The sequence below is a fragment of the Pseudomonas sp. HK3 genome (assembly GCF_052920985.1).
In genome coordinates this window covers 975,366-1,090,708 of the sequence record NZ_JBREXD010000003.1, presented here as the reverse complement: position 1 = coordinate 1,090,708, position 115,343 = coordinate 975,366, and the positions used below count along the sequence as shown (strand labels likewise).

At 41.8% G+C, this 115,343-nt stretch carries 113 protein-coding genes, 1 tRNA gene and 6 pseudogenes (2 of these 120 cut by a window edge); 95 read left to right on the top strand and 25 right to left on the bottom strand.

From position 1 onward, the window contains the following. From ACU6U9_RS20720 to ACU6U9_RS20685, 8 genes are all read left to right on the top strand, one after another. Nucleotides 1-1,405, top strand: the 3' portion of a protein-coding gene (locus ACU6U9_RS20720) for a hypothetical protein (protein ID WP_446736862.1). Its footprint begins 488 nt before the window's first position; 1,405 of the gene's 1,893 nt are visible here — the last part of the coding sequence; its start codon lies beyond the left edge, outside the window; it ends in the stop codon at nucleotides 1,403-1,405. Then, nucleotides 1,402-4,230 (top strand): tetratricopeptide repeat protein, encoded by a 2,829-nt coding sequence (locus ACU6U9_RS20715; protein WP_446736861.1) that lies wholly within the window; start codon nucleotides 1,402-1,404, stop codon nucleotides 4,228-4,230. Before ACU6U9_RS20720 ends, ACU6U9_RS20715 begins: the two co-directional genes overlap by 4 nt. Next, entirely contained in the window at nucleotides 4,205-4,825 is a 621-nt protein-coding gene (locus ACU6U9_RS20710; RefSeq protein ID WP_446736860.1) for a tetratricopeptide repeat protein, read from the top strand. The genes ACU6U9_RS20715 and ACU6U9_RS20710 overlap by 26 nt, the downstream gene beginning before the upstream one ends. Beyond that, nucleotides 4,822-5,118, top strand: a complete 297-nt coding sequence (locus tag ACU6U9_RS20705; protein ID WP_446736859.1) for a hypothetical protein — start codon at nucleotides 4,822-4,824, stop codon at nucleotides 5,116-5,118. The genes ACU6U9_RS20710 and ACU6U9_RS20705 overlap by 4 nt, the downstream gene beginning before the upstream one ends. 103 nt (nucleotides 5,119-5,221) lie before the next feature. Further along, nucleotides 5,222-5,893, top strand: a complete 672-nt coding sequence (locus ACU6U9_RS20700) for a MotA/TolQ/ExbB proton channel family protein (RefSeq protein WP_446736858.1) — start codon at nucleotides 5,222-5,224, stop codon at nucleotides 5,891-5,893. 25 nt (nucleotides 5,894-5,918) lie between these two features. Beyond that, nucleotides 5,919-6,419 carry a biopolymer transporter ExbD gene (locus ACU6U9_RS20695; RefSeq protein ID WP_446736857.1) on the top strand — a complete coding sequence of 167 codons (501 nt, stop codon included), beginning with the start codon at nucleotides 5,919-5,921 and terminating at the stop codon, nucleotides 6,417-6,419. Beyond that, nucleotides 6,416-6,922 (top strand): ExbD/TolR family protein, encoded by a 507-nt coding sequence (locus ACU6U9_RS20690; RefSeq protein WP_446736856.1) that lies wholly within the window; start codon nucleotides 6,416-6,418, stop codon nucleotides 6,920-6,922. The genes ACU6U9_RS20695 and ACU6U9_RS20690 overlap by 4 nt, the downstream gene beginning before the upstream one ends. Then, nucleotides 6,922-7,905, top strand: coding sequence for an AgmX/PglI C-terminal domain-containing protein (locus ACU6U9_RS20685; RefSeq protein ID WP_446736855.1), 984 nt, complete (start codon nucleotides 6,922-6,924; stop codon nucleotides 7,903-7,905). Before ACU6U9_RS20690 ends, ACU6U9_RS20685 begins: the two co-directional genes overlap by 1 nt. A gap of 74 nt (nucleotides 7,906-7,979) precedes the next feature. On the opposite strand, the gene ACU6U9_RS20680 is transcribed toward ACU6U9_RS20685, so the two are convergent. Next, complete coding sequence (locus ACU6U9_RS20680; RefSeq protein ID WP_446736854.1) at nucleotides 7,980-8,879, bottom strand: alpha/beta hydrolase; 900 nt, start codon at nucleotides 8,877-8,879, stop codon at nucleotides 7,980-7,982. Nucleotides 8,880-9,154: 275 nt separating this feature from the next. Here ACU6U9_RS20680 and ACU6U9_RS20675 point away from each other — a divergent pair. The 9 genes and pseudogenes from ACU6U9_RS20675 to ACU6U9_RS20635 all read left to right on the top strand — a co-directional run bounded on the left by ACU6U9_RS20675 (nucleotide 9,155) and on the right by ACU6U9_RS20635 (nucleotide 19,998). Further along, nucleotides 9,155-10,842: pseudogene (locus ACU6U9_RS20675) on the top strand (AMP-binding protein). 52 nt (nucleotides 10,843-10,894) lie between these two features. Continuing rightward, nucleotides 10,895-13,726 carry an ATP-dependent RNA helicase HrpA gene (gene hrpA, locus ACU6U9_RS20670; RefSeq protein WP_446736853.1) on the top strand — a complete coding sequence of 944 codons (2,832 nt, stop codon included), beginning with the start codon at nucleotides 10,895-10,897 and terminating at the stop codon, nucleotides 13,724-13,726. Further along, entirely contained in the window at nucleotides 13,710-14,828 is a 1,119-nt protein-coding gene (locus ACU6U9_RS20665) for a DUF3418 domain-containing protein (protein WP_446737210.1), read from the top strand. The genes hrpA and ACU6U9_RS20665 overlap by 17 nt, the downstream gene beginning before the upstream one ends. A 234-nt stretch (nucleotides 14,829-15,062) precedes the next feature. Next, nucleotides 15,063-16,184, top strand: coding sequence for a beta-ketoacyl-ACP synthase III (locus ACU6U9_RS20660; protein WP_446736852.1), 1,122 nt, complete (start codon nucleotides 15,063-15,065; stop codon nucleotides 16,182-16,184). A 151-nt stretch (nucleotides 16,185-16,335) separates the two neighbouring features. Further along, on the top strand, nucleotides 16,336-16,656 hold the full coding sequence (locus tag ACU6U9_RS20655; protein WP_446736851.1) for an HvfA family oxazolone/thioamide-modified RiPP metallophore: 321 nt from the start codon (nucleotides 16,336-16,338) through the stop codon (nucleotides 16,654-16,656). Nucleotides 16,657-16,675: 19 nt separating this feature from the next. Next, nucleotides 16,676-17,488, top strand: coding sequence for an HvfB family MNIO-type RiPP peptide maturase (locus tag ACU6U9_RS20650; RefSeq protein WP_446736850.1), 813 nt, complete (start codon nucleotides 16,676-16,678; stop codon nucleotides 17,486-17,488). Further along, nucleotides 17,481-18,224: an HvfC family RiPP maturation protein gene (locus tag ACU6U9_RS20645; protein ID WP_446736849.1), complete on the top strand. Its 744-nt coding sequence runs from the start codon at nucleotides 17,481-17,483 to the stop codon at nucleotides 18,222-18,224. The genes ACU6U9_RS20650 and ACU6U9_RS20645 overlap by 8 nt, the downstream gene beginning before the upstream one ends. 2 nt (nucleotides 18,225-18,226) lie before the next feature. Next, nucleotides 18,227-18,823 carry an HvfX family Cu-binding RiPP maturation protein gene (locus ACU6U9_RS20640; RefSeq protein WP_446736848.1) on the top strand — a complete coding sequence of 199 codons (597 nt, stop codon included), beginning with the start codon at nucleotides 18,227-18,229 and terminating at the stop codon, nucleotides 18,821-18,823. 290 nt (nucleotides 18,824-19,113) lie between these two features. After that, nucleotides 19,114-19,998: a porin gene (locus ACU6U9_RS20635; RefSeq protein WP_446736847.1), complete on the top strand. Its 885-nt coding sequence runs from the start codon at nucleotides 19,114-19,116 to the stop codon at nucleotides 19,996-19,998. A 58-nt stretch (nucleotides 19,999-20,056) separates the two neighbouring features. Here ACU6U9_RS20635 and ACU6U9_RS20630 read toward each other — a convergent pair. Next, nucleotides 20,057-21,208 (bottom strand): annotated as a pseudogene (locus ACU6U9_RS20630) (IS4 family transposase). A 196-nt stretch (nucleotides 21,209-21,404) separates the two neighbouring features. Between ACU6U9_RS20630 and ACU6U9_RS20625 the strand changes: the two are divergent. After that, complete coding sequence (locus tag ACU6U9_RS20625; protein ID WP_446736846.1) at nucleotides 21,405-22,133, top strand: MlaA family lipoprotein; 729 nt, start codon at nucleotides 21,405-21,407, stop codon at nucleotides 22,131-22,133. Nucleotides 22,134-22,183: 50 nt separating this feature from the next. Here the strand turns inward: ACU6U9_RS20625 and ACU6U9_RS20620 are convergent, their stop codons facing one another. Continuing rightward, nucleotides 22,184-22,480, bottom strand: coding sequence for a PilZ domain-containing protein (locus tag ACU6U9_RS20620; protein WP_446736845.1), 297 nt, complete (start codon nucleotides 22,478-22,480; stop codon nucleotides 22,184-22,186). A 231-nt stretch (nucleotides 22,481-22,711) separates the two neighbouring features. Between ACU6U9_RS20620 and ACU6U9_RS20615 the strand changes: the two genes are divergently transcribed. From ACU6U9_RS20615 to ACU6U9_RS20580, 8 genes and pseudogenes are all read left to right on the top strand, one after another. Next, nucleotides 22,712-23,893 carry a response regulator gene (locus ACU6U9_RS20615; protein WP_446736844.1) on the top strand — a complete coding sequence of 394 codons (1,182 nt, stop codon included), beginning with the start codon at nucleotides 22,712-22,714 and terminating at the stop codon, nucleotides 23,891-23,893. A gap of 2 nt (nucleotides 23,894-23,895) precedes the next feature. Then, nucleotides 23,896-24,379, top strand: a pseudogene (locus ACU6U9_RS20610) (STAS domain-containing protein). Nucleotides 24,380-24,386: 7 nt separating this feature from the next. Then, the gene (locus ACU6U9_RS20605; RefSeq protein WP_446736843.1) at nucleotides 24,387-25,424 is read left to right on the top strand and encodes an NAD(P)H-dependent glycerol-3-phosphate dehydrogenase; all 1,038 of its coding nucleotides are present in this window, start codon (nucleotides 24,387-24,389) and stop codon (nucleotides 25,422-25,424) included. Between the two features lies 1 nt (nucleotide 25,425). Then, on the top strand, nucleotides 25,426-25,782 hold the full coding sequence (locus ACU6U9_RS20600; RefSeq protein ID WP_446736842.1) for a DUF4389 domain-containing protein: 357 nt from the start codon (nucleotides 25,426-25,428) through the stop codon (nucleotides 25,780-25,782). Continuing rightward, entirely contained in the window at nucleotides 25,775-27,085 is a 1,311-nt protein-coding gene (locus ACU6U9_RS20595; protein WP_446736841.1) for a TraB/GumN family protein, read from the top strand. Before ACU6U9_RS20600 ends, ACU6U9_RS20595 begins: the two co-directional genes overlap by 8 nt. After that, a complete protein-coding gene (locus tag ACU6U9_RS20590) occupies nucleotides 27,085-27,870 on the top strand; it encodes an alpha/beta hydrolase (RefSeq protein ID WP_446736840.1) in 786 nt (261 codons plus the stop codon). The genes ACU6U9_RS20595 and ACU6U9_RS20590 overlap by 1 nt, the downstream gene beginning before the upstream one ends. Then, nucleotides 27,867-28,721, top strand: coding sequence for an alpha/beta fold hydrolase (locus ACU6U9_RS20585; protein WP_446736839.1), 855 nt, complete (start codon nucleotides 27,867-27,869; stop codon nucleotides 28,719-28,721). Before ACU6U9_RS20590 ends, ACU6U9_RS20585 begins: the two co-directional genes overlap by 4 nt. A 91-nt stretch (nucleotides 28,722-28,812) precedes the next feature. Beyond that, nucleotides 28,813-29,262, top strand: coding sequence for an acyl-CoA thioesterase (locus tag ACU6U9_RS20580; protein ID WP_446736838.1), 450 nt, complete (start codon nucleotides 28,813-28,815; stop codon nucleotides 29,260-29,262). Here ACU6U9_RS20580 and ACU6U9_RS20575 read toward each other — a convergent pair whose 3' ends face one another. Continuing rightward, a complete protein-coding gene (locus ACU6U9_RS20575) occupies nucleotides 29,263-29,868 on the bottom strand; it encodes an RluA family pseudouridine synthase (RefSeq protein ID WP_446736837.1) in 606 nt (201 codons plus the stop codon). An 8-nt stretch (nucleotides 29,869-29,876) separates the two neighbouring features. On the opposite strand from ACU6U9_RS20575, the gene ACU6U9_RS20570 reads away from it, so the two are divergent. Continuing rightward, entirely contained in the window at nucleotides 29,877-30,497 is a 621-nt protein-coding gene (locus tag ACU6U9_RS20570; RefSeq protein ID WP_446736836.1) for a tRNA-uridine aminocarboxypropyltransferase, read from the top strand. A gap of 1 nt (nucleotide 30,498) precedes the next feature. Here the strand turns inward: ACU6U9_RS20570 and ACU6U9_RS20565 are convergent, their stop codons facing one another. After that, nucleotides 30,499-31,113, bottom strand: coding sequence for a chalcone isomerase family protein (locus ACU6U9_RS20565; RefSeq protein WP_446736835.1), 615 nt, complete (start codon nucleotides 31,111-31,113; stop codon nucleotides 30,499-30,501). A 260-nt stretch (nucleotides 31,114-31,373) separates the two neighbouring features. On the opposite strand from ACU6U9_RS20565, the gene ACU6U9_RS20560 reads away from it, so the two are divergent. The 3 genes from ACU6U9_RS20560 (at nucleotide 31,374) to ACU6U9_RS20550 (ending at nucleotide 34,026) form a co-directional block, all read left to right on the top strand. After that, nucleotides 31,374-32,309, top strand: coding sequence for a recombination-associated protein RdgC (locus ACU6U9_RS20560; protein WP_446736834.1), 936 nt, complete (start codon nucleotides 31,374-31,376; stop codon nucleotides 32,307-32,309). Nucleotides 32,310-32,483: 174 nt separating this feature from the next. Then, nucleotides 32,484-33,080: a rhombosortase gene (gene rrtA, locus ACU6U9_RS20555; RefSeq protein WP_446736833.1), complete on the top strand. Its 597-nt coding sequence runs from the start codon at nucleotides 32,484-32,486 to the stop codon at nucleotides 33,078-33,080. Between the two features lie 55 nt (nucleotides 33,081-33,135). Continuing rightward, the gene (locus ACU6U9_RS20550; protein ID WP_446736832.1) at nucleotides 33,136-34,026 is read left to right on the top strand and encodes a hypothetical protein; all 891 of its coding nucleotides are present in this window, start codon (nucleotides 33,136-33,138) and stop codon (nucleotides 34,024-34,026) included. A gap of 8 nt (nucleotides 34,027-34,034) precedes the next feature. On the opposite strand, the gene ACU6U9_RS20545 is transcribed toward ACU6U9_RS20550, so the two are convergent. Then, a complete protein-coding gene (locus ACU6U9_RS20545; protein WP_446736831.1) occupies nucleotides 34,035-34,970 on the bottom strand; it encodes a DUF1853 family protein in 936 nt (311 codons plus the stop codon). Nucleotides 34,971-35,042: 72 nt separating this feature from the next. Here ACU6U9_RS20545 and ACU6U9_RS20540 point away from each other — a divergent pair, with 72 nt between their 5' ends. The 12 genes from ACU6U9_RS20540 (at nucleotide 35,043) to ACU6U9_RS20485 (ending at nucleotide 49,585) form a co-directional block, all read left to right on the top strand. Then, nucleotides 35,043-35,927, top strand: coding sequence for an NAD(+) kinase (locus ACU6U9_RS20540; protein ID WP_446736830.1), 885 nt, complete (start codon nucleotides 35,043-35,045; stop codon nucleotides 35,925-35,927). Nucleotide 35,928: 1 nt separating this feature from the next. Continuing rightward, nucleotides 35,929-36,894: a metallophosphoesterase gene (locus tag ACU6U9_RS20535; protein WP_446736829.1), complete on the top strand. Its 966-nt coding sequence runs from the start codon at nucleotides 35,929-35,931 to the stop codon at nucleotides 36,892-36,894. A gap of 5 nt (nucleotides 36,895-36,899) precedes the next feature. Beyond that, complete coding sequence (locus ACU6U9_RS20530) at nucleotides 36,900-37,706, top strand: rhomboid family intramembrane serine protease (RefSeq protein WP_446736828.1); 807 nt, start codon at nucleotides 36,900-36,902, stop codon at nucleotides 37,704-37,706. Next, nucleotides 37,703-37,960, top strand: a complete 258-nt coding sequence (locus ACU6U9_RS20525) for a YeaC family protein (protein ID WP_446736827.1) — start codon at nucleotides 37,703-37,705, stop codon at nucleotides 37,958-37,960. The genes ACU6U9_RS20530 and ACU6U9_RS20525 overlap by 4 nt, the downstream gene beginning before the upstream one ends. Nucleotides 37,961-37,988: 28 nt before the next feature. Next, on the top strand, nucleotides 37,989-38,813 hold the full coding sequence (locus ACU6U9_RS20520) for a DUF2797 domain-containing protein (RefSeq protein WP_446736826.1): 825 nt from the start codon (nucleotides 37,989-37,991) through the stop codon (nucleotides 38,811-38,813). Nucleotides 38,814-38,833: 20 nt separating this feature from the next. Then, nucleotides 38,834-41,482 (top strand): aminopeptidase N, encoded by a 2,649-nt coding sequence (pepN, locus tag ACU6U9_RS20515; RefSeq protein ID WP_446736825.1) that lies wholly within the window; start codon nucleotides 38,834-38,836, stop codon nucleotides 41,480-41,482. A gap of 166 nt (nucleotides 41,483-41,648) precedes the next feature. Next, nucleotides 41,649-43,016, top strand: a complete 1,368-nt coding sequence (locus tag ACU6U9_RS20510; RefSeq protein WP_446736824.1) for a DUF1329 domain-containing protein — start codon at nucleotides 41,649-41,651, stop codon at nucleotides 43,014-43,016. Between the two features lie 84 nt (nucleotides 43,017-43,100). Further along, entirely contained in the window at nucleotides 43,101-44,309 is a 1,209-nt protein-coding gene (locus ACU6U9_RS20505; protein ID WP_446736823.1) for a WD40/YVTN/BNR-like repeat-containing protein, read from the top strand. Between the two features lie 6 nt (nucleotides 44,310-44,315). Further along, nucleotides 44,316-46,730 (top strand): efflux RND transporter permease subunit, encoded by a 2,415-nt coding sequence (locus ACU6U9_RS20500; protein WP_446736822.1) that lies wholly within the window; start codon nucleotides 44,316-44,318, stop codon nucleotides 46,728-46,730. A 90-nt stretch (nucleotides 46,731-46,820) separates the two neighbouring features. After that, nucleotides 46,821-47,498: a TIGR01621 family pseudouridine synthase gene (locus ACU6U9_RS20495; RefSeq protein ID WP_446736821.1), complete on the top strand. Its 678-nt coding sequence runs from the start codon at nucleotides 46,821-46,823 to the stop codon at nucleotides 47,496-47,498. Nucleotides 47,499-47,537: 39 nt separating this feature from the next. Next, nucleotides 47,538-48,824: an acetyl-CoA C-acetyltransferase gene (locus ACU6U9_RS20490; RefSeq protein ID WP_446736820.1), complete on the top strand. Its 1,287-nt coding sequence runs from the start codon at nucleotides 47,538-47,540 to the stop codon at nucleotides 48,822-48,824. 461 nt (nucleotides 48,825-49,285) lie between these two features. Next, entirely contained in the window at nucleotides 49,286-49,585 is a 300-nt protein-coding gene (locus ACU6U9_RS20485; protein ID WP_446736819.1) for a hypothetical protein, read from the top strand. Nucleotides 49,586-49,600: 15 nt separating this feature from the next. Here ACU6U9_RS20485 and ACU6U9_RS20480 read toward each other — a convergent pair. Further along, a protein-coding gene (locus ACU6U9_RS20480; RefSeq protein WP_446736818.1) for an IS3 family transposase occupies nucleotides 49,601-50,751 on the bottom strand; the annotation gives its coding sequence in 2 pieces (ribosomal slippage) (nucleotides 49,601-50,517 and nucleotides 50,517-50,751; 1,152 coding nt in all). Nucleotides 50,752-50,795: 44 nt separating this feature from the next. Here ACU6U9_RS20480 and ACU6U9_RS20475 point away from each other — a divergent pair. Further along, nucleotides 50,796-51,707, top strand: coding sequence for a carboxypeptidase regulatory-like domain-containing protein (locus tag ACU6U9_RS20475; RefSeq protein ID WP_446736817.1), 912 nt, complete (start codon nucleotides 50,796-50,798; stop codon nucleotides 51,705-51,707). Further along, on the top strand, nucleotides 51,704-52,279 hold the full coding sequence (locus ACU6U9_RS20470) for a hypothetical protein (protein WP_446736816.1): 576 nt from the start codon (nucleotides 51,704-51,706) through the stop codon (nucleotides 52,277-52,279). Before ACU6U9_RS20475 ends, ACU6U9_RS20470 begins: the two co-directional genes overlap by 4 nt. 136 nt (nucleotides 52,280-52,415) lie before the next feature. Here ACU6U9_RS20470 and ACU6U9_RS20465 read toward each other — a convergent pair whose 3' ends face one another. After that, entirely contained in the window at nucleotides 52,416-53,150 is a 735-nt protein-coding gene (locus ACU6U9_RS20465) for a lipoprotein intramolecular transacylase Lit (RefSeq protein ID WP_446736815.1), read from the bottom strand. Between the two features lie 258 nt (nucleotides 53,151-53,408). Here ACU6U9_RS20465 and ACU6U9_RS20460 point away from each other — a divergent pair, with 258 nt between their 5' ends. Both ACU6U9_RS20460 and ACU6U9_RS20455 read left to right on the top strand, forming a co-directional pair. Further along, nucleotides 53,409-53,807: a diacylglycerol kinase gene (locus ACU6U9_RS20460; protein ID WP_446736814.1), complete on the top strand. Its 399-nt coding sequence runs from the start codon at nucleotides 53,409-53,411 to the stop codon at nucleotides 53,805-53,807. A 60-nt stretch (nucleotides 53,808-53,867) separates the two neighbouring features. Further along, nucleotides 53,868-54,353, top strand: coding sequence for a hypothetical protein (locus ACU6U9_RS20455; protein WP_446736813.1), 486 nt, complete (start codon nucleotides 53,868-53,870; stop codon nucleotides 54,351-54,353). Nucleotides 54,354-54,375: 22 nt separating this feature from the next. Here ACU6U9_RS20455 and ACU6U9_RS20450 read toward each other — a convergent pair whose 3' ends face one another. The 4 genes from ACU6U9_RS20450 to ACU6U9_RS20435 form a co-directional block, all read right to left on the bottom strand. After that, a complete protein-coding gene (locus ACU6U9_RS20450) occupies nucleotides 54,376-54,828 on the bottom strand; it encodes a PAS domain-containing protein (RefSeq protein ID WP_446736812.1) in 453 nt (150 codons plus the stop codon). 1 nt (nucleotide 54,829) lies between these two features. Then, a complete protein-coding gene (locus tag ACU6U9_RS20445; protein ID WP_446736811.1) occupies nucleotides 54,830-55,444 on the bottom strand; it encodes a hypothetical protein in 615 nt (204 codons plus the stop codon). Continuing rightward, on the bottom strand, nucleotides 55,437-55,820 hold the full coding sequence (locus ACU6U9_RS20440; protein ID WP_446736810.1) for a response regulator: 384 nt from the start codon (nucleotides 55,818-55,820) through the stop codon (nucleotides 55,437-55,439). Before ACU6U9_RS20440 ends, ACU6U9_RS20445 begins: the two co-directional genes overlap by 8 nt. 453 nt (nucleotides 55,821-56,273) lie before the next feature. Further along, nucleotides 56,274-57,017, bottom strand: coding sequence for a lysophospholipid acyltransferase family protein (locus ACU6U9_RS20435; protein WP_446736809.1), 744 nt, complete (start codon nucleotides 57,015-57,017; stop codon nucleotides 56,274-56,276). A gap of 208 nt (nucleotides 57,018-57,225) precedes the next feature. Between ACU6U9_RS20435 and ACU6U9_RS20430 the strand changes: the two are divergent. Further along, nucleotides 57,226-58,369: pseudogene (locus ACU6U9_RS20430) on the top strand (acyl-CoA dehydrogenase family protein). A 29-nt stretch (nucleotides 58,370-58,398) separates the two neighbouring features. Here the strand turns inward: ACU6U9_RS20430 and ACU6U9_RS20425 are convergent. The 5 genes from ACU6U9_RS20425 to ACU6U9_RS20405 all read right to left on the bottom strand — a co-directional run bounded on the left by ACU6U9_RS20425 (nucleotide 58,399) and on the right by ACU6U9_RS20405 (nucleotide 61,967). Further along, a complete protein-coding gene (locus ACU6U9_RS20425; protein WP_446736808.1) occupies nucleotides 58,399-58,830 on the bottom strand; it encodes an ATP-dependent zinc protease family protein in 432 nt (143 codons plus the stop codon). After that, complete coding sequence (locus tag ACU6U9_RS20420) at nucleotides 58,820-59,347, bottom strand: mechanosensitive ion channel domain-containing protein (protein WP_446736807.1); 528 nt, start codon at nucleotides 59,345-59,347, stop codon at nucleotides 58,820-58,822. Before ACU6U9_RS20420 ends, ACU6U9_RS20425 begins: the two co-directional genes overlap by 11 nt. A gap of 2 nt (nucleotides 59,348-59,349) precedes the next feature. Further along, nucleotides 59,350-60,369 carry a succinylglutamate desuccinylase/aspartoacylase family protein gene (locus tag ACU6U9_RS20415; protein WP_446736806.1) on the bottom strand — a complete coding sequence of 340 codons (1,020 nt, stop codon included), beginning with the start codon at nucleotides 60,367-60,369 and terminating at the stop codon, nucleotides 59,350-59,352. Then, a complete protein-coding gene (gene rimK / locus ACU6U9_RS20410; RefSeq protein ID WP_446736805.1) occupies nucleotides 60,369-61,274 on the bottom strand; it encodes a 30S ribosomal protein S6--L-glutamate ligase in 906 nt (301 codons plus the stop codon). The genes ACU6U9_RS20415 and rimK overlap by 1 nt, the downstream gene beginning before the upstream one ends. 195 nt (nucleotides 61,275-61,469) lie before the next feature. After that, nucleotides 61,470-61,967 (bottom strand): DUF1003 domain-containing protein, encoded by a 498-nt coding sequence (locus tag ACU6U9_RS20405; RefSeq protein ID WP_446736804.1) that lies wholly within the window; start codon nucleotides 61,965-61,967, stop codon nucleotides 61,470-61,472. Between the two features lie 127 nt (nucleotides 61,968-62,094). Here ACU6U9_RS20405 and ACU6U9_RS20400 point away from each other — a divergent pair, with 127 nt between their 5' ends. Next, nucleotides 62,095-62,334 (top strand): hypothetical protein, encoded by a 240-nt coding sequence (locus ACU6U9_RS20400; protein ID WP_446736803.1) that lies wholly within the window; start codon nucleotides 62,095-62,097, stop codon nucleotides 62,332-62,334. 117 nt (nucleotides 62,335-62,451) lie between these two features. On the opposite strand, the gene hdfR is transcribed toward ACU6U9_RS20400, so the two are convergent. Beyond that, nucleotides 62,452-63,327, bottom strand: a complete 876-nt coding sequence (gene hdfR / locus ACU6U9_RS20395; protein ID WP_446736802.1) for an HTH-type transcriptional regulator HdfR — start codon at nucleotides 63,325-63,327, stop codon at nucleotides 62,452-62,454. A 106-nt stretch (nucleotides 63,328-63,433) separates the two neighbouring features. Between hdfR and maoP the strand changes: the two genes are divergently transcribed. The 3 genes from maoP to ACU6U9_RS20380 all read left to right on the top strand — a co-directional run bounded on the left by maoP (nucleotide 63,434) and on the right by ACU6U9_RS20380 (nucleotide 65,624). Then, nucleotides 63,434-63,790, top strand: a complete 357-nt coding sequence (maoP, locus tag ACU6U9_RS20390; protein WP_446736801.1) for a DUF413 domain-containing protein — start codon at nucleotides 63,434-63,436, stop codon at nucleotides 63,788-63,790. A gap of 236 nt (nucleotides 63,791-64,026) precedes the next feature. After that, nucleotides 64,027-64,779, top strand: coding sequence for a hypothetical protein (locus ACU6U9_RS20385; RefSeq protein WP_446736800.1), 753 nt, complete (start codon nucleotides 64,027-64,029; stop codon nucleotides 64,777-64,779). A gap of 581 nt (nucleotides 64,780-65,360) precedes the next feature. After that, complete coding sequence (locus tag ACU6U9_RS20380; RefSeq protein WP_446736799.1) at nucleotides 65,361-65,624, top strand: DUF1145 domain-containing protein; 264 nt, start codon at nucleotides 65,361-65,363, stop codon at nucleotides 65,622-65,624. 89 nt (nucleotides 65,625-65,713) lie between these two features. Here the strand turns inward: ACU6U9_RS20380 and ACU6U9_RS20375 are convergent, their stop codons facing one another. Further along, nucleotides 65,714-66,022 (bottom strand): rhodanese-like domain-containing protein, encoded by a 309-nt coding sequence (locus tag ACU6U9_RS20375; protein WP_446736798.1) that lies wholly within the window; start codon nucleotides 66,020-66,022, stop codon nucleotides 65,714-65,716. Nucleotides 66,023-66,565: 543 nt separating this feature from the next. On the opposite strand from ACU6U9_RS20375, the pseudogene ACU6U9_RS20370 reads away from it, so the two are divergent. The 10 genes and pseudogenes from ACU6U9_RS20370 to ACU6U9_RS20325 form a co-directional block, all read left to right on the top strand. Further along, a pseudogene (locus ACU6U9_RS20370) lies at nucleotides 66,566-67,597 on the top strand (ISL3 family transposase); the annotation flags it as partial. A gap of 411 nt (nucleotides 67,598-68,008) precedes the next feature. After that, nucleotides 68,009-68,584: a hypothetical protein gene (locus ACU6U9_RS20365; RefSeq protein ID WP_446736797.1), complete on the top strand. Its 576-nt coding sequence runs from the start codon at nucleotides 68,009-68,011 to the stop codon at nucleotides 68,582-68,584. Between the two features lie 156 nt (nucleotides 68,585-68,740). Further along, a complete protein-coding gene (locus tag ACU6U9_RS20360; RefSeq protein WP_446736796.1) occupies nucleotides 68,741-69,457 on the top strand; it encodes a DUF6597 domain-containing transcriptional factor in 717 nt (238 codons plus the stop codon). A gap of 68 nt (nucleotides 69,458-69,525) precedes the next feature. Then, on the top strand, nucleotides 69,526-69,906 hold the full coding sequence (locus tag ACU6U9_RS20355; protein WP_446736795.1) for a VOC family protein: 381 nt from the start codon (nucleotides 69,526-69,528) through the stop codon (nucleotides 69,904-69,906). A 67-nt stretch (nucleotides 69,907-69,973) separates the two neighbouring features. After that, on the top strand, nucleotides 69,974-70,291 hold the full coding sequence (locus tag ACU6U9_RS20350) for a DUF6966 domain-containing protein (protein ID WP_446736794.1): 318 nt from the start codon (nucleotides 69,974-69,976) through the stop codon (nucleotides 70,289-70,291). A 111-nt stretch (nucleotides 70,292-70,402) separates the two neighbouring features. Further along, on the top strand, nucleotides 70,403-70,807 hold the full coding sequence (locus ACU6U9_RS20345) for a hypothetical protein (RefSeq protein ID WP_446736793.1): 405 nt from the start codon (nucleotides 70,403-70,405) through the stop codon (nucleotides 70,805-70,807). Nucleotides 70,808-70,906: 99 nt separating this feature from the next. Further along, the gene (locus tag ACU6U9_RS20340) at nucleotides 70,907-71,566 is read left to right on the top strand and encodes a hypothetical protein (RefSeq protein ID WP_446736792.1); all 660 of its coding nucleotides are present in this window, start codon (nucleotides 70,907-70,909) and stop codon (nucleotides 71,564-71,566) included. Between the two features lie 155 nt (nucleotides 71,567-71,721). Next, nucleotides 71,722-72,285: an SMI1/KNR4 family protein gene (locus ACU6U9_RS20335; protein WP_446736791.1), complete on the top strand. Its 564-nt coding sequence runs from the start codon at nucleotides 71,722-71,724 to the stop codon at nucleotides 72,283-72,285. A 124-nt stretch (nucleotides 72,286-72,409) separates the two neighbouring features. Next, nucleotides 72,410-72,784 (top strand): hypothetical protein, encoded by a 375-nt coding sequence (locus ACU6U9_RS20330; RefSeq protein ID WP_446736790.1) that lies wholly within the window; start codon nucleotides 72,410-72,412, stop codon nucleotides 72,782-72,784. Nucleotides 72,785-73,532: 748 nt separating this feature from the next. Continuing rightward, nucleotides 73,533-74,608 (top strand): IS3 family transposase gene (locus ACU6U9_RS20325; RefSeq protein ID WP_446736789.1). Its coding sequence is split into 2 segments (ribosomal slippage): nucleotides 73,533-73,785 and nucleotides 73,785-74,608, totalling 1,077 coding nucleotides; the frame shifts between segments, so codons are not numbered across the junction. Nucleotides 74,609-74,898: 290 nt separating this feature from the next. Here ACU6U9_RS20325 and ACU6U9_RS20320 read toward each other — a convergent pair. Beyond that, on the bottom strand, nucleotides 74,899-76,950 hold the full coding sequence (locus tag ACU6U9_RS20320; protein ID WP_446736788.1) for an oxidoreductase: 2,052 nt from the start codon (nucleotides 76,948-76,950) through the stop codon (nucleotides 74,899-74,901). A 236-nt stretch (nucleotides 76,951-77,186) separates the two neighbouring features. On the opposite strand from ACU6U9_RS20320, the gene ACU6U9_RS20315 reads away from it, so the two are divergent. The 4 genes from ACU6U9_RS20315 to ACU6U9_RS20300 all read left to right on the top strand — a co-directional run bounded on the left by ACU6U9_RS20315 (nucleotide 77,187) and on the right by ACU6U9_RS20300 (nucleotide 81,691). Continuing rightward, on the top strand, nucleotides 77,187-77,966 hold the full coding sequence (locus tag ACU6U9_RS20315) for a flagellin (protein ID WP_446736787.1): 780 nt from the start codon (nucleotides 77,187-77,189) through the stop codon (nucleotides 77,964-77,966). Nucleotides 77,967-78,086: 120 nt separating this feature from the next. Next, nucleotides 78,087-80,228, top strand: coding sequence for a molybdopterin oxidoreductase family protein (locus tag ACU6U9_RS20310; RefSeq protein ID WP_446736786.1), 2,142 nt, complete (start codon nucleotides 78,087-78,089; stop codon nucleotides 80,226-80,228). Nucleotides 80,229-80,317: 89 nt separating this feature from the next. Beyond that, the gene (locus ACU6U9_RS20305) at nucleotides 80,318-81,094 is read left to right on the top strand and encodes an SDR family NAD(P)-dependent oxidoreductase (protein WP_446736785.1); all 777 of its coding nucleotides are present in this window, start codon (nucleotides 80,318-80,320) and stop codon (nucleotides 81,092-81,094) included. A gap of 93 nt (nucleotides 81,095-81,187) precedes the next feature. Further along, nucleotides 81,188-81,691 (top strand): DUF2147 domain-containing protein, encoded by a 504-nt coding sequence (locus ACU6U9_RS20300; RefSeq protein ID WP_446736784.1) that lies wholly within the window; start codon nucleotides 81,188-81,190, stop codon nucleotides 81,689-81,691. A 54-nt stretch (nucleotides 81,692-81,745) separates the two neighbouring features. Here the strand turns inward: ACU6U9_RS20300 and ACU6U9_RS20295 are convergent, their stop codons facing one another. After that, on the bottom strand, nucleotides 81,746-83,983 hold the full coding sequence (locus tag ACU6U9_RS20295; RefSeq protein WP_446736783.1) for a putative bifunctional diguanylate cyclase/phosphodiesterase: 2,238 nt from the start codon (nucleotides 83,981-83,983) through the stop codon (nucleotides 81,746-81,748). Nucleotides 83,984-84,127: 144 nt separating this feature from the next. On the opposite strand from ACU6U9_RS20295, the gene ACU6U9_RS20290 reads away from it, so the two are divergent. The 18 genes and pseudogenes from ACU6U9_RS20290 (at nucleotide 84,128) to ACU6U9_RS20205 (ending at nucleotide 100,586) form a co-directional block, all read left to right on the top strand. Next, nucleotides 84,128-84,403 (top strand): hypothetical protein, encoded by a 276-nt coding sequence (locus ACU6U9_RS20290; RefSeq protein WP_446736782.1) that lies wholly within the window; start codon nucleotides 84,128-84,130, stop codon nucleotides 84,401-84,403. Between the two features lie 224 nt (nucleotides 84,404-84,627). Continuing rightward, nucleotides 84,628-85,593 (top strand): hypothetical protein, encoded by a 966-nt coding sequence (locus ACU6U9_RS20285; RefSeq protein ID WP_446736781.1) that lies wholly within the window; start codon nucleotides 84,628-84,630, stop codon nucleotides 85,591-85,593. 327 nt (nucleotides 85,594-85,920) lie between these two features. Next, nucleotides 85,921-86,784: a hypothetical protein gene (locus tag ACU6U9_RS20280; protein WP_446736780.1), complete on the top strand. Its 864-nt coding sequence runs from the start codon at nucleotides 85,921-85,923 to the stop codon at nucleotides 86,782-86,784. Between the two features lie 10 nt (nucleotides 86,785-86,794). Further along, nucleotides 86,795-88,765, top strand: a complete 1,971-nt coding sequence (locus ACU6U9_RS20275) for a glycoside hydrolase family 24 protein (RefSeq protein ID WP_446736779.1) — start codon at nucleotides 86,795-86,797, stop codon at nucleotides 88,763-88,765. Then, a complete protein-coding gene (locus tag ACU6U9_RS20270) occupies nucleotides 88,762-89,223 on the top strand; it encodes a hypothetical protein (protein WP_446736778.1) in 462 nt (153 codons plus the stop codon). The genes ACU6U9_RS20275 and ACU6U9_RS20270 overlap by 4 nt, the downstream gene beginning before the upstream one ends. Before the next feature lie 175 nt (nucleotides 89,224-89,398). Continuing rightward, nucleotides 89,399-90,844: a hypothetical protein gene (locus ACU6U9_RS20265; RefSeq protein WP_446736777.1), complete on the top strand. Its 1,446-nt coding sequence runs from the start codon at nucleotides 89,399-89,401 to the stop codon at nucleotides 90,842-90,844. Further along, nucleotides 90,844-91,437, top strand: coding sequence for a hypothetical protein (locus tag ACU6U9_RS20260; protein WP_446736776.1), 594 nt, complete (start codon nucleotides 90,844-90,846; stop codon nucleotides 91,435-91,437). Before ACU6U9_RS20265 ends, ACU6U9_RS20260 begins: the two co-directional genes overlap by 1 nt. Before the next feature lie 195 nt (nucleotides 91,438-91,632). Further along, nucleotides 91,633-92,919, top strand: coding sequence for a TIGR02594 family protein (locus ACU6U9_RS20255; RefSeq protein ID WP_446736775.1), 1,287 nt, complete (start codon nucleotides 91,633-91,635; stop codon nucleotides 92,917-92,919). 269 nt (nucleotides 92,920-93,188) lie between these two features. After that, nucleotides 93,189-94,157, top strand: a complete 969-nt coding sequence (locus ACU6U9_RS20250) for an IS30 family transposase (protein WP_446736774.1) — start codon at nucleotides 93,189-93,191, stop codon at nucleotides 94,155-94,157. Continuing rightward, complete coding sequence (locus ACU6U9_RS20245; RefSeq protein WP_446736773.1) at nucleotides 94,154-94,465, top strand: hypothetical protein; 312 nt, start codon at nucleotides 94,154-94,156, stop codon at nucleotides 94,463-94,465. The genes ACU6U9_RS20250 and ACU6U9_RS20245 overlap by 4 nt, the downstream gene beginning before the upstream one ends. Beyond that, entirely contained in the window at nucleotides 94,465-94,722 is a 258-nt protein-coding gene (locus ACU6U9_RS20240) for a hypothetical protein (protein ID WP_446736772.1), read from the top strand. Before ACU6U9_RS20245 ends, ACU6U9_RS20240 begins: the two co-directional genes overlap by 1 nt. 161 nt (nucleotides 94,723-94,883) lie before the next feature. Continuing rightward, entirely contained in the window at nucleotides 94,884-95,060 is a 177-nt protein-coding gene (locus ACU6U9_RS20235) for a hypothetical protein (RefSeq protein ID WP_446736771.1), read from the top strand. A 194-nt stretch (nucleotides 95,061-95,254) separates the two neighbouring features. Further along, nucleotides 95,255-96,022 carry a hypothetical protein gene (locus ACU6U9_RS20230; RefSeq protein WP_446736770.1) on the top strand — a complete coding sequence of 256 codons (768 nt, stop codon included), beginning with the start codon at nucleotides 95,255-95,257 and terminating at the stop codon, nucleotides 96,020-96,022. After that, nucleotides 95,983-96,534 carry a hypothetical protein gene (locus tag ACU6U9_RS20225; protein WP_446736769.1) on the top strand — a complete coding sequence of 184 codons (552 nt, stop codon included), beginning with the start codon at nucleotides 95,983-95,985 and terminating at the stop codon, nucleotides 96,532-96,534. Before ACU6U9_RS20230 ends, ACU6U9_RS20225 begins: the two co-directional genes overlap by 40 nt. Before the next feature lie 310 nt (nucleotides 96,535-96,844). Then, a complete protein-coding gene (locus tag ACU6U9_RS20220) occupies nucleotides 96,845-97,084 on the top strand; it encodes a hypothetical protein (protein WP_446736768.1) in 240 nt (79 codons plus the stop codon). A gap of 376 nt (nucleotides 97,085-97,460) precedes the next feature. Beyond that, nucleotides 97,461-97,877 (top strand): hypothetical protein, encoded by a 417-nt coding sequence (locus ACU6U9_RS20215; protein ID WP_446736767.1) that lies wholly within the window; start codon nucleotides 97,461-97,463, stop codon nucleotides 97,875-97,877. A gap of 56 nt (nucleotides 97,878-97,933) precedes the next feature. Further along, a pseudogene (locus tag ACU6U9_RS20210) lies at nucleotides 97,934-99,143 on the top strand (IS256 family transposase). Nucleotides 99,144-99,569: 426 nt separating this feature from the next. Further along, the gene (locus tag ACU6U9_RS20205; protein WP_446736766.1) at nucleotides 99,570-100,586 is read left to right on the top strand and encodes an AraC family transcriptional regulator; all 1,017 of its coding nucleotides are present in this window, start codon (nucleotides 99,570-99,572) and stop codon (nucleotides 100,584-100,586) included. Here the strand turns inward: ACU6U9_RS20205 and ACU6U9_RS20200 are convergent. Next, nucleotides 100,581-101,162, bottom strand: a complete 582-nt coding sequence (locus ACU6U9_RS20200) for an NADPH-dependent FMN reductase (RefSeq protein ID WP_446736765.1) — start codon at nucleotides 101,160-101,162, stop codon at nucleotides 100,581-100,583. The genes ACU6U9_RS20205 and ACU6U9_RS20200 overlap by 6 nt on opposite strands. Nucleotides 101,163-101,268: 106 nt before the next feature. Here ACU6U9_RS20200 and ACU6U9_RS20195 point away from each other — a divergent pair, with 106 nt between their 5' ends. After that, complete coding sequence (locus tag ACU6U9_RS20195; RefSeq protein WP_446736764.1) at nucleotides 101,269-102,123, top strand: lipase family protein; 855 nt, start codon at nucleotides 101,269-101,271, stop codon at nucleotides 102,121-102,123. Nucleotides 102,124-102,138: 15 nt separating this feature from the next. Here ACU6U9_RS20195 and ACU6U9_RS20190 read toward each other — a convergent pair whose 3' ends face one another. Next, nucleotides 102,139-102,723 carry a TetR/AcrR family transcriptional regulator gene (locus ACU6U9_RS20190; protein WP_446736763.1) on the bottom strand — a complete coding sequence of 195 codons (585 nt, stop codon included), beginning with the start codon at nucleotides 102,721-102,723 and terminating at the stop codon, nucleotides 102,139-102,141. 119 nt (nucleotides 102,724-102,842) lie between these two features. Here ACU6U9_RS20190 and ACU6U9_RS20185 point away from each other — a divergent pair, with 119 nt between their 5' ends. Together ACU6U9_RS20185 and ACU6U9_RS20180 are read left to right on the top strand one after the other, a co-directional pair. Next, nucleotides 102,843-103,382, top strand: coding sequence for a carboxymuconolactone decarboxylase family protein (locus ACU6U9_RS20185; RefSeq protein ID WP_446736762.1), 540 nt, complete (start codon nucleotides 102,843-102,845; stop codon nucleotides 103,380-103,382). Nucleotides 103,383-103,525: 143 nt separating this feature from the next. Beyond that, nucleotides 103,526-103,602 (top strand) — tRNA-Pro (locus ACU6U9_RS20180). Nucleotides 103,603-103,706: 104 nt separating this feature from the next. Here the strand turns inward: ACU6U9_RS20180 and glnD are convergent. Together glnD and map are read right to left on the bottom strand one after the other, a co-directional pair. Further along, nucleotides 103,707-106,397: a [protein-PII] uridylyltransferase gene (gene glnD, locus ACU6U9_RS20175; RefSeq protein WP_446736761.1), complete on the bottom strand. Its 2,691-nt coding sequence runs from the start codon at nucleotides 106,395-106,397 to the stop codon at nucleotides 103,707-103,709. A 2-nt stretch (nucleotides 106,398-106,399) separates the two neighbouring features. Beyond that, nucleotides 106,400-107,188: a type I methionyl aminopeptidase gene (gene map, locus ACU6U9_RS20170; RefSeq protein ID WP_446736760.1), complete on the bottom strand. Its 789-nt coding sequence runs from the start codon at nucleotides 107,186-107,188 to the stop codon at nucleotides 106,400-106,402. A gap of 296 nt (nucleotides 107,189-107,484) precedes the next feature. Here map and rpsB point away from each other — a divergent pair, with 296 nt between their 5' ends. The 9 genes from rpsB to bamA form a co-directional block, all read left to right on the top strand. Further along, nucleotides 107,485-108,234, top strand: coding sequence for a 30S ribosomal protein S2 (rpsB, locus tag ACU6U9_RS20165; protein ID WP_446736759.1), 750 nt, complete (start codon nucleotides 107,485-107,487; stop codon nucleotides 108,232-108,234). A 91-nt stretch (nucleotides 108,235-108,325) separates the two neighbouring features. Then, complete coding sequence (tsf, locus tag ACU6U9_RS20160; protein WP_446736758.1) at nucleotides 108,326-109,171, top strand: translation elongation factor Ts; 846 nt, start codon at nucleotides 108,326-108,328, stop codon at nucleotides 109,169-109,171. Nucleotides 109,172-109,373: 202 nt separating this feature from the next. Then, a complete protein-coding gene (pyrH, locus tag ACU6U9_RS20155) occupies nucleotides 109,374-110,126 on the top strand; it encodes a UMP kinase (RefSeq protein WP_446736757.1) in 753 nt (250 codons plus the stop codon). After that, nucleotides 110,116-110,673 carry a ribosome recycling factor gene (gene frr, locus ACU6U9_RS20150; protein WP_446736756.1) on the top strand — a complete coding sequence of 186 codons (558 nt, stop codon included), beginning with the start codon at nucleotides 110,116-110,118 and terminating at the stop codon, nucleotides 110,671-110,673. The genes pyrH and frr overlap by 11 nt, the downstream gene beginning before the upstream one ends. A gap of 63 nt (nucleotides 110,674-110,736) precedes the next feature. Continuing rightward, a complete protein-coding gene (locus tag ACU6U9_RS20145; protein WP_446736755.1) occupies nucleotides 110,737-111,492 on the top strand; it encodes an isoprenyl transferase in 756 nt (251 codons plus the stop codon). Beyond that, nucleotides 111,486-112,325, top strand: a complete 840-nt coding sequence (locus tag ACU6U9_RS20140; RefSeq protein WP_446736754.1) for a CDP-archaeol synthase — start codon at nucleotides 111,486-111,488, stop codon at nucleotides 112,323-112,325. The genes ACU6U9_RS20145 and ACU6U9_RS20140 overlap by 7 nt, the downstream gene beginning before the upstream one ends. Then, nucleotides 112,322-113,500, top strand: coding sequence for a 1-deoxy-D-xylulose-5-phosphate reductoisomerase (gene ispC, locus ACU6U9_RS20135; RefSeq protein WP_446736753.1), 1,179 nt, complete (start codon nucleotides 112,322-112,324; stop codon nucleotides 113,498-113,500). Before ACU6U9_RS20140 ends, ispC begins: the two co-directional genes overlap by 4 nt. Further along, complete coding sequence (gene rseP / locus ACU6U9_RS20130) at nucleotides 113,497-114,837, top strand: sigma E protease regulator RseP (protein WP_446736752.1); 1,341 nt, start codon at nucleotides 113,497-113,499, stop codon at nucleotides 114,835-114,837. The genes ispC and rseP overlap by 4 nt, the downstream gene beginning before the upstream one ends. A 74-nt stretch (nucleotides 114,838-114,911) precedes the next feature. Further along, nucleotides 114,912-115,343: the start of an outer membrane protein assembly factor BamA gene (bamA, locus tag ACU6U9_RS20125; protein WP_446736751.1), read on the top strand. The gene runs 1,983 nt beyond the window's last position; the window shows 432 of its 2,415 coding nt (coding positions 1-432); its start codon is at nucleotides 114,912-114,914; its stop codon lies off the right edge, out of view.

Here is a 115,343-nt window from a genome sequence, read left to right as displayed (position 1 = left end):
TCAACACATACTAGCGATCAACCCTGATAGCAAATGGGCGGTATATGCTTATATGAATTTGGCGGTAAGTTATACCGAACGTGATATTCATATTAGTAAAGTTGAGGCGGTATTCAACAAAGCATTGTTACTGACGCAGACAATGGATCGGTCAGAAGCACTGGCTGATAAAATTAATTTAATGGCAGGGCAGTTTTTTTATGCAACTGGCCGTGGTCGAAGCGCTATAAAACATTTGAAAAATGTGAGTTTAGATGGCGCGTATACACCTAAAGCATTGTTAACATATGGCTGGGCACTGACTGAACAATGGCAATACCATGATGCGTTACAGCCGTGGTATATGCTAAAAACCAATCACTCGCCGCTTAATCAAGATGTGCAAGAAACCTTAATTGCTATTCCTCATTTATTAGAAAAACTGAATGCAAAAGTCATGGCATTAGGGGCATTTGAGTATGCCACCGAACAGTTTGATGATATTTATCGTCAATTAGGTGAAAGCGCTAAGCGATTAAATAGTGGTGAATTCATTGAACCACTCATGAAGCAGCAAGTGCCGGATCGTTGGGGCGCTTTTCAATCTGTTGATTTATCGCTGCCCAATCATCCTGATCAAGTTTATTTAAAAGATGTCATGAGCCAAGGCTACTTTCAGGGTGAATTAACCAATTTACGTGACTTGCATGTAATGCGTAACCAATTACAGTCTGCCATGGCAGACTTAAGTGCACTGGATAGCACAGCGGATATCCGTAAAAAAGAATTTTTGATTATTAAAAAAGAAGCGCAGGTTAGCAAACATCAGGCACAGCTTTCAGCATTGCAGCAACGTTATAAAAAATTACTGTATCGCATAAACAAAGCGTTTAAAGACCCGGATGGCTCTGGCCTAGCGTCACAATCAGAGAAAGATCAATTAGCGTCGTTTACGGATGTGACCAAGCAAATTAATAATCTAGCTAAGCGCTCATCTCAAAACGAACAATCTTATAAAGATCGCCTACGCCGTGTCGAAGGGGTTCTAAAATGGACGCTATCAGAGCGCTATAACGAACGAAAAAGACAAGTGTCGAGCAGTTTAGCTTTGCTGGAAGAAAAAATTAGGCAAGCAAATAAACAATTTAAGGCCGCGCAGTACGCATACGCGGTTGCGCCAAACAGTTTTAGCGGTTTTAAACAACGTATTCATAAACTTAAAAAAACATATCAAAGACAATTAACAAAACTGGATAAAGTCTATTATCAGCAACGCGAAAAAGTAGGCAGCATCGTTAAAATTGATATTAAAAAACGCCAAGAGCGTGTCATGGATTACCAGATGCAAGCACGCTTAGCCGCGGCTCGATTATTTGATGAAACATCGAATAATCAGCGCATCGTCACAGGGGAGGTAAGACAATGATCAATAAATGGATTGCCCCCGCTGTTTTTATCGCATTGCTGTCAGCCTGTGCCAATCAGCCTGAGCGTAATGTTGTCAGTGTCGAAGAAGATTTATCGGGTAAAAGTATTGCAAATATTCGCCCTGTTGGCGTACGTTTAGCCAAAATGCCAGCGCCAGAAGCAAATACAAAAAAAGCCATTGAAAAATATCAACGGTTTTTAGAAATCGCACCAAAAGGCGAAACCCGTGTTCATGTTATGCACCGCTTAGCTGACCTTAAATTGATGGATGTAGAGGAACTATTAGCGGATAACCCAGAGCAGCTTAACGCAGCAGAAGTACAAAAAACATATCAAGAAGCTATTGATACATATACACAAGTGTTAAAAATGTTCCCCCGTCGTCGCGATAGCGATATGTTACTTTACCAATTAGCTAAAGTGCATATGCTAAAAGGGGATGATGAGCAAGCATTAGCGGTTTTGACTCGCTTAACACAAGACTTTCCTAAATCTGATTTAGTATCAGAAGCACAATACCGACGTGGCGATATCTTATTTAATTTAGAACGTTTTGCTGCATCTAATCGTGCGTTTGCGTATGTAAGCATGGGTGATAAATCAAATCGTTTTTATATTAGTGCAAGTTATATGCGCGGCTGGAGTCAGTTTAAGCTTCGCGCTTATGACAATGCATTACTGTCGTTTGTAAAAGTTATTGATGAACGTTTTGAAAATACTACGGCTATTGTAACCGCAACAAAGGGCGATAAAGAACTATTGGATGATACCGTACGTGTTATGAGTATGATCTTTGCCGATAACAGCGGGCACAAGCAAATCGCACACTTGATGCAACGTATTGGTAGTCGCCATTATGAGTATTTATTGTATGACTCTTTAGCTGAATACTATTTATCAAAAAAACAATACACAGATGCGGCCCGTACATACCAAGCATTTGTTCGAACCAATCCTAGCGATGTATTGGCACCTGCTTTTTACAGCAGCGTGGTAAATAGTTATAAAAAAGCAGGCTATATTGATTTAGTGTTAAAGCATAAAACGGCTTACATTGAAAAATACGGTGTGCGCAGTAAATATTGGAATATTTATGGTGAAGACATTCGCGATATGATTCGGCCTAATATTAAAGATTACACATCACAACTTGCTCAGTATTACCATTCGCGTGGGCAAAAAACGAACAATATTAAGCGTAAGTTCAATAGTTTATTAGCCTCGGCCCGTTGGTATCAAGAATATATTGATACATTTCCAGCAGACAAAAGAGTTGGCGAGATGTATTTCTTAAAAGGTGAAGCGGTATATGAAGTGGGTCGCTTCGAAGAAGCCATTCTTGCTTATACGCAAGGTGGTTACGAAACCCCTAAGCACGAGCAATCCGAAGAATCAGCGTATGCGGCATTAGTGGCTTACAATCGAATGATCGATACTGCAAAGCCTGAAGAAAAAACATTTTGGTTAGAGCAAAAAGTGGACAGCGCTTTGCGTTATTCATTGGTTTATCCAGATAATAAAAACACCTCACAAGTACTTGCCCGTGCAGCAGAAGGCTTATTTAGCCTAGGGCAGTTTAAACGTGCCGTTGATGTAAGTGCGAGCGTACTTGCGCGTAAAGATGCTAATAAAAAACAACGCTCAGTGGCTAATCTAATTAAAGCGCACTCACATTTCGACTTGGCTGAATTTGCACAAGCGGAAGTATCGTATATTGCAGCGCTAAATAGCCGACAACTCAAAGCCAGTGATATTAGCGCCGTTAATGAAAAATTGGCTGCCAGTATTTATAAACAGGCCGTTGCCTGGGTTGAAAAGGATGTATTGGATAAAGCCATTTCTGACTTTATGCGGGTTGGCAAAGTCGTGCCGAATTCTCCTATTCAAATAACCGCCCACTATGATGCGGCATCGTATTTGATGAAAAAACAAAAATGGGAAAAAGCAGAAGGTGTGCTCATTAGCTTTAGAGAGAAATTTCCTAAGCATAAACTGGCTAAAGACATTCCTTCAAAGTTGATCGTTGCATATGAAAACACCCAAAACTGGAAGAAAGCCGCATATGAGTTACAAAATATCTGGCGTTTTTCTCGTGATAAGAACGAGCAACGAATCGCACTGTACCAATCAGCCGAATACTATGAAAAAGCAGACGAGATTGACAATGCCATGGCGATGCTAAAGCGCTATGCGCATAATTATCCAAAACCATTTGATGCTCAGTTAGAAGCGATTAACAAACTAGAAGGTTTATATCTTAAGAAAAATGACCATGTTAAGCGTCGTTACTGGTTAGAGAAACTGATCGCTTCGGATGTTTCTGCCGGTCAAGCGCGTACAGATCGCTCGAAATTCTTAGCAGCAAAAGCATCATTCGAATTAGCGGACTATGAGCGCCAAGCTTATGCGAAAATCGAGTTAACCTTACCGTTACAAAAAAGCTTAGGCAAAAAGAAAGTGGCGCTTAAGAAAACGTTGGATGCTTATCAACGTACGGCCAAAATGGAAGTGCAAGAGTTTACAACCGCAGCGACATTTCAAATTGCTGAAATTTACGGCGAGCTTTCTCGTGATTTAATGGCATCGCAACGCCCAGCGGGTCTGGATGAGTTAGAACTTGAAGAATACGAATATCTATTAGAAGACCAGGCGTTCCCGTTTGAAGAAGCGGCCATTAATATTCATGAGACCAATATTAAGCGCAGCTGGGACGGTTTATATGATAGCTGGATTGAAAATAGCATTTCTGCGTTATCAAAGTTGATGCCGGCTCGATATGCCAAAGAAGAGGTGAGCTATGATGCCATTGCTGAAATCCACTAGTATTGCCGTTTTATTGTCATTGTTGGCCGCTTGTGCTGGTCAGCAGGTCAATTCAACGGTGGATGCAAATGTTGAATCAAAAATAATTGAGATTCCAACACAAGCCGCCATCGATTTTAAGTTGGCGATTGGCCTGATGAATCAAAATAAATTAGACGAAGCCTTAAAAGCCTTTGAAAAAATGACAAAAGCGTATCCTCAATTAGCGGGTCCTTTTGCAAATATCGGCGTGATACAAGGGCGAAAAGGAAACTGGGAGCAATCTCGTGACGCACTGATAACCAGTTCTAAAAAGAATAAACAAAATATAAAAGTCCTTAATCAGCTAGGCTTATCTCATCGTAAGTTAGGTGAGTTTAAACAAGCCGAATCCGCATATTTATACGCAATTAAAATCTCGCCTAATACAGCTGAAAGTTATTTAAATTTAGGTATTTTGTACGATATTTATATGGGGCAGTTTGTGAAAGCCAGTGATTATTATCAAAAATATCAAAGCTTACAAAGTGAACCTAATAGACAAGTGGCAGGCTGGATTGTCGATATTAGTCGTCGCGCAGGCAGTAAGTCACAAATAGCAGGGGATACACCATGAAAAATATAATGGGTGCCCTGCCTTTAATGATGATATCAATGGCCATATTGGCTAAAGAGCCTGTTATTCGATTGCAAGGTATTAAAATTAAAGCCGATCATGAAGCGCCACAGGTTATGCATATTATTCCTTGGCAAAATCCAGAAGGCGCAGAACGTTTATATTCTCCAGTACGTGGTGCTGAAATAGAACGCTTAAAGCCAATGGACCCGTACAGTTTTGAATTAGAATCGTCATTGCATCAACAGTGGCAAGCAAACAAAAAGGCAGCAATTGACCTAGTAACGGATTAAGTTTCTAATAGATTAATTACGACACAATGAATAATAAAAACAATAAACTTATTCTTAAAAAATACCAACAATAATAAAAATATTCCAATAGAGGATGTACACAATGGATACCATTATTCGATTTTTCCAAGATGGCGGCATGTTCATGTACCCAATCGCGGTTATATTAGTGGTCGGTCTTGCCATCGCGATTGAGCGACTCATTAGTATTTCAGCGTCAAAGCGTAAAAACCGTGCAGCGTTTAACGACATGTTACCCATGATTCAGCGTAAAGATTACAAAGCGGCGCTTAATTATGCCGGTCAAAGTGATAGCGACATTGCTAATATCTTAGGCGCGGGCATTGCACGCATGCCAAGCAGCTCTCGTCGTGAAGATATTGAATACGCAATGGAAGAAGGCTTGATGGAAACCACGCCTAAACTTGAAAAGCGTACCGCGTATATTGCAACGCTTGCGAATATTTCAACGTTAATGGGATTGCTAGGCACAATTATTGGTTTGATTGCCGCATTTACAGCGGTAGCAACGGCAGCGCCATCTGAGAAAGCAACGTTGCTTTCGCAGTCAATTTCAGTCGCAATGAATACAACGGCTTTTGGTTTGATTTCTGCAATTCCATTACTGTTACTGCACACTGTATTACAAAGTAAAACCACTGAAATCATAGATAGTCTTGAGATGGCAGGTGTTAAATTTTTAAATTTAATTACTGAGCGTAAGCCGGCAGCTGCGGCTCAATCTCAGGCAACCACTTCTAACGCTGCGAAATAATTGCACTTAAAAGTGGAGGTTGTCTATGAGACGCCATAAGAAAAAACAAGAAGAAGCGGAATTAGATATTACCTCTTTCATGAATCTGATGATCATTCTTGTGCCAGTATTGTTGATTAGCATGGTTTTCAATCAGATCACGGTATTAGAATTAAGATTGCCACTTGAAGAAGAGCTGCAAAAGCAGGATCTAAACCCGGATGATTTATCGTTAGAAGTCATTGTGCGTGAATCCGGTTTCAATGTGATGCTGGGCCCTTTACCCATTGAATCTATTGATAAGAAAAACAATCAATTTGATTTGAATCGATTATCGACTGTTTTGCAGGGCATGAAAAAGAAATTGGGTCGCGAGCGAACAGATATTGTGATTTTGTCTGAACCGGATATCGATTATCAAGTATTAGTAGGTGTGATTGATACAGCTAAAACGTTTCCGGCTGTCATTGCTGCAAGCGTTGTTGATGCGGTATTGTTTCCTGATGTATCCCTTGGGGATGCACCTGAAGTGGAGGTGGCATTATGAAATCATCTCGTCGCGCAAAGCGTATGGCTCGCAGTCATCGTCGCCATAAAAAGCAAGCAGGCTTAAACCTCGTATCATTGATGGATATATTCACCATCATGGTGTTCTTCTTAATGATGAACCAAAGTGATGTTGAAGTGATGAGCAATGACAGTATTAAATTACCCGATAGTGTTGCTCAGGCTCAGCCGCAAAATACGATTAACTTGATGGTCAATAATGATGACGTAGTTGTGCAAGGCCGCCCAATTGCTTCTGTTAAAGATATCTTAGCAATGAAACCAGATGCTGAAATTATTCCTAGCTTGCAAAAAGAACTGGAATATTTAGCCTCACGTACGCAAGCCTCTGTTCAAGAACTAGAACTGGGCCGCCCAATTACCATTATGGGTGATCAAGGTATTCCTTATAAAGTGTTAAAGCGCATTATGGCCACGTGCCAAAAAGCAAAATTTACACAGATATCGTTAGCCGTTCAGAAAAAAGACAGTAAGGAGGCGTAATGAGCAGTTTAACATTTCGCAGTACCCAACTGCCTTGGTCAGATAGCCAACAAGAACGCCTATTTAAAAACGTTTTAATTGCGTTGTTAATGCTGACGTTAATATTGGGCGTTGCGGTACCTAATATAACGTTGCCGGAATTAAAGCGTGAAACATTAGAAAAGCTGCCACCGCAATTAGCAAAGGTTATTAAACGCAAAAAAGAAGCACCTAAACCTAAACCTGTGCCTAAGATTGAAAGAAAGATCGAAAAGCCGGTTGAGAAAAAGGTAGAGGTTAAAAAAGTTGAAGCGGTAAAGGCAAAGCCTAAACCAAAACCGGTGGTAGTCGCTAAACCTAAGCCAAAACCTGTTGCTAAAATAGAACGAACACCTGAACGTATAAAGGCAGCTAAAGAAAAAGCACAGAAATTAATTGCTAATTTCTCAAATGATTTAACTGACATGCAAAACATGTTGGATATGTCGACGCTTACAATGGACAGCACTGCATTAACCAATGCGGGTGCGGCAGCAACGGTTGTTGGGACAGCGGTTGACCAAGCTGCGGTTGATCGAGTCGGTGGCATTGATGAAACACAATTAACGCGCGCTACCGGAGCCGAACAACTGGCGACAGCGCAACGCGATACGACTGCGGTAAAAGAAGTTGCCAAAGAGGCGTTAGTCGACACCGTAGCGGATACTCAGATTGCGGGTATGAGCCGCACCCAAATGCAAATTCGCCGAGTGTTTGAGCAAAACAAATCTCGCTTTGATCGCATTTACCGTAAGGCACTGCGCAGTAATCCTGTATTAGAAGGCACGGTTACACTGGGTATTGAAGTCGCGGCTTCGGGTGAAGTCAATAACTGCAACGTGAAGTCCAGTGACTTACAGGATGCTAAAGTCATTAAACGCATTACCATGACTTGTAAAATGCTGGCGTTTGATGCGGCAAACAAAGTGGATAAGTTCGAATACCCACTTACGTTTGCGCCTTAAGTAACATAGCAAACATAAAAAAACCGAACCCAGTGTTCGGTTTTTTTATGTCTGGGCTTTTAAGCGGACACTGCCTAGTTTTGTTGGTTTATCCAATTAATCACATCTTGATAGACATCTTCGCGATTAATTTCGTTTAGCATTTCATGACGGCCATTTTCATAAAGCTTAAACGTTACATTGCTTTGACCGGACTGCTCATAAGCTTTTGCTAATTTCGGCACGCCTTTACCCATCTCACCGACTGGGTCTTTATCGCCGCCAAATAATAAAATAGGCAAATCTTTTTGAATTTTGCTGTAAGTCTTATTGCCATATAGGTCAATGAGCCCTGCGAACATGTCGAGCCACAATTGTATCGAGCAATCAAAACCGCATAGATGGTCAGCGATGTACTGATCAACGTGTGCGTTATCTCGGCTTAACCAATCAAAGTCCGTTCGGTTGGGCTTAAAGGCATTATTAAACGAGCCAAAAGACAAAAACTGCAAGAGTGAGCTGGTTTTCATTGGCCCTTTACGCAGTTGTTCAATTTTTGCCACTACTCTGCCTGCTTTTAGCAGAGCACTGGGTTGAATGTTCGAGCCAGAGAGTATCAAGCCATTTATGGGTTTTGGCTGGGTAGCCAAATAAGCTTGAGCGATAAATGTGCCCATACTGTGGGCAAACATGAAATAGGGCTGATCTTGTGGCACGCTGGCACGTACGGTGTCGATGTCTTTTAATAGTTTTTGCCAGCCATCTTGCTCTGCGTATAAACCAAGCGTTGTGGAAGGGCTCGACCCGTGTCCTCTGTGATTGTGTGCAATCACTGAAAAACCGGCCTCAACTAAACGCAGAGCGAATTCATTGTAGCGGCTTACGTGCTCTGACATGCCGTGCAGAATGTGTACCCACGCTTTTGCTGTTGGGTTTGACCAAATGAGACATTCTATTTTGTGGCCGTCCTCAGCGGTAATGAAGCGAGTATCCATTGTTAATCCTTTGTCATTATTATTGTTCAAAGATTGTATCGAATTATGGCTCAGAGGGTATCGTCTACTTGGGTGAAAGCGAGCAAATGAGCGCTAAACAGCCAATAAGACTGAATATCCGTTCATAAAGTAGTCAGATGGATGAAAGTGGTTAGATTGGGACTTTGCGCGCGTTTCTAAAACTGGTAGTCTGCCCAACTATCCAAATTCCTGCTGTATGTAAATCATACAATATCTAATAAAAAGACAGGCCAATTGAATTAGGCGGAGGCGGTATGAACGAAAATTTCTTTAGCGACAAATATCCTGAAGGTTTACCTGCAACAGTAGATGTTGGATAAGTACAAAAGCGTTGTTGATGTATTCAATCAAAGTGTTAAAAAATACGCAGATCGCCCAGCTTTTACTGCATTAGGTCAAACCTTAAGCTATGCCGATGTAGACCGTTTGTCTGCTGATTTTGCAGCGTATTTGCAAAATAACACTGGCTTGCAAAAAGGCGATCGTATCGCGGTACAACTGCCTAACTTACTGCAATATCCAATTGTTGTATTTGGTGCCATGCGTGCCGGTCTTATTGTGGTGAATACCAACCCACTTTATACCGAACGTGAAATGGAGCATCAATTCAACGACTCTGGTGCTAAAGCGCTTGTTGTGCTTGCGCAAATGGCAGCTAAAGCAGGTCGTGTTGTTCCTAAAACACAAATTGAAACCGTCGTAGTGACGCAAGCTGGCGACATGTGTAGCCCGCTTAAACGTACTCTTGTGAATTTTGTGATAAAAACCATTCGCAAAGAAGTTGAACCGTTTACGATTCCAGGCCACATCAAGTTTACTTGATGCACTGAAAACAGGTACTAAATCGTCTTACACCCCTGTCGATGTTGCATCTGAAGATATTAGCGTTCTGCAATACACTGGCGGTACAACCGGTGTTGCTAAAGGCGCGATGCTAACCAACCGCAATATCGTTGCTAACATGTGTCAGGCGCATCCATTATTCATGATGGGCTTGAATAAGACGGGCAATGATGAAGGCTCTAAAGTGGTTATTGCTCCGTTACCGCTTTACCACATCTATGCGTTTACCGTTAACTGCATGGTATTAATGGAAACCGGTAATCATAACGTACTGATTCCTAACCCTCGTGATTTACCCGGTTTTATAAAAGAACTTAAAAAGTGGGACTTCAATGGATTCTTGGGCCTAAACACTTTATTTGTGGGTCTTTGTAATAATGAAGACTTCCGTGCTTTAGATTTTAGTCATCTACAACTGACTATTTCTGGTGGTATGGCATTAACTAAAAACGCTGCCGACCGTTGGGCAGAAGTGACGGGTTGTGAAGTCTCTGAAGGCTACGGCATGACAGAAACCTCTCCAATTGCATCATTCAACCCGCCAGGCTATACACAGCTGGGCACCATTGGTATGCCAGTATCAAACACGCTATGTAAAGTGATTGATGACGATGGCAAAGATCTTCCAATTGGTGAAGCAGGCGAGCTCTGTGTGAAAGGCCCTCAGGTGATGAAAGGCTACTGGCAGCGTCCTGAAGCCACGGCTGAAACCATCACCGAAGACGGCTGGTTAAAAACAGGCGACATGGCGGTTATTCTTGAAAACGGTTACATGAAAATTGTAGACCGCAAGAAAGACATGATTATTGTTTCTGGCTTTAACGTTTACCCTAACGAAATCGAAGACGTAGTATCAGGTCACCCTGACGTCGTTGAATGTGCGGCTGTGGGTATTCCTGATGAAGTGTCTGGTGAGCAAGTTAAAATCTTTGTTGTTTCCACTAATTCAGCCCTAACTGCTAAAGCATTGACAGATTTCTGTCGTGAGCGCCTAACGGCCTATAAAGTACCTAAGTTAGTTGAGTTCCGTGATGAACTGCCTAAAACCAACGTAGGTAAAATTCTTCGTCGTGAGCTACGTGACGAAGAAACAGCGTAATTACGCTTTAATGTAATATGCGTATAATAAAACGCCCTCTAAGGAGGGCGTTTTGCGTTTCATAAGAATGAGATTGGTATCTGTGACGAATGACATCGCTCAGCTTGAGCAATTAATATCTCAAAGTATGATTCAACAGAGGTTTGGCTTTTCTCGCCAATTATCTCAAATTAAAGCGCGCTTAAAAACGAAGCAGCCGGTTGATCAGTTGATTGAGAAATTACAAAACCAGTTAATTAAAAGTTGCGAACGAGCAGGGCTGCGTGGCGCCAATCTTGCCCCTATCGAATATGATGATAGCCTGCCTATTAGTCAAAAGCGTAACGACATATCGGATGCTATCCGTGATAACCAAGTGGTGGTCGTTGCGGGTGAAACTGGTTCTGGTAAAACGACTCAGATTCCTAAAATCTGTTTAGAGTTGGGATTGTCCAAGTATGGGTTGATTGCGCATACTCAGCCACGACGCATTGCCGCCCGCTCAGTTTCACAGCGTATTGCACAAGAGCTTAAAGTAAATTTAGGTGATGAAGTCGGTTATCAAATTCGCTTTAATGACCAAAGTACTGAGCAAACATTAGTGAAGCTCATGACCGATGGCATATTATTAGCCGAAACGCAGAATGACCGCTTTTTAAATAAATACCAGACCATCATTATTGATGAAGCCCATGAGCGCAGTCTTAATATCGATTTTCTGTTGGGCTATTTGAAACAATTACTGCCTAAGCGCCCCGATTTAAAAGTCATTATTACCTCTGCCACCATTGATGTTGAGCGTTTCTCAAAACACTTTAACAATGCACCTGTGATACAAGTATCGGGCCGGACGTTTCCGGTTGAAACCCGCTATCGTCCGTTAATCGATTTAGACGAAGAAGGGGACGAGCGCGAAGGCGATTTGTACCGAGGTATTGTTGATGCGGTAGAAGAGCTGCAATTAGAAGACAGCAAACGTGGCCAAATAGGGGATGTATTGATCTTTCTAAGTGGCGAGCGAGAAATTCGAGAAGCCGCCCTAGAGCTTAAAAAAGCGAACTTTAAAAACAGTGAAATATTGCCTCTATATGCGCGCTTAAGTAATGCGGATCAAAATAAAATATTTAACCCAAGCGGTGGTTCGCGCCGTATTATTTTGTCAACCAATGTTGCAGAAACATCGTTAACCGTTCCTGGCATTCGTTATGTCATTGATAGTGGCGTGGCGCGTATTAGTCGTTATAGCTATCGCTCAAAAGTACAGCGATTGCCGATTGAACCTATCTCGCAAGCCAGTGCGAACCAGCGTAAAGGTCGATGTGGTCGTGTAAGTGAAGGCATTTGTGTTCGCTTATTTAGTGAAGATGATTTTAACACCCGACCTGAATTCTCTGATCCAGAAATACAGCGCACTAATTTGGCGGCAGTTATTTTGCAAATGCTGTCATTAAAACTAGGCGATGTATCTGAGTTTCCGTTTGTAGACGCACCCGATAACCGCTTTATCAAAGATGGTTATAACTTATTAAAAGAACTCGGTGCGGTGAGTCATGACAATCAGATTAATCAAGTAGGGCGTGCGCTATCAAAACTGCCCGTTGACCCTCGTATTGCTCGCATGTTATTTGAAGCGGGTAAGCGCAAAGCGTTACAAGAAATGCTCATCATTGCATCTGCATTGAGTATTCAAGATCCAAGAGAACGCCCGCCTGAAAAACAACAGCAAGCGGATCAAAAGCACGCTGAATTTCGTCATGAAGAAAGTGATTTTTCAACGTTACTCAATATTTGGCAACATTTTGAAGATGCTCGCCAAACTCTTTCTAATAGTCAATTACGACAGCATTGTAAGAAACACTTTTTAAATTACATGCGTATGCGTGAATGGCGAGATGTGCATTATCAACTGCGCTTGCAGTGTAAAGATTTAAAGTTAGAAGAAAATAAACAAGCGGCCAGCTATGAAGCCGTGCACCAGTCCATCTTGTCGGGGTTTTTAAGTTTTATTGGGCAAAAGACGGAAGATGGTGATTACCTAGGTGCGCGTAATCGCCGTTTTATGTTGTTCCCTGGTAGCGGTATTTTTAAGAAACGACCTAAATGGGTTGTTTCTGCAGAGATGGTCGAAACATCGCGCTTGTATGCCCGTATGAATGCCTGCATTGACCCTGAGTGGCTTGAGCCATTAGCTAAGACACTGGTTAAGCGTAAGTATTTAGAACCTTACTGGTCCATCAAGCGTGGCCAAGTCATGGCTTACGAGCAAGTGAGTCTTTACGGTTTAGTGATTATACCTAAGCGTAATGTGAGTTATGCGAAGATTGACCCGCAAGTCAGTCATGAAATTTTTATTCGTGAAGCGCTTGTGCAAAAGCAAATTAAAAGTCGAGCATCATTCTTACAATATAACCAAAATTTAATTGAAGAAATCGAAGAGCTTGAAGATAAATCCCGTAGACGAGATATCGTGGTGGATGAAGAGCGCTTGTACCAGTTCTATTTAGAACGAGTGCCTAATGAAATCACCGATACGGCTTCATTCGAAACATGGCTTAAAACCCAGTCTGACGATTGCTTGAATGTTAAGAAATCGTACCTGATGCAGCACGGTGCTGAAAACATTACCCAGGCTCAATTCCCTGATCACTTTACTCATGGCAGTGTGGTTTACCCATTAGCGTATCGGTTTGAACCCAACCACAAAGAAGACGGCGTGAGTGTTTTAGTACCGGCTGCCATGTTAAAGCAATTGCCAGTGAGTCGTTTGCAATGGCTTGTACCGGGAATGCTGCGAGAAAAAATCATTGCCTTACTTAAGGGTCTTACAAAATCCATACGTCGTCAATTAGTACCCGTACCGGATTTTGCAGATGGTTTCTTGATAAAGCATTCGGTGCAGCGATGAGGCATTACAGGACGTACTGGCACGTTATATTTATCAGCAAAAGAGAATCGACATTGAACCTAATGACTGGAATCTAGATCAACTTGACCCTCACTATAAAGTGAATATTCGGGTGATGGGCAATGATAATGTTTTGCTCGCACAAGGGCGTGATTGGCACTGGTTAATCGAGAAAATTGGTGATCAAGTTGAACACTTATCTCAAGAGAACAATAGCGACTTTGAACGTGAAGGCATTACCCGTTGGGATTTAAACGCATTGCCTGTCGAATATAAAATTCAGCAAGCGGGGATTCAAGTGACGCTTTACCCTGCATTGGTAGATGAAACCAGCAGCGTTAGCTTAAAGCTATTATCACGTGCTGATGAGGCACTTGCTCAGTCTAAGCATGGTATTTTGCGCTTATTAAAAATGGAGTTAACAGAGCAAGTGAGCTGGGTACAAAAAGAAACCCAAAAGCGCCTTGTTCAAGAAATGATTTATTTTGGTCATATTGGTAACAAAGCACAACTATTAGACGCTGTAACCCATCGTGTATTTGATTTGTGTTTTGATTTATCGGACTTGCCACGAGATGAGGCCGCCTTTAAAGCGTTAAAAGACAAAGGGCGCGGATCAGTGAGTGAAAAGTTTGATGAGGTCATTCCGTTAATTAAGCAAATTTTACAAAGCTATCATCAACTCAATAAAAAAATGAAACAGCAAAACCAATTAGCGTTTGCGTTAGCTGTGGGCGACATTAAGCAGCAAGTGAATGTATTAATGCCAAAAGGGTTTTTAGGGTTTGTTGAATATGAATGGCTTAAGCAATATCCGCGATATTTTAAAGCCATGATGTTAAGGCTTGATAAATTGCAGGGTAATCTACAAAAAGATAAATTAACGCAAATTAAAATCACACACTGGAGTGAGCAATACCAAGCACTGTTGTCGCAATTGCCTGCCAGTGTTGAATGTTTTGAAGGCGTTATGGCTTTAAATTGGATGATACAAGAGTACCGAGTGTCATTGTTTGCTCAAGAACTAGGAACGGCTATGCCTGTCTCTGACAAGCGTTGGAAGGCACAAATAGTCGAAGCCAAAGCAAGTATCCAACAGTGATAAATGGGTACGCGGTATCGACAAAATTGTGGCTTGGCCAGTTTCGCGTTTTAATTGTCCGTTTAGGCGGCTTTTTGAGTGCTATTTACGTGTAATTGTGAGTCACGGCTCACGCCGTAAGTGGCATAAACAAAGATATTCCATTATAGTTTTGTACTAATTGTTAAGGTGTGTCAGCCAAAGGATAGGTAGACAAAAAAGCGTTTGAGCTGATTAAAAATTTAGGGGATCAAAGTGAAGCAAGTTGTTATTAGTGGTACCGGTTTATATACCCCAACCCAATCTATATCCAATGACGAATTAGTCACGGCATTTAATACCTACGTTGATACGTTTAACGCGGAACACGCTGATGAAATTACCGCCGGTACGGTTGATGCGCTTGCTCAAAGCAGCAGTGCATTCATTGAAAAGGCTTCAGGCATAAAAAGTCGCTTTGTGATTAACAAAGAAGGGATTATTGATCCTAGTCGTATGACGCCTTTTATAGCGGAGCGTTCAAATGATGAGCCTTCTTTGCAGTGTGAAATGGCCATTGCTGCCGCGAAAGAAGCGTTAGCGCAAGCAGGTAAAACCGTTGATGATGTTGATGCGGTTATTGTGGCATGTTCAAACTTACAACGTGCATACCCAGCTGTGGCGGTTGAAGTACAAACGGCATTGGGCATTCAAGGTTTTGCTTATGATATGAATGTGGCATGCAGCAGTGCGACGTTTGGGATTCAAGCGGCCGTTAACGCCATACAAACAGGCTCGGCTCGTTGTGTATTAATGGTGAACCCTGAAATTTGTACGGCTCATTTGAACTTTCGTGATCGTGACAGCCACTTCATTTTTGGTGATGCCTGCACGGCGGTTATTTTAGAAGACAGCGAACAAGCAACCAGTGATCAGCAATATAAAGTGCTTGGCACCAAGCTACAGACGATTTTTTCGAATAATATTCGTAATAACGCGGGTTTCTTAAATCGCTGTGATGAATCGGGCTTAGATAACCCAGATAAGCTGTTCATTCAAAATGGCCGTAAAGTATTTAAAGAAGTTTGCCCTATGGTGGCTCAGCAAATCACCACGCATATTGGTGAGTTGGATATAGCCGCAGATGACCTAGCGCGTATGTGGCTGCATCAAGCAAATTTGAGTATGAATCAGCTTATTTCAAAGCGTGTATTAGGTCGTGAGGCTGCTGAAGATGAAGCACCTGTCATCCTTGATCGTTATGCCAATACAAGCTCAGCGGGCTCTATTATTGCCTATCATTTGCATAAGAGCGACCTAAAAGCCGGTGATAAAGGGGTAATCTGTAGTTTTGGGGCGGGTTATTCAATTGGCAGTGTGGTGGTTGAGAAGCTGTAAACGCTGGTCTCATTTAGCCAATTATATAAAAAAGAGGCCTTGAGCCTCTTTTTTTGTTTTCAAATGAACTATCTTGAAAGCGTCTGCTCAAACCAGACATGAAAATAGAAAGACTGTTTTCAATCATTAATCGCTTATCGAGGGGACTCTCATGGCTAAAACACAAATGAAACCACTGGCAATGGCACTAGGTGCAACATTAGCAGCGTCAATGGCAACAACAGCGCTTGCGGCTGAAAACCCATTTACGTCTCAATCTCTTGAGTCTGGCTATAAAGTAATGGCCGAAGGCAAATGCGGTGAAGGCAAGTGCGGCGAAAGCAAAACGAAAAAAGAAGGCAAGTGCGGCGAAGGTAAATGCGGCGAAGACAAAGCCAAAAAAGAAGGCAAGTGCGGCGAAGGTAAATGTGGCGAAGACAAAACTAAAAAAGAAGGTAAATGCGGCGAAGGTAAATGCGGCGGTAAGTCTTAATTAGTTGTAAGGAATCATCATGGCCATTAATGGTTCAGGTTTAGGTTTGCGCAGAGGCATGTTGGATGAACTGTCTCAGTTGACAACGCAACAAGTAGATTTTTTTGAAGTAGCACCTGAAAACTGGATTGGCCTTGGTGGTCGCTTTGGAAAAGCGTTCAGAGCATTAACTGAGCGCTTTCCCTTTGCCTGCCACGGATTATCATTATCAATCGGCAGTTCTGACCCATTAGATATCACGTTTGTAAAAGCGGTTAAGCAATTTTTAGATACACACCAAATTGAAACCTACAGCGAGCATTTAAGTTACTGTAGCCACAATGGTCACATGTATGACCTGCTTCCTATCCCATTTACACAAGATGCAATTGATCACGTTGTATCGCGCGTTCAGCATGTACAAGACATTTTACAGCGCCCATTAATTCTTGAAAACGTATCCACTTATGCCAAGTTTGGTGAGATGGACGAATTAACCTTTACTCAAGAAATTGTGAAGCGCTCTGGCTGTCAATTATTACTAGATGTGAATAACGTATATGTAAACAGCATTAATCATCACTATGATCCGATTGCCTTCATTAAAGCGTTACCCAGTGATGCGATTACCTATATGCATATAGCTGGTCACTTCGATGAGGCGGATGATTTAAAAGTCGATACTCATGGTGCACCCGTTAAAGATGACGTATGGCAGTTACTAAGGCTTGCCTATGATACGCATGGTGTTAGACCGACATTGCTTGAACGTGATTTTAACTTTCCACCAATAGACGAGTTATTAAGTGAAGTGAACCAAATTAAAACCATGCAAGAGGTCGATTATGCCTAGCCATGATTTTAAAGAGATACAAGATACGTTTACTCAACGTATTCGTTCAGCTGACGTTACCTCACTAGAGGGCGTTGAAGATCGACGCTTAAATATTTATCGCGAACTGTTTTATAATAATGTTGAAAGTTTTATCAGTGGTACATTTCCAGTATTAAAAGGTTGTGTATCACAAAAGACTTGGCAGACAATGGTTAGGCGTTTTTTTGTTGAGCATATATCCCAAAGTCCTTATTTTTTAGAAATAAGTGAAGAGTTTTTAGAATACTTAGCGAAAGATAAAGAAAACACACTTGCACTACCAAGTTATGCGTACTCACTTGCTCATTGGGAGTGGATGGAGTTATTTGCTGATGCCTATGTAGAGTCAAATTGTCATCAACTTTCAATGGTTAATTTAGACACAGACGTGTTAGCGACGGTTGAATGTGCTTGGCTACAAGCTTATGAATACGCTGTGCATAAAATTGAATCAGATGACAATATCTCGCAAGCGCCCACCTTTTTATTAATTTATCGCGATGCGTCACAAGAAGTGGAGTTTGTTGAGTTAAACCCATTAAGTTATATATTGTTTGAAGCATTACAAAACAACACACGTTTTACTATTCAACAAATTGTGCAAGAAATTGCCACCGCTCACAATATGCCATTACAGCAGTTGTTGCCTGGCGCATATGAAACCGTCTCCAATTGGGTCGATCTTCAACTGATTAGAAAACCAAACTTGAGTTAATTATGATGCACTTTATTAAAACGCTATCGTCTTGTATGGATCAGCTTGCAAAGCTCGACTTCATTCCGTTATTAGCACTTAGGTTATATTTAGCCCCTGTTTTTTGGTTGGCAGGCATGAACAAGTTAAATGATATTGACAGTGTGGCAGCGTGGTTTGGCAACAGTGATTGGGGATTAGGGTTACCGTTCCCTGAATTTCTTGCTTGGCTTGCGACATTGACGGAGGTGGGTGCTGCGGTTTTATTGGTACTGGGTTTGGCTGTTCGTTGGATCAGCATTCCTCTTATTGTGACGATGTTGGTCGCCATCTTTGCGGTACATTGGCCTAACGGCTGGCAAGCCGTTGCAGATCCAAGTTCGCCATTTGCATCACATGATATTGACGATGTTATGTCGCGCTTAGGGTTTGCTCGTGAAATTTTACAAGAACACGGTAATTACGAATGGCTGACAGGGCGTGGCAATATCGTTATTAGTAATAATGGTATTGAGTGGGCCACTACCTATTTGCTGATGTGCACGGTATTGCTATTTAAAGGTGCAGGTCGTTACGTGAGTGTCGATTTTTATTTTAAAAACTGGTTAAAAGCGCAGTAACCTTTGTTAACTTTTTGCCGTTAGCGGGTCATTCGTACCCGCTAACGAACTTTATTTTTGTTTTAATTTTTCTTAAAGCCGTTATTTTCTCTTTTCCTTAATAAGTATTGTGTTATTTTGCTTAAGCTTGTCTATATTTTAGGCATATAAGGTAATTGGCGCGTTTTAGCGTTTAATTACCATAAAAAATTCATCAATCTGTCACTTAAGTGAAAGAATGTAACAAAACTGTCACATGAGCTTTGTAACATAACTGTCACTAAAACTTGAAAAACAAAAAGGTGAACACTATGAAAAAGCCCCTAATTGCCGCAGCTATCTCTATGGCCTTCATTTCTGGCGCACAAGCCGAAAGTCAGTTTTATGGCAAAATGAATGTGTCAGTTGATTATAATGATGAGTCTGAAAAAGGCAGCGTTAGTAGCCATGCCAGCCGCTTGGGTATTAAAGGTTCTGAAGACCTAGGTTCTTCAAAAGTCGTGTATCAAGCTGAATATGAAACAGACATCGATGGCGATGGGACTGTTTTCAAGCAGCGTGATTCTTATGTTGGTTTGCATTATGCCGGTATGGGTACTGTGAAAATGGGTGTGATGGATACGCCACTTAAAAAGTCTCAAGGCAAGTTTGATTTATTTAATGATGTATTTGACATGAAGAATGTCATAGTTGGCGATAATCGTGCTGCTAACTCTTTAAACTATACCACTGAAGAAATGGGTGCTGTTCAAGTGTCTGCATCTGTTGTTTTTGCTGAAGATGGCAGCAGTGATGGCTATTCTGCGAATGCTATATTTAATGCTGACTCTTTATATGCGGCAGTTGCTTACGATACAAAAGTAGGTAATGAATCTACGGTTCGCGCGACCGGTATTTACAGCATGGGTGATTTATCCTTTGGTGCTTTGTTAAATCAGATTGATAGCGATGATGTAGCAGGTGACGAAGATGAATTAGGGTTCGGTGTGAATGCCGCAATGAAAGCGGGCGCCAACACTTATAAGGTTCAGTACTTATCAGGTGACCAAAAAGCAAATGACGCTGAAAGTATCACACTAGGTGCAGATCATAAGCTTGCTAAGACTACCAAAGCTTACTTGTATGTGAATCAGTTCGAAACAGATACTAGTGATTCAGAAGTAACAATTGCGCTAGGTCTAGAACATAAGTTCTAATTTCAGCCTATAGTAAAAAATTAGCCCCTTATTGGCACTGCTGTCCCATAGTTTCTACTCATAAAGTGAACCTCATTTGAGGTTCGCTTTTTTTACGCCGAGAGGAAATAGGCTGGAGAAGTTGCCTGAGTGTTTTGCATTCAAATAAATTGGCTTGAAGCACGCGTAATATACGCTGAACTGTCCAGCCTTGCTTTGCCGAATACCGAGCAAATGACACCAATAAAAAGGTAATCATAGCAATCCAGATTTGTGTCAAAACGGCATTTTTAGAACGCCCTATAAACGCATGGATTTTAAGGTTCTGCTTAAGCGCTTTAAAGAATAGCTCCACCTGCCAGCGTTCTTTATAAATCGCGGCAATGGTCGTAGCAGCCAGTTGAAAATTATTGGTTAAAAATGAATACTATCGACCACTTTCGAAATCAATAAATTTAACCAAGCGCAGCACTGGCGCGTTCCTCTTTTTTGCGTGCTCACTGCTTAGTTCAATAATTTGATCACTGATGACACCCTTATCAGAGTTGCATTCACGCTGCTCGATGACATCAAATACAGTGCCTAATCTCATGCGAGTAACGAAGCTAACCCTTTGATTGGTAAGGTCTGCGAACCATTGATAGTCAATATAACCTTTATCGAAGGCCACCATACTGCCTTGCGGGAAATCAAATTTTCGGCCTTCAATCATGTCATTCTCGTTGCCGTCACTGAGCGCAACAAACTCAGGAATCATATTGCCATGATTCAGTGCCACACTGAGTTTTACATTGGCCGTATCATCTCTATGGGCGGCCCAAGGAAAAAGACTAAGGGATAAATCAATGGCGCTGGCGTCTAAAGAAAATAGCGGGTTTTTGAATCGAAATTTATGCTTATGGGGCGGCTGACGACAACGGTTCTGTAACGTATAAAATAAAGATTGATACAATTCCGAAGGCTGATTTTCATTGATTCTGGCAAGTGTGCTACGAGCAATTGGTTTGGCACCAAGGTGGTACAGTTTGGCTTGTTGCGTTTCTAAATTAGATTCGATATCCCGCAAGCTTTGACGGCCACAAAGTTGCGACATGGTCATGCCGATAAATTGGTCCCATCGAGTTGCAGAGCGCAATTTTTGACCAGAGTGATGTTGCTTTGCCAAGGTTTCAAATTCATGTCTCGAAATAGGTTTTAGCAACTGGTGAAAAGCAGTGTTAGAATGTGACAAAGCCTGATTCCTTGTTATTACAGCGTTTGTTCGCACTCACATTGTAACAATTTGGATTCAGGCTTTCTTGTTTACATCAATCTATGGGACAGCAGTGCCCTTATTGGGGCTTTTTTTGTTTCTGGTATAAGCTGTTGCATTGAGTTTGGGCAAGTCCCTTGGTTTAATGGCCACGCTTATACATTAGGAAGTTTTTATGAAGATTGCCGGATTGATTTTGGCTGCTTTTTGTACGCTCTCATTATTTGTGGGGAATGCGGCGGCTGATGAGAAAGACCCCTGGGAGCCTTGGAATCGACAAGTGTTCGAGTTCAATGAAACCGTAGATTACTACAGTGCAAAACCGTTGGCTCAGGCTTATCGAAATGTGACGCCACAAGTGGTAGATGATGCCATTACCAACGTATTTAGTAACTTAGGTGAGCCCTTGGTGGTTGTGAGTGATCTTGCCCAGGGCAAATTGTTACAAGCCTTGTCTGATACCGGACGCTTTATCGTTAATAGTACTGTTGGCGTACTCGGTATTTTTGATGTGGCTCGTCACATGGGCATGCCAAAGCATGATGAAGACATGGGCCAAGTGCTGGCCACTTGGGGAATAGAGTCTGGCCCGTATTTGATGTTGCCGATTCTCGGCCCCAGCACAATAAGAGATGCCACGGGGTTTGTGGTGGATACTTGGGGTTTAAATGCGATTGATCCTCAGGCACAAGCACTTGAGAATGATCAAGTTTATTACACCAGTGTATTTGCAGAATACTTAGATTTAAGAGCGGATTTGGTACCTGCAGAGGGCATCATAAGCGGTGACCGCTATTCTTTTATTCGAAGCTTATATTTTCAGCGTCGTGAATTCTTGAATAACGATGGGCAGGTAAAAGATGATTTTGGTGATGATTTCGAAGAATACGAAGACGATTTCTAGCGAAAGTAGCGCCAGTGTGGGTTCACTGGCGCCAATTATTTGATGGTACGCTAGCTTAATAGCTCGATAATCTCAGCCCCATAATAATTCAAGCCATTATCGGCCATGTGTCGCTTAATGCTGACACATGCGTTGAGTGGGGCAAATTGATTTTGATACGAAGGCAGGTACGCAACCGCTTCATCATCAATGTTCAAGCTTTCTTTGGTTTCGATGCACATGCCGGTACCACTTAGGTCGATGCAGATACATTCAATAGTCCGATCCCCTAAAGTTAGGGTTAACGGTGATTCAACACGCATGCGTATGAAGTCACGTTTTTCTTCGTAGGCTTTGGCTAGGTTCATTGTTTTTATTCCTCTTCCAGGGGCCGCTGTGTGTGGTCACTGTGTCAAACTTCAGTAATTCGTGCAACTGTCTAATAAGTATGCAAAACCTGTGACAATTTTCACACAAAATCATGAGGTTTGTATAATTAATGCCTGACCTTGTTTTCGCCTTTTGCTGTGTCTTGCTAACAGGCTATTTGCCATGTAAGGTGGCCCAGCAAAAACAATAACAAGTCTGCGCAGGCATCCATGAGTGTGGTAAGTGGTCGAGTATTAGTCATTGATGATGAAGCTATTGTTCGAGAAAGCATTGTAGCTTATCTCGAAGACAGTGGTTTTGATGTCATAGAAGCGGAAAATGGTCACGAAGGGGTCGCCTGTTTTAACAGTCAACTGCCTGATATTGTCTTATGTGATCTGCGTATGCCGAACATGGATGGCTTGTCTGTTTTAAAGCAAATCAATAAAACCCATCCTAATACCCCTTTTATCGTCGTGTCTGGCGCGGGTGTCATGGCAGATGTGGTACAAGCATTACGCCTTGGTGCCAGTGATTATCTGATTAAGCCTATTCTCGATATGGAAGTGTTAGAGCACAGTATCGTTCGCAACCTTAAGCAACGACGTCTTATCGAACAAAACATTGCGTATCGTGCGCAGCTAGAAAGCAATAATCGAGAGCTAGCCACCCGTTTAGAAGAACTCAGGCTAGATCAGCAAGCCGGTCGAGAAGTGCAAAAGCGCATGCTGCCTGAAAATCAGGCGCAAATGACCGGTATTGAGTTCAATTATCATATAATCCCAAGCCTGTATTTAAGTGGCGACTTCGTTGATTATTTCCCTATTAGCAGCGACAAAATTGTATTTTATGTTGCTGATGTCAGCGGTCATGGGGCGTCTTCGGCGTTTATCACCGTATTGCTTAAAAATCTGAGTAATCGTTTAAGACGCAATTTGAAGCGTCAATCCAGTGATGATTTACTCAGCCCGCATAAAGTAATTAATCGAATAAACAAAGAGTTAGTAGATGCTCAATTGGGTAAGCATGTTAGCTTATTCTGGGGCATGATTGATTTGCCATCTATGACACTTTCTTATAGTGTGGCGGGCCAATTTCCAATGCCCATCTTAAGTAATGAATTTGGTGTACACTACTTAGAGGGGCGCTCACAACCTGCAGGGTTGTTTGCAGCAGCGCAGTACGAAACGTATGAGGTTGAACTGGGTCAATCGTTTGAATTGGTGGCCGTATCCGATGGCATACTTGAAGTCTTGCCATATACCTCATTAGCTGAGAAAGAAGCCTGTTTATTAGAATGGGTAACGCAGGGTCAATTGACCATAGAAAACTTGGAATCCTTGCTTAAATTAGATACTGGCAATGAGATACCAGATGACATTACATTGCTAACATTGTCTAGGACAGAATGACTATGAATACGGGAAAAATTCTCGTTGCTCAAAGCCAGGGTATATACATAATTAAATTCGTCGGTGATGTACGTTTAAGCTTATGCAGCACGCTTGATCAGTACACCGATCAGATGTTTGAAAGTGACGAGTTTAAAACCGTGATTATTGATTTAACTGAAACCCAGTGCATCGATAGTACATCCCTAGGTCAGCTTGCAAAGATCTCTATTCTTTACAAAGAAAAGTATGGTCAATTACCTACTATTGTTTCTACCCAAGATGACATCAATCGAATCCTATTAAGTATGGGGTTTGACCAAGTATTTTATATCGTAAAAGACATTGGTATCCCATGTGGAATACCTTGATGAATTACCACTTAAATCCGTTACTGAAGCAGAAATGAAAAAACGCGTATTAGAGGCTCATAAGTTACTAATGGATATGAACCAAAATAACCGCGATGCATTTCAGGATTTAGTGAAAAGCTTAGAAGAAAACTAATTAATTTATGACAACTCAAGAATCTTTAGCACAAAAAGCCACAGTATTAGGCGGTGGCAGTTTTGGAACTGCTATTGCCAACATATTAGCTGCAAATGGTTTTCAAGTGAGTTTGTGGATGCGCAACCCTCAAGCGGTTGCTGATATCAATAACACTCATGAAAATAAGCAATACTTGCCAGGCGTTAAGTTACACGAAGGCATTAATGCAACAGATGATTTAGCCCACGCCATTCAAGGCAGCCAAGTTTTATTTTATGCGATACCGAGTAAGTCCTTCCGTGAAATTGTTGAGCGCACATTAGGCTTGGTTGATAAAGAACAAATTCTCATCAGTACCACTAAAGGTATCGAGCCCGATGGTTTCAATTTGATGAGTGATATTTTGCGCGGTGTGTTTCCTACTAATCCGGTAGGGGTAATTAGCGGGCCTAACTTAGCGAAAGAAATTGCTCAGGGCCAATTAGCGGCGACGGTGATTGCGAGTAAAGATAAACGTGTGCGTGACTTTATCCAGCAAAGTTTGAGTTGTAAGTTTTTTAGAATTTACGTAAATGCCGATATGTATGGCGTAGAGTTGGGTGGGGCGTTAAAAAATATTTATGCCATTATTACCGGCATGGCAGCGGCTTTGGGTTTTGGTGAAAATACAAAAGCCATGTTAATTACGCGTAGCCTTGCAGAAATGAGCCGTTTTGCGGTTTCACAAGGTGCAAACCCGATGACCTTCTTAGGGCTTGCTGGTGTGGGTGACTTAGTTGCCACCTGTGTATCGCCGTTAAGTCGTAACTACCGTGTGGGTTATGCGGTAGGCAAAGGTGAAAGCTTAGAGCAAGCAACCGAATCACTCGGCGAAGTCGCCGAAGGTATTAATACGTTGCGTTACGTACGTAATGAAGCTAATGAAATGGGCATCTACATGCCATTGGTGAATGCATTGTATGCTGTTTTGTTTGAAGGTGTGAAAGTAGACGAAGTGGCTAACACCTTGATGACAGGCGATCATAATACGGACGTAGAATTTTCTTTACCAAGAGGGGCATAGCATGGATAAGCAGTGGAAGGACAATATAAAATCAGAATCATTCTGGTTGCGCAGTGTATTTATGGTGCTATTTTTTGTTGTATATCGCATTGTTGATATTCTTGTACTGCTTGTTGCCATTAGTCAGTGGTTTTATGTTTTATTGACGGGTGATGCCAATCAAGGTCTGAGTAATTTTGCCAAAGGTTTAAGTTTGTATGTGGCACAAATTATTGATTACTTAAGCTATAACAACGAAGAAAAGCCGTATCCGTTTACAGATTGGCCTGTAGAAAAAACAACAACAAGGTCACCGCGTAAAACAACTCGTAAGATCTCGCCTAAAACAAAGAAAGCATCTGATCAAAGCGATGCATAAACTTTGGGTTATGCGTCATGGACAAGCGCAATCAATGGCTAAAACAGATGAGCTGCGTCCTCTTACCGATGAAGGGCGCAGGCAAGTCTCAGTCAATGCTCAAGCTATTGTAGATGAAGCATTTACCCATGTATTTGTTAGCCCTTATTTACGCGCTCAGCAAACCTGGGAAATACTGCAAACTCAATCTATTAGTTCTCAGCGGTATGAAACAGTCGATTGGATTACACCTGACGTGCCTACTCAGCCTGCTTTAGATCAACTACTCTGTATTAAAGGTGATAACTTAAATATTTTACTGGTTTGTCATCAAACGTTTGCAGGGCGCTTAACGACGCATTTATGTGATGGCAGCACCCGGGGTCGATATATTGAAACAGCGGCCATTGTCTCGATTACGTCAGAGGTATTTGCAGGTCAATGTGGAATGTTGCGAAGGCATTTTGTCCTCTTATTAGTTTTTCTTTTTTCTCCCTACCTTCAGGCTCAAGTGGGCCCAGGTTTGTTATGGCGAATTCATAAGCCGCAACTGCCGCCTTCTTATTTATTCGGCACCATACATATAGATGATAAACGTGTTAAAGATTTAGATAAGCAAATTATTCATCGCTTTAATGAAGCTAAAACATTATGTCTTGAAATCCTACCCGATCGAGAAACACAAGTAGGCATTGGCCGTGCTATGTTACTACCAGAAGGCCAGTTTCTTGATGAAATTTTAGGTGATCGCCTATTTAATCGCTTAAGTTTAGAATTGAATCGGCGCGGTATGACGCCTCTTGAAGCGGTTTATTTAAAACCTTGGGCTGCCATGATTGTAATGAGTCGTCCGCAAAGCCAAGGCGGCTACGCCTTAGATGAACAACTATATCACTGGGGCGTACACCAATATAAGCAATTATGTGCACTTGAAACCTTACAGGAGCAGTTATCTGTTTTTGATAACTTGAATCGTAATGACCAGATAACATTATTAAAAGATTCGTTAAATTTTTTGCCGGTTGTGCAAGATTTAAATGAAAAACTGGTGCAAGCGTATTTAAAAGGCGACCTAGATGAAATTTATCGACGCAGCATGGAATTGCAAAGTAAAGATGATGAATTGGCCAGCCGCCTAATGGATTCATTAATTAATCAGCGTAACCTTAAAATGCTTGAACGCATGTTGCCAGAATTAGAAAAAGGTCGAGCATTTATTGCCGTTGGCGCGTTACATTTGCCAGGTGACGAAGGTTTACTTAATTTATTGCGCGGACAAGGTTATGCTGTCACGCCACCGGATTTAAAAATGAGCCCTTGGTAATGGATACAGCTAATTTACACTTTTGTCATGCAAATGGATTTCCAGCAAGAAGCTATGACGTAATGCTGAATCGTTTGTCCGGTAACTTTGATGTTCATTTTTTAGATATGCATGGTCATCAAGATCACTATCCAATATCAAATAATTGGGTACACCTAGTTGATGAATTAATAGACGATATTAAAAAACAACATAGTAAATCAGTCATTGCCATTGGCCATAGTATGGGTGGCGTTTTAATCTATTTAGCCGCTCGTAAACAACCCGAATTATTTGAACATATTATATTGCTTGATCCGCCGTTATTAGATGGCGTTACATCATGGGTGATAGGTTTAGCAAAGCGATTCCAGTTTATTGATCGCATTACACCTGCAGGGCGAACGCAAGGGCGCTTAGAGCTATTTGATAACCACGGTCATGCGTTTGAATACTTCTCAGGTAAGTCATTATTTAAACAAGCCGATCCAAGGTGCGTGAATGATTATATTCGTCACGGGACAGAATCGGTTAATGATGGTTTGAAGTTAAAATACTCGGTCGATACAGAAGTCGCTATATACCGCACATTGCCTAACAATATTTCTCTTTATAACGCCCCGTTTAATGTACCAACAACATTGCTGTATGGTGAAACAAGTGATGTTGTACGGCCCGCGTTGATTAAAAAAATTAAACGAAAAAATGTGATGAATGTAATGCAAGTGCAGGGTGGGCACTTATTCCCGCTCGAGTTTCCTGAAGAAACAGCAGATCATATTCAAGCCATTATTGAGGCGTTATGAATCCTTCGATTAAGTTACACATAAAAGGGATCGACATCCATTGTTTGCAATGGGGCAACCCAAGTGGGCCAAAAGTCTTGGCGCTGCATGGTTGGTTAGACAATGCAGAAAGTTTTTCACAGTTAGGGCCGTTGTTGGAAACGTGTCATGTGGTGGCGGTTGATTTACCGGGCCACGGTTTAAGCGGCCATTGGCCTGATCATCAACATTATCATTTGTGGGCGGGTGTTGAAGATGTTGAGCATATTTTAGACGCACTCCAGTGGAAGCACTGCCATGTTATTGGTCATTCAATGGGAGCGGCCATGGCCACATTATATGCCGGCACGTTTCCTCATCGCTTACGCAGTCTTACATTAATTGAAGCCATTGGTCCTATGGCTGGTGATATTAAAACAGCGCCGGAGCGATTGGCGCAGGCTATTGTCAGTATGAAAAAACACAATACAGAGCAAAAGTCACGGCATGATACCCAGGGATTTATTCACGCTAGAATGAACGGCCCATTAAAATTATCGGCTCCTTCTGCTGAGAAAATTGTTGAGCGTGGCCTAACAAAAACAGAACAGGGTTACGCATGGGCAAATGATAAACGCTTGCGTTACACCTCAATGATGCGGCTGCCTGAAGAGGTGATTACACGTTTTATTGCAAGTATCACGTCTCCTGTGTTGGGTGTTTTTGCAACAGATGGTTTATTTACAGAAAAAAAAGTGAATGAACGTTGGAGGAATATTTCAGCGAAGCATGAATTACATTGGTTAGATGGCGGTCATCATCTGCATTTAGATGGTGATGTTACCGCTATTGCATCCATTATTGAGGCATTTTTTGCATCAAATTGTCATTAACCTCAAACCGTTCATGGCTTGAGTGAAAATTCATCATTGGCAATAATGACCGATTTCGTCCAGACTGTTTTCATCGTAGATGGAAAAAATTATGACGTTAGAAGAAATTATTGCTCACCGTAAAACCTTAGCAAAAACACATGTTACCAAAGCGGTATTCCCAGATGCGACTAACCACCACGATACGTTATTTGGTGGCACCGCATTGCAATGGATGGATGAAGTGTCTTTTATTACGGCGACACGCTTTAGTCGTCAACGTATCGTGACAGTCAGCTCAGATAAAATTGATTTTAAACATGCAGTACCAGCGGGTTCGGTCGTTGAACTGATTGCACAAGTGATTCATGTAGGTCGCACAAGTTTAAAAGTGCGCGTAGATATGTACGTTGAAAGTTTATATCAAGATGGCTGTGAGAAAGCTATTACGGGTGTGTTTAGCTTTGTCGCCATTGATGAAAATAAAAAGCCAACCCCCGTTTTGCCGCAAGACTTTATTGAGCTGTGTATTGCGAATAATTCAGCGGCACCCCAAACTTAGTTAAAAGGGCGCGTCACTTTCAAAGTGTAGGCGTTGGTTGGTAATAGGGTGGTTGATGGTGAGTCGTTTTGCATGTAAATGTAAGCGGCTGCTCATATTGAGCGCGTCACCTTTGGCGTAAAAGTAATCACCTATGATAGGGCGGCCTATGCTAGCAAGGTGTACCCTAAGTTGGTGGCTGCGGCCAGTATGAGGTATTAAAAGCACACGACTGCGCGTAGCGGACGATGTAACACAGTGCCAATGTGTTTGTGATGGCTTACCTTCTGAGTGTACTTCTTGTCTTGGTCGATTTGGCCAATCACAGCGCAGAGGCAAATCAATGTGGCCTTTCATCAAAGGTAATTGACCAAATACCTCGGCTTCGTATACTTTAAATGTGGTACGAAATTGAAATTGTTTGGCTAGGTGAGACAGCGCTTTTTGATTCAATGCGATCACCATGATGCCAGATGTGCCTTGGTCTAAGCGATGTACAACGCCTAAAAATGGAAAGTCAGATTTTAAACGATGGGTAACACTATCGTTTAAGCTACCTGGCTGTGACAACAAACCACTGGGTTTGTTGATCACAAGTAAATGTTTATCCTGATATAATATCTGCATTGAGCAATATGCCAAGAAAATTATGTGAGCACTGTCAGCGACCGCTAGCAGTTTGTATTTGCCCGTATTTAGTTCATTTACAGGCGCCATGTCGTCTACTGATTCTACAGCACCCGAGTGAGCAAAAACAGGCACTGGCAACGGTTCCTTTATTGCAGCTTTGTATTGATCCACTGGATGTGCTTGTAGGTGAAGAGTTTGAACATTGTCATCAGGTGCAAACCCTTTTGAATGAGCCGCAATCATGCCGTGTTCTATTCCCTTCAAATGAAAGCGTACAGTGGGATGTGTCTCAACCGCTTACCAAAGCCGAAGAGATTAAAACGCTGATTATCATTGATGGCACTTGGCGTAAAGCGAAGCGCATTTGGCATATGAATCCATGGCTTGCGCAGCTACCGTGTGTGTCGTTATCCAATGTGCCGAAAAGCCAGTATCAGATTCGATCTAGTAGCATTGACGGTGGCGTATCCACGTTAGAGGCGGTGATGCACGGTTGTCATTATTTAGCGGGTGGCAAGGGGTATGAGGGGCTGCTTAATCCATTTAATGCGATGATTGATATGCAGATAAAAAAAATGGGCGAAGATGTTTTCTTGGCCCATTATGCAAATCAGCAAGACGATTAAATTATTGGCCAGCTACTTGTGTGTTTTCGCTTTTACGGTTCAAACCTAACATGTCATCTTTAAATGAGCGACCCACTGGGTTTTCACCAATCCAAATTGAAAGCATAGCGCGATAATAATCTTTACCAGGGATAAGCCCTTTGATTTGATTATTGATTGTGACCTGTGTGCCTTTACCTGGAATGTAATCGAAAATGGCCTCTTCACCGCGGTGCATTTTACCGTCAAAGTAGCTCAGCATTTGTTCAATCTCACTGCTTAATGCTTTGTGTTGTTCTTTTGTGACATTCATGACGAGCGCTTCTTGTAGTGCGTTAGCGATACGGCGTGCGCCAACTCGCTTCATCATGACATGGAATACCATGCGCTTATGGGTATCGCTGTCTAATATTTCTTGGGCATTTGTCGATGGTTTTTCTAAATAAAGAGCACCCACATAGGTTTCTATCAACAGATAAAGCTCGCGTAATGAGGCGCCATTTAGATGCAGTTCCGGTCGCTCTGAATTGGCAGGAACCACTTCGCTTAGGTTGATATCGGCCACCTCATATGCATTAGCGTTATGCATAAGCAAGCTAGATGTAACTAGGAGTAATATAGCGCTAATGAGTCTCATAGGTAGGCTCTTATTTTTATTAGTGTGAGGGACTTATATCATTTAAGCGTGACGTGATTCAATTCTATTTTGTGAATAGGGTAACGTTTTGTGTAAACAAAGGTATGCCCAAATTGCACTTAAAACAATAAGTGTCTAATTAGGCCAAATTTGCCAATAATGTCGTGATAAGCCCCGCGGTGTTTTAAATATGGCATCAATATGGTGCTGTGAAATAGCAGGGGATTTGGGCATAATGCGCGGCTACTAAGAGGTCGTGTATGCAGGTTAAAAATTTTTATTGGTACGTTTTAAATAAACCTTTACCAGCAGGTGAGGCATTAGACGAAAAGCTCTCTACCAAACCGTTTGAGCCTTGTTTGTCTCAGCAATTGTCATCCCAGGGCTGGGTGAGCGCTGTTGACTCAGGGGAGCGAGTGTATGAAGCCCATGGTGCTCAACTGTTAATGCTCAAACAAGAAAAACGCTTGTTGCCTGCATCGGTAGTCAATGAGCATTTGCAGGTTAAGGTAGAAGAGTTTGAACAGGCCGAAGGGTATAAGCCTAGTCGTAAGATTCGCCAGCAAATGAAAGACGATTTGACTCAAACGTTATTGCCAAAAGCATTTACTAAGTCGAGTCGTTTACCGATTCTGGTTTTTCCTCGACAGGGTTGGTTGATGGTGTTGTCGGGCAGTGCGAAAAGTGCAGATGACGCAACCGCATTCTTACGTGAAACATTGGATGGTTTACCTGTGTCGCTGGTGAACTCTGACAATTCACCGAGTCATGTGATGACGTCGTGGCTTCAAAACCCGCTTTCGTTACCACAAGACTGGGCTCTAGGTGAAGAAGTCGAGCTGCAAGACGCAGAAGGTGCTTTAGTTCGAGCACGCAATCAAGATCTATTAACCGATGAATTAAACGTGCACATGGATGCAGGTAAAATTGTTAGTAAGTTAGCGTTGGTATGGCGTGAAAACGTGAGTTTTATACTGCAAGACGACCTTTCAATTAAGCGCATTAAGCTGTTACTTGAGCAAGAGGAAGCGCCAGACAGTTCTGAGGGCCACGAGGCACGGTTTGCTCATGAGTTCGCACTAAGCTGCAACTGGTTAGTCCCGTTTTGCCAAGCGTTACTTGAAACCATGGGGGGGCTGGATAAAGCCCTTCTGGCTAGTCAGGATAGAGCCTTTTCAGTGGCAGACAAATACTGACAATCCTTTGTGTAATGATGGCAAGCTGGCTAAAGCTTGCTAAGTTTTACTAAGGCAAGACAAAATAAGGTCAGGAAGTTCGATAGTCGGCTTTGTTTTGTCTTTGTCTTACCGCGTGTTTTGTTTTCCTTTTTGGTACTGTTACAGTGTGGCTTTTAATAAAGCTATCTTCATATGTTTGCACTCGCTCATCGATATTCCCTTGCTGTTTGGCCTTTGTGCTTGGCTGTTTTCACTTTGTTGTTAGTGACCCTTAACCCGTGGTTAAAATCTTGGCTGCGATACGACGAAGGCGCGGTGTTTCAAGGCGAGTTTTGGCGCTTACTGAGCGCTCACTTTGTGCATTTAGGCTGGATACACGGTTTGCTCAATGCAGCCGGCTTTGTCTTGATTGCGCTTATCAATCCTGCAGGGAGAGCTTGGTTATGGCTGACCTTTTATAGTGTGTGCAGTGTCTTAATTTCTGTTTATATCGTTATAGATGGCATGACCTATTATTACGTTGGTGCATCGGGTGTGCTGCATGGTTTGTTTGTATTGGCGGCCTACTTTAGTAAAAGTTTGGCCTTATGGCGCCGGTATGCGTTGATCGCTTTGGTGGTGGGCAAGCTATTTTGGGAGCAAAGTGTTTATTACCAAGATAATGGGCTAGGTGAGGCCATTGGTGGATTTGTCTATATTGATGCCCATTTGATAGGCGGCTTATTTGGTCTGGCTATTTTATTAGGCTTTTTAGTGAAAAATAATCTGAAATTTCCCGCGTACGACTAATTCTGCTTCTACACTTTTGTAGTGATCCTATTGGTACGATCACTATGGGGAAGTAATGAGATTCTGTTGTGGTGTGGTTAGCTTTTATTGGAGCATGCTTGCTTATGCTGGCGAGTGGGAATATGAAGTTGATCCTTATTACAGCAATATTGCTTATTACCAAACACTCGATAAATCACCCATCCCTGAGTTAGGTGAGCGCACCGAAGCTGAGGTTTATTCTAATTTGTTTTTCAGCTCTTACCTTCCTAGATTCATCTTATTAGAAGCGAGTTTGAATCCAATGCCTGCTTTTGGTGTGCTTTTAAAAAGCGACGAAGCCGAAGATGTTTATGATGATATGACGGTGACCCGAAAACTAAACTTAGTTGAAGTGGTGACGGCTGGTTTTGAAGAGCCTTATGCGGTGTCTTTGTTTTTAGGTAATATGGTTAAATATCGTACTAAAAATACACCTGTATCTGAAGACTCTCAAAGCAAAGGGTTTATGGGTTATTTGGCGAGTTATGGTCATTTACACATCCGAAAAAACGAATTGGTACAGGATCGCTGGGGTGAGTTTGAATGGAAGATCAAGGGGGATCAAATTACGCAAGGGCGCTTGCTAAGTTGGTCGTTTCGAGTGGGCACAAAAGTACATAACAATCCCTTTGTCACAGATGAATATTATGTGGCATTGAAGCGTGAGCGAATTGAAGAATATGGTGATATATATTCGTGGATTAAAAACGGGGGAATTGAATTTAAATATCGCGTGAGCCAGCGTACTGGCAAAACCATTGGCCAGCAAATTATTATCGATAAAAAAATTCCATTAATCGATTTGGGCTGGGTAATATCATTAGGCATTGGTTTTGTTCGAGAGACTCAAGAAAAATATTCAGGGCCATTAAGCTTAGAGCATTCCAATACCGCATTTGTGTTACGTCCTAGTATCTCTTTTTAAAATCATTATTAATCTTTACGAGCGCTAATTTGTGTTGGCCAATTATTGTGCACCAACATAAACCGTTTTGATTCAGCTAAGTTGTCAGCGTCTCCTTGCATGCCTGCAAGCATAAGAGCAAATGGGTAGGCTGAACCTGCAAAATGTTGATCAATAATGTGTTTCGCATTGTCATTGCTTAGCAGCGCAATATCGTTACTTTCATTGTGTTGGTAGTGTCCGAGCCAGTGTGATTTGGGCAAAATAACCCAGTGCGTTATATCGTCAGTTTGTTTAAATAGGGTTTGAATATGTTGGTAATGTAACCAGTAAGCATGTTCGATATTGGGGTTGATATCAGTGTGATATCGCACGTTAGATGTCGGCCAAGGTTCAAATAAATAGCCTTTCATTATGAGCGCCTGTAACGGCTCTAGAGGCAGGCCTCGTTTAAGCAATTCAGCTTGTGTGGCGCTATGATGTAAAAAAGGGATTTGTTTATTAGTCAGTTTGTTTAGTTTTAAATCAAGCCGGTCATGGCTTTGTGGCCCTAACCAATCTTGCAACGCCTCACCTGAACTATGGGGTTGTTTGAGATAAAATTTTACGGCTAGCTCTACGTGGTAATCACAGTTATGTTGATTGTCTCGGGCTAAAATATCAAGTTCACCAATGGTTTGTTTGGCGTCGATGATCTGGATGTGGTGGTCCAATAGTTGCCAGTGAGGGCTATGTTGAAAGAAGAACTGCCAAAGGCATTCAAAATAGCTGCCGAGTAAAACGCGATTGTGATTGGCTAGATATTCTTCTAGTGGTTGAGGATTTTCATCTAAAATACTAAGCCAATTGAGCAACTCTTGGCTAGGCTCAATAGTAAGGATGGGTGTATTTGTAATGGCCATCTGTTCGCTAAATAAACACCATGCAAGGTGGCGTACGGATGGAGAATTATACTTTATCGGCAATTTCTACAGTCCAAATTTAGGCTAGTTTGTGGTATAAACAGCTCATATTCACGTAAGGTTTGTGGTATTCAAATGGATGAATTTCGTAATATTGGCATCATCGGCCGACTAAACAGCGCAAAGGTGATCGAAACGATTAAGCGTTTGCGTCGCTTCTTAGCGGATGAAGGTATCAATATCATTCTCGAAGAGCAAATAGCCTCCGTCATGATGGGCCATGGTTTACAGGTTTGCAGCCCTAAAATGATGGGCGAAATTTGTGACTTAGTGATTGTAGTGGGCGGTGATGGCAGCTTATTGGGTGCGGCGCGTGCGCTGGTTAAATCAAATGTGCCTATTCTCGGTGTGAACCGTGGACGCTTAGGGTTTTTAACCGACATTAATCCTGACAACCTTGAAGAAAAGGTGCAGGAAGTATTAGAAGGGAAGTACATTACCGAACGCCGCTTTATGTTAGAAGCTGAAGTGAAGCGTAATGGTGAGCCAATTGGTTATGGTGAAGCGCTTAACGATGTGATCTTACACCCAGGTAAATCAGCGCGAATGATTGCATTTGATTTAGCCATAGAAGGTCAATTTGTATATCACCAGCGCAGTGACGGTATGATCGTTAGTACGCCAACGGGTTCTACGGCGTATGCTTTAAGTGGTGGCGGCCCTATTATGCACCCCAAATTAGATGCGGTGGCATTGGTGCCAATGTTCCCTCACACGCTTAGTTCACGTCCAATCGTGATTGACGCGAACAGTGAAGTCAAAATCACCATTAGTGAAGACATTGACGTGTACCCGCAGATCAGCTGTGATGGACAAGTTCATATTACAGCGGCGCCTGGGGATACGGTGACCATTCGCAAGATGGCGCACAAAGCGCGCTTGATTCACCCGCTTGATCATGACTTTTATGAAACGTGCCGTACTAAATTAGGCTGGGCTACCCAGTACGGAGAAGCCTAATATGGCCTCGGTACAAGGCTATGACTTAATTGGCGATGTTCATGGTTGTGGCGTAACGCTCTGTCACTTGCTTGAACAAATGAGCTACCGCAAGGTTAATGGCGTATACCAACATCCCAAAGGTCGCAAAGTGGTATTTATTGGCGATATTGTGGATCGTGGCCCGAATATTCGCTTAGCACTCAATGTCGTGCGTGACATGGTCGAAGGGGGGCATGCTCATTTGATTATGGGTAATCATGAGTACAATGTATTGGCGTTTTGTACGCCATCGCGGCCAGGTAGCGAGCACCCATTTCTGCGTGAGCACACCTCAAGAAACACCTTTATTGTTGAAGAAACCATGCGCCAGTTTGAGCCTTACCCGCAAGAGTGGCGTGAGTATTTGTCGTGGTTTTTAACATTGCCATTATACGAAGAGTTTGAACATTTTCGTGCGGTGCACGCTTGCTGGGATCATCAGTTGATCAGTGAGATGAAGGGGCGTTACGACCGTAATTACATGGATGAAGAGTTTTTGCACGCATCCATGGATCGTCATTCATTTGAAGGTCAGCTGGTGGATCGGTTGACACGAGGCACAGCTTTAAAGCTGCCCGATGGTCGTAGCATTACCGCGAAAGATGGCTTTGTTCGTCACTTTTTCCGAACTAAATTTTGGGAAGACGAGCCAGAAGTGTATGACGAAATAGTGTTTCAGCCAGACCCTTTGCCTGAAGACATTGCGGAAAAAGCCATCACAAAAGCAGACCGTAAAGAACTTTTATATTATGGCCCAGACGAAAAACCCTTATTTATCGGTCATTATTGGATGAAAGGTATTCCGGGCCCTATTACCCATAACATTGCATGCTTGGATTATAGTGCTGTGAAGTATGGGCGTTTGGTGGCGTATCGTATGGATGATGAAACTTGTTTGGACCCAGATAAATTTTGCTGGACCCGCGTAGAAAGAAAAGAAGATTAACGCCCATGCCGTTTGCCTGTCATTGTGATGATCAACACCCTATAGAACCTTTGTTGCATGAATTAAATCAACAAGGTATTGGCTACGAAGTTAAACAAGTAAACGGCACGAGTGAACTCTGGCTAGACGACCCACAGTTAATTGAGCCCGTTATTAAAGCTTATAATGCTTATAAAAACGCACAAAATCAGCAAAAACAGCACGCTCTCAGTATTCAAAATTTAAAGCAATTACCCATCACGACCACTTTTATTGTGATCAGTTTAGCGGTGGCATTACTGACCCAGTTAGGTGAGCAGTTTCTCGACTTTTTTTTCATCGCACAAATGCAGTATTACCCCCGAGGTTGGATTCCTTATACCGGTATTGCAAATTTATGGCACAGCATTAGCCCTATATTTTTGCATTTTGGTATTGAGCATTTAGTGTTCAATAGCCTATCGTTTTGGTATTTAGGGTCTATTTTAGAGCGAAAACTTTCTTTTATTAGTTATTTAACATTGGTCGTGTGTATTGCTTTGGTCAGTAATTACAGCCAGTTATTTGTGTCAGGCCCCTTGTTTGGTGGGCTTTCTGGCGTGGTATACGGCCTTATTGGTTTTGCTTTTGTGTTTCAAACTTTTTACCGTCCGTTATTCATCCCTAACGGACTGTTTTATTTGGCTATTGGCTGGATCTTATTAGGTCTTACGCCTTTTTTTGCACTTATTGGCCTAGGCAATATGGCTAACACGGCTCATATTAGCGGCCTTATTTGTGGTGCGGTTTTATTTCTCCCATTTTATTTATTTGTTAAAAAAGAGAATGTATGAACATTGAAGATTTAATTGCGTCCATGACGCCTGCGATTTATAACAATATGAAACAAGCCTTAGAATTAGGTCGTTGGGGTGATGGTCGCGCGGTGACCCCCGAGCAAAAAGAAAATAGCTTAGAAGCACTTATTCGATATGAGCATCTACATAACATTCCTGAAGTCGAGCGTGTAGGGTATGTGGATACGACAAATAAACGTAAGAAAAAAATCGCAGATGATGGCGAGCAACCTATTAAAATAATCGAATAATAAGAATAAGCCTGAGCACATATAATTTATGAAGTACCAAGGTCACCTTAGAAAAATGGGTATATCGGCTGAGACCGAAGATGCCCAGTATCAAATACGTTTAGACGATCAGCTTATTCCACTCAATGAAAAGCTTGGCCAGCCGATACGTATAGAGTACTTAGGCGATATTCATTGCCAAGCTTGTGGACGCCAAAGTAAAAAAAGCTTTGCGCAAGGATATTGTTATCCGTGCTTTAGTCGCTTAGCGCAATGTGATACTTGTATTATGAGCCCAGAGAAGTGTCATTTTGATAAAGGCACTTGTAGAGAGCCAAGCTGGGGCGAAGAATTTTGTATGCAAGATCATATTGTTTATCTTGCAAACTCATCTGGTATTAAAGTAGGCATTACTCGGCATAGCCAAATTCCAACTCGTTGGCTGGATCAGGGGGCCATGCAAGCTATACCAATCGCACGTGTGGCCACTCGACAGTTATCCGGTTTATTAGAGGTGATTTTTAAGCAACATGTGTCTGATAAAACTAATTGGCGCACATTATTAAAACAAGATGCACTCGACTTAGATTTAGCCGCTAAGCGAGATGAGTTATTTGAAATATGTCATGAAGAGATTGAAGAGCTACAAGGCCATTATGGCTTGCAAGCCGTACAATTAATTTATGACGCGGATCAGCATACATTTAAATACCCAGTGAACCAGTATCCAACTAAAGTCAGTAGTTTTAATTTAGATAAAGACCCAGTAGCACAAGGCACGCTAATGGGAATTAAAGGGCAGTATTTAATTTTGGATACAGGCGTCATTAATTTACGCAAATACACGTCTTATTTAGTATCAATCGAATGCTAATGGCGGATTAAGGATAAATAATGAAAAACGCAGAACCTAAAGCCATATATTTAAAAGACTACCAAGCGCCAGCATTTGACATTGAATCCACACATTTAAATTTTGATTTGTACGATGATCATACTTTGGTGACGTCGTCGCTTAAAATGCGACGAAATTCAAATGCTAGCGGCGCTGATTTATTTTTAAATGGCCAAGAACTCGAATTAGTCTCTGTATCAATAAACGGTAATACACTTGACGCTGAGAATTATGACATCGCAGAAGAAAGTTTAATAATTAATGCGAATGTGGTGCCTGCTGAATTTACGCTGTCGATTGAAACAAAAATTAAGCCACAAGAAAATACAGCGCTTGAAGGCCTTTATAGATCATCGGGCATGTTCTGTACTCAGTGTGAAGCAGAAGGCTTTCGTCGAATTACTTACTTTTTAGATCGCCCAGATGTAATGAGTGTGTATGAGGTACGTATTACTGCGGATAAAAAATCGTATCCAGTATTGTTGTCTAACGGTAATTTAATTCATACCGAAGAGCTAAGCGATGGACGTCATAGTACAACATGGCAGGACCCTCACAAAAAACCATGTTATTTGTTTGCATTAGTCGCTGGTGACTTACAACATATCGAAGATAAGTTTACGACGAAGTCAGGCGAGATTGTGACGTTGCGTATTTTTGTAGAGCCACAAAATATTGATAAGTGCGACTTTGCAATGGGCGCCTTAAAACGTTCGATGAAGTGGGATGAAGACGTCTATGGTCGTGAATACGATTTAAATATTTTTAATATCGTTGCCGTTGATGCATTTAATATGGGCGCAATGGAAAACAAAAGCTTAAATATTTTCAACTCTTCTTGCGTATTGGCGAACCCGAAAACCGCAACCGATGCAACGTTTCAGCGAATAGAATCGATTGTTGCCCATGAGTACTTTCATAACTGGTCTGGTAATCGTGTAACGTGTCGAGACTGGTTTCAATTAAGTTTGAAAGAAGGTTTTACCGTTTTTCGTGACTCAGAGTATTCTGCAGATATCGGTTCGCGCACGGTTAAGCGCATCGAAGATGTATCGTTATTACGCACGGCACAATTTGCAGAAGATGCAGGGCCAATGTCGCATCCAATATTACCAGCCTCTTTTATTGAAATTTCTAATTTTTATACGCTGACTATTTATGAAAAAGGCGCTGAAGTTGTGCGCATGATTCATAATATTTTAGGCGCTGACGATTTTAGAAAGGGCTCAGACTTGTATTTCGAACGTCATGATGGCCAAGCAGTCACAACAGAGCATTTTGTTAAAGCAATGGAAGATGCCAGCGGGCAAGACCTTAGCCAATTTAGAGTTTGGTACCATCAAGCTGGTACTCCAGAACTGATTGTAACAGATGAGTATGACGCAGCGTCTAAGCAATATGCGCTTACCGTCAAGCAATCGTGTCGCGAAACACCAGAGACGGACACTAAAAAACCTTACCATATTCCATTTGCACTAGGGTTGCTTGATGAGAACGGCAATGACTATCCGCTAATATGCAAAGACGATAGCTTTAATACGCACACTTGCGTGATTAATTTGAAACAATATGAACAAACATTTACCTTTGAAAATATTGCATCGAAACCGGTACCGTCTTTACTGCGGGGTTTTAGTGCACCGGTTAAGTTGAATTATGATTATCAGTCTGAACAGTTACAATTTTTAATAAAAAATGACAGTGATGGATTCAATCGCTGGGACGCAGGGCAGACACTTGCAACTAATATTATTTTAGATTTATCTCAAGATGTATTAGCAGGTAGAGAGTTGATTCTGGATGAGGGGTTGCTTAGTGTTTATCAATCTTTGTTATCAAATTTAATAGACGACCTTGCGATGCAAGCTCAAATGTTAAGTCTGCCAAGTCTAGCTTATTTAATTGAACAGCAAGATCAAGCTCAAGTACATGCGCTGTACACGGCGCGTAGTTTTGTGAAGCAAACGTTAGCGGATCAACTGCATGGGGCGTTTAATGAACGGTATCAGCAATGCATCGATTCTAGTGATTATGTGCCATCACCAAGTGCGATTGCTAAACGCACATTGAAAAACCTGTGCTTGCAATATATGACGCAAACCTTAAAACATGATTACTCTGCACTTGCTCAAACGCAATTTGAGCAAGCGAATAATATGACAGACCAATTTTCTGCATTGGGCGCATTAGTGAACAGTCACCACCAAGACTTGGCACAAACAGCACTTCAGAATTTTTATGAGCAATGGCAGCATGATGTGCTGGTGGTGAATATGTGGTTGTCTTTACAGGCGTCTAGTGACCATATGCAGGGTGTTGAGTCGGTTAATGAACTTTTAAGTCATGACGCGTTCGATATAAAGAACCCAAATAAAGTACGTTCGGTAGTGGGTGTGTTTGCTGGCCAAAATTTACGTCATTTTCACGGTGAAGAGGGCGCCGGTTACAACTGGTTATCGGATCGGATTATTGAGCTTGACGCATTGAATCCACAAATAGCGTCTCGTTTAATTGGCCCTATGACTAAATGGAAGCGCATAGGTGAGCCAAATAGCACTCAAATGAAGCAGGCGTTAGAAAAAATTGCAGCACGAGGTAATTTGTCGAAAGATGTCTATGAAGTTGTGACGAAATCTCTAGTAAGCTAGGGACTCGGTACAAATTTACAAAACCAGTGGCGTATTCGGTTGTACGTCACTGGTTTATTTTATATGCTTGGGCAATAACAAAAATAAAAGACTCTAACTGGTACTCCTGTACTGGTTATCCAGCAACAGCTTAGACGACTTGTTCTTGGCTGGGGGAATAATAAAAATGAAAAAATCAGGTCTACTTGTATCCACTATTGTGTTGGCGTGTGGCTTATCGGCTGTCTCCCAAGCACAAGTTAGTCAAAAAGAAGCAGATAAACTGCGTACGACACTCACCCCGCTTGGTGGCGAGCGTGCAGGTAATGCAGATGGTTCTATTCCAGAATGGCGAGGCGGCATTCAATTCCCACCAGCAGGCTATAAACAACCAGGCCAGCATCATGTTGATCCATTTCCAAGTGATCAGCCTTTATTTGAAGTAACGGCTCAAAACATGGCTAAGTATGAAAAACACTTAACCGATGGCCAGAAAGCCCTACTAAAAACGTACCCAAATTCATTTAAGATGCCTATCTACCAATCTCGTCGTACGGCAGCAGCACCACAGTGGGTTTACGATAACACCTATAATAATGCCACCAAGGCATCGTTAGTCGAAGGTGGTAACGGTATTCAAAATGCGATTGGTGGTGCGCCATTTCCAATTCCATCCAGCGGTTTAGAGGTTATCTGGAATCACAATACTCGCTGGCGCGGTGAATACGGTATTCGTCGAGCATCAGAAGTGGCGGTTCAACCGGACGGGTCATACAGCTTAATCACGACCCAAGCGGAAGTAGATTACAACTATTATCACCGCGGTATTACGCCAGCCGAATTAGATAACGTATTGATTTATTATCTCTCATTTACAAAAGCGCCTGCTCGTTTAGCGGGTGGTGCAGTGTTAGCACATGAAACCATGAACCAAGTGACGGAACCTCGTCGTGCTTGGGGTTATAACGCAGGTCAACGCCGTGTACGTAAAGCGCCTAACTTAGCTTACGATACACCAGTAGCCGCAGCTGATGGTCTTCGGACTATCGATGAAACCGATATGTTTAACGGTTCACCTGACCGCTACAACTGGAAAATTGTTGGCAAAAAAGAAGTCTTTATTCCATATAACAATTATCGTGTCGGCTCTCCAGACGTGAAATACGCGTCTTTATTACAACCAGGGCATTTAAACCCTGAATACACGCGCTATGAAAAACATCGTGTATGGGTTGTTGAAGCCACATTGAAGCAAGGCCAGCGTCACATTTATCACAAACGTCGCTTTTATATTGATGAAGACTCTTGGGGCGCAGCTGTCATCGATCAATATGATGAGCGTGGTGAATTATGGCGCGTGAGCATGGCTTACCTTAAAAACTTCTATGAATTACCTGGAACTTGGACCTCTATGGATGTTTTCCATGATGTGCAAGCTCGTCGCTATCATGTTCAAGGCATGGATAACGAAGAGCGCAGTACAATTGACTTTAGTCAGGCTTCTCCGGGTAGTCGATACTTCACTCCGCAAGAGCTTCGTCGCCGCGGTCGTTAATATTGTTTGCAGGTAATCTTGTTTAAAAGGTTATCTGCATCATGAATTTTACGTTTATTTATATTTCAGATTGGAGATTAACTGATGCGTACACTGTTTTCAGTGCACGCCGTGCTGAGATTTGCTGGCCGATTTTTATCCGCTAGTATCTTGGCCTCGGTGGTAGGATTAACTGCAACAATGGCTCATGCTCAATGGCAGGACCCGTTAGATACACCCGCAATGAGCACATTAAAAGCACATAAGTCACTGTTATTAGATATTGTTTCAGTGGGTGAACGTTTGATAGCGGTTGGTGAACGTGGGCATATTATTTTAAGCAATGATCAAGGCAGAACTTGGCGTCAAGCAAAGGTGCCGGTTATTACGACGCTTACAGCTGTTTATTTTGTTAATGAAAATACAGGTTGGGCTGTCGGTCACGACGCTGTGGTACTAAATACGCAAGATGGTGGCCTAACATGGGCAAAACAATTCGATGGCTTTAAAGCAAACGAAATGGTGCTTAACTCAGCAAAGAAAACAAAAGCGTTATATGAAGATGAATTGAGTAAGGCCATGGTGATGGCCAGCGATGCTCGAATTTCATTAGCAGAAGAGCGTTTAGAAAATGCTACATATGCTTTAGAAGATGCGCAAATCGATTTCGAAGATAAATCAACAAAACCATTACTGGATGTTTGGTTTAAAAATGCGAAAGAAGGTTTTGTGATCGGTGCTTACGGCATGATGTTCAAAACCATTGATGGCGGTAATAGCTGGTTAGCATGGGCTACCCATGTTGAAAACCCAGATCGCTTTCATTTAAATAGCATTACAAAAATTGATGAGCAGCGTTTAATGATGGTAGGTGAAGCAGGCTTGATGCTTCGTACACAAGATGCTGGCGAAACCTGGACTCAAATGCTGAGCCCGTATGATGGCTCTTTCTTTGGTGTGATGAATCTTTCTAATAATGTGCAATTAGCATTTGGTTTGCGTGGCAATTTAGCTCGCTCGGATAACTTCGGTTTGAGCTGGCGCTTAGAAGATACAGATACTCAGCAAACCTTAATGGGTGCAACCGACCATCTTGGTCGCATTGCATATGTGGTTGGTAATGGTGGTGCATTTTTGAAAGGCATTGATTCTGGTCGTAAATGGGAAAGTCAAACAAGAACTGGACGCAGTAACGCATCTTCAATTATTGAAACTCGCTCTGGTGAATTTGTGATGGTGGGAGAAAGTGGTGTTGAAATTTTAGATAAAACCGGTGAACGCCTGTCGGTAGAGATTAAGAGCATCGAGGGGTAATTAATTATGACTAAAGAAACTATGCCGAAATCTGAACCTGAACATTATATAATTACGCCTAATGCAGAGCCTTTTCTTGAAAGAATGCTGTTTGCTCGTCGTGGGTTGTTCTTAATTGTTTTATTACTTTTGACGGGGTTTTTAGCGTATAACGCGTCACAAGTAGGGCTGGATTCTCGCTCTGAGAAATACATTCCACTTAAACACCAATACATTGAAAACCATATGCGTCATGCAAATGATTTAAGCAGTGGTTTGAACAATATAAAAATCGTTGTTGCTAATAAAAATGGCGATATTTTTAATGCACAATACATGGAAATACTTCGCCAAATTAATGATGAAGTGTTTTATATTAAAGGTGCAGACCGCTCAAAACTAAAATCCATGTGGACGCCAAACGTGCGCTGGACAGAAGTAACGGAGCAAGGCTTTCAAGGTGGACCAGTTATACCGGCTACTTATGACGGCAGCGAAGACAGTATTGATCAGCTACGTGAGAATATTCTACGTTCGGGGCAAGTAGGGCGCTTAGTCTCAAATGATTTTACATCAACCATGATTGATGTGCCGTTATATGAGATGGACCCTGAAACAGGCCAGCCGTTAAACCCGAAAGAGCTTGCCAATACGCTAGAAGAAAAGATTCGGGATAAATTTTCAAGTGAAGATACCTCGATTCATATTATAGGCTTCCCGAAAAAGATGGCTGACTTGATGGCTGGTGCCGTTAACGTTGGCTTGTTTTTCCTTGGTGCGATTTTCATAACCTCAATTTTGCTTTATATGTACTCGCGCTGTATTAAAGGCACATTGATTCCTGTTATTTGTTCGATTATTGCGGTTGTTTGGCAGTTGGGGTTATTAAACCTTATTGGCTTCGGAATCGACCCTTACTCTATGTTGGTGCCATTTTTAGTGTTTGCTATTGGTATTAGTCACGGTGTGCAAATAATTAACGGTATAGCCATTGAAGCTGGTAAAGGCGCTTCAAGAGAAATGGCCGCTCGTCTGGCATTTAGAGGGTTATACGTTCCAGGTATGCTTGCGTTATTATCGGATGCGATTGGTTTCTTAACCTTATTGTTCATTGATATAACCGTAATTAAAGAATTGGCGATTGCTGCGTCAATTGGTGTTGCGGTTATCATTATCACTAACTTGTTATTATTGCCGTTATTGATGTCATATGTTGGCATTAGTCGCTCAGGTGTTAGCCATGCTCAAAAAGTCGAGAAATCTGAACCTAAGCTTTGGAAATTTGTTGCGAACTTTACCCACAAAAAAGTAGCCGGTACCGCAATTGTCGTGGCTGTAGGTCTAGCCATTCTTGGTGTGATCGGCAGTCAAGATCTAAAAATAGGCGATCTTGATAAAGGCGCGCCAGAACTGCGACAAGATAGCCGCTATAACAAAGATAATGCATTTGTCGTTGATAACTATTCAACCAGCTCAGATGTATTGGTACTAATGGCAGAAACCCCGCGTGAGCAATGTGCAAGCTATGAAGCGCTAGATGCGATAGATCGACTAATGTGGACAATGGAGAACGTTAAAGGCGTTCAATCAGCTGTTTCCGTTGTATCGGTTTCGAAACTTGTTTCTAAAGGTATGAATGAAGGAAGCCTGAAGTGGTCTGCCCTTTCTCGTAACCAAAATATTTTGAACTCAAGCATTCAGCGTGCACCAAGTGGCATGTTGAACCAAGATTGTTCAATGGTTCCTGTGGTTATTTTCTTAAATGACCATAAAGCAGAAACATTGGAACGTGCCGTTAATACCGCGGCTGAATTTGCAAAAACCTATGAAGGTAATGCAGCGGTTCAATTTAAACTGGCTTCTGGTAATGCAGGGGTTGAAGCGGCAACAAACCAAGTTATTGCAGAAGCTCAAACTTTGATGCTTATTTTTGTATACATTGTTGTTTCGGTACTGTGCTTTATTACCTTCCGTTCAATTCGTGCGATTATTTGTATTATTACGCCATTAGCGCTGACGTCTATTTTGTGTCAGGCATTGATGGCTCAAATGGGCATTGGTGTAAAAGTGGCAACTTTGCCTGTTATCGCACTAGGTGTGGGTATTGGTGTGGACTACGGCATTTATATTTATAGCCGTTTAGAAGCATTACTGATTGAAGGTAAAAACCTACATGAAGCATTCTTCCAAACCCTTAAAACCACAGGTAAAGCCGTAAGCTTTACAGGTTTAACTCTTGCGATTGGTGTGGGTACTTGGATCTGGTCGCCCATTAAATTCCAAGCGGACATGGGTATTTTGCTAACCTTTATGTTCCTATGGAATATGTTTGGTGCTCTATTGCTATTGCCTGCATTGTCTCGCTTTGTATTAAAGCCTGAGCGTATCATTGCTAAGCATCAAGCAAAGCATGGCGATGTGAGCCCAGCTGAAACATTATAATAATTATTGCTCCTTTCAAAAACCGCGCTAGTCGCGGTTTTTTTATGTAGGTACACTTCACGTTACTTTAAAACTAAGTGGTAGAGTCTTTTGTTAGATATTGTTTTTGAACATAAAGATTGGTTAATTGCGGTTAAGCCAGCAGGACTTAACTTTCATAGTGAAGATGGAGAGGCTGGATTTGTGGTCCAACTAGAAAAACAGTTGGGTAAAAAGCTCTGGCCAGTGCATCGTTTAGATAAACTGACATCAGGTCTGTTGGTGTTAGCGAAATCAAAAGAAAGCTGTCGAGTGTTAAGTGAGTTGTTTGCTCAGCGTTTGGTTGAAAAGTATTACTTGGCCGTTTGCCCATCTAGTATGAAAAAAAAGCAAGGCTTAATTAAAGGCGATATGAGTCCAGCTCGACGCGGTGCATTCAAATTGCTTAAAACGCAAGAAAACCCAGCGGTCACGCAGTTTTTGTCTGTTAGTTTAAAGCCTGGTTATCGTCTTTGCTTATTAAAGCCTAAAACCGGTAAGACCCATCAATTAAGGGTTGCCATGAAATCAATAGGCGCGCCGATCATAGGTGATAGTGCTTATGGCGGCGCTGAATCAGATCGCTTAAATTTGCATAGTTATGTGCTAGCGTTCGAATATGAGCAGCAAGCGTTTTATTTTAAGCAATTACCAGAATCGTCAGCCGTTTTTGATAGACTAAATTTAGAAACCGTACTGAAAGCACAAAATTGGATTGAACCTTGGTCGGTAACATGGCCCGTTGTTTAAGTTATAGCTTTGAACCTCATTAAATTTTAGGAGACTCGTATGGCATTTCCTCGTCCGGTGGCAATTGTAGCTGCAAACCGTATACCTTTCGCAAAATCCAATACCGCTTATTTTGGCGTGTCGAATCAAACGATGTTGACGGCGGCTATTTCTGGTCTGGTTGAAAAAACAGGATTACAAGGGCACGCCGTAGGCGAGGTGGTTGCTGGCGCAGTCATGAAGCATAGCAGAGACTTTAACTTAGTGCGTGAAGCCGTGTTAGATACATCGCTACTGGCGTCAACACCTTGTACCGACATGCAGCAAGCTTGTGGCACAGGTCTGCAAGCGTTATTCAGTGTGGCCAGTAAGATTGCCCTTGGTCAAATTGAAAGTGGTATTGCAGGTGGCGTGGATACGACATCGGATGCGCCGATTGCGATAAGTGATAAATTTCAAACTATGCTAATGAAGTTAAACAAAGCAAAGAGTACGGGTGAGCGTTTAAAGATTCTAGCCTCCTTTCGCCCTAGTTTCTTAGCCCCAAATCTGCCTCGTAACGGTGAACCAAGAACAGGCTTAAGCATGGGTGGGCACACAGAGTTAACGGCAAAGCGTTGGCAAATTCCTCGTGATCAACAAGATCAGCTGGCGTATGCGAGTCATCAAAATCTGCATAAAGCGTATGAATCTGGTTTTATGGGGGATTTGATTACGCCATTCAATGGTCTAGATAAAGATAATCTTTTGCGCCCAAGTACCAAATTTGAAAAACTAGCAAGCCTTGGCCCTGCATTTGATAAAAATGGCGGCACACTATCAGCAGGTAACAGCTCAGCATTAACCGATGGCGCATCCGCTGTGTTATTAGCAAGCGAAGAGTGGGCAAAAGAACGAGGCTTACCCGTGCTTGCGTATTTAACGGACTATGAAACCAGTGCGGTTGATTTTATTGGTAAAGATAGCGATTACACAGAAGAGTTATTACTGGCCCCCGCTTACGCAGTGCCTAAAATGTTAGCGCGTAATAATATGTCGCTACAAGATTTTGACTTTTATGAGATTCATGAAGCATTCGCAGCGCAAGTATTAGCGACACTTAAAGCATGGAATACTGAGTCATTTTGTAAAGAGCGTTTGGGTCTTGAAAAAGTACTCGGTGAAATTGACTTTACTAAGTTAAATGTAAACGGTAGCTCGTTAGCAACAGGTCATCCGTTTGCAGCAACCGGGGGACGAATTGTAGGCAATTTGGCCAAGTTACTTGCCGAAAAAGGTTCGGGCAAAGGATTAATTTCTATTTGTGCCGCAGGTGGCCAAGGCGTGGTTGCCTTATTGGAACGTTAAACGTTCATATGACATGTGGACCAGCCCTGTGCTATCAAGAGCTGGTTTATTATTTTATTCTCTCTTTTTTGTAACACTTCCCCATCAATAAAGTTACCTCTCTTATTCGTATTTCATTGTCACTATTCTTATTTTTAGTAGTGAATTCAATTCGTTAATGTAATGAAATAATGGTTAAAAATAATAACTGTATATTTATATGAATATATTTTGACCTGATTTATTTTTGAACGTTTATAGCTTTAAAGTATTGGTTGTTATATATAAAAAAATTTATTTGAAATACCTTGGTACTAAAAACTAAAAAACCAATGAAAATAATAAAATATAACATTGAACTACGTCACATTTCTTATAGGATGCGGTACGCCGTATAAAAAATAACAATAATCGGTTCCAAAATTCAATAATAAAATTCTTATGCGGCATATGGAATCGTGTCAATAAAAGGAATGCACACAATGAAATTGAAAACACTGGTACTGATGGCTATTTCTGTCATTGGGTTTAACGTGAATGCGTTGGATTTAAATTTTAATGGTTATGAAGAAATTGATGTTGGAACATCAAAGCCATTAATTTTAACTGATAAATATTATACAAATTCATCAGGTGAGCTTTATGAAATTCGTAATGAATCTATCCATTTACAATATACTTTAACTGACAGTTCACTGATCTCTATAAATGGAGAAGAAGCTTTAGGGTATATGGACGATATAAATAACCAAGAAGGGGTGTATTATAAATGTATAGTATGAATCGCCCCGACTTTTCTAGACACCCAATTGCTTCACAAAATAGTTTCTTTCAAACTCCATCGGTGACACATCATTATTATTACCATGACGTCGAGTTGAATTATAGAACAACTCAATATAATTAAATATATCAGCTTTACCTTCTTCTCGAGTGAGATAAATTTTACGACGAATACGTTCACGCTTTAACAACGCAAAAAAGCTTTCAGCGCAGGCATTGTCGTGACAATTCCCTCGTCGACTCATGCTTACTGTTAAGTTATTGCTTTCCAACATACTTTTCCAATCGTAACTGGTGTACTGGCAGCCTTGGTCAGAATGCACGATTACATTGCCTTTTGGCTTTCGTCGCCAGATGGCCATCGTAATGGCATTGAGTACTAAATCGGTATTAATGCGATCACTCATCGACCAGCCAACTACCTGCCTTGAGAATAAATCAATGACAACACCAAGATACAGCCAGCCTTTATAAGTACGAATATAAGTTATATCGGTTACCCAAGCAGTATTTGGTTCGACTACATCAAATTCACGATTTAAAAGATTTGGAGCAACTGTCGATAGTTCGCCTCCACTGTAATTAGCTTTACGCTTATAGCCTCGTTGAGACTGTATGCCTGCGGATTTCATCAGTCGATATACGCGATTTTTACCGCACGCTTCGCCAAATGAAAGCATGTCTTTATAGATCTTTCGATAACCATAAACACAGCCGCTTTCTAACCAAAATTGCTTAATAAACCCTAATAAATATTCATCGTCTTTTTCACGCTGACTTTTAGAGTTTTCATGCCAGGCGTAAAATCCACTTGGGTGAACATTTAGTACACGGCACATGGATCGCACTGAGAAACGGTGGGTTCGAGAGCTTATGAACGTGTATTTTTCTTTGACTCCCCGGCAAAGAACACGGCGGCCTCCTTTAAGATGTCTCGCTCTTCGGTCACACGCTTTAGTTCGGCTTTAAGCTTGCGAAGCTCTTCGTTTATGGATTGTTTTTCTTGGTAGCCTTGGGCGTTCTCACCGTATTTATCTCGCCAGTGATAGAGGCTTTTAGTTGTAATGCCTAATCGATTGGCCACATCGGCAATGGAATGACCATTTTCAGTCACTTGCTTGACCGCTGCTATCTTGAATTCTTCGTTGTATCGTTCACCAGCCATAATGGCCTCCTCTTTAAGTACATTATATAGTTAAAGGGTGTCTAGTGAACTCGGGGCGATTCAATCAAGGAAGTTTTTTTCTGTATTTAGATCGAACTGGTTTTAAGATTACGGTTGAAAATGAAAATCTCGATCCTTATTTGGATTCAAATTTTTCACCTATTGTATCTGTTAGTAGATATAAATATTATGGAATAGAAGCTAATTGTTCGCTTCAAACTACAAATGTTGCTGTAGATGGAGGTGATTACATTCCATTATCAGAAACAGCCCTTCAAATCCCAATCGAATGGGACTCACTAACAGGTGAATGGAACGGTGCGCAATCATTAACCGGTTTAGAATCACTTTCTGGCTCAAAAGAGTTCGCCAAATTCGATTTAACCGCTGATGTCACAACCGGTACTTGGACGATGAATTGCTCTGGCATAGCCTCTGATATCGAAGGAAATAAAATTGCGTTAAACCCAGCTGAAATAACCATCAACCTTGATGACCAAATTCACGGCGGTGCTAATGTAATCTCGGGTAAAATTTCGATCCCGAACACGTCTGACTATAGTGGCGTAGTTGTCACGATCACCTTAAATGGTCGTCAAATTGAAGTGACCACACAAGAAGATGGTACGTTTGAGTTTGATCGTTTAGTGGCAGGGGATTACTCGGTTCATGTTTACAGTGATCAATATGTGGCGGCTTGTACGAGTCTTACATTAAACACTGATAATACTAACCCGGTATTAAATATTCCAATGTATGCAGGCGATATTAACAATGATGGTGGCGTTGATATTGGTGACTTTAGTCTTTTATCTTCTTTGTTTGGTTTAAATAGTGATGATGAAAACTATAATCCTCTAGCGGATTTAAATCACGATAATGTGATTAATATACAAGATTTGTCTATTCTTGGTAGTCACTTTGGTACAGACCACTGTGAGGTATCCCCACAATGATTCAAACTGTGATCTTAGCGTTTTCGCTGTTGTTGATCACAAGTTTTGCCCAAGCCCAGCCCAGTGCTGAGCTTGAGGCTCAACCTGTTGGTGAGCATACATGGCGTATTAATCTTAATATTGATGAACTCGAAAATGTATTTGGTTTACAAGCGAAGTTTATATTGCCTGATAATAATTTGGTGCCTATTAATAAAAAGTTTGAACACCATGAAGCCTGGCCTGAAAAAGGTAAAATTCAATTAAGGAATTTTATTCAAGCAGAGTCGGCGGAATATGCAGTGAGCCTTGTACGCCCAGCGAGTGCGATTACCTTGTCTGGAAATACCTTATCGTTTAACATTAAACTGCTAGAAGTCAAACCAACATTACTGGTGTTAGATACCTTGAAAATATCGGATGAAAACGGTGTGGTCACTCAGTTTGATCTCAATACGTCTCAGCTAATGATCGGCGAAGAAAAAAGCATGCTGATGTACATTATGATCATAGGCGCGGTATTCATGGTTATGATGATACTATTTATGCTTATGCGTAAGACAAAACCAAGTACGCAGCAAGCAATCGCTTAATTGATATGCCTATATTGGTTTGGAGATTATTAAGCCTAAAATTTAAACTGTGCAACTATTATAGTAGTAACGATTAAATCTAGGCTTAAGCGACTTGTTTGCTTTAATACTTATATCTGTTTAGCGCTGATGGTTATTATTTTTTAGTTTGATGCATTAGCAAAATAGCTCGATTAAGCAGTAGATAAATAACAATACCCAATACGGCGATTAGACCACTGATGGCACCAAATAAATCAGGTGCTTTCATTAATACGGTCATTAATGAGTCTTGATAATAAAAAAACCACTGGTGGTTATCAGGAAAAATCCATTCGTGCAGTGCATAAAATACGTTTACTGGGCCGATTAATATAACCCCCACAACACTGACAGAACTAAACAGCAAAATCCCCACCGCCTGTTGCTTTAAGCTTGGCAGTTTAATATTTTTGTATTTAAAGCCCGCGATTAATAGGCAAGTGAACAGAATCGTTATGGCAGCCGTTAAATAAAAGTAATCAATTAGGTGTGCAACATCTTGCAGGTGTATGACTTCTGCATGGCGTAATAACAGGCTAATGGGCTGACCTTGAGGCGAGTGATAGGTGATGCTATTTAAACCTTCGCCATCGTTGTGAATCGCATCAACAATCTCGCTGAATAAGCGTACTTGTTCTGGTTTATCTGTTTTTTCAAAGCCATTTCGATAACGATTTTGAGGGCCGTATTTGCTTATATGTTGATCAATATTCATAAGCGAATGTAAAGCCGGGTAGGCGAAATTGGTTTGTGCCAATATTGCCCAGCTTAAGAATAATGAACATATTAATAGGCATAGGCTAAACACTGTTGTGCCTAATTTTTTGGTTAAATAATTGCGCGTTAACATAATGAATTTCAGTTTTTAATTTACACATAGCTTTACGGGTTTGTGTAGTGAGGTCAATAGTCTTAATAAATCATATTTTATACCGTTATCTTTGTATGTTTATTATTAACCTAAGTTGTATTTTTCATTGATCATGGCGTGGTCAATGTAATCTGTGAAGGGCATTGTAAAAACAGACTCTAGCCGTCTAAAGGCTTGTCATATCAGGGTTCACAGGTTAGTGTGTGCGCTGTTTTAACATAGATAATTTGAGTTGTTATGGATCACAAGAAATTCACTGCCACTGGTTTTTTACGTGTATTTAATGCCACGGGTTATTCGTTTAATGGTATTAAGCGAGCATGGAGAACAGAAGCCGCTGTTCGACAAGAATTCATCTTAGCGCTTGTTATGGCGCCAGTGGCGCTTTGTATTGCGCAAAGCATCACTCAATTTGCATTGATGTTGCTGTCTCTTTTTATTGTTGTGATTACAGAGTTGCTTAATACTTCTATCGAATATGTGGTCGATCGTATTGGCAGTGAGCGCCATGATTTGTCGGGTGCTGCTAAAGATATTGCCAGTGCCGCAGTATTTTTTAGCTTGACCCAAGTCGTATGTATATGGGGAAGCATCATTGTATTTAATTTAGGTCTATTCAGTTTGCCGTTGTTTTAACGACTAGAAGATACTATCAGCGCAGCTAGGGAGTGGATGTAAATGGCGATGGTGATAAAAATGAGTTTAATTCTGGGCACATTGTTGGGTATTGTTCATCAATGGCCTGCAATGTTGGAGAATGGCTCTGTTAATTGGTTTGCATGGTTAATGAGTTATGCAATTTGTATGGGGGTATTTTACTTTTTAGATAAACGCTCTAAAAAACAAATTGATTATGTTGATGACGACACCCCTATGGGAACGATATCGCCAGCAAAATTGGACGCCTTATATAAACAATCAATTATTGTTGAGCGCAATGCACATAAAGCGAATGCTGTATTTACCCAGCAATTAAATTATGTCAGAAAGCTACTACACAAAACGCAAAGTTTATCTCAAGGGGATGATTTTGAATCGATGCACACAAGCCTTGTGCAAGAATTAACGGTTCTTGAGCAGCATGTCGAACGCTTAGTAGAAGAAATGGGTAAAAATGTGAAGCTAGGTGAAAAGTTACAGCAAAGCGTTGCGAATATTGACCCTGAAATAGGCGTGCTTTAACTTAACTTGCTCGTATATCAGGCTATTTCAGCTTTTGTGCCAAATCAAATTTATGCATTGCGGCGGCAGTCACATCGTAGATGATTAAACAGATATGATCCGTCGCGCCTTCAATATTATTCAGCGGAATCATGGTTGAGTTTTGGTACATAAATTCAGCTCGGCCGGTTATGGGATGATTATTTTTAAATTTAAATAAGTAGGGGCGTTGCTCACTAATCGTAAACGCTCTGGTATTTAATAAAAAAACCGCCTCCGCTTTTTTCATAAACCAGTCTTGGTCTATCTCAGAAAATAACTCAAATAAGTTACTGCCCTTAGCTTGGTCTGGCCGAATCCCACTGTGGTTTTCCATGAATCCATTCCACAGTTTGATATTGTATTGGCGGTCGAGTACCACTAACCCTGCATCAATGGTTTGTAGAATATCCATAAACCAGTGAAACTCTGTCATGTCTGTATCTGTATCACTCATGTTAATCATCCAATAAAAAGCTGATTAAACGATTCATATGAAGCACGCTATCTTCTGTAAATAACAGCAATAAATCGCAGTTGATATTGTGATCTTCAATGGTGTAGTTGATCTCGATCGCCATAGTTTGCTTCCACGTGTTTTTCTTTTCAGAAAGTAGATTCGCAATAGAGCAATGCTGACCTAACACCATAGGATGGCTCTGGCTGAAGTCGATATCCAGCTGCCCACCAATGCCCTGGATACAGGCGCCATTTAACACGTTTGCTACGTCCATTAGCATTTCTAATTCTTCGTGTTGATCTAAATTGCCTGGGTAATTCAGTAATTGAGCAATATCAGAGAAGCTAGCGTCGTTAAAAATTAGCAAGGCTTCGCCCGCAATGCCTGCTCCGATGAACCCTTGGCAAACAGCGCTGACCGTATCATTACCCTCAAGGGATTTAAGTGTCATTTTGAATTCATTGATTTCAATGATATTGACGTTAGGGATCGGCAGTACCACATAAACACCCAGCAGCCGCGCAAGGCGGTCAGCGGCTTGTCCCATGGCAACGTTGGTAATTTCTTGGTAACAGTCGCGTTCGTCTTCACTTAATTTAACGTCTTCATTCATCAGGGGTCTCCCCAATGATGCCGTATTCCGATAGCACGGCTTCAATTCGTGCTTTGTCGACGGGCTTTTTAATGAAGTCGATGGCACCTAGTTTTTTGACTCGCTCTTGAGCCTCAGGCTGAATATCACCAGATACCACAATAACCATGATAGGCAGGTCATCTCGTCGAATAACCTCAAGGGTTTCATAGCCATCTAAGACCGGCATGGTTAAATCAAGAAACATAATTTCGAATTGATGTTCTTTGATCTGCGCAATGGCCTCCTCACCGTTATGGGCGAATATGACATCCACAGGCCAATTTTCTGGTAGGGCACGGGCCATTTGCTTACGTGCCATATTGGAGTCATCACAGATTAAAACTTTACCAGCCATGGATACCTCAATTTTTTATCGCTTAGTAAAGTTAAGGCGGCATTTGAATATATGGCAAGGTGGATGGCGTTTATGGCTGTAATCTGTTTAAAGCATGCTATCAGGTTAATAGTAGGTTATGTCTATGCGGTCGCCATTAGTAGCTGCATGACTCGATGACAGAGGGTTAAAAGGTGTTGGCGAGAGTAAGGCTTGATTGACCGATATCATAGGCGCTTAAAGCGACGCAAAAGGACCAAATACGCAATTGTCGTGTAGGGCATGTCAAAGCTTATGGCCTTAATATGAATAAACGCATGATGTCAGCGAGATGTGCTTGCTAGATGAGGCGATTCACTTTACTGAGTAGACTTTGATTCACCTATGAAAGCAGATCAGGCCGAATGAGTATTTTCAGACATAAAAAAGCCCAGTTTATCTGGGCGTTTTGAAATGAGCTGCCGAATCTTGTGATTACGCGTTATAAGCGGTTTCAGATTGAGTCACCGCTAGACCGTCGAGCTCTTTAATGGTGGTCATCATCGTTGCGTGAATCTTAGCCATTAGCTCTTTTATATTTTCTTGAGTGTAGCCAGTGGTGCTTACTGCTGGTAATACACGCATGCGTGCAGTGCCATTGCTCCACTTGTTCAGATCAAAGCCCTTTAAGTAGCTGCTGCAACAAACAGGGATAATTGGAACGCCTGCGTTAATTGCGGTAACAAATGCGCCTTTTTTGAACGGCAGCATGTTCTTACCCTTGTTACGGGTACCTTCCGCAAAGAACCAAATGTTGGTCTTTTTTGTGGTGAGGGCTTCTTTGGTAATCGCCATTGCTTCCATGGCTTTACGTGGATTACCACGGTCAATCAAAACGTTACCAGCAAGCCAATACAACTGGCCAAATAATGGTACCCATTTAAGGCTCTTTTTACCTACGCTTACGGTACGTTTAGGTACGATACTGCCTACGATAAATAAATCCCAGTTACTCTGGTGATTAGCGACAACAATGTAGGGCTTGTCAGATTCAAAGTGTTCTAAGCCTTCAACCTCTGTTTTGACACCGATAATTGGCATACCAATTTTACCGTAAAGGTGAGAACACCAGCGGCTATTCGTCGGGTTAAACGGGCGTATAATGCCAATTAAAAGCCCAACCGTACTTGTCATGACAAAATGAATGGCGAGTAAACAAAAGCGAATAAGGCGAATCATGAGTCTACCTATTAAAAATGAGGAAGCGAGCATACATTTGTTTACTCAATTCTTCTATTGCTGAGTTATATTTTTGGGTGAATATGGACATTCTAGCCATAATAAAAGCAAAATGAACCTTAATATTCAGCAGGTTAGACAATGCTAATGAATTTGAAGGACTTAGTGCTTTCTTATAGTGGCTTAGCAATGTGAGAATAGAGCCAAAATAATAAAAAGGTCAGTTATGTCTGAACACATCTCCTTGTTTCAAGATTCATTGAATCGTTTTCTAGACCAAAAAGTTGCTCCGTTTTATGCCCAGTGGGAAAAAGACGGCATTATGCCGCGCAGCGTATGGCGTGACATGGGTGATGCAGGATTCTTATGCGTGGATGTCGATGAAGCCTATGGCGGCTGCAGTGGTGATTTTTCATTATCAGCGGTTGTAGTGCAAACACTTTCAGAGCGAGGCTTTGCGGCATTAGCGACCAATGTGTCTGTGCATAGCGACATAGTGGCACCTTATATTGCCCATCTAGGTTCGGTTGAACAAAAGCAGCATTGGCTCCCTAAGTTGGTGACTGGCGAAGCCGTGGGCGCGATCGCTATGACAGAGCCTGGTGCGGGCAGTGATTTACAAGCCATCACCAGTCAAGCCCGAAAGGTTGAGGGCGGTTACAGCATAAAAGGGCAAAAGACATTTATAACCAATGGTCAGCACGCCGACGTGTGTATTGTGGCGGCAAAAACGAACCCGAAGGCGGGTGCAAAAGGCATCAGTTTATTTTTGCTCGATAAGCGCAGTGATGGTTACGAAGTGGGGGCTAACCTTGAGAAAATTGGCCAGCACAGCGGTGATACGTCTGAGTTGTTTTTTGATGACGTGTTATGTAAAGAACCGCTTGGTCAGCTGAATCAAGGTTTTAAGCATCTGATGGAAGAATTACCCCGGGAACGTTTAATCTTATCAATCTGTGCCATGGGCGCTTGTACTGGCATGCTGAATTGGACGGTTGATTATACCAAGCAACGGCGTTTATTTGGTCAAGCGTTGTCAGACTTGCAAAACACACGTTTTAATCTGGCGAATTTAGATACCCAGGTCAGTGTTAATCGGGCCTTTATTGATCACTGTATTACGTTATATGTGGCAGGGGAACTTGATACTGTGACGGCGTCAAAAGCGAAGCTTTCATCAACAGAGCTGCAATGCAAAAGTGGCCGATGACTGCCTGCAATTATTTGGTGGTTACGGCTACATGCAAGAATACCCAATCGCGCGTGCATTTTTAGATGCTAGGGTACAGCGGATTTACGGTGGCGCGTCAGAGGTGATGAAAGAGATTATTGCTCGCGGGTTATTAAAATAACACCGCGTCTGATTAGTTATTATTAGGGCTTATTGCCCTAATAAATACTCACTAGATGGGTCAACTATTACGCGACCATCCATGGCTTGACGACCTAACAACATTAAGTACGTCATGCTTGAACGATCCGTCAAGGTAATGTGGATAGGCCAGCTTTCTTTACCAATAATAATATTGGTTTCAATCACATTACGATGCTCTTTATCACCACTTGAGCTTTTGACAATGCGAGTATCGTGCACCTTCGCTTTACGACGCACAACCGTATCAACATTATGAACATCAGGGTGAATATCAAAGCTAACCCAGCGCTCACCGTTATGTTTATATTCTTCAATATTGTCTACATGCAAAGAAGACGTTTGCGCTCCAGTATCGACGCGCATGTGCAGTTTCGTGATTTCTAACTGGGGCAGGTCACATACTTCCAGCGCGCCTACGGTAAATTTATTATGGCTCATAGTTAGGCTCGATTTCTTTTACGGGGACGTTTTTCGTTTTTGGGTGAACGATAATGGCTTTCTGAAAAACCAAACTATTGGGATACGTTAATATATCGCCACATTCACGTTTAAGAATTAAATGAAACAAGGTGATTTCTATAATATCACCTTCTAAATGTTCTTTTTCGTCGGTAATACGGACTTTATCGCCTACCTTGTAGGGGAAGAAGAAAAAGATAATTAAACTCGCTGTCACATTACTTAAAATGGACCATTGCGCGAATAATGCAATACCGACAACCGCAAAAATCGATGAAACAATAAAGCTGAATTCACTGTAATTAAAGCCAAATACCCCGCCCGCAGTGAGCAGCAAGGCAATAAAGCACATTAGCTTAATGATTTTTTGAATATAAAAAATGCGTTCGTTCGTGACTTGGCGTTTACGGCCAAGACGTTCTATCCAATTTTCAATGGCATTGCTTAGCACAACAAATGATAAGACAAACCCGATGCCAATTAAAATGTTCAACATGTCTATGAATAATCCTCTGGTAATAATTCTTCGTGCATCATTTCTAAATTCTCAACCACATCATCTGGCTCTTTAAAGTAGGCTAAATGGTACATAGCTTCACCCTCTTGAACCAACGGGATGTTTTGTTTGCCAATAATGATACCGTCAGCATTACTGAGTACGCTATCTAGCTTTTGTCCATAAGGGTCACTAATAGTAGCAAGAATCTCACCTTTGTTAACAAAATCGCCTAATTGTTTGTGGTGCATGACCAAACCACTTTCATTTGCGCGAATCCAACCGCTTTGTCGTGCAATGATCGGCTCGATGCTTTTGTTAGAGTGCACCTTACTCTTATTAAGCATGCCTAGGTGACGCATTACTTTAATCGTGCCTTTGACACCTGCCCGTATGGCCAACTCATCAAAGCGTAAAGCTTCGCCCGCTTCATACAATAGTATCTTAGTGCCTAAGTCTGCGGCACATTGGCGTAATGAGCCATCGAGTAAATTCGAGTTCAATAGCACGGGCAACCCAAATGCTTTTGCAAGCTCTAGTGTTTCAGTATCGTCTAAGTTTGCACGAATTTGCGGCAAGTTACTGCGATGTATCGCACCTGTATGAAAGTCGATGCCGTAATCGGCTTTAGAGACGATCTCCGTTAAAAATATATGAGCCATTCGTGCCGCAAGTGAACCCCGCTCAGAGCCCGGAAACGAACGGTTAAGGTCACGTCTGTCCGGTAAATAACGGCTTTGATTCAATACGCCATAAACATTGACCATAGGTACGGCGATCAATGTGCCTTTTAAGCCTTGAATCGACTTGCTATTAATAATGCGATTAATGATCTCAATGCCATTCAGTTCGTCACCATGAATAGCCGCACTTAAAAACAGGGTAGGGCCAGGGCGCTTACCGCGTTTTACATAAACAGGAATACTCATGGTGGTGTCGGTATACAGACGCACCATGGGTATTTCTATGCGTTTTGTTTCACCTGCGAGTATTTCATGGCCAGCAATAAGAAGAGGTTCCATTAACCTTTTCCTTTCGTGCGAGTGCTGTTTGGTTTCGCGTTTTTCTCAAGTAATTGAATAATCAGCTTCGCAACATCTTTGCCAGTGGCCTTTTCAATGCCTTCAAGGCCTGGTGATGAGTTGACTTCCATCACAACAGGGCCACTGTTCGCGCGCAAAATATCCACGCCACACATATTTAGGCCCATGGCTTTAGCCGCATCAACGGCTGTTTTACGCTCAGCCGGTGACAGCTTAACCACTTCGGCGCTGCCGCCACGGTGTAAATTAGAGCGGAACTCGCCTTCAGCCCCTTGGCGTTTCATGGCGGCAACCACTTTATCGCCCACCACTAAGCAGCGGATATCCGCGCCGCCAGCTTCTTTAATAAACTCTTGCACTAAAATGTTAGCTTTTAAACCCATGAACGCTTCGATAATACTTTCAGCGGCTTTTTTGGTTTCAGCCAAAACCACACCAATACCTTGTGTGCCTTCTAGTAACTTAATCACAACAGGCGCACCGCCCACGTTTTTGATTAAGTCATCGACTTTATCGGGCTTGCTAGCAAAACCAGTACGCGGCAGGCCAATGCCCTTGCGTGATAGCAACTGCAATGAACGCAACTTGTCACGTGAACGGCTAATCGCCACCGATTCGTTGATGGTGTAAGTGCCCATCATTTCAAATTGGCGCACTACCGATGTGCCATAAAACGTAATAGACGCGCCAATACGAGGAATGATCGCATCGTATTTTGGTAATGCTTCACCGTGGTAACGCACAGTGGGCTTGCTACTGGTGATATCCATGTAGCAATGAAGTGTATCGATAACATCCACTTCATGCCCCAGCGCTTGGCCTGCCTCAACTAAGCGGCGGGTAGAATATAAATTAGGGCCGCGAGACAGAATCGCTATGCGCATGGTCATTCCTTTTGGATATTGTGTGTTTTGAGGCTGTGATTGGCGCTAATGCACCACACAGTAAAGATAGGCGGCAGTGTAGGAAGTGAGATTTAAAAAGACAGCGAAAAATATTTATCCTTTGGATAAATATTTCTAATGAGTCATGCAAGCAAGCATTTTCACGACGTTTTAATCATCACTTAACCGTAAAGGCTACTTTGACGCTTGCGATGCAATGAGCTGAGTAAGGTCATCTATCTTTTGATGCAGGCGTGTGATCTCGATGTCTGTTTTCAAACTGATCTCATAATTAGCGGCAATTTCAAGTCGGTCTTTCGATGTTTGTCTATTTTGTGACATCATAATAATAGGTGCCTGTAAGGCCGCCAACGTTGATAGCGCTAAATTGAGTAATATAAATGGATAAGGGTCAAATGCTTTATCGGCGAGAATCAGAAAAGAATTGACCGTCATCCAACACAGCATTAATACCGCAAATAGAATGATAAACGTCCAAGAGCCACCAAAGCTGGCGACTTTATCCGCCATTTTTTGCCCTACGGTAAGGTTCTCATGAAAGACCGTATTAATGTTTTCAGGTAAGCGCTCTTTATTGGCAATGCTTTCGATGACACGTTGCTCTTGATCCCCTAGCTCATGGAACTTCACGCCAAACATTGCTTTTGCTAAATTCTCAAAGTATTTCATCATATTACAGGCCTCCTATAAAGGTATTAAAGGGAAGTGAATGGTTTATGTTGTCGATAAATAATATTCGTTCGCTTTTTTTAGTATAGGCATCTTTAATGCCTTTTTAGATTTTGGTGGAGAGTGCTAAATGAAAGTGTTTTGCATTGTTTTTATGCTCTTTAGCTTATCAGCCTGGGCTGAAGATGGCGAAGAAAACGAAATTGAAATTTCAGATCAACAGCGATGTGAAGAATGGGCCGAAATGGACAGCGTCGCAAAAGAAGATTTTAACGAATACATGAAAGAGTGTATCGCCAGCTTAGGTAGCTCAGTTGACGAAGACCCGTCAGAAGATGAACAAGAACCAGAAGAAGCGGTTGAGGAATAAATCGTAACCTATTTGCAAATAACCCATAGCCCCTTTAAGCAAGGGGCTTTAATTAAGGGACTTTTAGTCAGGGCGCTCTAAAGGGACAAAAAATAGAAACTCAAAATAAATAGCGGATTATTCAGGTTGCAGGCTTGGCGCAATTTGCGAACCTGTTTGCTTAAACAGCGCAATCACGCTTTCGATTAATTCCGTTTTATCATTATCTTGATGATAACAGGCAAACACATCGCGATTCATCTCTGGCGCGTCATCCACTTTAAATAATGTGCCTTGCTGAATATAAGGCTCAGCCAATGTGGATGGCAAATAGGCAGCACCACCAGCTTGCAGCATGTAATCAAGGGCGACACGAGCAAGGTTAGTATGCAAGCTAGGTGTCGGTAAGTGATTGCATTTTTTAGCATGCTGAATACTAAACAACGTGCCCCAATCCAGCATGATATATCCCAGTTCTTGCAATGAGTCAGCGGTTTGATTTTCTTTTGTGGCCACCAATTCTAATGGCATTTGAAGCAGTTTAATGGTTTTTAATTCTTCAACCTTAGGGGCATCAAATACCAAGGCTAAATCTAGGCTGCGTTCAAGTAATTGACGGGCGACGATGGAATGGCTAAGCACCTCTGCTCGAATCGCAATTTCAGGATTTGAAATTTTTAGCTCATATAAACTATTTTGTAACATTAAGTCCCAAACATTAGGGCTGCCACCTAGCGCAAGCTGGATAGATTGCTGGTGGTGAATGGCGACTTCTTGAAATGCCCGTTGCCAAGTGGTGAGCACCGCCTCGGCATGAGGCAATAGGCGTTCACCTGCGGCTGTGAGCTTCAGGTTGTTGCGTAGACGGCTAAATAGTTCGACACCCAAACGAGACTCAAGTTGGCGAATACGAGAGCTGACAGCGGCTTGGGTGACATATAGATTTTCTGCTGCTTTACCGAAGTGACGCGTGCTGCACACTTCTATAAACGTTTTGAGAAGGTCTGTATCCAATTTAGCCTCTAAAATTTTTTATGGTGAAGGTAAAATTATTTTGTTTTACCGCTTTTTAGAGCATAGACATAATCCCGTCAACTTATAATTGTCAGGTCAGGAGAGTATGGAACAATACGGTTCATTCAAAGCAACTAAACGCTACTTCGACGATACGAACTTCCCGTATGGCTTTAAACAGTCAGGGGACTTCACGCGGGTGCAAGCCGAAGCCTTAGAATTATGTGGTGCAACCCTGTATGCCCTAGAGCAAAACAAGCAAGCCCCACTTGATGAATCACAACAGCGTTTCATTACGGTATGCCGTGGTGAACTGCCTGCTGAGACTGATATCGAAAAGGCATGGGTCAACTACCGTGAAGCACTCATTCGTAAAGGTCGAACCTTTAATTTATTCACCAGCTACGTGCCGGATGACGATGACTATGACTATGATAGCAATGATGACGATTTAGACGATTAATGATTGATCAAAAACGCCCACAATATGTGGGCGTTTGCATGATACGAAAATGGCTTATGGCACTTGAATCATGATGCCACTTTATGACTTAAACATTCGCGTTCACTTGCGACTCAAAGAAAACCTGCATCAGGCCGCCCATAAACACTCACCAGAGCCATTCACCGTTTTAAGCTGCCGTTCAGGTTTGGTATGTACAGTGTGCTGACTCACTAATGATATTCACCGGGTCGCATATGAATAAAAACATTTTACGGGCAGTGACGTGCCTTTTAACACTGGTATTAACCGCCTGTGGTGGCAGTTCTTCGTCAGATAAACCGTTTAGTTTTGGTAATCTCTGCATCCCTGTGCGTGACTCTGTTACTTTTACTTTAAATTCACAGCGTACCATTGCTCAAATGAAAGGCGTTATTGATTGCACAGCGGTTGGCAAAGTGAGCGCACTTTTGAAGCATGACACGCTCACGACGATTCATATGCTAGAGGTACCGGGTTCTGCTGACGACGACGTGAATTTAAAAGCGGCAACAATGGTACGTAACGCGGGAATTAATATCGTATTGGTCGGTGATATTAATAATGACGGTAAGGTTGATGGAAAAATTGCATCAGGTGGTGTCGACTTTTTCATTGCAGGCGTGACGCGTACCATTGAAAAGGGTGGGCTAGTGGCTGTTCATTCTTGGGCAGACAGTGATGGCACACAAGGCATTGAACTTTATTCACGAAACCCTGATGCAAAAGATCACCAAAGTTATATTCGTTTTTACCAAAATATGGGAATGACAGAACAAGAAGCAAGGGATTTTTATGTGTTTACGTTGCGAGCTGCGCCAGCCGAGCAAACACATTGTATGTCGGCAGAAGAATTACGCCGTTATAAAGTCGTGACTAATCCACAATTAAATAGCCAAAAAACCCTTAGAGCCAACCACAACAGACGGCAAAAAATATTGCACAAACTATATAGATCAGGCCGTGCCTAACTAACGGGTGTCACTAGACGGTTAAGCAAACCTGTGCAATAAAATCACCTATATTTAAAACATGCCTTGTTTTAAATATAGGTGTATTTGCGTAATTGATTATTAGTGATACAAATCACTTTAGTTAAAAGCGAGGCGAGCTATCGAATGACCGATTTTTTTATCCTCTAAGGTGCCAATGTTTTCGAGATTGGCGTAATACCGTGCTTTCAAACTATTAACGACTTTAACCACGCGCCCGCTGCTGTGGTTGTACACATTAACCGCTTAGTTCTTATCAATTAATACACCACCTGCTTTTGCCGTAACGTTATGACAGATCAGCAATATCGCACGATTTAACGCTTGGGCAACAAGTATCAAAAGAGATACGTATTACGCTCAAGAAGTACCCCTACTTAAGCAAAGTAGACGATGGTTTGAGGCCTTATTATAAATTGTTGGGGACAACGGTATGTTTGTTATCACGTTAAGTGACAGCTTATGCACGTGTTTTGGCTTTAAGTGTCATTGTTATCATGCGTGTTATGGGATGTACTCTGCTCTCAAAATAAAATCACATAACAATAATAAGGTGAAAAATGAAACGTTTTAATCAACTGAATAAGGTAGCTTTGTACGTATTTTGGGTGGCATTCATTGTGAACCTAATTATGCCGTTTGGTGGTGACTGGGGGCAGGGTATCTTATATGTGGGCCTTGGTTTGCTAGTGGTTCATTTACTGGAATACATATTGGTATTTAAAAAGCTAAAGCGTATTGAGCGCACCACTGCAAAAGACTTTGTAGGGGTTATGTTGGTGGGATTATTTCATTGGTTGCCACTATTGAAAAAAGCGCCTTAATTCTTATGACCTAGAGAATAAATAACCCCAATATTCATTAAATATTAGGGTTATTTTATCGCGCTATTTTCTATGCGTTTATAGCTCTTTTACTGAACCTCAAATGCCTTAGCATCTTTTAAGGTGCCAATGTTTTCGACATTGGTGTAGCCCAATGCTTTTAAACTATCAACCGCTTTACCTGCGCGCCCGCCGCTGCGGCAGTACACTTTAATTTCTTGGTTTTTATCGGTTAATACGTCACCTGCTTTTGCCGTAACCTTGTCATGAGGTAACAATACCGCACCATAGGCATGGCCTGTATCGTATTCGGCTTGACTGCGGACATCCAAAAGAAGCAGCTGGGCAAAGCTTAAGCTGGTTAGGGTACTTAGTACGAGGGCAAGTAACAGTTTCATCGAGGCACTCCTTTCATTAGGGTTTTCTAATGTAGCGCAAGATGTGTTGATTGGCAACGGGTGTTGTTGGTCAGATTTTATACGTCTCATCTGCGCAGCGGGTAACCAGTCACGTAAATACAGTGTTAGGGTAAGTGGGGTTTTAAGTGCTCTCAATTGATGGTGTAGCGGTCATTCAGATTGGCGTAACACCGGATGATTTTGTCGCTGCTAACTTACCCTAGAGCATTTTATTACACTTTAACTTGCGCAGTAAAAATACTGTATCAACAAGGCTCTTCCCCTGATCTGGTGGAAATTTAGCAAAATACCATTTGAATCTGATAAATCAGGCCTCTAGATTTTGGAGGTCAGCATGGATCAGCGCACCTTATAGAATAAAATTCTGCAGCTTAAGGCACCATGGGAAGTATCCGGTGTTCGTCTTGAGGAAAGCTCAGGTCAAATAACGGTTGTGGTGAGTTGTAATGCGTCTTCAATGTCATGCCCTAATGCGATATTGATTCAAAGCGATACGACTCTAAAATAAGGTAATGGCGTCACCTTGATACCTGTCAGTTTCAAACAATAATTGAGGCTGATGTCCCTAGGGTAAACTGTAAAGAACATGGCTGCTTGACGATTTCTGTACCATGGGCAGAAGATAGCGCCCGCTATACACTGATGTTCGAAAATCAAGTTCTGAAGTGGGCAGCCGAAACGTCTATTCTTGCGCTAACACGCCAACTTAAACTCAGTTGGAATGCAATTGACGGGATTATTAAGCGAGGTGTTAATCGAGGCCTGAAAAGGCGAAGGAAGTTCTCATGTAAACATCTATTTGTAGATGAGACATGTGTAGGAAAGCCTAGAGTTTTCATTACAGTACTTTCAAACCAGCTAGGCCAGGTACTTACCATCAAGGACGGCCGATCTAGCGAGAGCCTATTGCAGTGCTTTGCCAGCATACCGGTGCACGACATTAATAAAATGAAATCCATATCAATGGATTTAAGTGCGGCCTATAAAAAAGCTGTTTTTACTCGCTTTGGACGCAGAGCTAAAAAACTAATTGCTTATGATCACTTTCATATTGCCAAAATGCTGAATGAGGCATTACTTCATGTGCAAAGATCAGAAGTAAGATCTATGCCTAATCTAAATAAACTTAAGCACCATAAGTCACGGTTTTTATGGTTTAAAAACGAAAAAAATAGAACCGAAGAAATTGAAGATATCCTTGACGGACAAAAACAATATTTAATAAAAACAGCCGTAGCCTGGTACTTCAAAGAGCAATTTAGAATCATCTGGGAAACGGTGAGCTACATCCAAGCTAAATCAGCGTGGAAAACATGGATTAAGCTAGCGAAAGAAGCAGGGATTAAAGCTTTAACATCTGTTGTAGGAACGATAGAAAATTATCTGGAGGGTATTATCAATGCAATGCATTACGGTGTTTCAAATGGTCGAGCTGAAGCACTAAACAACAACATTAAGGCACTAGGCAGACAATCGAGGGGCTATAGAAATATTGAGCGATATAAGTCTTCTATCTTTTTTCATTTTGGAGGGCTGGATATGGTGTTCCACTGAATAAGGGGAAGAGCCTTTTATATACAGTGTAAATGGCAGGCTGAATTTTTGAAGTTAAATAAAACAAAATCATACTTTTGTACTGAGTATTGGCCACAAAAAGCGTCACGTGATCGCATATTATATTATGCGGTCACGTGACGCTTTTTGTGGAAATGGGACCTTTGTCTTGGTAAAACGACGAAACGCGTCGAAAAAGAAACCTGAAGAAAAAGAAGGGCTTACATAGGCACAAATATTTCGTGAAGACGTAAAAAAAGGGAAGGCATATTTGCCAAAACAGGCTGCATGCCCCATGATGACTCGGCTTTATTGAAATGAAGGGCGAAGGTGCCCCATAAAACACGTCACGTGACGGCATATTATTTTATTTGATCACGTGCCATAGAATAAACTGTTAAGCGATAAAACATGAATATCGATACATCTTTAATCCGGCTGGGATTTACAGAGGAATGGATTGAGTTCGGGATCATCACTGAAGGCTATGTGCTTGAGCTGAACGAAGAGATCACCACTTCTGAAGATAAGAATGCGGAGCATTATAGAGGCTGGGCTTTCTCTGAATATTTAAAATCAAAGAGCTCATTATCTGATCGGGAAGTATGCAATATATTCAAAATACAAGATAATGGCCCTGATAAATGCGACCTTCATGGAGACCGCATCTATTCGTTACTTCACTCAAACTTGTTGACAGATCTTCAGCTTGAAGAGCTGGAGGTTTACCCTGAAGTATTACAACCGCCATTGCAGAAGCTCTACTTTCGAAAGAGAATAATTCGTAAGGTGGATGCCAATGGTGTTGACGCTTGCTTTTCTGATATAACTAATGCCAATGATCCAGACGTAAATGAGTATGTAATACGTTGCGAAGATATTAATCTCAAGCATATAAACTGGTTTAAAGAGAATGGCGGCAATAAAAGGATCAGAAATATTGCAAAGCAATTGGCATCAAGCAGGAAGTACATTGGGGGCGCTTAACAATCGTATGCTACGGATAAAATGGCGCGTCATCCGTTTTGCAAAAGGCCGCAAAACGGCCGTCACACCATTTCCCCGTAGATACGGGCGTTATATTCTTCATTATCAACCTAAATTAGCACTCGTGATAGCATGTATGACCCAATAAAAGATGGAATGGAAAAAAGTATCGGCCCTGTTATCTATACTGAGGCCAAGCCACCACAAGATCTAAAGAGCTTGGTTCATAGTTATTGGCAGATAAAAACCGAAGCACCACTGGATGAAGATTTTACACTTCACGCTATTCCTGATGCTTGTATTAATATCTTATTTAATCAGAAAAGTGCAGATATAGCGGGTATCACTGGGCTTAAAATCTCTTATGCAGAATTAAACCTTGGCAAGAATTTCAATTATGCAGGCATTCAGTTTTTCCCTGGGGTCTGGCAAGGAAATCGCAACGAGACTAAAGATAGCTTTGTAGGCTCAAAATATTTAGGAGAATTACCACTTATTGGTGTCAATGGTAAAACTGCTAATCTGAGTTTTGCTGATAAGCTTCCTATTTTTACTGATTTAGTTTCGATTTTAGTTGAGCAAAAAATTGTCGTACAAAACAAGATTGTTCAAAAAATACTCTCTAATTTAGACCGAGTGCAGAGCGTTTCTGAAATGGCTGAAATGGTTCACCTTTCCCCTCGTCAACTTCAACGAACTTTAAAGGAAGCAACGGGTTTTTCGCCTCACGACTTTTTAAAAGTGATGCGTTTACAGCGATCATTAAAGGAACATAATGTAAACCTTTACTCTGACCAATCTCACTTTATTCGTTCATTTAAGAAGATTACTGGTTATTCTCCAACATCCTACTTTCGTAAGTATGATGTCTGATTTGTTCAATACGGACTTGGCAAGAGCCACTATCATGATCACATCTTAAACACATCGAGGATAACATCATGAAACAAAATGCAGTGGGTTGGTTTGACATTTACGTAAACGATATGGATAGAGCTGAGACTTTCTATGGAGAAGTGCTTCAGAGAGAGTTTGAAATGATATCGGACCCGACAGACACTTCGATCATTATGAAAGGCTTTGTAACCGACATGGATATTTATGGTGCCGGTGGCGCATTAGTAAAAAGAGAGGGAGCCGGACCTGTGACTGGTGGTACGATTGTCTACTTTGGCGTTGAGGATTGTGCAGTGGAAGAGTCGCGAGTTCAAGGCTCGGGCGGAAAGGTAATTAACCCTAAGATGTCAATTGGCGAGTATGGTTTTGTAAGCGTATGCATGGATACTGAAGGAAATTTATTTGGCCTAAGTTCAATGCAGTGATCAAGAAATATAACAATCAAAGTCAGCGGATGCTAATGCACCGCTGCTTTGGGCGTTATGAGTCTTTATGGGTAATGTAACTATCGAATTAATCGGCGAGCTTAAAGAACTAATAGCTTTCCTGCGCATAGAAAATGAAGATCATTGGTGTTCGTGGTTTAAGAAATGCCTATCAATGTTAGAAAATAGTGATTATCAAGGCATAGAGAGAGTCCTTGGTGCTTACGGTGGTATGGGATCCTTCAATGATTTAGTTCTTACTAAAAAACTAGAAGACGGCACCTATTCTATGCAACCAGATGCTAATAATCACTTGGATAAACTTCGTAATAGTATTAATGATAAAGCTGTTTATATTAAGAATAACCATGAAACCAACTCATAACAAAAACCAGCAATCAGACTCCGCAAACGTGTCACCTTTTGTGCATAAAGACGCACAAAAGTCGCCAAGTTCGCTACGCTGTTGTGGTTGGCGTTCTGTGTCAGGAGAATCATGGCATCTCACAAGCGATTAAAAAGTGTTGTACAAAGCATTGCTCACCATTCAGTTGGTGCGCTTTCTTTTGTGCACCCTCATCTTGGTAAGGCTTGTGAGGCAGAGGGCCTCGATTCTATAGAGGTTTGCGTGTCTGAGAATGAGCCATGCCCAAAAGCATTTCTGCATATAGAACCATTGCGCCTAGCACTAAATTCGCTTAGAGAAACATTTTATGGCTTGGTAGTTACCGAAGGTTTTGAGCCAAAAGATATCGAGTCAGCAAGGCTCGTCTTTGAGTTCAAGCATGGTCAGCTCGATCACTATTGTAGTAATTGCACGGCATCATTGGTTAGTGCGTCAAAAATATATAAAAGTAAGGTTAATTACCTTGGAAACACAGAACAAGGCCAGTCAATCTGACCTCCGTAAACTGTCTTCTTTTTTGCAAAAAACACGCAAAAAAGCAGCCAATTCACTCCGGCTGTTGCTGGCGGCGTTATGATTCCGTGAAGGATTTCAATGTTTTCATATAAAAGTTTGTCAGTTGGGCTTCTAATCGTTCTATATGGTTGTAGTTCACAGGAATATATGTGTTTTGTAAATCCAGAGTTTACTGATGAAAAGCTATGTTATGACTACAAAACACATCAGGAAAAAGATAGAGTTGCAATAAATGCTGCGTCAAAATTATTTAAGCATATTGAAGATCCTGGTGACCTGGCTAGGCTCGGTGAAGGTCTTCGTGAGAAGTATACTGATGAAGGTTTTAGTCACAATCTAATTAAATATTTTTCCGGGTTAACTCAGGACGATATTTCTTTTGCAATCAGCTCACCAACACATACAGCTGTTTACCTTAAAAGCCGTGCGATCATTTACTATAGTCATGTAGATAGTGCCTTTATTTTTTATTGGGATGATCCAATTTATTTTTCAGGAGCATCGCAATACTTTAGTTATGGTTTTCAACCTATCAAAATAGGCGTGAAAGAAAATAATTCAATATGCAATATTGGTAACGAGGGGGTTATTTTCATGTCAGCGGAAAAAGAAAGTTTTTTCTATAATGATAATAAAACGTTTTGTACATACAATGGAATGGCTTTTACTAATGCCAACGATGAGTTGGCTGTGTGGCCAATAGATCAATTAGGAAAAAGCCTAAGAGAAAATCCCTAGCTTGACTTTACTAATTTCCTTAAATGGTTGCGTGATAAATCATAACAATCAGTTGGTGAGCGCACCTTCGGTGCTGGGACGGTTAAACTTCGCTCGTTCCTCGCTACGTATCACCGCCCCACAACAAAAGCGTTATGACAAAAGAGGGATCGTAGATGAATGAAGTATGGCGTAATTTTGAAACTTGGTTGAATGCGAATTTTACTCAAGCCTTTCATGATTTGAATAACCCTATTTCGGAAGAGCAGATAAGCTTATTAGAAAGAACACTTTCAATTAAGCTTCCTGAAGAGTTTATTAATTTCTTAAAAATTCATAATGGCCAAGCAGGTGATGCTGGTTGGATTATCGATGGTTCTGAATTGTTATCGGCTGAGAGAATTATTGATGAATGGACTGTTTGGAATGACCTTCTAAAGGGGGGTGACTTCGATGAATCCAAGGAAGAAAGAGACAATGGAGTAAAGTCTGATTGGTGGAATTCTAAATGGATCCCCTTCACGTATGATGGCTCTGGAAATCATTTATGCATCGATCTTGATCCAGCTGAAAATGGTACTTATGGCCAAATTATTACTATGTGGCATGATGATGGTGAGCGTGAAATTAAGGCAAAAAGTTTCAATGAATGGTTTTCTCAATATGTTCAAGATATTGAAAACGGAAAATATGTATACAGCGATGACTATGAAGCCATTGTGAATGTTAACGATGTATAGTCATAACAAAGCAATGTTGCGGAACTCCGTGGGCTGTCACGTTTTGTGCGGAGCACAAAAAGCACCAACCCACTTCGTCCGAAAATTGCGGCGTTAGCGATACAGAATGTTATTGGAGAAGTCGATGGAATGTGTTGCTCTTGAGCCACCCCTAACACAGGGTGAGAGTATTGAAATCATCAACATTGATTTTGACATTGAGACTTTAGTGGTTACCGTTCAGATCGACGGCCAGCGGATTGACCTTTCTTTTGATAGTCCTGCTGGCTTCCGTGTTTTAGATGAGGGAGATTTGCTTGAATTTTGGCCGTCATGCTCATCTAACAATGGCTGGCTATACAAAATATCAAGTAGTGGCTGGCTTGAGCAGGAAAGTAACCGGAAGGGGTTCCTTTCATCGAGTAATTCGGCCTTAATTGAATTCTTTATTATTGGCTGTAATTACTGCGTAAACGTTTTGGCTTGGGAGGCTCCAAATGTCTGTGAAAGTATTCGCTAACAAGCGCAGGCATAATCACCCTTCGGGTTGGACCTCTGCAAGCTGTCATCTTTTTTGCTTCGCAAAAAAGTCGCCAACTTGCTCCGGCCTGTGCTGCGAGCGTTATGCTCTTCAAGGCCTAGTGAATTAACTATATGCTCGAATTTATACTCATAATCGCCTGCCTTAGTGCAATAATCATTGGCCTTATCATTGCTATTCCTTTCATGGTCAAACTACACACCGAGTCAGATGCTGATCCAGACCATATATATTCAATTTTTACGCGTGAATCTGGCTCACGGGGCATGTACATTACTTTACCTGCACTGGTAACAATGCCGCTTGTTTTAATCGCAAACCCGCCAGACGAATTTATGTATATTTTCGGTTTCTTAGTTTTTGCAGTAATTGCGCTTTATTTACAACTATCTGTCTACCAAGGTTACAATGTGCTCAACAGTAAGATGCGCCGTATATTGGCAATACTAATAGGTGCATTAATATTGCTAGCTATACTCGCAAACCACGAGCTAATAAACGGTAATTTATATATTGTATTGCATAGCTCTATTAGTATTTATTGGGGTGGGCTAGCTGTATATAAGCGTTCTAAACTAATTAAGCATAACCAAGCGCTCAATAGGACTCCGTAATAATGGCACCTTTTCTGCGCTACGCGGCAAAAAAGTCGCCATTGGTAATCCCCCCTTAAATTAATAGGCACCATAAGTAGAATTTTCTCGTATATTAAACGCAGGAGATCTACATGAAAAAATCACGTTATAGCGACAGCCAAATAATGGCCATCCTAAAACAAGCTGACGCAGGCACTCCAGTACCTGAGTTATGCCGTGAGCTCGGTATGAGTTCAGCCAGCTTTTATAAGTGGCGAGCTAAGTATGGCGGTATGGATGCATCCATGATTGCACGACTAAAAGAGCTTGAAGATGAGAATCGACGGTTAAAGAAAATGTATGCTGAAGAGCGCCTTAAATCTGAGATTATTCAGGAGGCTATGGCAAAAAAGTGGTGAAGCCGTCGCAGCGTAAAGAGTTAGCCCAACAAGCTGTATCAAATTACGCAGTGAGCATTCGGCTTGCGTGCCAAGCATTTTCTATCAGTGAAACCTGTTATCGGTATCAATCTCTTCTGAGTTCGGAAAACGAAGAAATAGCCGACTGGCTAGTTAATTTAACCGAAAAAGAATCCGACTGGGGTTTTGGGCTGTGCTTTGATTATTTACGTAATGTGAAGGCTTTTAAATGGAATCATAAACGGGTTTACCGAATTTATTGTGAGTTGGCTTTAAATTTACGTATCAAACCCAGAAGGCGGTTAAAGCGCAACAAGCCTGAACCATTAAAAGAGCCAACAAAAATCAACCAAGTTTGGTCAATGGATTTTATGCACGATCAGCTGGCCGACCAAAGAAAATTCCGGCTGTTTAATGTGATCGATGACTACAGACGTGAAGGACTTGCGATTGAAGCTGGGTTCTCTCTGCCAACCGCAAGAGTCACGCGTGTGCTTGATCAGCTATTGGAGTGGCGTTCAAAGCCCATCGCAATACGCTGTGACAATGGACCTGAATTTATTAGTCATGAGTTTACTGGTTGGGCCAAAAAACAGGGTATTCGCATTGAATATATTCAGCCAGGAAACCCACAACAAAATGCTTATATTGAGAGAGCTAATCGCACAATTCGATATAGCTGGCTAAGTAAATATTTGTTTGAAACTTTAAATGAGGTTCAAGACTATGCAACAAACTGGTTATGGTTTTACAATAACGAACGGCCACATAAAGCAAACGGTGGCAGACCACCGTTGATGGCTGCTTAATTTCTACTTTTGACGTCAGTTAAAAAAGGGGGGATTATCGCATAACCGATAGCGGTCGTATTCTTGGTAAGATTAAATTTGATAGCCATAAAGATGAGTACATATTCTGCCCTGATAATGATTCAATCGTTTTATCAAGTTTAGAAGAGTCCAATATTACGCAGAGGTTGTCCGGTCTTGGTTCTGGTGAGTATTCAATACCGATGCAAGATGATGATTAATTTATAATGCTATCAAACAAAAAACGCAGCCAATGGCTGCGTTTTTTTGCTTCAATAAAGGCTGAACGCTTACAAGCTAGCGGCCAATTCAGACGCCAGTTTAATCGCGCGCTTAGCATCAAGCTCACCTGCGAACTCAGCACCACCTACAAGGTGTAAACCAAAGTTGTGTTCGTTATTGCCTTGTAAGTCTTTGAACAACTGATTCACGCTCACTTGGCCAGCACACAATACAACGTGGTCAACGTCTAGAACGCGTTGTTCAATGACATCGCCTTCTTTGTTGCTGATAGTGATGTGTAGTCCTTCGTCGTCGATTTTGTCGTAGCCAACGCCTGCGATCATTTCAACGCCTTTCATTTTCACTGCAGCGCGGTGAACCCAGCCAGAGGTTTTGTTTAAGCCGCGGCCCAAAGACGTCGTTTTACGCTGAAGCATGTAAACCTTACGTGGTGAAGGCTCGATGTCCATTGGTTGTAAACCGCCCGCGTTAACGTTGTTGATTTCGACGCCCCACTCTTTAAACCATAATTCTTTGTTTAGCGTTAACGACTCACCTTGGTGTGTTAGGTATTCGCTTACGTCGAAACCAATACCGCCAGCGCCCATTACCGCTACTTTACCGCCAAGTTCTAGGCCTTTACCTAGTAGCTCTTGGTAGGTCACGACTTTTTCGTGATCAATCCCTGGCATGTTAGGTACACGTGGTTCAACACCGGTAGATACGATGATTTCATCAAAGCCTGCGTCTTTAAGGTCGTCAGCGGTTACCCAAGTGTTTAACTTAAGTTCGATGTTGTGTACTTCAACCATTTTGGTGAAGTAACGAATGGTTTCGACAAATTCTTCTTTACCTGGAATTTTACTGGCAAATAAGAACTGGCCACCAATGTTTTCACGACCTTCAAAAATCGTCACCTTGTGGCCACGTTTTGCGGCAACGGTGGCTGCGGCTAAACCAGCAGGGCCAGAACCCACAACTGCAATCTTTTTAGGTGCGTGAGTTGGGGTGTAAAGCAATTCGGTTTCGTGACAAGCGCGTGGGTTAACCAAGCAACTTGAACGTTGGTTTTGGAATGTGTGATCCAAGCATGCTTGGTTACAGGCGATACAGGTGTTGATTTCGTCAGCACGGCCTTCAGCGGCTTTGTTTACCCATTCGCTATCCGCAAGGAACGGGCGCGCCATGGACACCATGTCGGCTTGACCGTTTGCTAGGATTTCTTCGGCAGTGTCAGGCATGTTGATGCGGTTAGACGCCACAACTGGAATGTTTACAGCGGCTTTTACTTTTGCGGTTGGGTCAACGAATGCAGCGCGCGGTACTGAGGTGACAATCGTCGGTACGCGAGCTTCATGCCAGCCGATACCACTGTTGATAATAGTAACACCGGCTTTTTCGAGTTCTTGAGCCAGCTCAATCACCTCTGCCATGCTTGAACCGCCTTCAACAAGGTCGATCATAGATAGGCGGAACATGATGATGAATTTCTCGCCCACTTGCTTGCGAGTTTCGCGTACGATTTCTAGTGCTAAACGCATACGGTTTTCGTATGAACCACCAAACTCGTCATCACGTTGGTTGGTGCGTTTGTTTAAAAACTGAGTAATGAAGTAACCTTCAGAGCCCATAATCTCAACACCGTCATAGCCTGCTTTTTGCGCAAGCTTGGCGCTTTTAGCATATTGGCGAATGGTTTTATAAACGCCTTTTGTGGTTAAGGCTTTTGGCTTGAACGGCGTAATAGGGGACTTAATCGCAGATGGTGCAACGCTGTATGGGCTATAGCCATAACGACCCGCGTGAAGAATCTGTAGGCAAATTTTACCGCCAGCATCGTGAACCGCTTTGGTCACTTTTTTGTGCATTGGCACTTGCAAAACATTGTTTAAACGAGAACCAAGGGCAATCAGTTCGCCGCGACGGTTAGGAGAGAAACCACCCGTTACCATTAAAGCCACGCCACCACGTGCACGTTCAGCAAAGTACTCGGCCAGTTGTTTGAAGTGCCAAGGGCGATCTTCAAGACCGGTGTGCATTGACCCCATGATGACGCGGTTCTTAAGTGTGGTGAAGCCAAGATCGAGTGGCTCTAGTAAATGTGGGTACTGACTCATCAAGCTGTCCTCTGTTTATTATGTGAGGGAATATAGGGTGCATTATTTGTAAGGTAAATGACTCAAGTGCGCAATTCAGTGATTGAAATGCGCATTCAATGTGTAAATAGGCCGTTTTATCCATTTTGGCGATACCCAGAGGTTTTCTAGTGACGAACGAGTCTTTCACCAAGCCACTGCGGGCCTATTAAAATAGGGCGTTAACTTTGCTGGTTTTAGTTCCAAACCTTGGAGGCGCAATGCAAATCTCTCAATCACCGTCTATGAGAAGCTTAGACCAAGCCACGAAAACACAACAAACTCAGCAAGCGCGCCTAAGCAGCGGTCAACGCATTAACAGTGCAAAAGACGATGCCGCAGGGTTAGCTATTAGCAACCGTATGGATACTCAGAGCCGCTCAATGAATGCAGCCATTCGTAACACAATGGATGGTGTGTCACGCACACAGGTAGAAGACGGCGCACTGGGCAGCATAAGCGAAGATCTACAGCGAGTGCGTGAACTGACGGTGCAGCAGCAAAACGGCATTTTAAATGAGAGCGATAAAGCCGCTATTCAGTCTGAAATCGATCAACGGCTCGAATCAGTGAATAGCCAATTTGAGCAAACCCAATTTAATGGGCAAAACGTTTTTGAAAATAAAGACCTAGGTTTTCAAGTGGACGCCAATGCAGGGGATCAAATTGAATTAAAAGGCTCAGACGTAGCCGATGCACTCTCGCAAGCGGGTATTGAAGTCGGCAGTGACTTGGATTTAGACGCCATTGATGCTGCGTTGCAGTCCGTGAATGCCCGCCGCAGCGAATTAGGCGCTGTGTCTAACCGGTTGTCGCAATCGGCTGAGTTTGTTGAATTGAAAAATCAAAATAACCAAGAAGCCAGTAGTCGAATTCGTGATACCGATTTTGCGCAGGCCAGTTCAGAAAAAGCCAAAGGCGATATTCAACAGCAGGTGGCCATCAGTTTGTTCGCGCAGGGAAATACCAATCGTCAGGACGTGCTAAAACTATTGGGGTAACGCACCTCAATTGCGCGTCTCTTTTTTTGCGAACCGCTTTGCAACGGATCGTTCCATTGGTGCTCGTTAGTTTTCAATTTACGTAAAGCTGTGTACTGTGAAGCCAAACAGGGGACAGCTATGACAATAAAAACAACAATCCACTATCGTACCTGTAACTTATGCGAAGCCATGTGTGGTGTAAAGGTTGAGCATCAAGGGACAAAAATTCTTTCTATTAAGGGCGATGAGAGCGACCCATTCAGCCAAGGGCATATCTGCCCCAAAGCGATTGCGTTGCAAGACCTATATGAAGACCCAGACCGTCTGACGTTGCCCATGGAGCGTACCGAGAACGGTTGGCAAAAAATTTCATGGCAAGACGCGTTTGATAAAGCCGCCGCGGGTATTGCCAGCGTACAAAAGCAACATGGTCAAAATGCGTTAGGGGTTTACTTGGGTAATCCCAATGTACACAACTTAGGCAGCATGTTGTCTATTCGCCATATTCTTGGGGCGTTAAAAACCCGTACTCGCTTTAGCGCTACATCTATCGACCAATTACCGCATCACATTGTGGCTTACCATTTGTTTGGCCATCAATTGCGCATTCCTGTTCCTGATATTAATCGCACCAACCATATGGTGATTATGGGGGCGAACCCTTTGGCGTCTAACGGCAGTATTATGACCGTGGCGAACGTGCGTCAAAAAATTAAAGATATTAAAAAGCGTGACGGTAAAGTAGTGGTGATTGATCCACGCAAAACCGAAACCGCCGATTTAGCCAGCCAGCATCATTTTATCAAACCCGGATCAGACGTGGTGCTGCTGTTGGCTATGGTGAATCATGTTTTCACACAAAACTTAGTTAAACCATCAAAGGCATTGGATTTAGCCCAAGGCTATGAAGACATTGCCCACCAAGTGAAAGACTTTAGCTTAGAGTACGCAGCACAACACACAGGCATTGCCGCAGCCGACATTGCAATCATGGTCGAGGAGTTCTGCCAAGCCGATAACGCCGTCTTGTATGGTCGCATGGGCGTGAGTGTGCAGGAGTTTGGTTTGTTAAGTCAGTATTTGATTATGCTGTTTAATTTATTAACGGGTTCGCTAGATGAAGAAGGCGGCATGATGTTCGCCACACCCGCGGCGGATGTGGTTGCCAATAGTGGCCCAGGTTATGTGAATAAACGCCAAAGCCGAGTGCGTGGCTTACCAGATTTTAATGGTGAGTTTCCGGTAGCGTGTTTGTCTGAAGAAATTCTGACCCCGGGCGAGGGGCAAATTAAAGCCATGTTTACTGTGGCGGGTAATCCAGTATTAAGCACACCCAATGGTCAGCAATTAGACACGGCGCTTGAGTCATTAGACTTTATGGTGTGCGTGGATTATTACCTGAATGAAACCACGCGCCATGCCAATATTATTTTACCACCAGTATCCCCAATTGAGCGTGACCATTACGATGTGACGTTTCATAATTTAGCGGTACACAACACGGCAAAATTTTCGAAAGCCATGTTTAAAACCCCAAAAAATGCCCGACACGATTGGCAGATTTATCTAGAGCTGGCAAAACGATTACAGCCGAAATTGCCTTTCACCCAAAAATTGATGCGAGGCATTACCGGATTAATCGGCCCTAATTTTTTACTAAACGCCATGTTAAAACGTGGGCCATATCCGGGTTTAAATTTAGGCAAACTCAAAAAGCGTCCGCATGGTGTTGATTTAGGTCCCTTGCATGCTCGCTTGCCTCAAGCCCTTCGCCATAAAGATAAAACCATACATTTAAATATGGACTTTTATTTTGCAGACTTGCCTCGCTTAAAACAAAAACTGGATGCCTCATTAGACAAAATGGCAGATACCGATGCTTTATTAATTGGTCGCCGCCATGTTCGCAGTAATAATTCATGGATGCACAACAGCCAGCGTTTAGTGAAAGGCAAATCTCGCTGCACATTATTGATTCACTCTGATCATGCGAAACAATTAAATATAACCGATGGCCAGCAAGTGCAAGTGACCTCGCGGGTGGGGCAGGTTGTCATTGGCGCTGAAGTGAGTGACGAAATTATGCCGGGAGTGGTGAGCATTCCTCATGGTTGGGGTCATAACCGCAAAGGCACGAGGCAAACCATTGCCGACGCCCATGCGGGTGTTAGCGTGAACGATTTAACCGACGATTTAATGATCGACGAGCTATCTGGCAATGCGGCTGTCAATGGCGTCCCCGTGACGTTATTGCCAGTGGTGGAGCAGGTGGCGGTTTAATCTCAATAGATTTGAGCAATTATCACATTTTACCGAATGCCGCTTAGCAGTATGCTGGCGGTTTAAAATAACAATAAACAGGTAAATCAATGGATCTTCTAAACAAAGTCGCCATCGTGACAGGCGGTGCTTCTGGCTTGGGTTTTGCGGCCTGCGAGGCATTAGTGGCAAAAGGCGCGAAAGTGTGTATTTTTGATATGAACCAAGCGCTCGCCGAAAAAGCAGTGAAAATGCTGGGCAGTGAAAGCGCATGCTTCGCCAGCGTGAATGTTACCGATGAAGCCTCAGTCGAAACCGGTATTCAAACCTGTATTGACGTGTATGGCGATTTGCACATCGTATTAAACAGCGCAGGCATTGGCCCACCAGAAAAAGTCATTGACCGTGAAGGTAATCCCTTACCCCTCGAAAATTTCAAAAAAATCGTGGATGTCAATCTATTCGGTACATTTAATGTACTGAGTAAAGCGGCCGCACAGATGGCAAAAGGCGACCCAGTTAATGCAGATAATGGCCGAGGTGTGATTATCAATGTGGCCTCGGTGGCGGCTTTTGATGGTCAAATAGGTCAACCGGCTTACGCGGCAAGCAAGGCCGGAGTGGCGGGTATGGCATTACCAATTGCGCGTGAATTAGCCCGTTATGGGATTCGCTGTAACACCATCGCACCTGGGTTGTTCCGCACGCCTTTGGCTGAGAGCTTGGGCGAAAGCGTTATCGAAGCGTTGGGCAACAGTGTTGAATACCCTAAACGATTGGGAGATCCAAAAGAATTTGGTAACTTGGTGGTCCACATGGCAGAGAACGATTACCTTAATGGCGAGGTCATTCGGTTAGATGGCGCCATTCGCATGGCAGCTAAATAAAATAGGCCAATTTGCTCAAAATGGACTTGGTGGCGATAATAATTGTGATAAGGTTGCTAAGCACATTTTCATTGACAACATAGGACAATAATAATGAAACATTTTCTCGTACTTGCCGCATTAACGTTTGGTTTAATTAGCCAGTCTACTTTGGCTGATAACCTGTCACCAGAAGGCACGTGGAAAACCATTGATGACGAAACAGGCAAAGCAAAAAGCCTTGTAAAAATCTGGATTGATAACGGCGAATTGAACGGTAAAATTGTTAAACTCATTGAGCCAGATGAAGAAAACCCGACGTGCACAGAATGTGACGGTGATAAAAAAGATCAACCTATTCTAGGTATGCAATTTATTTGGGGTTTAACCGAAGATGATGGTGTGTGGGATGATGGTGAAATTTTAGACCCAGCAACCGGCAGTGTTTATAGCTCTAAAATTGAAGTAACGGATGGCGGCCAAAAACTGGATGTGCGCGGTTATGTTGGTTTTGCATTTGCTGGCCGTTCTCAGGTTTGGCATCGCGTAGAAGCAGCGCCAGTTGCACAAGAAACCGTATCCGTACCTGCGGCAGTAAAAGGCAGCATGGCTAATTAAGGTATTTTTAAGTTAATTAAAAACAAGCGTAATTGTTTCAATTACGCTGTTTTTTTATGTGAAAAGGTGTTCTGCTCGATTTGGCTTACTAAAATAGTAACCTTGAATATAATCACACTTCATTTCTTTAAGTAATTGCCATTGACCCTCTGTTTCGACTCCTTCTGCGATTGTTTTTAAATTTAAATGCTGTGCCAAATCAATAATAGCAGCCACAATGTTTTTATCATCTGTGTCATGTTCTAAATTTCTCACAAATGCTTGATCAATTTTTAATGAGTCAATTGGGAATTTTTTTAAATAGCTTAATGACGAGTAACCCGTACCAAAGTCATCAATAGCCAATGCAAACCCCATTTCTTTTAGTCGTTTCATAATGGCAATACTTTGATCTGCGTTCTCCATTATTAAGCTTTCTGTTATTTCTAATTCTACGTGTTTAGGATTTACGCCTGTTTTATCAAGCAATGCTTGTAGTTGCTCAAGAAAATGACGATATTGAAACTGCCTTGCTGAAATATTAATGGCCACTTGAATAGGGTGGCCTTCGGTATAAAATGCTTTTGTTTGATTAAAGCATTGCTCAATGATCCAATGCCCCATTTTAATGATTAACCCGGTTTGCTCGGCCACAGGAATAAACGTTGCTGGGCTGACCATGTCGCCGTCCTCTTTAAACCAGCGAATCAGCGCTTCGGCCCCGGTTATTTGCCCTGTATCTGCATTAACCTTTGCTTGATAAAACATCACAAACTGTTGTTTCTCTAATGCTTCGCGTATCCCTCTTTCAATGGGGAGCCAGCTTTGTTCGGCGGCATGCAGTGTTGCGTTATAAGCTTCAACATTATTGCCAATAATACGGGCATGGTTAAGCGCAGCATGCCCGTTGCTAATCAAACCTTGCGTGTTATCACCGTCTTGCGGGTAGTGGCAATAGCCCATGCTCAAATTTAAATAATAGCTGTGCTCATTAACAAACAATGCATCATCCATAGCGGCTTGTATGGCTTTAGCTACATAGGTGATCTCATTCGGATTACTGTGCTGCACAATTAAACAAAAGGTTGAACCTTCAAGGCGATAACTTTTTATTTGGCAACTAAGATGTTGGCTAATATCAAGCAATCTTTTACCAAGGTGATGAATAATGGCATCACCAGCATGGTAGCCTTGGCTTGATGTTATAAATTTAAAGCGGTCGATGCTTACAAATAAAATAGAGCAGGGTTGCTTGGCCTCAATCGCGCACGCCAAGTCGGTTTCAAATTTACGTCGGTTGGCTAAGCCTGTGTGTATGTCATGGAAGGCTTGGTATTCCAATTGTGCTTGTGCGGCTTTTTGTTCGGTGACATCTTCGATGTACAGATGGCAGCTTTCTAAGTCACGTAATAACGAGACACTAAATTGCAAATGATGTTGACTAATGGTTGCTTCAAAGTTTACGACGTTTTCATAATCGGCTTGCCATTGTTTTAGCTGAGCATGAAAATTTTGAGGCAAGAGATCTGTTAAGTTAGTTGAATTTGGGTGAATCTTTTCAAGCAAGTGATGACAAGCAGGGTTAGAAAATAATATATCCCCATACCAATTTAAATTCATAACGGGATTTGGGTTACGCTCAGGAAACTTAGCAAGTGCTTTTCGTTTGGCTGTTTTACGAATAATAATTTGCGTAAAATAGCCTAAAATTAACGCAATGATCACAATAATGACGGTATACAGAATCACTAAATCGACAATATGTTGAATTTGATTTTGGGTATCTTCAGCTTGTTGTTGTGCTTGTTGTTCGACCTCTTGGGTTAGCTCAACCAAGATACTTTCTGCAGTTTGCCCAGCTTGAGTGAGCAGAGCAAGATCCGCTCGAGCTTTATCCCAGCTGGTGTTGTCCGAGGATAAGTTAGCATCAAGCGCGCCCTGTAGTGCTTTAATATCGCCATACAATTTTGGCAGGCTCATCACATGGCCAGAAAAGCTCTCATTAATGGCCATTAATTGCTGCGCTAGGCCGTCTTCTGTTTTCTTTATTTGAGGCCAAAGCTGATCACGGGTGGTACTGGCGTAGTATTCATACAATAAGCGCTCATGCTCGGTAATATTGGCGCGTAATTGCTTAATTAGGTTGAGCTTGGGGATCGCCACCGATACAAGGTTGCGGCTGCTAATCCCAGCTTTTTCGCCGTTTTCACGAATGATAAGTGATAACGCGATCCCCACGGTGACCACCAGAGCAAAGCTTATCCATACTCGTTTGGTTAGACTCATTTTTAATAACGTAAATTGCTTAAACATACATTAAGCATAGACCGTTCTCGCATATTGTTTAGATAACTAGAACTGGTTCACGGCTTAGAGGGGCGGCCCTAGTGGGGTAATCACAATTGATTTACGATGTGCCCGCTATTTCTTAGCAATCATTTAATAAGGGTATAAATTATGTTGAAGCAACTAGCGATCTTAGTAGCCGCATTTGCATTAATGGCATGTGGTGAAACGTCTGTAACAGAACAAGCAGAAACCACAACAGAAGCGGTTGAAGCACAAGCAACAGCCGCAGTTGAAGCCGCTGAAGAAATGGCTGGCGATGCAAAAGAAAGCGCAGAAGAAGCAATGGAAACAGCTAAAGAAGCAATGGAAGACGCTGCTGATGTAGCGGAAGAAAAAATTGAAGAAGCAAAAGAAGCAGTTGCCTCAGGCTCTGTAGAAGATTAATTCTTCTCACATAGCTTGGTACCGTCAAGCTATGTGCTTTCTATTTCTTATCTTCTAGTGGAAAAGTGCTAGCTTAATCTTATTTTCTAAGACTTATTTATAGTATACAAATCTACACTTTGGCTTAGCCTATTTATTCGGTAAAGTAGGGCCTTGCCCTCTAAGTTAGCCACCCGTTTCCATAGTGAATTAGCTTAGATCAACTGCTTTATTCAAGGAAGAATATGCTCGCGCTAAAATATTCTCACCAGCTTTCATGGGGTGAACTCAAGTTCATCGAAGACCCAATGCTCGCTATTCGCACCGTAGAAATGGAGCATGGCAAACGCATCGGTGGTAAGCACATTCAAAATGCCCACCTGCATGATTTGCCAGATGAAGACGACAGGCGCTACGACCCATACCGCTTTATAAAAACCAAACTCGAAAATGGCGAAGTATTTTTAGTCAACCACAGCACCACAGCGCCAGCCATAACCTCACTTGAAATCGATACAGACGGTAATCCAGAATACACCTATCGTCATAGTGTAAACTTATTTTTCCGCAGTGCATTCGGTGCGGCTTTACGACACATTCCTATTCCTAAGCCTATGGGCATCTTAAGGGACGAGCCAAAACCAGCTGAATCGCAACCAAAGCAAGTGAAAGCCGAGCGTGAAAAACACGTCATACTGCTTAACCTTGAAGGTCAAAATGACCGCCCGCTGCCGCTAAAACACAACATAACCTTATATGTTGAAAATACCAGTCAAAGCACTGTAGCGGTGAGGCAATTATCAGAAGTCATCTACAACCCATACAGCCGAGTGTTCAGTACCGAAAAAGGCGATGGTCTAAAAGTGTATGCCGTACCGGATAGCCTTTTAGAAGTACGCAAAGACTTAAACAAAAATAAAAACCTAGCAGAGTCTGAATCGAAAGGCCTTATAAAACCACTAGACGAAACCGGACAAGAAACCCGCGCCGATGGCGCGATACTGCATCATTTTACCTACCCAATCGCTAACAACTATATAGAAATAGAATTACTTGATGAGGATGATGAGCCAGAGGCGGGTGTTAGATACCAGATTCTAAATAAATCAGAAGACATTATTGCCTATGGTTGTCTGGATTCAAGCGGGTATGCCTATATTGATGGGCTTGAATATACGGATGTCACTATTAGCTTTCCGGCTTATAAGTAGTATTGAATATAAGTAGTTAGCAGTCTATTCGCAAAATTGAGGTAAATAAAATGGCTGAAGATAATAAAAAAGATCGCAAAAATTGGACTGTCGCCAAGAAAACAGAGTCAGAGCTATCTAAAGGAATATAGTGTTGACTTAAAAAAAAGTAATCAATACCAATTAGTATTGACCAGAAAAAAAGAATTCTTATTTTCATTTTAAAATAACGCTAATTAATAACATAAAACCCAAATTATTCGATATACCGTGCTGATATTGCCACTACTTGGTATATGAGTTTTAACCAAGTAAAGCCATAAATGCGACCAAAAGGAACGATAACCCATGACTGTGATCATGCCGCTAAAGGATCAAAAGGCAGCCAATTTGTATCAAAACAATTTGTCAGCTGAAGGTGGTCATTATTTACTGGGAGCAAACAGGCACTGGCATGGTGGTATGCACTTTACCATCAGCAAACCAGTACAAGCCATCGCGAATGGAAAACTAATCGCTTATAGGTTGGGCCGCGATTACCTAAAGGCAGATTTACGCCATAGCGGTCGTAACCCTAAAAACCAATACTCAAATTCGTTTGCTTTAATACAGCATGAAGCCAAAGTGAAGGGCCGTACGTTGAATTACTATTCATTGTACATGCACTTAATGCCAGCCAGTGGCTATCAGGCCAAGCCAAATTTGGCCATACCTGATTTTATACGAGCACTACAGGGCAGTGATCAAGAAGCTACTATTATAGCGGATGAAGATATCCCTGCGGGCCTGAATATCAGGCATTCAAAAACAGGTGAGATAGTCACTACCGCACCTAAAGACAGTATAGTTACGCTGGATGGTGGTGTTTACACCGAATCGCAGTTAATTCGTTTTACCGAAAAAGCTGCCAGTAACCCAAATTATAAAATGGTCACATTTACCGATCACAAGAATAATACTCATAAGGGTTATGCCTTACTCGATGAAACACGGGCGAAGCAACAAGGTGACAGCTACACCATTATTACGCGTGAAGACTCTTTGAACCCAAGCCACGCAGGCATTTTAAAAGGCCTTAATCTACGAACTGAGAAAAACTATGATGACGACACGATCATTAAAGTTATCAAGAAAAACACAAAGTTAGAAAATAAAAGTAACCGATACACAGTGGGCCACCGTCAAAGAAATCGATGGCGAGGCATTAACTGAAACAGCCTTTGTGTTTTATAATAATAAGGTTAAATTTGATGAAAACGATATTGATGAAGGTTTACTAGAAACCGTTCATTGCCCTAACCAAACAATAAAGTCCGGTGACTTACTGGGGTATCCAGGCGTTAATTTTTCACAAAATAATAGCCTTCACTTTGAGATTTTCACAGACGATAGCATCGTTGAGTTTATTAAAGATCATGACAACCTTGAAGCAAGTGACAAAACCATATTACAAGTGAATAAAGGCAGTAAGTTGTTTCAGCGCTTAAAAGTGAACGTCCCTAAATCCACTGCATCCATCGATAAACACAGTCGTATAACAATTGAAGATACCGATGCTGATAGTGAATATGTCAAAATCACAGCAGTTGGCTCGGCTGGTGTCGTAAAAAAAGTGGATATGGAAGACTATGATTCTGACTCAAGTAAATATAAAGGAATTAAGGCAAACCTTGAACAATATCAATCTAAAATAAGCAGCGATTTAGCGGCCGATAGTCGCTTAGAATTTATCTATTATTCTAACGCTGTTGGCGATATTAAAACATCAGATACAAGCGATGGCCACCGTCTAGTGGCCTTTCCCATTGCTGATGCAGCCCAGAAAACCTACTGGGTAAAACGTGATTTAATTAATAGCCAAGAAATCACCACAGATGGCGTAGACAAAGGCACTATATTATTTAATAGCCTAAATATGTTGTATGAACAAAACCCAGATGCCTTTACCTTTCAAGATGAATCGGCATTAGGTTCAAGTGATGAAGCGCTCGTCGATCTTACAAGCTGCAAGTCTTGTAAAGACAGTGATGGTGAAACTTGGTACGAAGTGAGACTGCCATTTGATGATAAAGGTCTGTGGCATTATTTGAGCTTATTAAATGGCGTAAACCGAACCGCACAAGAAAAAGGCTGGATAAAAGCCAGTGATACTGAGCTGACGTCACCACTTAATTGGCCTGGGTTTAAGCTAGCGAAAGAAAACCCAGCTGTTTCTGAAGGCAGTGCGGATACGACTAAAGATGCAAGAATTGATTATCAAAACCTAACGCCCTATTTTAAAGAACTGTTTGAAGACATTGATATTAGCGGCAATGGCGCCATCAGCGCACGTGAAATGAAAGCGGCCCTAAAAGATAGTGTATTAGCAGACCGTCTAAGCCGCGTAATCGCCAAACACCCAAGTGAGTGGCAAAGTGATGATACTTGCTCTAAATGGACGCATTTAAAAGAGCTGGTGCCGGATGATGCAGCGTTTGAAGAAGCCAAGAAACAAATTACCAATTTAGCTTGGTGGGATAAGGCTAAAGCTGCCGGAGCTAGCTTGCCTGATTCGCCTGAGGTTTATCATTTACATCCGGTGTCATACTTGGAGCAAGTAAATATTATACAAAAAATTGAAAATATTGCTGTGGAAGCAAGAATTAGAGCATTCTTGAGAATGATACGTGTTGGGGAGGGAACGATTGGAAGTCGGGGTTATGAGACCTTATTTGGAGGAGGGTCATTTATTAAAGATCATAATAAAGACTGGTCAAAACATCCTGATATTCATATCCCATTTAATGATACGACATCAACTGCTGCAGGTGCTTACCAAATTCTCAAAAATACTTGGGAATGGATTAGCGGGAAACATCCTATCAGTAATTTTTCTGCGATAAATCAAGATATAGCTGCAGTTGCTATTTTAAAATATAAAGTTTGGGGAAGTAAGTCTAGAAATGTATTGTTCTTTAATGCTTCGACAGGAGAGCGTATGAATGCATTAAGCTTAATTGTAGAAAATAGAATTAAAGATGCCATTGAAATTAGCAGTCTTGAGTGGGCGAGTTTACCGCCAGGAAGATATGGGCAGCCGATTCACAGTTATGATCAGGTTATTTCATACTATGAAAAATATTTCAAAGAAGAATTAGAGGGTAGGTCTGACCTAGTAATTTCACGTAATAAAATTATGGAGTTATTTTTTTGAAAACAAAATTACTTGCACTATGTGTTTTAATGATGAGCTTTAATCAAGCAAATGCTGAAAAAATTAGTGATTTAGAGGGGTTTTGGTCTAATGACTGTGAGTATAATGGAGCCGCAATAAAGCACAATAAATCAGATGACTTCGTGATTGAGTTATCTTCTAATCAAATATATATATTGGCTCATGCGATAGAAAATCGTGAGAAATCATATTATGAAGTTTATTTCGTCGATCCGATAAATTTAGGGCGAGGTGGTTTGCAGATACAGTGGCAAAATATATCGAAAGATATTCCATTGGGTAAGGTGAGTGATATTAAAAGCACAAGCTATGAGTTTGAATTTTACGGGATTGAATATAAAGATAAAGATAAAGATAAAGATAAAGATATAAGTCAATATATGTATCACGAATTTACTGGAAAAAAGGAATTGATATTATATTGTGATCAGATTTAGCTGGTAACTATACTCTTTTATTGTCATCGAATTGATTTACAATTTTAGCAGTTAAAGCAGTGTTTTATCATCATAATCTAGACGCGCACGACCAAGAAATTGGTGTCTAAATAATGACTATTCTAACGCTGTTGGTGATATCAAAACATCAGATACAAGCGACGGTCAGAAGCTAGTGGCCTTTCCCATTGCTGATGCAGCCCAGAAAACCTACTGGGTGAAGCGTGATTTAATTAATAGCCAAAACATCACCACAGATGGCGTAGACAAAGGCACTATATTATTTAATAGCCTAAATATGCTGTATGAACAAAACCCAGTTGCCTTTACTTTTCAAGAAGAATCAGAAAAATCATCAAGTGATGAAGCGCTCATTGATCTTATAAACTGCAAATCTTGCAAAGACAGTGATGGTGAAACTTGGTACGAAGTGAGACTGCCATTTGATGATAAAGGTTTGTGGCATTACCTGAGCTTATTAAATGGTGTAAACAGAACAGCACAAGAAAAAGGCTGGATAAAAGCCAGTGACACCACGTTAACATCCCCCCTAAATTGGCCTGGTTTTAAACTTACCAAAGAAGAGAACACGGGCAGCCAAGATGCAAGAATTGACTATCAAAACCTAACGCCCTATTTTAAAGAACTGTTTGAAGACATTGATATTAGCGGCAATGGCGCCATCAGCGCACGTGAAATGAAAGCGGCCCTAAAAGATGACGTACTAGCAGATCGCCTAAGCCGCGTAATCGCCAAACACCCAAGTGAATGGCAAAGCGATGATGGGTGTTCTAAATGGGCGCATTTAAAAGAATTAGTACCGGATGACGCAGCGTTTGAAGAAGCCAAAACGCAGATAAAAAATTTAGCTTGGTGGGATCAGGCTAAAGCTGCCGGAGCTAGCTTGCCTGATTCGCCTGAGGTTTATCATTTGCATCCGGTGAGTTTTATAGAGCAACTGGATAAACTGCCGTTAAATGCTGAACTGGTTATAACACGTTTTGCCCAATGGCCGAAGAAACCGGAAGCCTTAAACGGTGTCGATGTGGTTCCGTATGCGGAGGAAGTCTCGCCAAGTGACAGTGAATATGATAATTACCTAGCTTATATGGAGTACTTCCATGCACTTAATGCATCACAAGGTGGAACGCACTCTAAGTTTAAATTTATAACCAACGGCAGCGTTAAAATGACAGGCTATATGCTTGAAGCAGCTGGCCCTAGTTCACAAGCGGCGGGTTCCGATCAACGAATTATGCCTGGGAAGTATTCATTAATTGATAACCCAGGCAGTAAAGGCGATTTTAGGCTGGTGAAAACAACTAAAGAAGCAGCTGATGAGTTATTTGGTAATCGTAGCCTAGTAAACATTCATATAGCCAACTTCCCAAAGGATATTGAAGGGTGCTTTGCTCCTGGTGCAAAAGATTTAACGATGAATAAAGGTCAGGATAATGAGTACCCATATGTAATAGGTAGCGAAAATCAATACAATCGATTGAAAGATTTGATAATTGAACACACGCGGCAGCAAACGATTCCATCATATGATGGCAGCGAAAGTATATACAATACAACACTGTATACAGGCTTAACTGTGTTAATTAAGGAAGAATTTTAATGAAAAATATAATCATTCTATTATTGATGCTCGTGTCCTGCTCGAGTTTTTCAGAGATAATTGAAGGTGGCTCGACAGAAGAGGTTAACAATAAACGTGTGTATATTTCCAATCAGGAGCTATTGATAAGAACATCGACGAATGGACTAACAGCCCAGGAGACGCTATTAAGAGAAACCGCCATCAAGCTTTATCAAAACCCAAAAAACAGCGACTATACATTAGATTATCTTGAGATATTCCCTGATAATTTAGATGTTTTTTTAAAGGTATTTGATAATGATAGAAATCTTGATATAAAATTATATTCTGCTATCTATATCGATTTGCTCAAGCAAGCCGCCATTCAGCATCCGGAAAAAGGTGCCGAAGTGATACTGGGTATCTCAAAGTCAGCCTGTCTAAAGGGGGACTTGATGAATTATCTTCAAAATGCTCTTAGAATGTTTACGACTCATAGTCGGAAAAATTCTGATCACTATTTAGAAGTAAACGAGAAATTCACAAAAAAAGAGCAAGAGACACTCTCTGATTTCTTTAGAGCCAAACTTTACAGTGAAGATGGTGTGGGCCTTTGCAAGGAGAATGATTAAATATTTTTGAATGACAGTCTAAGGCTTTAAAGGTCAAAGCATATAGATGTATGTATAAAAATAAATTCACATCGGGTTAATATCTGCGCAAAAAAGTGCGCCGACTTAGCGGCCGATAGACGCTTATAATTTATCTATTATTCTAACGCGGTTGGTGATATCAAAACATCAGATACAAGCGATGGCCACCGTCTAGTGGCTTTTCCCATTGCAGATGCAGCCCAGAAAACCTACTGGGTAAAACGTGATTTAATTAACAGCCAAAACATCACCACAGATAATGTAGACAAAGGCACTATATTATTTAATAACCTAAATATGCTGTATGAACAAAACCCAGCTGCCTTTACTTTTCAAGACGAATCAGAAAAAGCATCAAGTGATGAAGCGCTCATTGATCTTACAAGCTGCAAGTCTTGCAAAGACAGTGATGGTGAAACTTGGTACGAAGTGAGACTGCCATTTGATGATAAAGGTCTGTGGCATTACCTGAGCTTATTAAATGGTGTGAACAGAACCGCACAAGAAAAAGGCTGGATAAAAGCCAGTGACATCACGTTAACATCCCCCCTAAATTGGCCCGGTTTTAAACTTGCTAAAGAAGTAGGCGCTGGCAGTCAAGATGCAAGAATCGATTATCAAAACCTAACACCCTATTTTAAAGAGCTGTTCGAAGACATTGATATTAGTGGTAATGGTGCCATCAGTGCACGTGAAATGAAAGCGGCCCTTAAAGATGACGTATTAGCAGACCGCCTAAGCCGCGTAATCGCCAAACACCCAAGTGAATGGCAAAACGATGATGCTTGCTCTAAGTGGACACACTTAAAAGAGCTGGTGCCGGATGATGCAGCGTTTGAAGAAGCCAAAATGCAGATAAAAAATTTAGCTTGGTGGGATAAGGCTAAGGCAGCGGGCGCTGACTTGCCAGCTTCGCCGCAGGTTTATCATTTGCATCCTGTTAGTTTTATAGAAAAGATGGTTCTATTAGAGCCTAAAGATTTAGAGTGGATGATAATTGCTAAGCGTGAAATAGGGGTGAAAGAAATAAAAGGTAGCGATCATAATCCTTCTGTAATTAAATATCACTCTGCAACTTCATTAAAAGCAAAAACTGATGAGATACCTTGGTGTTCTTCATTTGTGAACTGGATTATGAAAGAAAGTGGGTATACTGGGACTAATAGTGCTGCAGCACTTTCTTGGATTTCATGGGGAGTTGAAGTTAAGCAGCCATTGTATGGGTCAGTTGCAATAATTGATTATGGTTTAGGTAAGGGGCATGTCGGTTTTGTGTTGGGTATTCAAGGTAATTCGATTCTAATCTTGGGGGGAAATCAAAAAGATTCTGTAAATGTATCAAAGTTTAAGAAAAGTAGTTTCTCTAGATTCGTCCTTCCAAGTAATTGTTCAAAAGAAACGTGCACTATTAAAGTTATTGACGGGAATTATAAAGAAATAAATTTTAAGGAAACTAGGTGAATGAATATAATTGCATTGATATCGTTAGCATTATTCGTATCTATCTCGTGTTATGGTGATAGTAGGATTGTAGATCAAGTGTCATGGAAAGATAGCGGAGGTGAACATGTGATAAGAGTAATTGAAAAGACATCTGGAAAATATTTTTAATCTAATTGGGTGTCTTCAATATTACGTGAATTCAACTTGTAAGTGCAACATCAGGTCGGAATAAAGAGCAAGCTGGGGTAACCTCTCTGCTTTTCGTTCCGGCAAGAATAATAGGCACTATGAGAAATTACACCCAGCTCACAGAAGATCAACGATACCAAATTTACGAAGATCGCACACTTGGTTTGACACAAAAAGAAATCGCTCAAAAATTAGGCGTTCACAGGTCAACTATTTCAAGAGAGTTAAAACGCAACACTGGGCTTAGAGGTTATGGGCCTAGGCAAGCTCAACAGTTATCAGAAAATAGAAAGCAGCAGCGTGCGTCAACGCGTATTCCCTCGCACCATTGGCTGCGTGTGGAGGCGCTAATTGAGGAAGACTGGAGTCCAGGGCAGATCAGCGAATGGTTAGCGATCAACGAAGCCATTTTTATTAGCCATGAGTGGATTTACCTGCACATTTATCAAAACAAATCTGATGGAGGGAGTCTGCATCAGCACCTGCGTTGTCAAAAGAAACGACGAAAGCGTTACGGTACAAATAGCCGCCGAGGACAGCTAAAAGACAGGGTTTCGATTGATGATCGCCCCAGCATCGTTGATTTAAAAACGCGTATAGGTGATTGGGAAGCGGATACCGTGACAGGTTTGCAAGCAGGGCCAAGATTGGTCACGCTAGTTGAACGAAAAACACGATTTACGTTAATAGGGCTGGCCAAAAATAAAAGTGCAGAAGCGGTGACTGATACAATCAAAGAGATGCTCAGCGGTTACCATGATGTGGTTAAAACCATTACGTATGACAACGGAAAAGAATTCGCTGGCCACATGGATATCGCTAAGGAGAGTGAATCAAAATCGTATTTCGCTCATCCCTACAGTTCGTGGGAACGAGGATTAAATGAAAATACAAACGGATTACTACGCCAATATTTTCCAAAAGGATCGGATTTTTCATTGCTGAATAAAAGAGATATTGAAATTGTTATTAATAAACTCAATAATCGCCCAAGAAAATGCTTAGAATTTAAAACACCGAATCAAACGATTTTCGGAATCAACCCACCGGTTGCACTTGTGAGTTGAATTCACGAACTAAAGAAGCAGCGGATGAGCTATTTGGTAATCGTAGCCTAGTAAACATTCATATAGCCAACTTCCCAAAGGATATTGAAGGGTGCTTTGCTCCTGGTAAGATAGATCGGATAATGTATGAAGGCGAAGGTAATGAGTATCCGTATGTGGCAGACAGCGAAACGCAATATAATCGATTGAAAGACTTGATAATTGAACATACAAGGCCGCGAACGTCTCCATCATATGATGGCAGCGAAGATATATATAATACAACACTGTATACAGGCTTGACTGTGATGATAGAGGAAGAATTTTAATGAAAAATATAATCATACTGCTATTGATGATAGTGACATTCTCTAGCTTTTCGGAAATTATTAGTGGGGCTTCGACAGAAGAAGTTAATGGAAAGCGAGTCCGTATTTCTTTCGAAACTATTTTAATGAGAACATCCACGGACGAACTAACAGCCCAAGAGAAGCTATTAAGAAAAACCGCCATCAAACTCTATCAAAACCCAAAAAACAGCGACTATACATTAGATTATCTTGAGATATTCCCTGATAATTTTTAGATGATTTTTTAAAGGTATTTGATAATGATAAAAATCAAGACATTCGACTTAACTCGGATATCTATATCGATTTACTCAAGCAAGCCGCCATTCAGCATCCGGAAAAAGGTGCCGAAGTGATACTGGGTATCTCAAAGTCAGCCTGTCTAAAAGGGGACTTGATGAATTATCTTCAAAATGCCTTTATAATGTTTACAAACCACAGCGAAGAAAACCGTGATTACTATAGAAAAGTTAATAGTAAGTTGAGTGACGAAGAACAGAAGAATCTCAATGATTTTTTTGTAGCTGAACTCTACAGTGAAGATGGTGTGGGGCTTTGCAAGGAGAGTGATTAAAGATTTTTTAGTGTGAGTCCAAGGCTTTAAAGATCAAGAGCATATGGATGTATAAAAATAAATTCACTTCGGCTTAGTATCTGCGCAAAAAAAAATGCACCGACTTAGCGGCCGATAGTTGCTTATAACTTATTTACTATTCTAACGCGGTTGGCGATATTAAAACCTCAGATACAAGCGATGGCCACTGTCTAGTGGCTTTTCCCATTGCAGATGCAGCCCAGAAAGCCTACTGGGTAAAACGTGATTTAATTAATAGCCAAAACATCACCACAGATGGCGTAGACAAAGGCACTATATTATTTAATAGCCTAAATATGCTGTATGAACAAAACCCAGTTACATTTACTTTTCAAGAAGAATCAGAAAAAGCATCAAGTGATGAAGCGCTCATTGATCTTACAAGCTGCAAATCTTGCAAAGACAGTGATGGTGAGACGTGGTATGAAGTCACACTGCCATTTGATGATAAAGGTCTGTGGCATTATCTGAGCTTGCTCAATGGCGTAAACCAAACCGCACAAGAAAAAGGCTGGATAAAAGCAAGTGATACTGCGTTAACATCACCCTTAAATTGGCCCGGTTTTAAACTTGCCAAAGAAGTAGGCGCTGGCAGTCAAGATGCAAGAATCGATTATCAAAACCTAACGCCCTATTTTAAAGAACTGTTTGAAGACATTGATATTAGCGGCAATGGTGCTATCAGTGCACGTGAAATGAAAGCGGCCCTAAAAGATGACGTACTAGCAGATCGCCTAAGCCGCGTAATCGCCAAACACCCAAGTGAATGGCAAAGTGATGATACTTGCTCTAAATGGACGCACTTAAAAGAGCTGGTGCCGGATGATGCAGCGTTTGAAGAAGCCAAAATGCAGATAAAAAATTTGCTTGGTGGGATAAGGCTAAAGATGCCGGAACTAGCTTGCCGGATTCGCCAGAGGTTTATCATTTACATCCGGTGAGTTTTGTTGAACAACTACATAAAATCATTAGTATTGATTATAGTGAAGAATTTAAGTTGTTAATTGCTACGATATATGGCGAAGCAGCGGGTAGTTCTGAGGCCGCATGGAAATCCATTGCTTGTGTTATCATGAATCGAATAGGTGTTCGGGAGTGGAGGAGGCATAAAACAGTGAGTGATGTTATAACCAAGACAGGTTTTGATGCATATAGTCATAACACTCCATTGTTTAAGAATGCATTAGCATTACTAAATAAAAAAGCTTCGAAAGCCGATGAAAAAATAATAATGAGAATAGCTAATACAGTACACGGCATGTATGTGAAAGAAGAGAGTGATATAACAAATAATGCAGTTTTATATTTTAGTCCAAATGCACAAGCGGCACTGCATAAATCGAAGCCATCAATGTATAAAGAGAAGCCACCATGGGATTTTTCTGTGATTGAAGAAGTACCAATTTTAGAATTATCGAATAACGATGATTTTAAATTTTTCAAATACAAGTAGGTTTTTTATGAATATTTCAAATGTAATTTTTATCATTGCTTTTTTTTTTGTTATCAATTGTAAATAATATTTTAGCTTCAAGTTTGGAGTATGGTTCGATAACTCAAGAATGTAAAAAAACAAACAGTTACTGTGATGTTGTATTTGTAACTAGTGAAAATAAAAAAAATATAATTTTAGAAAATTATCCATTTAAATCAAGTATCAAAATCCACTCTAATAATATTGCTGAAGTGCAATCTAGTTGCGGCTCTCCATGTAGGTCGTCAGTGTTTATTGATTTGAAAAAAATGAAATTGATAGGATTAGTATGCCACTAGAATTTTCTGAGAAATACTTAGTCGTTGCATATGTAAGTCAGAAAAGTTTAAAAATTAAAAAATTATTTCATGAATCACATGTTACCCTAGATGTCGGTTTTTCACCTGTTTCGGTACTTGAGAATGCCATTGTAAAGATTGAGTTTGTGTCAGAAAAGTCTATAAAATTAACCTACCTTACAACAGATGAATATTTAGAAAAAACCAAGGTTTTTAGCTATGTTATTTAATATTTTAAATATTAAAATCCTTGTTTTAGGGTAGTGAGAAGATGGAGTGTGTAAGGTTTTTAATATCGATCTATTTGGTGAGAAATCAAGGTCTAATTGTACGGGCTATAATATATATTCTAGTTGGTATAGGAATCGTTCGAGTAATTTAGTTTTATGATAAATACCGATTTAGCTTATAGCGCTATTGCGTATGCCGACCATAAACCCATTAGGCGAGACTGGACTCATTAACAATCAAAACATTACTACAAATGATGTAGAAAGGGAATTATCATGTTTGACACGCTGAGTGTACACGGCCCAGTTAAAAGTGAGTCATGAAGAATTTAAATGATGATGCTTAATTTAATACCTAAATATATAAAAATGTAATATGGATAATGCACTAATTAGAAACCTTTATATATGTGTTAGAGCATTCGGCTTTTCAATTGCCTGGCTGTTGGTGCAAATTCTTTTGGCATTATTTGTATATTCTGTTTGTATCTTATCATCAGAGAATGGTTTGCTTTCCTCTTATATTTCAGTATTTCCTTTAGCGTTGGTTTTGGCTATGACACCAGTAGGTAATGTTATCTTGCTGTATTTGGTTGCTTTACTGCCGATAACTTATATTTATTTAGGGTTAAAGCGTGCTAAATATGTTTGGGTTCGTCATCTGATTCATAAAGGCAAGACAGAATCTCTCTATGCTGAAATTATAGTGTTGAAGGAGGGCGCAGGCAGCAAGCAAACCAAAGCTCAGTCTTTATTAATAAATAGACATAGCCAACATATTGCGAGGCTGTAGATAAATCTGTGTAACTGCTTATCATCAAAGCCAGAAATGGCTAAGGATAGGCAGCAATGAACAAAGAAGCACTAGAAGCCTTTGCCCGCGAAGCGGCAAAGGGTATTAAAACAGAACAAGACCTTAATGAATTTCGTCAGATGCTCACTAAAGTGACAGTTGAGCGGGCTTTAAATACTGAGCTTGATGAGCACCTTGGTTATGAACGGAATGAAGAATCCTCTAACTCCAATAGCCGCAATGGCACCACCAGTAAAACTTTACGCACCGAAGATGGCCAGTTTCAACTAGATACCCCTAGGGATCGCGAAGGCTCTTTTAATCCTAAATTAGTAAAGAAAAAATCAGACTCGGTTTACCTCGATGGACGATAAAATTTTATTTTTATACGCCCAAGGCATGACCACACGAGAAATCGTTAAAACGTTTAAAGAACTGTATAACGCAGATGCCTCTCCAAGCCTAATTTCAAAAGTCACTGATGCGGTCATTGAAGAAGTGATTGAATGGCAATCTCGTGAATTAGATGCGGTGTATCCCATTGTTTATCTTGATTGCATCGTGCTTAAAATTCGTCAGGACAAACAGGTGATCAATAAATCAGTTTACCTTGCCTTAGGCGTCAACATGGAAGGCCACAAGGAGTTATTGGGCATGTGGCTATCTGAAAACGAAGGGGCTAAGTTCTGGCTAAATGTTCTGACTGAGCTGCAGAATCGTGGTGTGAAAGACATTCTCATTGCTTGCGTGGATGGCCTGAAGGGCTTTCCAGATGCTATCAATGCCGTCTATCCAGAAACGCAAATTCAGCTGTGCATCGTGCACATGGTGCGTAACTCAGTGAAGTACGTTCCTTGGAAAGATTACAAAGCCGTCACCGCTGATTTAAAGAAAATTTACCAGGCCGCGACTGAGGAAAGTGCCTTGCAATCACTGTCTGATTTTAGTGAGAAGTGGGATGGTCAATATCCACAAATCAGCCGATCTTGGCGTAATCACTGGGAGAATTTAAATACGCTTTTTAACTATCCTGCTGATATCAGAAAAGCCATTTACACAACCAATGCCATTGAATCTCTGAACAGCGTTATTCGAAAAGCGACGAAAAAACGAAAAGTATTTCCAACAGAAGAGTCGGCTAAAAAAGTGGTTTACCTTGCGGTACGACAAGCTTCGGAAAAGTGGACTATGCCGATAAGAAACTGGAAAACGGCCTTGAACCGATTTATGATCATGTTCGAAGACCGTTTGAAAGATTACATTTAAAACTGGCGGTTACACAGAATGGCTTACATCCTCCATATTGCAGGACTTTTGGGTTTGAATGTCTTGTCTGATCATGTTTGTTCAAGCCAATATAGAAACAAAGAGGCATTCGATTATTGGTTACTTGATACAATCAGATCCAAAGCTAAACAATATGCCCAATATCTGAAGGTTCTAGCGTTATTAAACGGCGTTGGTATTGGGGCGGTATTATCGGTTTTTGTTCTTTATTAGATTCAGTTGATAAAATTTTGATTACTTTAGTGTGGTGACACACATATTCTGCTGTTGATGCTTAGATGTGAATTACTTCGATTGATTTGTCGATATTGACTTTATATATCCAAACATTGACGCGTTATTGCCAGTTCTATCCTTTCCTTTTTGATTTATCATACTACTTCAATCTTTGTTGATAGGTGACGCGTGCAGTTACAGGTAGTCGCATTCAGTATTCGAACTAATCTTGCTTATCTTGTGCATGAGGGCTTGCCCGTGCAAGCGCTATACAAGCTCGTGGGTCTTAGTCGCGAGCAACTTGATGAGGCAGATCGCATGGTCGATGTTTCTGTGTCTGAAGCGTTACTGTCTTACGGTGCTCAACAGCTTGGCTATGATGATTTGGGTTTTCGCATAGGCATGTGGGGCGATAGTGGCCGTTGGGGGCTGTTAGGGCATATTGTGGATTGCTGCCAGTCTATTGCTCAAGCATTAGAGTTACAGCGTCGTTATCAACCTTTAATGGGAAACGTGTCGCGCCCTGAATTTGTCATGGCGGATACCACGTGTACTTTAAAATGGGTGCCGCACTATCAATGTAGTTACCATTTAAATGAAGAGGTTGTGACCAGTTGGGTGGCGTTTGCGAAAAAAGTAATTGGTTTAAAACTGGCACCAGTAGCAATACATTTTACGCATGACCAGCACGGCGATACCGCAGAATACGAAGATTTTTTTGGTTGCCCAGTTACGTTTAATAGTCAATATACGGGGATTGTGTTTAAGCGAGAAATATTAACATTGCCTTTGCTGGGTTATAGCCCTGACTTGCTAAAAGTTTTAACAGGTTATGCTGACTTATTGGTGAGTAAAAAACATAAAAGCGCATCTAATGAAGTCATCACGCAATACATCATCGAAAGTTTGGCCACAAAGGTGCCGAGTCTTGAGGATACGGCGACTTATTTGGGGATCAGTTCACGCAGCTTACAGCGTAAATTTAAGCAGCAGGATACAAACTTTAAATCCATTGTTGATGATGTGCGTAAAGAGTATGCATTCAGTTATTTACTGCAAACCAATTATAAAATGAGCTACATTGCTCAGGTATTAGGGTTTTCAGAGCAAAGCGTATTTCAGCGGGCGTTTAAACGTTGGACGGGTGTAACACCAGGGGAATACCGTGATCGCCACGGTATTCCAGATGATAGTAAGGATTTATAAGCCGTTTTTAAAACGCTTTTCTTTGAATATGTTGCTATCACGTACGCCATAAAGAGCTTGTGTGTAGGCTAATAAAAATTGTAAGCCTTCATCAATACGTTGCGCAATAAAGTTGCTTTGAGCGATGAATTCACCGTTCTCATTAATAGTGTCGTTCACGTGATCCACTATGGTGCTCACTGGAATGTAGTTAATAAAGCTGTTTTTGTAACTGCTCATACGTAATTCGCTAATAGGGTAGCGCCCACCGGTTCCTGCACTCACGCTGACGATATAAACCGGTTTATGTGCAAAGCAGCCGTTAAAATAAAAAAAGATATTTTTAAACGCTGGTGGTGCCATGCCGTGCCATTCAGGGACGATAAACACAAATCCATCGGCTTGTTGCAGTTGTTGCTCTATGGCGCTATCTGGTGTTGCTCCTTCTTGCCAAAGTGGAATGTTCGCTTTGTGTAAATCCAGTAAGGTTATTTCGCTGTCAGATGCCAAGGTACCTAGTTGTTTATTGACATACTGGGCGACATTGATGGATGCAGATTGCTCACGCGTGCTGGCGCTGATAATACAAATATTCATGTTATTTCCTCTTAAATAGCGAGTATGGCATAGACAGAAACTAAGTCATTGGTATCATCCGCCAAGTATTGACCTTATTGTTGTAATTTTCCTTCAGGGAACACTCATGTTGTTACGCGTATTTTTAGTTACTTTATTCTTTTCTGCCCAAACGTTTGCGTTGCCCAGTTTTCAGGCTATTCAGCAGACTGCCCAGCTTTCTGCTTTGGCCTATGTGAGTGCCGATGCAGCCGCTGCACTAAATACAATGGGGCATAAGCTTGTGCGTCAGCAGGTATTGCCGGGCGTTGAAGTGAGCTATTTTCTATCCACTCATAAAGGGGAGCAGTATTTAACGGTGCGTGGAACCGCTAATTTACAAAATGCATTGGTTGATTTAGACATTCACCTTAAGCAAGACGAGGCTTTGGGTATTGCGGTTCACCAAGGCTTTGCGAATGCAGCACAGGCCGTACTAAAAGATGCTAAGCCTTACCTGAATAAAGAGCTGCCAATCCGGACCACTGGTCATAGTTTGGGTGGTGCAGCAGCTGTTATGCTGGCGATGTACCTGCAAAAAGAGGGTTATACATTGGGGCAGTTAATTACGTTTGGCCAGCCAAAGGTGACCAATGTTGGGGGGGCGAATGCTTTTAGTCGCTTGAAGCTGTTAAGAGTGGTTACCACAAAAGACATCGTGCCGTTAGTGCCGCCGCTTAGTCCAATGCAAATTACCAAATTAGATATTTATTGGCACATGGGCGAAGAAATGATCTTGCTAGATAAGACAGAATATTCGCTTACAAGTGGTGTTAAGAGCATGTTAAGAGCGACAAAATTCATATCAAGTGTGCCTAACGAGGCCAACCTTGAAGCCCATAAAATGCAAACATACTTAACATTGATTGAGAGTAAACAAGCGCAATCGAAAGAGATTCCTTATGAGTCTGATTTCTCTGTGTTTGGGTTTGGCGGTAATTGATTGCGGCTTTAAACGTTATTGTTGTAATTGTGTGAACATTTTCTCTATGAGTTTATGTGCCAGCTTAGGGTCGTTTCGACCATTAAAATAATTTCGTAGGCCAGTGAATTGAATAATAAACTGCTGGCCCGCGTTAGCCTCATCAAAATTCTTATCTAAAAAATTCAGCTGTTTAGCGTCAGTAAATATTCCAATAACGCGTTTTTCAAATTGTTGAATTAAAGACTGGCTGAAATCAAATAGCGGCTGGTTTTCGCCCATAAATTCTCCGCTGGCTTTGTACAGCATGCAGATGCCACTTGGGTTGTTTTGTTGACCATCAATAATAATGAAGGAAACAAAGCTTTTTAGTCCCTCTATTGGGTTCTCTACTTGGCCAATACAATGATCAAGTGAGCCCGACATCTGCTTTGTATAGGATATGAGAGCTTCTTTAAAGAGGCCTTCTTTACTGCCAAAGGTCGCATATAGGCTGCCAGGGCGCATATTCACAGTATCTTGAATGTCACGAATAGACGTACCTGCAAAGCCTTTCCCCCAAAATAGAGTGCTGGCTTTGGTGAGTACGTCTGTACGATTAAATTTACTGGTATTGGCCATGGAACAGATCTTCTTGAACGATTGCTCAATAATAACTTGAGCGATCGTTCAAAATCAAATATTGTATTGCTGTCGCAGGGGGAAACCTTGTAAAAACCGAATAAAAGGAGATACACAATATGTCTGATTTTACGTTGCACACCCATCAGAGCGCCCCTGATACGGCGAAACCATTGTTGGAAAAGTCGGTTAAGGCATTTGGTATGTTGCCTAATTTACACGCTGTGATGGCTGAATCGCCGCAATTGTTGGACAGTTACCAGCAAGCCCATAATTTGTTTCAGCAAACGTCATTCAATGCCGACGAATTAACCGTGGTTTGGCAGTCGATTAACATTGAGCATGAGTGTCATTATTGTGTGCCAGCGCATACCGGTATTGCCCACTCAATGAAGGTGGATCAAAGTATTATTGATGCACTGCGTAATAAAACACCGTTTGCGGATAACAAATTAGAAGTTTTACGTGAGACAACTCTAGCAATGGTACGCAAGCGCGGATTATTATCAGAAGAAGATGTGAGTAAATTTTACGCAGCGGGATACGGTCAAAAGCAGTTGCTTGAAATTGTATTAGGCTTGTCGCAAAAAATCATGAGCAACTATACAAATCATTTGGCGAATACGCCAGTTGACCAACCTTTTAAGCAATTTGTTTAAGCAAAAAATCAGTGAGGGCGATAATCTTTTTCATCCTCTTTGTTTGAGATAATCGTTTTCCAGAGTTTGCATCTTCACATAATAAGATGCTTAGTATATAGTTCCGGCAACTTACTTGATGTTTCAATTCAAGTAAGTTGTGTCGGGGCATAGCGCAGCCTGGTAGCGCACCAGCATGGGGTGCTGGGGGTCGTAGGTTCAAATCCTACTGTCCCGACCATTTTTCTTGTTTTTCAGTCTGATTGATTACATCTTTTTTACTTTTCATTTTTAATCAACACTTACGTTTTTATTTTAAATTATTCAACAAAAATAAACGCTACGCTAAATGGTCGCTTGAAGTTCTACTTGCTCCGTGAGTGTTTCAATCACGGCTTCTTGGAGTTGGCGGCAAAAATCAGGGTCGCTAAAGGGTTCACTGTTCTTGTCTGTGATGTAAAAAATATCGTCTATTTTTTCGCCTTCGGTTAAAATTTTTGCTGTCTCTAATGAGATTTCATATTTCATAAATAACCGTCCCATGCGGGCCAGTAAACCTGGGCGATCAGGTGCGATGACTTCCAGTAAGCTACGTTTAGTAAACGGGTCATTGCTCATGTTGACGATGGGTGTGAAGTCAAACTGTTTAAGCTGGCGCGATGTGCGGCGTTGAATAAGCTTGGGAAATTCTTCCGGATGCGAAAGAGCTTCTTCGAGTGTGCGCTGAATTTTCTCTAAGCGAATGGCTTCACTAATGGGGTCGCCATTTTCATCCAAAACAATATAGGTATCCAGTGCATTATTATTAGCAGAGGTGATGATGCGTGCATCTTGAATGTTTAAGTGTAATTGATCTAATGCGGCGGTCATTGCGGCAAAAAGGTGGGGTTGATCTTTCATGTGAATAAAGATCTGAGTTGCACCTTCAAGTGCTTTGTCGCTGGTGTCGCCAATAAGAACCAGTGGCTTACTAATATCTTGGTGCTTAAATAGGGCAAGTGCGTGCCAAACTAAGGTGTCAACATTCTCTCGTAGGAAGTATTCATCACCAGGGTTTGCCCACATTTCAAAGACATCATCTTCTTGATAGCCGTATTCGCTTAAGCGCTCAATAACCGCTTGCTGGGTTTCTTGAACCCATTCATCTTTATCAATCGGGGTGTCTAAGCCGCGGCGAATTAGATGCAGTGTTTCACTATAAAGCGTCCGCATTTGCTCGGCGCGCCAGCCAGTCCATAATTTTTTGTTGGTGCTGTAAATGTCTGCGGCACTAAACACAAATAAATAATCAAGGTGACGACGATTCCCCATTTGAGTAGCAAAGTGATGGATAGCATCAGGGTCTGCAAGATCAAGTCGTTGTGATGTTTGTGAGTACAGTAAATGATTGCGTATTAGCCATACAACAAGATCGGTGTCTTTTTGGCTTAAGCCATGTTGTGCGCAAAAATTTTCAGCAATTTCAGCGCCTGTGATTTCATGTTCACCGGGGAGCACTTTACCCACGTCATGCAGTAGTGCGGCAATGTATAAAATTTCTTTTTTAGAAATGTTATGAATCAATTTACTTGCAAGGGGAAATAATTCTTTGCCTACACCAAAGCGCAAGCGGCGCATAAATTTAATGGCTCGCAAGCTATGTTGGTCGACCGTATAGCTGTGAAATAAATCATGCTGCATGTGGCCAATAATGGCGCCAAACTCGGGAATGTATTGCCCCAAAATGCCGTAATTAAGCATGCGCTCTAATTCACGGGTGACGTGGTCTTTACTTCGCATGATCGCCATAAATGTGCGCACGTTATCAGGGTGAGAGCGGAAGTCTTCGTCGATTAAGTGGCGACTCTCTCGTAGAGCGCGAATAGTATCGGCGCGAACACCTTTCAATGTGCTGTCGCTGGCTAAGTAATAGAAGACTTCGAGCATCGCATTGGGTGTATGGGTGAACAGGTCGATTTGTTTGGCTTCTAAATAATCGTTGTTGCGCTGAAAGTATTCATTGATAGGGACGATGTCGGCAGGGTGTTGACTATCGATAATTAATTCTTTAAACAACAGCATGAGCAGATCGTTTAATTCATTTAACGCTAAGCTGTAGCGATAATACTGGTGCATCATATGCTCGACGGCCAGTTGTTCGGCATCGTCTTTAAAGCCTAAAATTTCAGCAATTTCATTTTGGAAGTCAAACAGCAACTGATCTTCTTCACGGCCTGTCACCATATGCAGTGCATAGCGAATTTGCCAAAGAAAATCACGGCATCGATGCAGCATGCCATATTCAAAGTCGGTCAAAATGCCTTGCTTGGTTAGGTTTTCTAATTCGTGGCTACCAAAGTGACGCTCTAGTACCCAAACAATGGTGTGGACATCGCGCAATCCACCTTGGCCTTTTTTAATATTGGGCTCGAGGTTGTAGTCGATATCGTGGTGCTTATCGTGTCGCTCTTCTTGTTCTTGCCATTTTGCTAGGAAAAACTCATCACTTGGCCAGATGTTGTTTGGCCCGGTGATTTCACGCATGTCGGCACGCAGTTCATCTGCACCAATCAGCGTGCGTGTTTCCATTAGGTTGGTGGCAATGGTGAGATCTTTTGCGGCTTCATTTTTACAATCATCAATTGTGCGCACGCCATGGCCCACATCCAATTTAATGTCCCACATAAATGTGATGAAGCCTTGCATGGCCTCACTATTGGCGCTAAAAGCTTCTTCGTCTTTATTGAGCAGCAGTATGTCAATATCACTTTTAGGGTGCAGTTCGCCGCGGCCATAACCACCGACGGCAAGCAGTGCAATGTTATCTATGTTTTCTGGAAAAAATTGCAGCCATGCATGCTTGAGTAATTGGTCCATAAACCAAGAGCGAGCATGCACTAACGTAACGGAATCAAGGGTGTTTCTGAAATGTTCATCCATCACAGCTTGGCTGTGACGAATGGCCTCTTTGAAAAGAGGAATGGAGGGCTTGCCGTCGGTAATAGCCTGACGAAAAGAAACTTCATCGAAAATATTAGCGAATAAGCCCTGATCCATTGTTATTGCTCCCAAGGAAACACTTCTTCTTTGCGGCGCGTTAATACTTCAATGCCGTCATTGGTCACAAGGCAAGTGTGTTCCCATTGGGCGCTCATCTTGCGGTCTTTGGTGATAACCGTCCATTGGTCGCCAAGTAGCTTACTTTGAGGCTTACCTTGGTTGATCATCGGCTCGATGGTAAAGCACATGCCTTCTTTTAGGGTCATGCCAGTACCAGGGCGGCCGTAATGCATTACTTGCGGTTCTTCATGGAAGCCTTTGCCAATGCCGTGACCACAGTATTCGCGTACGACAGTGTAGTAGTTAGATTCAGCATGTTGCTGAATGACATGGCCGATATCACCAAGCTGCGCGCCCGGCTTAACCAGTGCCATGCCTTTGTACATGCATTCTTGTGTGATGTCGGCCAAGCGTTTGTCGGCAGGCTTAGGTTCGCCCACGAAAAACATCTTGCTGGTGTCGCCGTGGTACTCGTCCTTAATGACGGTGACATCGATGTTCACGCTGTCGCCTTTCTTTAGGATTTTTTCATCACTAGGGATGCCATGACAAATAACATGGTTAACAGAGGTGCAAATGGATTTAGGGAACGGTGGGTTACCGTAATTCAATGGCGCAGGAATGCCTTTCTGAGTGTTGACGATGTAATCGTGGCAAATGCGATCCAGCTCACCTGTGGTCACACCTGGCTTAACGTATTCGCCAATCATTTCCAGTACCTCGGCAGCTAGGCGACCGGCTACGCGCATTTTTTCGATTTCTTCTGGAGTCTTGATGGTCACAGCCATGGGGAAGATGTTCACTCTTAGTTAAATAAGTCAGCTATTGTACGCACTTATAGGCAATATATGAATAACTAGCAATGGTCAAACTTGGTTTTAATTCGCAATATTTCTTCCCATTTGGGCCTAAAATATGGTATAAAGCGCGCGCTCTTTGCAGTCTCGTACAGCTAAAAGCACAAATGCAGTATAAATCCGCACATGTATCGACACATCGTTCTGGGTGTTTTAGCCGTTAATAAAGCTGAGATTGGACAATGGGATACATGGAGGCCTAACCCTATAAATAGGTATATATAATTATGGCACAAGTAAGTATGCGTGACCTGCTTAAAGCAGGCGTTCACTTTGGTCACCAGACTCGTTACTGGAATCCAAAAATGAGTAAATTCATTTTTGGCGCACGTAACAAGATCCATATCATCAACCTTGAGCACACTGTGCCAGCATTCAACGAAGCGTTGAACGTTGTTAAAGGTATGACTTCTAAAAATAACCACGTACTTTTCGTTGGTACTAAGCGTGCAGCTTCTAAGGTTATCCAAGAGCAAGCAGCTCGTGCGAACATGCCTTTCGTAGCACACCGCTGGTTGGGTGGTATGTTGACTAACTACAAGACTATTCGTCAGTCTATCAAGCGTCTAGCTGACCTTGAAGCACAAAAGAAAGACGGTACTTTTGAACAGTTAACTAAAAAAGAAGCGCTAATGCGTACTCGTGAGATGGAGAAGCTTGAGCGCTCTATCGGTGGTATCAAGCACATGGGTGGCTTACCTGATGCAATCTTCGTTATCGATGTTGATCACGAGCGTATTGCTATCCAAGAAGCGAACAAGCTGGGTATCCCAGTAATCGGTATCGTTGATACTAACAGCAACCCTGATGGCGTTGATTACGTTATTCCTGGTAACGATGATGCGATCCGTGCGATCGAAATCTTTACATCTGCTGTTGCTGATGCGTGTATCGAAGGCAAAACTGAAACTGGTCAAGCTCCTGCAGCTGCACCTGCTGCACCAGCTCAAGCAGAAGAAGCGCCAGCAGCTGAGTAATATTTGTCATATTACGCTGTGAACATAAGAAAGGGGGCTTGCCCCCTTTTTTTAAAAGATTTTTTGATTAGATAAAATTTAGGTGACGACTATGGCAGTGTCTGCAAAATTAGTTAAAGAACTACGTGAGCGTACTGGTCTTGGCATGATGGAGTGTAAAAAAGCACTTCAAGAAGCTGACGGTAATATCGATCTTGCCATTGAAGAAATGCGTAAGAATTCAGGTCTTAAGGCTGCTAAAAAAGCAGGCCGTACTGCCGCTGAAGGCGTTGTTGTTATTAAAACAGCCGCTGACAACTCTGCTGCAATCTTAGTTGAAGTTAACTCTGAAACTGACTTTGCTGCTAAAAATGAAGACTTCCTTGGTTACGCTAATAAAGTTGCTGCAACAGCATTTGAAGCAAAAAACACTGAAGTTGTTGGTCTTTTGGATGCAGAGCGTGAAGCTTTGGTTCAAAAAATCGGTGAAAACATCTCTCCTCGTCGTGCTGAGTTAATTGAAGGTGAGTTGGTTGCGGGTTATGTTCACTCTAACAATCGTATTGCTGCCCTTGTTTCTTTGAAAGGCGGTACTGAAGAGTTGGCTCGTGATATCGCAATGCACGTGACGGCTGTTAATCCACGCGTATTGGCGCCATCTGACATGCCTGAAGCGGTTGTTGAAGCTGAGAAAGAAATCATCAAAGCGCAACCAGACATGGAAGGTAAGCCTGCTGAAATCGTTGAGAAAATGATGGGTGGTCGTATCCAGAAATTCCTTAAAGAAAACAGCTTGCTAGAACAGCCTTTCGTTAAAAATCCTGAGCTGACTATCGCTAAACTTGCGAAGCAGGCGGGTGCTGAAGTGGTTGCTTTTGTACGTATCGAAGTAGGTGAAGGCATCGAAAAAGATGAAACTGACTTCGCTGCAGAAGTTGCTGCTCAACTGAAAGGTTAAGCAATAGGGCTGTTAAGGCTCTTTAAATGCCGAGTATGGGTTTTCCTTGCTCGGCATTTGTGTAAAGGTTATTTGAGAAGCCCTGGTGAACTGAATTGAGTCGTATCGAAAGATAACTCTGTCAGAACCGGGGTTTTGCAGTGAGAGGTCAGGGTTTATGTTATAAACCTGTGACTATAGAATTGCATACATGAGGTGACCTATGCCCCCGGCAGATAATCGTAGCCCTAAATATAAACGCATCCTTTTGAAGTTAAGCGGTGAAGCGCTTCAAGGTGAGCAGGATTTTGGTATAGACCCCAAAGTGCTCGATCGTATGGCGTTAGAGGTCGGTCAGCTGGTTGGAATTGGTGTTCAAGTTGGCTTAGTCATTGGTGGTGGTAACTTATTCCGTGGCGCTGCTTTAAGCCAAGCTGGACTTGATCGCGTAACGGGTGATCATATGGGTATGCTGGCGACAGTGATGAATGCCTTGGCTATGCGAGATGCACTTGAGCGCAGCAATATTCGTTCACGTGTGATGTCAGCTATTCCTATGAGTGGCATTGTTGAGCATTATGATCGTCGTCGTGCTATTCGCCACCTAAATACTGGTGATGTTGTTATTTTTGCAGCGGGCACGGGCAATCCATTTTTTACAACCGACTCAGCTGCGTGCTTGCGTGGTATTGAGATCGAAGCCGATATCGTACTTAAAGCCACTAATGTAGATGGCGTGTATGATTCAGATCCGAAGAAAAACCCGGATGCAGTTAAATTTGAAACCCTAACTTACGACGAAGTACTTGAGCGTCAGTTGGGTGTGATGGATCTCACGGCGATTTGTCTGGCGAGAGATCATAAAATGCCATTGCGCGTATTTAATATGGCAACCCCAGGCATGATGGCTCAGCTCATGGTTGGCGGTAGCGATGGCACGTTGATAGTGAGTGGAGAAAAAGAAAATGTTGAATGAAATTCAAGTAGACGCTAAAGATCGTATGCAAAAAAGTGTCAACGCGTTAGTTGATGCATTTAAAAAAGTACGAACTGGCCGCGCTAATCCTGCCATTCTTGATGGTATTACCATTGATTATTACGGCACTCAAACGCAGTTGTCACAAGTCGCTAACATCAATGTTGAAGATGGTCGTGCACTGGCTGTTACGCCATGGGAAAAGCATTTGGTGCCTGTTATTGAAAAAGCGATTATGAAGTCAGACTTGGGCATTAACCCATCTACTTCTGGTGAGACCATTCGTTTGCCAATGCCTGCTTTGACCGAAGAGACGCGTAAGGACTACATTAAGCAAGCGCGTGCTGAAGCCGAAAAAGGCCGTGTATCTGTGCGTAATATTCGCCGCGATGCGAACAGCAACATTAAAGACTTATTGAAAGAAAAAGAAATAAGCGAAGACGAAGAGCGCCAAGGCCAAGATCAAATCCAGCAACTAACGGATAAGTTTATTGCCGATATTGAGTCTTTGTTGGCCTCTAAAGAAAAAGACCTAATGCAGGTTTAACCGAGTTTTTTGAAGCGGTACTGCGCCTTTTTAAAGGCGCAGTTTCATTATTAGGTTCTACAAATGTCTGAAGCAGCGCTACCAAAATTTGAAAGAATTCCTCGTCACGTTGCCATTGTTATGGATGGTAATAATCGTTGGGCTAAGCGTCGCCATTTACCTGGCGTGGCTGGTCACAAGGCGGGTGTGAAAGCGGTTAAAATCGTTATTGAACAAGCAGCACGCTTAGAAGTTGAAGTGCTGACACTGTTCGCCTTTTCCAGTGAAAACTGGCAAAGACCCGAAAAAGAAGTAAATGCATTGATGCAGTTATTTCTTAATGCCTTACAAAAAGAAGTCAAAAAACTTCATGAACACAATATTCGCCTTATTATTATGGGTGATGTTTCTGGTTTCTCTCCTGTCTTGCAAGAGCATATTGCCATTGCGCAAAACCAAACAAAAGACAACACTGGCTTAACGTTAGTGGTGGCAGCAAACTATGGTGGTCGTTGGGATATTTCCCATGCTGCGCAGAACATTGCTAAAGATGTGTTATCTGGCAAACTCTCTGTTGATCATATTACGCCTGAGCTTTTTTCTGGCTATACATGTTTAAATGAGCTTCCTGAACCTGATTTATGTATTCGAACAGGTGGGGAATTAAGAATTAGTAATTTCATGTTATGGCAATTCGCGTATACCGAGATGGTGTTCAGTGATGCACTTTGGCCTGATTTTAAAGAAACAAACTTCTGGTCGGCAATAGAAGAATATAATAGCCGCACGCGTCGTTTTGGGCGCACAGATGAACAATTGAAGGAAGATCAAACGTGCTAAAGCAACGTATTCTTACCGGGCTGGTGTTGGCGCCAGTCATGATTGGGGGCATCTTTTATCTACCCCTTGAGCAATTTAAATTATTTATTGCTGCCATTGTTACCTTGGGTGCATGGGAGTGGGCTAATCTTTCAGGTTTAAAAATGCAGGTCGGTCGAATTGCATATGCAGGCTTGGTTGCAGGTTTAGTATGTGCCGTTGAATTTAGTAGCTTAGTGCAAGAGGTTGAGCTGCTGTACGTGGCTTTAGGGTGGTGGATTACTGCGTTTGTGTTTGTGGCGCTGCATCCTAAGTTTAAAAATATTTGGGGCAGCTCGGTTGCACGACTCGTAATGGGTTTGTTTATTTTATTGCCAATGTGGGTAGGCTTTGTACAAATTAAAAGCTATCCGTTTAATGACTATCTAATTATGTATGTCATGTTTGTTGTTTGGGGCGCGGATGTCGGCGCTTATTTCGCTGGTCGTACCTTTGGTAAGCATAAACTTGCTTCAAGCGTTAGCCCTGGTAAAACATGGGAAGGCGTATATGGCGGTCTTGTGGTTACCACTCTGATGGCGTTAGGTGGCGGCTATTTATTAGAAAGTGAAGCGGGTCTTTCATTGGATGCAAAGCAATGGGCACTGTTAATTTCGCTTACGCTATTGATTACTTGTATGTCGGTTGTGGGTGACTTGATTGAAAGTATGGTTAAGCGCCACCGTGGTATTAAAGATTCGAGTAATTTGCTACCTGGGCATGGCGGCGTGATGGATCGCATCGATAGTATGACGGCGGCATTGCCGTTATTTGCTTTAGCGTTAAGCGTGTTTGGCTGGAACCTAGTTGTATGAGGCAAATGATTACCGTACTTGGGGCCACAGGCTCCATCGGTAAAAGCACACTTGATGTATTGGCTCGCCATAAAGACTTATATGAAGTATTTGCGTTAAGCGCTAATACGCAAGTTGAGTTGTTATTGCAGCAATGTTTAGCGCACAATCCCAAATACGCGGTTATGGTTGATGACGCGTGCGCTCAGCAGTTGGCAAAATTATTGAAGCAGCACGCGAGTCAAGTTGAAGTGCTTAGCGGTGTGAATGCGCTGGTTGAGATTGCTAAAGACCCAGAAGTGGATCAAGTGATGGCCGCTATTGTCGGTGCAGCGGGTTTATTGTCTACGCTTGCCGCGGCGCAATCTGGTAAACGTGTGCTGCTGGCAAACAAAGAAGCGTTAGTGATGAGTGGTCAACTATTTATGCAGGCGGTTCAGGATAATCAAGCTGAATTACTGCCAATTGATAGTGAGCACAATGCGATCTTTCAATCATTGCCATTAGGTTATGGTCAAGATCCTAGTTATCAACATCAAATCGAAAAAATTCTATTAACCGCTTCTGGTGGACCATTTCGAGGGTGGGGCTTAGATGCTCTGTCCAAGGTGACACCCAAGCAAGCGGTTAAGCATCCCAATTGGTCTATGGGACAAAAAATTTCTGTAGACAGTGCCACGTTAATGAATAAAGGCTTGGAGCTAATTGAAGCCTGCTGGTTATTTGATGTGACACCTAAGCAAATAGAAGTCGTTGTTCACCCAGAATCTATTGTTCATTCAATGGTGCAGTATATTGACGGCTCTGTTATTTGTCAGATGGGTAATCCGGATATGCGTACGCCCATTGCGTATGGCTTAGCGTGGCCAGAGCGTATTGCGTCTGGCGTTCAATCACTTAATTTATTTGACGTTGCGCAATTGAATTTTGAGTTGCCTGATCATCATTCCTTTCCTGCTCTGAACTTAGCGTCACAAGCATTTGAGGCGGGCGGTACCGCGGCCACTATTTTAAATGCGGCAAATGAAGTAGCAGTGTCTGGTTTTTTACGGGAACAAATCGCCTTTACATCAATCTCAAACCTGATCGATGAAACTTTAAATGCATGTACCATTGAAGCGGCCGACAGTTTAGAGGCTATTTTACATGCTGATACCTGGGCTAGGCGCTTTGTAGAGGGTAAAATTTTATCATGAGTGTGTTATATAGCTTACTAGCGCTAGCGGTGACCTTGGGTATTTTAGTTACCGTGCATGAATACGGGCACTATTGGGTTGCACGTCGTTGCGGTGTCAAAGTTTTAAGATTCTCCGTTGGCTTTGGTAAAGTCATATGGAGTCGTACCGATAAAAACGGATGTGAATTCGCGATTGCTGCCATCCCACTGGGTGGTTATGTGAAAATGCTAGATGAGCGCGAGGGTGATGTTGCGCCTGAGCTGCTTGATCAAGCGTTTAATCGTAAAACCGTATGGCAGCGCATGGCGGTTGTATTGGCGGGTCCTGCTGCCAATATTATCTTTGCTATTTTTGCTTATTGGCTAATGTTTATGACGGGTGTCACTCAAGTGAAACCGGTTATTGGTGAAGTGACGCCAGATAGTTTAGCGTATGACTCAGGTTTGCAGTCTGGTCAAGAAATAACCAAGGTGGATGGCGAAAGTGTTAGCAGCTGGCGAGAAGTTCATTACCAATTGCTAAAGCGTTTAGGTGACACAGGAACGATTACGTTTTCGACCTTAAACCAGCAAGAATTCGAAATGACGGTTGAGCGCTGGTTGAGCACAAAAGAAGAACCGAATGCGTTGGTTGAATTAGGTATTGCGCCTTATCGCCCGAAAGTCCCTGCTATTTTGGCTGAATTGCAAGATGGGTTGCCGGCACAACAGGCAGGTTTAAAAAGTGGTGATGAGATTATCTCTGTTGATAATCAAGCAGTTGAGCAGTGGTACGACTTTGTAAAAATTATCCAAGCCAATGGTGGTAAAGCTCTGACGTTAGATGTGCTGCGTGATGATCAAACCAAGAGTTTGACTCTTATTCCGGCAGTGAAAACCAATGATAAGGGTGAAAGTTATGGCTTTGCTGGTGCGATGGTTAAATCACCTGAGTTACCAGATGGGTTTGTAGTAACCCAGCGCTTTGGTGTATTTGAGTCGATCTCTAAAGCCGCTTATAAAACATGGGATATGTCGGTTGTTACACTTGAGTCGATTGGTAAGATGGTTCAAGGGTTATTGTCTGTTAAAAACTTAAGCGGCCCGATTACCATTGCTAAAGTGGCAAATGCCTCGGCCCAGGCTGGATTTGAAGCGTTTATTAGTTTCTTGGCGTATATCAGTATAATGTTGGCCGTGGTGAATTTATTACCCATTCCAGTGTTAGATGGCGGGCATTTCTTATTTTATTTAATCGAAGCGGTGAAAGGTTCACCTGTTTCGGAGAATATTCAGTTAGCTGCGGTTAAGCTGGGTATGGCGCTACTTATGATGGTTATGTTTATAGCCATATTTAATGATATAAGTCGCATATAGTTTTCAATTACCATTAATTTGCTGGTCTGTATTCATCCACTGACAGCTTAAGATAACAATAAATTCGGATTAACATGAAGTTCACCTTAATCAGCATGCTTTTGGCTTTGGGCGCAACGTTCGCCCAAGCTGAGTCCTTTACCGTAAAAGATATTCGTGTCGATGGTTTACAGCGTGTAAGCGCTGGCACCGTGTTTAGTGCATTTCCAATAAACATTGGTGATAAAGTCGATAATGCAAAATTAGCCTCAGCCTCGCGAGGTCTATTTGCAACGGGTTACTTCAATGATATAGAGCTGTTACGCGACGGCAATATCCTCGTTGTTAGCTTAGTTGAGCTACCAACCATCACGGCCCTTGAGATCGAGGGTAACAGCGCAATTGAAACCGAGCAGTTAAAGACAGGCCTAAAACAAGCTGGCTTAGCCGAAGGTTATGTATTTAAGCGCTCAACATTAGAGCGCTTAGAATTAGAGCTAGAGCGTCAATACGTTAGCCAAGGCCGT

What these genes read in the sequence shown, in the direction of transcription:
- ACU6U9_RS20715 (WP_446736861.1), top strand. Translation starts at nt 1,402, where the DNA reads ATGATCAATAAATGGATTGCCCCCGCTGTTTTTATCGCATTGCTGTCA.
- ACU6U9_RS20710 (WP_446736860.1), top strand. Translation starts at nt 4,205, where the DNA reads ATGATGCCATTGCTGAAATCCACTAGTATTGCCGTTTTATTGTCATTG.
- ACU6U9_RS20705 (WP_446736859.1), top strand. Translation starts at nt 4,822, where the DNA reads ATGAAAAATATAATGGGTGCCCTGCCTTTAATGATGATATCAATGGCC.
- ACU6U9_RS20700 (WP_446736858.1), top strand. Translation starts at nt 5,222, where the DNA reads ATGGATACCATTATTCGATTTTTCCAAGATGGCGGCATGTTCATGTAC.
- ACU6U9_RS20695 (WP_446736857.1), top strand. Translation starts at nt 5,919, where the DNA reads ATGAGACGCCATAAGAAAAAACAAGAAGAAGCGGAATTAGATATTACC.
- ACU6U9_RS20690 (WP_446736856.1), top strand. Translation starts at nt 6,416, where the DNA reads ATGAAATCATCTCGTCGCGCAAAGCGTATGGCTCGCAGTCATCGTCGC.
- ACU6U9_RS20685 (WP_446736855.1), top strand. Translation starts at nt 6,922, where the DNA reads ATGAGCAGTTTAACATTTCGCAGTACCCAACTGCCTTGGTCAGATAGC.
- ACU6U9_RS20680 (WP_446736854.1), bottom strand. Translation starts at nt 8,879, where the DNA reads ATGGATACTCGCTTCATTACCGCTGAGGACGGCCACAAAATAGAATGT.
- ACU6U9_RS20655 (WP_446736851.1), top strand. Translation starts at nt 16,336, where the DNA reads ATGGCTAAAACACAAATGAAACCACTGGCAATGGCACTAGGTGCAACA.
- ACU6U9_RS20650 (WP_446736850.1), top strand. Translation starts at nt 16,676, where the DNA reads ATGGCCATTAATGGTTCAGGTTTAGGTTTGCGCAGAGGCATGTTGGAT.
- ACU6U9_RS20645 (WP_446736849.1), top strand. Translation starts at nt 17,481, where the DNA reads ATGCCTAGCCATGATTTTAAAGAGATACAAGATACGTTTACTCAACGT.
- ACU6U9_RS20640 (WP_446736848.1), top strand. Translation starts at nt 18,227, where the DNA reads ATGATGCACTTTATTAAAACGCTATCGTCTTGTATGGATCAGCTTGCA.
- ACU6U9_RS20635 (WP_446736847.1), top strand. Translation starts at nt 19,114, where the DNA reads ATGAAAAAGCCCCTAATTGCCGCAGCTATCTCTATGGCCTTCATTTCT.
- ACU6U9_RS20625 (WP_446736846.1), top strand. Translation starts at nt 21,405, where the DNA reads ATGAAGATTGCCGGATTGATTTTGGCTGCTTTTTGTACGCTCTCATTA.
- ACU6U9_RS20620 (WP_446736845.1), bottom strand. Translation starts at nt 22,480, where the DNA reads ATGAACCTAGCCAAAGCCTACGAAGAAAAACGTGACTTCATACGCATG.
- ACU6U9_RS20615 (WP_446736844.1), top strand. Translation starts at nt 22,712, where the DNA reads ATGAGTGTGGTAAGTGGTCGAGTATTAGTCATTGATGATGAAGCTATT.
- ACU6U9_RS20605 (WP_446736843.1), top strand. Translation starts at nt 24,387, where the DNA reads ATGACAACTCAAGAATCTTTAGCACAAAAAGCCACAGTATTAGGCGGT.
- ACU6U9_RS20600 (WP_446736842.1), top strand. Translation starts at nt 25,426, where the DNA reads ATGGATAAGCAGTGGAAGGACAATATAAAATCAGAATCATTCTGGTTG.
- ACU6U9_RS20595 (WP_446736841.1), top strand. Translation starts at nt 25,775, where the DNA reads ATGCATAAACTTTGGGTTATGCGTCATGGACAAGCGCAATCAATGGCT.
- ACU6U9_RS20590 (WP_446736840.1), top strand. Translation starts at nt 27,085, where the DNA reads ATGGATACAGCTAATTTACACTTTTGTCATGCAAATGGATTTCCAGCA.
- ACU6U9_RS20585 (WP_446736839.1), top strand. Translation starts at nt 27,867, where the DNA reads ATGAATCCTTCGATTAAGTTACACATAAAAGGGATCGACATCCATTGT.
- ACU6U9_RS20580 (WP_446736838.1), top strand. Translation starts at nt 28,813, where the DNA reads ATGACGTTAGAAGAAATTATTGCTCACCGTAAAACCTTAGCAAAAACA.
- ACU6U9_RS20575 (WP_446736837.1), bottom strand. Translation starts at nt 29,868, where the DNA reads ATGCAGATATTATATCAGGATAAACATTTACTTGTGATCAACAAACCC.
- ACU6U9_RS20570 (WP_446736836.1), top strand. Translation starts at nt 29,877, where the DNA reads ATGCCAAGAAAATTATGTGAGCACTGTCAGCGACCGCTAGCAGTTTGT.
- ACU6U9_RS20565 (WP_446736835.1), bottom strand. Translation starts at nt 31,113, where the DNA reads ATGAGACTCATTAGCGCTATATTACTCCTAGTTACATCTAGCTTGCTT.
- ACU6U9_RS20560 (WP_446736834.1), top strand. Translation starts at nt 31,374, where the DNA reads ATGCAGGTTAAAAATTTTTATTGGTACGTTTTAAATAAACCTTTACCA.
- rrtA (WP_446736833.1), top strand. Translation starts at nt 32,484, where the DNA reads ATGTTTGCACTCGCTCATCGATATTCCCTTGCTGTTTGGCCTTTGTGC.
- ACU6U9_RS20550 (WP_446736832.1), top strand. Translation starts at nt 33,136, where the DNA reads ATGAGATTCTGTTGTGGTGTGGTTAGCTTTTATTGGAGCATGCTTGCT.
- ACU6U9_RS20540 (WP_446736830.1), top strand. Translation starts at nt 35,043, where the DNA reads ATGGATGAATTTCGTAATATTGGCATCATCGGCCGACTAAACAGCGCA.
- ACU6U9_RS20535 (WP_446736829.1), top strand. Translation starts at nt 35,929, where the DNA reads ATGGCCTCGGTACAAGGCTATGACTTAATTGGCGATGTTCATGGTTGT.
- ACU6U9_RS20530 (WP_446736828.1), top strand. Translation starts at nt 36,900, where the DNA reads ATGCCGTTTGCCTGTCATTGTGATGATCAACACCCTATAGAACCTTTG.
- ACU6U9_RS20525 (WP_446736827.1), top strand. Translation starts at nt 37,703, where the DNA reads ATGAACATTGAAGATTTAATTGCGTCCATGACGCCTGCGATTTATAAC.
- ACU6U9_RS20520 (WP_446736826.1), top strand. Translation starts at nt 37,989, where the DNA reads ATGAAGTACCAAGGTCACCTTAGAAAAATGGGTATATCGGCTGAGACC.
- pepN (WP_446736825.1), top strand. Translation starts at nt 38,834, where the DNA reads ATGAAAAACGCAGAACCTAAAGCCATATATTTAAAAGACTACCAAGCG.
- ACU6U9_RS20510 (WP_446736824.1), top strand. Translation starts at nt 41,649, where the DNA reads ATGAAAAAATCAGGTCTACTTGTATCCACTATTGTGTTGGCGTGTGGC.
- ACU6U9_RS20505 (WP_446736823.1), top strand. Translation starts at nt 43,101, where the DNA reads ATGCGTACACTGTTTTCAGTGCACGCCGTGCTGAGATTTGCTGGCCGA.
- ACU6U9_RS20500 (WP_446736822.1), top strand. Translation starts at nt 44,316, where the DNA reads ATGACTAAAGAAACTATGCCGAAATCTGAACCTGAACATTATATAATT.
- ACU6U9_RS20490 (WP_446736820.1), top strand. Translation starts at nt 47,538, where the DNA reads ATGGCATTTCCTCGTCCGGTGGCAATTGTAGCTGCAAACCGTATACCT.
- ACU6U9_RS20485 (WP_446736819.1), top strand. Translation starts at nt 49,286, where the DNA reads ATGAAATTGAAAACACTGGTACTGATGGCTATTTCTGTCATTGGGTTT.
- ACU6U9_RS20470 (WP_446736816.1), top strand. Translation starts at nt 51,704, where the DNA reads ATGATTCAAACTGTGATCTTAGCGTTTTCGCTGTTGTTGATCACAAGT.
- ACU6U9_RS20465 (WP_446736815.1), bottom strand. Translation starts at nt 53,150, where the DNA reads ATGTTAACGCGCAATTATTTAACCAAAAAATTAGGCACAACAGTGTTT.
- ACU6U9_RS20460 (WP_446736814.1), top strand. Translation starts at nt 53,409, where the DNA reads ATGGATCACAAGAAATTCACTGCCACTGGTTTTTTACGTGTATTTAAT.
- ACU6U9_RS20455 (WP_446736813.1), top strand. Translation starts at nt 53,868, where the DNA reads ATGAGTTTAATTCTGGGCACATTGTTGGGTATTGTTCATCAATGGCCT.
- ACU6U9_RS20450 (WP_446736812.1), bottom strand. Translation starts at nt 54,828, where the DNA reads ATGAGTGATACAGATACAGACATGACAGAGTTTCACTGGTTTATGGAT.
- ACU6U9_RS20445 (WP_446736811.1), bottom strand. Translation starts at nt 55,444, where the DNA reads ATGAATGAAGACGTTAAATTAAGTGAAGACGAACGCGACTGTTACCAA.
- ACU6U9_RS20440 (WP_446736810.1), bottom strand. Translation starts at nt 55,820, where the DNA reads ATGGCTGGTAAAGTTTTAATCTGTGATGACTCCAATATGGCACGTAAG.
- ACU6U9_RS20435 (WP_446736809.1), bottom strand. Translation starts at nt 57,017, where the DNA reads ATGATTCGCCTTATTCGCTTTTGTTTACTCGCCATTCATTTTGTCATG.
- ACU6U9_RS20425 (WP_446736808.1), bottom strand. Translation starts at nt 58,830, where the DNA reads ATGAGCCATAATAAATTTACCGTAGGCGCGCTGGAAGTATGTGACCTG.
- ACU6U9_RS20420 (WP_446736807.1), bottom strand. Translation starts at nt 59,347, where the DNA reads ATGTTGAACATTTTAATTGGCATCGGGTTTGTCTTATCATTTGTTGTG.
- ACU6U9_RS20415 (WP_446736806.1), bottom strand. Translation starts at nt 60,369, where the DNA reads ATGGAACCTCTTCTTATTGCTGGCCATGAAATACTCGCAGGTGAAACA.
- rimK (WP_446736805.1), bottom strand. Translation starts at nt 61,274, where the DNA reads ATGCGCATAGCGATTCTGTCTCGCGGCCCTAATTTATATTCTACCCGC.
- ACU6U9_RS20405 (WP_446736804.1), bottom strand. Translation starts at nt 61,967, where the DNA reads ATGATGAAATACTTTGAGAATTTAGCAAAAGCAATGTTTGGCGTGAAG.
- ACU6U9_RS20400 (WP_446736803.1), top strand. Translation starts at nt 62,095, where the DNA reads ATGAAAGTGTTTTGCATTGTTTTTATGCTCTTTAGCTTATCAGCCTGG.
- maoP (WP_446736801.1), top strand. Translation starts at nt 63,434, where the DNA reads ATGGAACAATACGGTTCATTCAAAGCAACTAAACGCTACTTCGACGAT.
- ACU6U9_RS20385 (WP_446736800.1), top strand. Translation starts at nt 64,027, where the DNA reads ATGAATAAAAACATTTTACGGGCAGTGACGTGCCTTTTAACACTGGTA.
- ACU6U9_RS20380 (WP_446736799.1), top strand. Translation starts at nt 65,361, where the DNA reads ATGAAACGTTTTAATCAACTGAATAAGGTAGCTTTGTACGTATTTTGG.
- ACU6U9_RS20375 (WP_446736798.1), bottom strand. Translation starts at nt 66,022, where the DNA reads ATGAAACTGTTACTTGCCCTCGTACTAAGTACCCTAACCAGCTTAAGC.
- ACU6U9_RS20365 (WP_446736797.1), top strand. Translation starts at nt 68,009, where the DNA reads ATGAATATCGATACATCTTTAATCCGGCTGGGATTTACAGAGGAATGG.
- ACU6U9_RS20360 (WP_446736796.1), top strand. Translation starts at nt 68,741, where the DNA reads ATGGAAAAAAGTATCGGCCCTGTTATCTATACTGAGGCCAAGCCACCA.
- ACU6U9_RS20355 (WP_446736795.1), top strand. Translation starts at nt 69,526, where the DNA reads ATGAAACAAAATGCAGTGGGTTGGTTTGACATTTACGTAAACGATATG.
- ACU6U9_RS20350 (WP_446736794.1), top strand. Translation starts at nt 69,974, where the DNA reads ATGGGTAATGTAACTATCGAATTAATCGGCGAGCTTAAAGAACTAATA.
- ACU6U9_RS20345 (WP_446736793.1), top strand. Translation starts at nt 70,403, where the DNA reads ATGGCATCTCACAAGCGATTAAAAAGTGTTGTACAAAGCATTGCTCAC.
- ACU6U9_RS20340 (WP_446736792.1), top strand. Translation starts at nt 70,907, where the DNA reads ATGTTTTCATATAAAAGTTTGTCAGTTGGGCTTCTAATCGTTCTATAT.
- ACU6U9_RS20335 (WP_446736791.1), top strand. Translation starts at nt 71,722, where the DNA reads ATGAATGAAGTATGGCGTAATTTTGAAACTTGGTTGAATGCGAATTTT.
- ACU6U9_RS20330 (WP_446736790.1), top strand. Translation starts at nt 72,410, where the DNA reads ATGGAATGTGTTGCTCTTGAGCCACCCCTAACACAGGGTGAGAGTATT.
- ACU6U9_RS20315 (WP_446736787.1), top strand. Translation starts at nt 77,187, where the DNA reads ATGCAAATCTCTCAATCACCGTCTATGAGAAGCTTAGACCAAGCCACG.
- ACU6U9_RS20310 (WP_446736786.1), top strand. Translation starts at nt 78,087, where the DNA reads ATGACAATAAAAACAACAATCCACTATCGTACCTGTAACTTATGCGAA.
- ACU6U9_RS20305 (WP_446736785.1), top strand. Translation starts at nt 80,318, where the DNA reads ATGGATCTTCTAAACAAAGTCGCCATCGTGACAGGCGGTGCTTCTGGC.
- ACU6U9_RS20300 (WP_446736784.1), top strand. Translation starts at nt 81,188, where the DNA reads ATGAAACATTTTCTCGTACTTGCCGCATTAACGTTTGGTTTAATTAGC.
- ACU6U9_RS20295 (WP_446736783.1), bottom strand. Translation starts at nt 83,983, where the DNA reads ATGTTTAAGCAATTTACGTTATTAAAAATGAGTCTAACCAAACGAGTA.
- ACU6U9_RS20290 (WP_446736782.1), top strand. Translation starts at nt 84,128, where the DNA reads ATGTTGAAGCAACTAGCGATCTTAGTAGCCGCATTTGCATTAATGGCA.
- ACU6U9_RS20285 (WP_446736781.1), top strand. Translation starts at nt 84,628, where the DNA reads ATGCTCGCGCTAAAATATTCTCACCAGCTTTCATGGGGTGAACTCAAG.
- ACU6U9_RS20280 (WP_446736780.1), top strand. Translation starts at nt 85,921, where the DNA reads ATGACTGTGATCATGCCGCTAAAGGATCAAAAGGCAGCCAATTTGTAT.
- ACU6U9_RS20260 (WP_446736776.1), top strand. Translation starts at nt 90,844, where the DNA reads ATGAAAAATATAATCATTCTATTATTGATGCTCGTGTCCTGCTCGAGT.
- ACU6U9_RS20250 (WP_446736774.1), top strand. Translation starts at nt 93,189, where the DNA reads ATGAGAAATTACACCCAGCTCACAGAAGATCAACGATACCAAATTTAC.
- ACU6U9_RS20240 (WP_446736772.1), top strand. Translation starts at nt 94,465, where the DNA reads ATGAAAAATATAATCATACTGCTATTGATGATAGTGACATTCTCTAGC.
- ACU6U9_RS20235 (WP_446736771.1), top strand. Translation starts at nt 94,884, where the DNA reads ATGAATTATCTTCAAAATGCCTTTATAATGTTTACAAACCACAGCGAA.
- ACU6U9_RS20220 (WP_446736768.1), top strand. Translation starts at nt 96,845, where the DNA reads ATGCCACTAGAATTTTCTGAGAAATACTTAGTCGTTGCATATGTAAGT.
- ACU6U9_RS20215 (WP_446736767.1), top strand. Translation starts at nt 97,461, where the DNA reads ATGGATAATGCACTAATTAGAAACCTTTATATATGTGTTAGAGCATTC.
- ACU6U9_RS20200 (WP_446736765.1), bottom strand. Translation starts at nt 101,162, where the DNA reads ATGAATATTTGTATTATCAGCGCCAGCACGCGTGAGCAATCTGCATCC.
- ACU6U9_RS20195 (WP_446736764.1), top strand. Translation starts at nt 101,269, where the DNA reads ATGTTGTTACGCGTATTTTTAGTTACTTTATTCTTTTCTGCCCAAACG.
- ACU6U9_RS20190 (WP_446736763.1), bottom strand. Translation starts at nt 102,723, where the DNA reads ATGGCCAATACCAGTAAATTTAATCGTACAGACGTACTCACCAAAGCC.
- ACU6U9_RS20185 (WP_446736762.1), top strand. Translation starts at nt 102,843, where the DNA reads ATGTCTGATTTTACGTTGCACACCCATCAGAGCGCCCCTGATACGGCG.
- glnD (WP_446736761.1), bottom strand. Translation starts at nt 106,397, where the DNA reads ATGGATCAGGGCTTATTCGCTAATATTTTCGATGAAGTTTCTTTTCGT.
- map (WP_446736760.1), bottom strand. Translation starts at nt 107,188, where the DNA reads ATGGCTGTGACCATCAAGACTCCAGAAGAAATCGAAAAAATGCGCGTA.
- rpsB (WP_446736759.1), top strand. Translation starts at nt 107,485, where the DNA reads ATGGCACAAGTAAGTATGCGTGACCTGCTTAAAGCAGGCGTTCACTTT.
- tsf (WP_446736758.1), top strand. Translation starts at nt 108,326, where the DNA reads ATGGCAGTGTCTGCAAAATTAGTTAAAGAACTACGTGAGCGTACTGGT.
- pyrH (WP_446736757.1), top strand. Translation starts at nt 109,374, where the DNA reads ATGCCCCCGGCAGATAATCGTAGCCCTAAATATAAACGCATCCTTTTG.
- frr (WP_446736756.1), top strand. Translation starts at nt 110,116, where the DNA reads ATGTTGAATGAAATTCAAGTAGACGCTAAAGATCGTATGCAAAAAAGT.
- ACU6U9_RS20145 (WP_446736755.1), top strand. Translation starts at nt 110,737, where the DNA reads ATGTCTGAAGCAGCGCTACCAAAATTTGAAAGAATTCCTCGTCACGTT.
- ispC (WP_446736753.1), top strand. Translation starts at nt 112,322, where the DNA reads ATGAGGCAAATGATTACCGTACTTGGGGCCACAGGCTCCATCGGTAAA.
- rseP (WP_446736752.1), top strand. Translation starts at nt 113,497, where the DNA reads ATGAGTGTGTTATATAGCTTACTAGCGCTAGCGGTGACCTTGGGTATT.